Raw genomic sequence first — 111,744 nt, forward strand, 5'->3', positions numbered from 1 at the left:
GAGGTCGACGCCCGTGACACCAAGCTGGGTCCGGAGGAGATCACCCGGGACATCCCGAACGTCTCCGAGGAGGTCCTGGCCGACCTCGACGAGCGCGGCATCATCCGGATCGGCGCCGAGGTCGTGCCCGGCGACATCCTGGTCGGCAAGGTCACCCCGAAGGGCGAGACCGAGCTGACCCCGGAGGAGCGGCTGCTGCGCGCGATCTTCGGTGAGAAGGCGCGCGAGGTCCGTGACACCTCGCTGAAGGTGCCCCACGGTGAGCAGGGCAAGGTCATCGCCGTCCGCGTGTTCAGCCGCGAGGAGGGCGACGAGCTTCCCCCCGGCGTCAACGAGCTGGTCCGCGTCTACGTGGCCCAGAAGCGTAAGATCACCGACGGTGACAAGCTGGCCGGCCGGCACGGCAACAAGGGTGTCATCTCCAAGATCCTGCCGGTCGAGGACATGCCGTTCCTGGAGGACGGCACCCCGGTCGACATCATCCTCAACCCCCTCGGCGTGCCGGGTCGAATGAACGTCGGCCAGGTGCTGGAGACCCACCTGGGGTGGATCGCCGCCCGCGGGTGGGACATCTCGGGCATCCAGGAGGCCTGGGCCGAGCGGCTGCGCGAGAAGGGCTTCGAGCAGGTCGCCCCGCGCACCAACATGGCCACCCCGGTCTTCGACGGCGCCCACGAGGAGGAGATCGTCGGCCTGCTCGGCAACACCATCGCCAACCGTGACGGTGACCGGATGGTGCAGCCGACGGGCAAGGCCCGGCTGTTCGACGGCCGTTCCGGCGAGCCGTTCCCGTACCCGATCGCGGTCGGCTACATCTACATCCTCAAGCTGCTGCACCTGGTCGACGACAAGATCCACGCCCGGTCGACCGGTCCGTACTCCATGATCACCCAGCAGCCGCTCGGCGGTAAGGCCCAGTTCGGTGGCCAGCGCTTCGGTGAGATGGAGGTGTGGGCGCTGGAGGCGTACGGCGCCGCGTACGCGCTGCAGGAGCTGCTGACCATCAAGTCCGACGACGTTCTCGGCCGGGTGAAGGTCTACGAGGCCATCGTCAAGGGCGAGAACATCCCCGAGCCGGGCATCCCCGAGTCCTTCAAGGTGCTCATCAAGGAGATGCAGTCGCTGTGCCTCAACGTCGAGGTGCTCTCCAGCGACGGCATGTCCATCGAGATGCGCGACACCGACGAGGACGTCTTCCGCGCCGCGGAGGAGCTCGGTATCGACCTGTCCCGGCGTGAGCCGAGCAGCGTGGAAGAAGTCTGAGGGGGAGATCGCACAAAATGCTAGACGTCAACTTCTTCGACGAGCTCAGGATCGGTCTTGCGACGGCTGACGACATCCGTCAGTGGTCGCACGGCGAGGTCAAGAAGCCCGAGACGATCAACTACCGAACCCTCAAGCCGGAAAAGGACGGGCTCTTCTGCGAGAAGATCTTCGGTCCGACCCGCGACTGGGAGTGCTACTGCGGTAAGTACAAGCGCGTCCGGTTCAAGGGCATCATCTGTGAGCGCTGTGGCGTCGAGGTGACTCGCGCCAAGGTGCGTCGTGAGCGGATGGGCCACATCGAGCTGGCCGCGCCGGTCACGCACATCTGGTACTTCAAGGGCGTCCCGTCGCGCCTCGGCTACCTGCTCGACCTCGCCCCGAAGGACCTGGAGAAGGTCATCTACTTCGCGGCGTACATGATCACGCATGTCGACACCGAGATGCGTGAGCGTGACCTGCCCTCGCTGGAGGCGAAGATCTCCGTCGAGCGGCAGCACATCGAGCAGCGCCGCGACGCCGACGTCGAGGCCCGGCAGAAGAAGCTCGAGGCCGACCTGGCCGAGCTGGAGGCCGCCGGCGCCAAGGGCGACCAGCGCCGCAAGGTCCGCGAGGGCGCCGAGCGCGAGATGCGTCAGCTGCGCGACCGCGCCCAGCGCGAGCTGGACCGGCTCGACGAGGTCTGGAGCCGCTTCAAGAACCTCAAGGTCCAGGACCTCGAGGGCGACGAGCTGCTCTACCGCGAGATGCGCGACCGCTTCGGCCGCTACTTCAAGGGCGGCATGGGCGCGCAGGCGATCCAGGACCGCCTGATCAGCTTCGACCTCGACGCCGAGGCGGAGAACCTGCGCGAGACCATCCGCAGCGGCAAGGGCCAGAAGAAGGCCCGCGCCCTCAAGCGGCTCAAGGTCGTGTCGGCGTTCCTGAACACGACCAACTCGCCGCGCGGCATGGTGCTCGACTGCATCCCGGTCATCCCGCCGGACCTGCGCCCGATGGTGCAGCTCGACGGTGGCCGGTTCGCCACCTCCGACCTCAACGACCTGTACCGCCGGGTCATCAACCGCAACAACCGCCTCAAGCGTCTGCTCGACCTCGGCGCGCCCGAGATCATCGTGAACAACGAGAAGCGGATGCTGCAGGAGGCCGTGGACGCGCTGTTCGACAACGGCCGCCGCGGTCGCCCGGTCACCGGTCCCGGCAACCGGCCGCTGAAGTCCCTCAGCGACATGCTGAAGGGCAAGCAGGGTCGTTTCCGCCAGAACCTGCTGGGCAAGCGAGTCGACTACTCCGGCCGTTCGGTCATCGTCGTCGGCCCGCAGCTCAAGCTGCACCAGTGCGGTCTGCCCAAGCAGATGGCGCTGGAGCTGTTCAAGCCGTTCGTGATGAAGAGGCTCGTGGACCTCAACCACGCGCAGAACATCAAGTCGGCCAAGCGGATGGTCGAGCGCGCCCGCCCCGTGGTGTGGGACGTGCTCGAAGAGGTCATCACCGAGCACCCGGTGCTGCTCAACCGCGCTCCGACGCTCCACCGTCTGGGCATCCAGGCGTTCGAGCCGCAGCTGGTCGAGGGCAAGGCCATCCAGATCCACCCGCTCGTCTGCACCGCGTTCAACGCGGACTTCGACGGCGACCAGATGGCCGTGCACCTGCCGCTGTCGGCTGAGGCCCAGGCCGAGGCACGCATCCTGATGCTCTCGACCAACAACATCCTCAAGCCGGCCGACGGCAAGCCCGTCACCATGCCCACCCAGGACATGGTCATCGGCCTCTACTGGCTGACCACCCAGAAGGACGGCGCGCTGGGCGAGGGCCGCGTGTTCGGCTCTATCGCCGAGGCGCAGATGGCCTTCGACCGCCGCGAGCTGGAGATCCAGGCGAAGATCCAGATCCGGCTCAAGGACGTCCTGCCGCCGCGTGACTGGGTGGCCCCCGAGGGCTGGGAGCAGGGCGACCCGATCCGGCTGGAGACCACGTTCGGGCGGTGCCTGTTCAACCAGACGCTGCCGGACAGCTACCCCTTCGTCGACTTCCAGGTCGGCAAGAAGCAGCTGTCCACGATCGTGAACGAGCTGGCGGAGACCTACCCCAAGATCGAGGTCGCCAACTCGCTCGACGCGCTCAAGGACGCCGGCTTCCGCTGGGCGACCCGCTCCGGTGTCACGATCTCGATCGAGGACGTCGTCGCGCCGCCGAACAAGCAGGACATCATGGAGAACTACGAGCGCCGGGCCGACAAGGTTCAGCGCGAGTACGAGCGCGGTCTGATCACCGACGAGGAGCGCCGCCAGGAGCTCATCGAGATCTGGACGCACGCGACGGCCGACGTCGAGACCGACATGGTCAACGCCTTCCCGGCGACCAACCCGGTCTGGATGATGGTCAACTCCGGTGCCCGTGGTAACAAGATGCAGGTCCGGCAGATCGCCGGTATCCGCGGCCTGGTGTCCAACACCAAGGGTGAGACGATCCCGCGGCCGATCAAGGCCTCGTTCCGCGAGGGCCTGTCGGTGCTGGAGTACTTCATCTCCACCCACGGTCAGCGGAAGGGTCTGGCCGACACCGCTCTGCGTACCGCCGACTCGGGTTACCTGACCCGTCGTCTGGTGGACGTGGCGCAGGACGTCATCGTGCGTGAGATCGACTGCGGCACCGACCGCGCGGTCCCGCTGCACGTGGCCGACCGCGACCCGTCGGGCAACCTGGTCAAGGCGGAGAACGCCGAGTCCAACGTGCACGGCCGCATCCTGGCCGAGGACGTCGAGGTCGACGGCAAGATCATCGCCCCGGCGGGTGTCGACATCAACGACATCCACGTGACGAAGCTGGTCGAGGCCGGCGTCGAGACGGTCCGCACCCGCAGCGCGCTCGTCTGCGAGGCCAAGATCGGTGTCTGCGCGACCTGCTACGGCCGCTCGCTGGCCACCGGCAAGCTCGTGGACGTCGGCGAGGCGGTCGGCATCATCGCCGCCCAGTCGATCGGTGAGCCCGGCACGCAGCTGACGATGCGTACCTTCCACACCGGTGGTGTGGCCGGTGCCGACATCACCCACGGTCTGCCCCGTGTCACGGAGCTCTTCGAGGCGCGCATCCCCAAGGGTGTCGCCCCGATCTCCGAGGCCGAGGGCCGGGTCCGGATCGACGAGACCGACAAGACCAGGAAGATCGTCATCACCCCCGACGACGGCTCGGAGGAGATCGCCTACCCGGTCTCGATGCGCTCGCGCCTGCTCGTGCAGGAGGGGCAGCGCGTCACGGTCGGTCAGCAGCTCGTCGCCGGTGCCGTCAACCCGAACGAGGTGCTGCGCATCCTCGGCCCGCGGGCCGTGCAGCTGCACCTGGTGGCGGAGGTCCAGCAGGTCTACCGCTCGCAGGGTGTGTCGATCCACGACAAGCACATCGAGATCATCGTGCGGCAGATGCTCAAGCGCGTGAACGTGCTGGAGTCCGGTGACACCGACCTGCTGCCCGGCGAGCTCGTGGAGCGTCCGCGCTTCGAGCAGATGAACCGCGAGACCGTGGCCGAGGGCGGGTCGCCCGCCGCCGGCCGTCCGGTGCTCATGGGCATCACGAAGGCGTCGCTGGCCACCGAGTCGTGGCTGTCGGCGGCCTCCTTCCAGGAGACGACCCGGGTGCTGACGGACGCGGCGATCCACGCCAAGTCCGACTCGCTGCTGGGCCTGAAGGAGAACGTCATCATCGGTAAGCTCATCCCGGCCGGTACCGGCATGCCGCAGTACCGCAACATCCGGGTGGAGCCGACCGAGGAGGCCAAGGCCGCCATGTACACGGTGGGCGGTTACGACGGCTCCGCCGCGGACTACACCTTCGGCACGGGCAGCGGCGAGGCCGTCCCGCTGGAGGAGTACGACTTCGGTCAGTACAACAGGTGATTTCCTAGTCGCTTGCAGGTGAAGCGCCCGGGTCTCTCGTCAGAGAGGCCCGGGCGCGTCGCGTTACGGCCCTCGTCCTGTCACGGCATGCCGTGCTCACCCCACCAGAGCCCTCCAGGGAGAGGCCCGCTGAGCCCTTCAGCGGCGGGCCGCCGCTACGGCGCATCGTGGGCCGGTGGCGTTGTCAGAGCATCGCCGTGAGAAGGTCCCTGACCTTGGTGGCCGCCTCGGTGATCGCGGTCACGCCGCCGGCGGAGGCCGTCAGCATGCTGAGGAAGCCCGTGAGGCGGTTCGGGCGCTGTTCGCCCTCCACCTCCTCCCGCAGGAGTTCGACAGCGGTGCTCGCGCCCTGAGGGTCGGCCAGCTCGTTCTGGTGGCGGGCGACGACGTTCAGCAGGCCGTTGATCAGAGTGCGCAGCTCCTCCTGCTGCGCGGCGGTGCCGTGGTCGTTGACCACGCCGTGGAAGTGGGAGCCGGGGGCGTGGCCGAAGTTCGAGCCGGGGGCGTTGCCCAGGTTGATGCCTTGGGCGCCGCTGAAGTTCCCGCCGTCGCGCTGGGTCATGGGGTGTCGCCTTTCTGCGCTGGGCCCGTGCTGCCGCGGAAGTGGGAGCCGGGCGCGTGGCCGAAGTTGGAGCCCGGGGCGTTGCCGAAGTTGGAGCCGCGGGCGTCGATCTTGTTGTGGGTGACCTGGGTGATGCGCTGGGCCACCTCGCCGGTGTCGATGCCGTGGTCGGACAGGAAGCGGCTGATGGCCTTGAACACCGCCTCGTGGACGACCTGGTCGAACATCTCGACGTCGCGTTCGATGAAGAAGCGGCGCAGGTCGTCGCCCATCGCGATCTCCCGTACGCTCCTGAGCGCGCCGTAGTCGTACAGGCCGTGGTTCTGGATGACCGTGCGGTCGTCGCGTTCCTGGCGGCGCAGGGCCGCGCCTCTGGCCGAGCGCATGGCGAGCCGGTAGGGCGCGGTGAGCAGCAGCGGGATCGTCCTGGCCGCGCCCTCCCCGATGGCGACCGCCAGGCCCGTCAGCGGGTCGGAGGAGATCCGGTCCACCTCGGAGTACTCGGGCGCCAGCGGATAGAGCATGTACGTGCTGCCCTCCAGGAAGAGGGAGCCGCGCAGCCGGATGGCCCTGATGAAGATGGTGACGATCAGCTGGCCGCCCCAGCCGAGGACCTCCACGCAGAGGTAGACGCGGGCCGAGGACTCCGGCGTCCGCGAGACCGCGCGCAGCAGCTCGGCGTCCGTCGTGACCAGCGGCGGGGCGAGGGGGTCCGGTAACAGCTCGGGGGCGTGGTTGATGTCGACGCCGTTGATGAACAGCCGCTCGGTCAGCCGGAGGTTCGGCAGCCCCGTGGCGGCCACCTCCCGCGCGAGGTGGGCGTGCACGTCGTCGGAGTGGAAGGGGCGGGGCGGGCGGTCCTTGTGCGCGGGCTTGGTGATGTCGATCGCGAACGACCAGCCGTGGTACTCCTCGCCGCTGCCGACGAAGGGGCGGTAGCCGGAGAAGACCATGACGTTCCCGTGCTGGGCCTGGACGAGGCGGCGGACCTGGCGCCGGGCGCGCGGGCCGAACGGGGCGGGGGCGGAGCCGGCCGTGAAGCGGCGGCTGGACAGGCGCCCGCCGAGGACGATGACCCTGGTGTGGAAGAGGTGCGCGGCCACCACCAGCCAGGCCGGCGCCAGGGGGAGCAGGGCGAGCACGACGAGCCTGAGCGGGCTCAGGTCGCCCGGGTCGTCGAGGTCGTCCAGGACGTCGAAGGCGTCCAGGTCGGGCAGGGCACCGGCGGCGGCCGCCGCGACGGTGCCGAGCGCGGCGCAGGCGATGAGCAGGAGGAGCACGTCGCGGACGGTGCGGTGGCGCTCGGCGGCGAGCGCGTGCTTGGCCACCGCGGGCAGCTCCACCCCGTACGAAGGGGCGGTGGCCCGGTAGGGATGGCCGAGGGTCTCCCGGATGACCTCGTGGGCGAAGGAGGCTTCGAGATAGCCGGCCGCGCACAGGTAGCGGGTGGTGTTCGTGGGGCGCTGGAGGGGAGCGGAGGTGGTGTGGTGCTCGTCCGGCACGCCGCCGCCCTGGATCTGCAGCACGGCCTCCACGCCGCCCATGCGGACGCGCTGGCCCACGGCCAGGCGTACGGGCTGGTGGATGCGCGCGCCGTCGACCCAGGTGCCGTTGGTGGAGTCGCAGTCGGCGATCCATGCCGACCCGCCGGCGAGCCAGAGCCTGGCGTGCCTGCGGCTGATCTCCTGGGAGTCGATGCGCAGGGACGCCGTGCGGCCGATCTCGGTAGGCGCCTCCGAGACGGGCAGGCGCAGGCCCCGCAGCTCGCGGGGCTTGACGAGGACGAGTTCGAAGGGGGAGGTGTGGGAGCCGGGCCAGTGCCCGTCGGCCGCCTCAGACAACGCGGCCTCCGCCCAGGTGTCGGGGGAGCCCCTGGTGCGGCTGGTCAAGGAGCTGTGGCATGTCTGTCGTCCCTCTCGACGATTCGCCACGCGACGTTATCCGCGCGGTGAGGCGCCCGCTTCAGGGAGTGACCTAGGGATTACCCTAGGGACGGTCGCACGGACTTCACCGTTCCGATGCCTGAGCTTCGGCGAAGCGCTCGCGAGATGGTCGCGAAGGCCGATATCATGGTCGGCGGAGCTGTAGATGGGCTGGATGAAAGGGCCCCCGGCGATCCGGAGTGGCAAGGCTTGCCGCCTTGTCGCGCCGTTTTGACGTGTCGCCAGGGCCTGGGTAGTCTTGAGCATCGTGCCCGTCTTCTAGCGGGCTCTCGACCGTGCGCTAATTGCGGCGCGGGACGGCTTCCTGGCTCGTATCCTCGCGGACGTGTCTGTGTGAACAGCGCGACACGCCCGAGCGCGGGGGCGCCGAGACAAGAAAAACCAGCAGGTCATGACACCGGCAGTACCTGCGAAATGCAAGACCTGATGACGTAACACCGGCCAAGGCACGAAACGGAGTGGCAGTGCCCACTATTCAGCAGTTGGTCCGCAAGGGCCGGCAGGACAAGGTCTCCAAGACCAAGACTCCTGCCCTCAAGGGGAGTCCGCAGCGGCGCGGCGTGTGCCAGCGCGTTTACACCACGACCCCGAAGAAGCCCAACTCGGCACTGCGTAAGGTGGCCCGCGTTCGGCTCACGAACGGCATCGAGGTCACGGCCTACATCCCCGGTGTGGGTCACAACCTGCAGGAGCACTCCATCGTGCTCGTGCGTGGCGGTCGTGTGAAGGACCTGCCGGGTGTTCGCTACAAGATCATCCGTGGTTCGCTCGACACCCAGGGTGTCCGCAACCGCAAGCAGGCCCGTAGCCGCTACGGCGCGAAGAAGGAGAAGAGCTAACAATGCCTCGTAAGGGTTCTCCTGGCCGTCGTCAGCTCATGTCTGACCCGGTTTACAGCTCGCCGCTGGTGACTGCCCTGATCAACAAGGTGCTTCTGGACGGCAAGCGCTCCATCGCGCAGTCGATTGTCTACGGCGCCCTCGAGGGCTGCAGGGAGAAGACGGGCAACGACCCGGTCGTCACCCTGAAGCGCGCGCTTGACAACGTCAAGCCCACCCTCGAGGTCCGCAGCCGTCGTGTCGGTGGCGCGACCTACCAGGTGCCGGTCGAGGTGCGCGCCGCGCGCAGCACCACCCTGGCCCTGCGCTGGCTGGTGCAGTACTCCCGCGCCCGCCGCGAGAAGACCATGACCGAGCGCCTCATGAACGAGCTCCTCGACGCCAGCAACGGCCTCGGGGCGAGCGTCAAGAAGCGCGAGGACACCCACAAGATGGCCGAGTCCAACAAGGCCTTCGCTCACTACCGCTGGTAGTGGGATCGACGAGACGACGAGGACGCGAGAGAAGTGGCCACCCAGACCGCTCTTGACCTGGCCAAGGTCCGAAACATCGGGATCATGGCCCATATCGACGCGGGCAAGACCACCACGACCGAGCGCATCCTGTTCTACACCGGGATCAACTACAAGATCGGTGAAGTCCACGAGGGCGCTGCCACGATGGACTGGATGGAGCAGGAGCAGGAGCGCGGCATCACGATCACGTCTGCCGCGACCACCTGTGAGTGGATCGGTCACACGATCAACATCATCGACACTCCGGGTCACGTCGACTTCACCATCGAGGTCGAGCGCTCGCTGCGCGTCCTCGACGGTGCCGTCGCCGTGTTCGACGGTGTGGCCGGTGTCGAGCCGCAGTCGGAGACGGTGTGGCGTCAGGCTGACCGCTACGACGTCCCCCGGATCTGCTTCGTCAACAAGATGGACCGTGTCGGCGCGGAGTTCCACCGCTGCGTCGACATGATGATCAGCCGCCTGGGCGCGACCCCGGCTGTGATCCAGCTTCCGTGGGGCGTTGAGGCCGACTTCAAGGGCGTCATCGACCTCATCAAGATGAAGGGCCTCATCTGGAGCGCCGAGGCGGCCAAGGGCGAGATGTACGACACCGTCGACATCCCGGCCGACCACGCCGAGGCCGCCCGTGAGTGGCGTGACCGCCTCATCGAGACGGTCGCCGAGAACGACGACGAGCTGATGGAGCTCTTCCTCGAGGGCACCGAGCCCAGCGAGGAGCAGCTGGTCGCGGCCATCCGCCGCGCCACGCTGGCCAGCGCCATCAACCCGGTCCTGTGCGGCACCGCGTTCAAGAACAAGGGCGTGCAGCCCCTGCTCGACGCGATCGTCGCCTACCTCCCCGCCCCGACCGACATCCCGGCCTTCAAGGGCCACGCGGTCGGCAACGAGGAGAAGGTGATCGAGCGCCACGCGGACCCGACCGAGCCGTTCTCCGCCCTGGCCTTCAAGATCGCCAGCGACCCGCACCTGGGCAAGATCACCTACATCCGCATCTACTCGGGCACGCTCGAGGCCGGTTCACAGGTCATCAACTCTGTGAAGGGCAAGAAGGAGCGGATCGGCAAGATCTACCAGATGCACGCCAACAAGCGCGAGGAGCGCCCGCAGGCGATCGCTGGTCAGATCGTGGCCGTCATGGGTCTGAAGGACACCACGACCGGTGACACCCTCTCCGACCCGTCGAACCAGGTCGTGCTCGAGTCGATGACGTTCCCGGCTCCGGTCATCAACGTCGCCATCGAGCCCAAGACCAAGGGCGACCAGGAGAAGCTCTCGACCGCCATCCAGCGCCTGGCCGAGGAGGACCCGTCCTTCCAGGTCCGCCGCGACGAGGAGACCGGTCAGACGGTCATCTGGGGCATGGGCGAGCTTCACCTGGAGATCCTCGTCGACCGTATGCGTCGCGAGTTCAAGGTCGAGGCCAACGTCGGCCGCCCGCAGGTCGCCTACCGCGAGACCATCCGCCGCAAGGTGGAGAAGGTCGACTACACCCACAAGAAGCAGACCGGTGGTTCCGGTCAGTTCGCGCGGGTCATCATCGACCTGGAGCCGCTGGGCGAGGGCAACGACGGTTACGAGTTCGAGAACAAGGTCACCGGTGGCCGCGTCCCGAGGGAGTACATCCCGTCGGTCGACGCCGGCGCCCAGGAGGCCGCCGAGTTCGGCGTGCTGGCCGGCTACCCGATGGTGGGCGTGAAGGTTACGCTGACCGACGGTGCGGCCCACGACGTGGACTCCTCGGAAATGGCGTTCAAGATCGCCGGTTCGATGGCCTTCAAGGAGGCCGCGCGCAAGGCGGACGCCGTGCTCCTCGAGCCGATGATGGCCGTCGAGGTGACCACGCCCGAGGACTACATGGGTGATGTCATCGGTGACCTCAACGGTCGCCGCGGGCAGATCCAGGCGATGGACGACCGGGCCGGTGCCAAGGTCGTCCAGGCGCTCGTGCCGCTGTCTGAGATGTTCGGCTACGTGGGTGACCTGCGTAGCAAGACGCAGGGGCGCGCGAGCTACAGCATGCAGTTCGACTCCTACGCGGAGGTGCCTCCGGGCATCGCCAAGGAGATCGTCGCGAAGGCCCGGGGCGAGTAGTTTCCAGTCCGATCCCGCGAGGGATCGGACCGGGACTTCTGTCCTGGTCCCTGGTGGGGTGGTGCGAGCCACCCCGCCGCCAAGGGGTTCGGGAGTTCCCGGGCCCGAGTGTGTAGACGAAAGTCAGTCAGATTCTCAAGGAGAGAACCAGTGGCTAAGGCCAAGTTCGAGCGGACCAAGCCGCACATGAACATCGGCACCATTGGGCACATCGACCACGGCAAGACCACGCTGACCGCGGCGATCACCAAGGTGCTTCACGACCGTTACCCCGAGCTGAACAAGGCGACCCCGTTCGACAAGATCGACAAGGCGCCCGAGGAGAAGGCTCGTGGTATCACGATCTCCATCGCGCACGTCGAGTACCAGACGGAGAAGCGTCACTACGCGCACGTTGACTGCCCGGGTCACGCCGACTACGTCAAGAACATGATCACCGGTGCCGCCCAGATGGACGGCGCCATCCTGGTGGTCGCCGCCACCGACGGCCCGATGCCGCAGACGAAGGAGCACGTCCTCCTGGCCCGCCAGGTCGGCGTCCCCTACATCGTCGTGGCCCTCAACAAGTCCGACATGGTGGACGACGAGGAGATCCTGGAGCTCGTCGAGCTCGAGGTCCGCGAGCTCCTGTCCGCTCAGGAGTTCCCCGGCGACGACCTGCCCGTCGTCCGCGTCTCCGCGCTCAAGGCTCTTGAGGGCGACGAGAAGTGGGCCGACAGCATCATCGAGCTGATGAACGCCGTCGACGAGAACGTCCCCGAGCCCCCGCGTGAGACGGAGAAGCCGTTCCTCATGCCGGTCGAGGACGTCTTCTCGATCACCGGTCGCGGCACCGTCGTCACCGGTCGTATCGAGCGCGGCATCGTCAAGGTCAACGAGCAGGTCGACATCATCGGCATCAAGCCGGAGAAGACCACGACCACCGTCACCAGCATCGAGATGTTCAACAAGATGCTCGACGAGGGTCACGCCGGTGACAACGCCGCCCTGCTGCTCCGCGGCATCAAGCGCGACGACGTCGAGCGCGGCCAGTGCATCATCAAGCCGGGCACGACCACCCCGCACACCGAGTTCACCGGCCAGGTCTACATCCTGTCCAAGGACGAGGGCGGCCGCCACACGCCGTTCTTCAACAACTACCGTCCTCAGTTCTACTTCCGTACGACTGACGTGACCGGTGTTGTGAACCTCCCCGAGGGCACCGAGATGGTCATGCCGGGCGACAACACCGAGATGCGCGTTGAGCTGATCCAGCCCATCGCCATGGAGGAAGGCCTCAAGTTCGCGATCCGTGAGGGTGGCCGCACCGTCGGCGCCGGTCGGGTCACGAAGATCATCAAGTAGCTAGACCGTCGGGGCGGCGGTCGGCCCCGAACCTTCGGGCCGGCCGCCGCACCGTGTAGGGCCCCATGCAGAGGCGCCGTGATCCAGCAGTCACTTCGGCCCAGTGACCGAAGTCACTGCCGGATCACGGAAGAAAAGGCAGATCGACTACGTCTGCCTCGTGGGGTTAATGCGGGATTGCACCTGCATGAACACACAGCGGCACAGGCCGCACGATACTTTTTCAGACGACAGCGAAGGACACCGAGGCCACTATGGCGGGACAGAAGATCCGCATTCGGCTCAAGGCCTATGACCACGAGGTCATCGACAGCTCGGCCAAGAAGATCGTCGAGACGGTGACGCGGACTGGCGCGAAGGTCGCAGGCCCGGTGCCGCTGCCGACCGAGAAGAACGTGTACTGCGTCATCCGCTCGCCGCACAAGTACAAGGACAGCCGCGAGCACTTCGAGATGCGCACGCACAAGCGGCTGATTGACATCATCGACCCGACCCCCAAGACGGTTGACTCGCTCATGCGGCTCGACCTCCCCGCGGGTGTCGACATTTCGATCAAGCTCTGAGGGAACGCACTGACATGGCTAAGACGATCAAGGGCGTCCTGGGCAAGAAGCTCGGCATGACCCAGGTCTTCGACGCGGACAACCGGCTCGTCCCGGTCACCGTGGTCGAGGCCGGTCCGTGCGTGGTGACCCGCGTCCGCACCGCAGAGAAGGACGGCTACTCCGCCGTTCAGCTCGGCTTCGGGCAGGTCGACCCCCGGAAGGTCAACAAGCCGCTCGGCGACTACCTGCGTAAGCACGACATCACCCCGCGCCGTTACTTCGCGGAGATCCGCACCGACGACGCGAGCGACTACACCCTGGGCCAGGAGCTGCTGGCCGACACCTTCGAGGCGGGCCAGTTCGTCGACGTGACGGGCAAGAGCAAGGGCAAGGGCTTCGCCGGTGTCATGAAGCGGCACGGCTTCGGTGGTCTGGGCGCGTCGCACGGTACGCAGCGCAAGCACCGCTCGCCGGGTTCCATCGGTGGCTGCGCCACCCCGGGCCGCGTTTTCAAGGGTCTGCGCATGGCTGGCCGGATGGGTAACGTCCGCACCACTGTGCAGAGCCTCAAGGTTCACGCCGTGGACGCCGAGAAGGGCCTCATCCTGATCAAGGGTGCGATCCCCGGCGCCAACGGCAGCCTGGTCCTCGTCCGTACCGCTGCCAAGAAGGGGGCTGCCAAGTGAGCACCACTATTGACGTCCTCGACGCCAGCGGCGCGAAGGCCGGCACCGTCGACCTGCCCGAAGACATCTTCGGCGCCAAGGTCAACGTTCCGCTGATCCACCAGGTGGTCGTGGCCCAGCTCGCCGCTCGCCGGCAGGGCACCCACAAGGCCAAGACCCGCGGTGAGGTCTCCGGCGGTGGCAAGAAGCCGTACCGCCAGAAGGGCACCGGCCGCGCCCGCCAGGGCTCGACCCGCGCTCCGCAGTTCACCGGCGGTGGCACCGTCCACGGCCCCGTGCCGCGCGACTACTCGCAGCGCACGCCCAAGAAGATGAAGGCCGCCGCCCTGCGTGGCGCCCTGTCCGACCGGGCGAGCGGTAACCGCGTGCACGTGGTGAGCTCCCTGGTCTCGGGCGAGACGCCCAAGACCAAGGCCGCGCTGGAGGCCCTGCGCAAGATCACCCAGGCCGCCCGCGTCCTGGTCGTGGTCGACTCGGACGACGAGCTGACCTGGCTGAGCCTGCGCAACGCTCCCGAGGTCCACCTGCTGGACGCCGGGCAGCTCAACACCTACGACGTGCTCGTGCACGACGACGTGGTCTTCACCCAGGAGGCGTACGACCAGGTCGTGGCGCGGCTGAGTGGCGGGAAGGAAGACGCCTGATGGAGAAGATCGCCGACCCGCGCGACATCATCATCAAGCCGGTCGTCTCTGAGAAGAGCTACGGCCTGATCGATGAGAACAACAAGTACACGTTCCTGGTGAAGAAGACCGCGAACAAGACCCAGGTCAAGATCGCCGTCGAGCAGATCTTCGGGGTCAAGGTCACCAGCGTGAACACGATCAACCGGCAGGGCAAGCGCAAGCGCACCCGTACCGGTTACGGCAAGCGTCCCGACACCAAGCGCGCGATCGTGAGCCTGGTCGAGGGCGATCGGATCGACATCTTCGGTCAGATCGGCTAGCAGCCATAGAAGTGAGTGGGTCCCCCTAGGGCCCGCGGGGCTGAGACCGTCGCACCTCGGTGCGGCGGGCTCACCCATGTAACCGACGAAGGATGAACGAAAAAGATGGGCATCCGTAAATACAAGCCGACGACTCCGGGTCGCCGCGGATCCAGTGTCTCGGACTTCTCCGAGATCACCCGCAGCACCCCTGAGAAGTCGCTGCTTGCGCCCCTTCACAGCAAGGGCGGCCGCAACGTACACGGCCGGGTCACCGCTCGCCACCAGGGCGGCGGTCACAAGCGCGCCTACCGGATCATCGACTTCCGCAGGCACGACAAGGACGGCATCCCGGCCAAGGTCGCTCACATCGAGTACGACCCCAACCGCACCGCCAACATCGCCCTGCTCCACTACGCCGACGGCGAGAAGCGCTACATCATCGCGCCGACCGGCCTCAAGCAGGGCGACAGGATCGAGAACGGCCCCGCCGCCGACATCAAGCCGGGCAACTGCCTGCCGCTGCGTAACATCCCGACCGGTACCTTCATCCACGCGGTGGAGCTCCGTCCGGGCGGTGGCGCCAAGCTCGGCCGCTCCGCGGGCGCGCAGATCCAGCTCCTCGCCAAGGAGGGCCAGTACGCCACGCTGCGTATGCCGTCCGGTGAGATGCGCATGGTGGACGTGCGCTGCCGCGCCACGGTGGGTCAGGTCGGCAACGCCGAGCAGGCCAACATCAACTGGGGTAAGGCCGGTCGTATGCGGTGGAAGGGCAAGCGCCCGACCGTCCGCGGTGTCGCGATGAACCCCGTCGACCACCCGCACGGTGGTGGTGAGGGCAAGACCTCCGGTGGTCGTCACCCGGTGAACCCCAAGGGCAAGCCCGAGGGCCGTACCCGTCAGGCGAACAAGGCCAGCGACAGGCTGATCATCCGCCGTCGGTCCAAGAGGAAGAAGCGGTAGGAGCAGCCGAAATGCCACGTAGCCTTAAGAAGGGTCCCTTCGTGGACGACCACCTTCAGAAGAAGGTGGACGCCCAGAACGAGAAGGGCACCAAGAATGTCATCAAGACGTGGTCGCGTCGCTCCATGATCGTTCCCGACATGCTCGGGCACACGATCGCCGTGCACGACGGCCGCAAGCACGTCCCGGTGTTCGTCACCGAGTCGATGATCGGGCACAAGCTCGGAGAGTTCGCCCCCACGCGTACGTTCCGCAGCCACGTCAAGGAAGACCGCCGCAGCCGGCGGTAAGCGTCCCAGAAGTAGGAGAAAGCGATGGAAGCCAGGGCTCAGGCGCGGTTCGTCCGTGTCACGCCCCTCAAGGCCCGCCGCGTGGTGGACCTTATTCGCGGGCTGCCCGCTTCGGAGGCGCAGGCCGTGCTGCAGTTCGCTCCCCAGTCGGCGAGCGAGCCGATCTACAAGGTGCTCAGTTCCGCCATGGCGAACGCCGAGCACAACTTCGATCTCGATCCCAGCACGCTCGTCGTGAGCCGTGCGTGGGTCGACGAGGGCCCGACGCTGAAGCGGTTCCGCCCGCGTGCACAGGGTCGCGCCTATCGGATCAACAAGCGGACGAGCCACATCACCGTGATCGTGGAGTCCCGCGAGCCGAAGGGAAGGACCCGATAGTGGGCCAGAAGGTTAACCCGCACGGGTTCCGCCTCGGCATCACGACCGACTTCAAGAGCCGGTGGTACGCCGACAAGCTGTACAAGTCCTACGTCGCCGAGGACGTGGCGATCCGCCGCATGCTGCAGAAGGGCATGGAGCGGGCCGGCATTTCCAAGGTCGAGATCGAGCGCACGACGGACCGCGTCCAGGTGGACATCCACACCGCGCGTCCCGGCATCGTGATCGGCCGCCGCGGCGCCGAGGCCGACCGGATCCGTGGCGACCTGGAGAAGCTGACCAAGAAGCAGGTCCAGCTCAACATCCTCGAGGTCAAGAACCCGGAGATCGACGCGCAGCTCGTCGCGCAGGGCGTGGCCGAGCAGCTGTCGAGCCGTGTCTCGTTCCGCCGCGCCATGCGCAAGGCGATGCAGTCGGCCATGAAGTCCGGCGCCAAGGGCATCCGTGTCCAGTGCTCCGGCCGTCTGGGCGGCGCCGAGATGTCGCGGTCGGAGTTCTACCGCGAGGGCCGTGTGCCGCTGCACACGCTCCGCGCGGACATCGACTACGGCTTCTACGAGGCCCGTACGACCTTCGGCCGCATCGGCGTGAAGGTCTGGATCTACAAGGGCGAGGCTCCGACGAGCCGCGCCGAGCGTGAGGCGGCTGCCGCCGGCGCTCGTGCCGGCCAGCGTCGCGAGCGCGACGACCGTCGTGGTGGCGGCGGCGACCGTCCGCGTCGTGGTGGCGGCGACCGCCCCCGTCGTGGCGGCGGCCGTGGCGACCGCGCCCCCCGCAACGAGGCGGCCTCGCAGGCCGCCCCCGAGACCGGCCCGGCTGCGCAGCCGGGTGCTGAAGGGAGCTGACCATGCTGATCCCGCGCAGGGTCAAGCACCGCAAGCAGCACCGGCCTGACCGCAGCGGAGCCGCCAAGGGCGGCACCAGGGTCGTGTTCGGCGAGTTCGGCATTCAGGCTGTTGAGCACTCCTACGTGACCAACCGCCAGATCGAGTCGGCTCGTATCGCCATGACCCGGCACATCCGCCGTGGCGGCAAGGTGTGGATCAACATCTACCCCGACCGTCCACTCACGAAGAAGCCTGCCGAGACCCGCATGGGTTCCGGTAAGGGTTCGCCGGAGTGGTGGATCGCCAACGTCAAGCCCGGACGCGTGATGTTCGAGCTGTCCGGCGTGGCGGAGCCGATCGCTCGCGAGGCGCTTCAGCGTGCGATCCACAAGCTCCCGATGAAGTGCAAGATCGTTAAGCGTGAAGTGGGTGAGGCGTGATGGCTAAGGGCCTGACCGCCGGCGAGCTGCGGCTCGAGGACGAGGACACCCTCGTCCAGAAGCTGAAGGAGGCGAAGGAGGAGCTGTTCAACCTCCGCTTCCAGGCGGCGACCGGTCAGTTGGAGAGCCACGGGCGGCTGCGTGCCGTCCGCCGCGAGATCGCCCGTATCTACACCGTGATGCGCGAGCGCGAGCTGGGCATCGTCACGGTCGAGAAGGAGACGAGCGATGGCTGAGACCGAGACCACCGAGACCACCGAGACCACTGCGGCCGCCGAGAGCGGCGAGCAGCGGCACTTCCGCAAGGTCCGCGAGGGCCTCGTCGTCAGCGACAAGATGGACAAGACCGTCGTCGTCGCCGTCGAGGACCGCGTGAAGCACCGTCTGTACGGCAAGGTCATCCGCCGTACGACCAAGTACAAGGCGCACGACGAGGCCAACGCCTGCGGCGTCGGCGACCGCGTGCTGCTGATGGAGACCCGCCCCCTCTCCGCCACCAAGCGGTGGAGGGTCGTGGAGATCCTCGAGAAGGCCAAGTAGGCCCTCTCTGATACACCGCGCCTCGTGGGGGCTCTGAGAGCCCCCATGACGGCGTCCAAGGACGCGGGGCCTCACGGCCTCGCGTCGCCTGCGGTGCGGCGCCCTGCGGGGCGCTGTGGCCGTGGGAACAAGACAATGCCAGGTTCCGCCAGGCTCAGAAATGAGAACCGGCGCGACTAACAGGAGTAGACGTGATCCAGCAGGAGTCGCGGCTCAAGGTCGCCGACAACACGGGCGCGAAGGAGATCCTTTGCATCCGCGTTCTCGGTGGCTCGGGCCGACGCTACGCCGGTATCGGCGACATCATCGTCGCCACTGTCAAGGACGCGCTGCCGGGCAGCACGGGCGTCAAGAAGGGTGACGTGGTCAAGGCCGTCGTCGTCCGCACGGTCAAGGAGCGCCGCCGGCCCGACGGCTCCTACATCCGCTTCGACGAGAACGCCGCCGTCATCATCAAGGACAGCGGCGACCCTCGCGGCACTCGTATCTTCGGCCCGGTCGGCCGCGAGCTGCGCGACAAGAAGTTCATGCGCATCATCTCGCTCGCCCCGGAGGTGTTGTAAATGCCGAAGTCGCTGCACGTGCGCAAGGGTGACCTGGTCCAGGTCATCGCCGGCAAGGACAAGGGTGCCAAGGGTCGTGTAATCGCCACGCTGCCGCGCGAGGACCGCGTGGTGGTCGAGGGCGTCAACATGATCAAGAAGCACGCCAAGGAGACCCACCAGGGCCCGCGCGGCGCCAAGACCGGCGGCGTGCAGACCATGGAGGGCCCGATCCACGTCTCGAACGTGAAGAAGCTCAAGGACGACAAGCCCGCCGAGAAGAAGGCCGACGAGAAGGCCGACGAGACGGGTGAGGACAGCTGATGACTGCCACGACCACTGAGACCGAGCGCCCGACGCCGCGACTCAAGACGAAGTACCGCGAGGAGATCGCGGCGCAGCTTCGCGAGCAGTTCGGCATCGAGAACGTCATGCAGATCCCGGCCCTGACCAAGATCAAGGTCAACATGGGTGTGGGTGAGGCGGCTCGTGACTCCAAGCTCATCGAAGGTGCCGTCCGCGACCTCACCGCGATCACCGGCCAGAAGCCGGCCGTCGTCCGGGCGCGCAAGTCCATCGCGCAGTTCAAGCTGCGCGAGGGCATGCCGATCGGCGCGCACGTCACGCTGCGTGGCGACCGCATGTGGGAGTTCCTCGACCGGCTGCTGGCGCTGGCCCTGCCCCGTATCCGGGACTTCCGTGGCCTGTCGCCGAAGCAGTTCGACGGCAACGGCAACTACACGTTCGGTCTGACCGAGCAGGTCATGTTCCACGAGGTCGACCAGGACAAGGTCGACCGGCCGCGGGGCATGGACATCACGATCGTGACCACCGCGAAGAACGACGACCAGGGCCGGGCGCTGCTGAAGCTCCTCGGCTTCCCGTTCAAGGAGGCCTGATCCAATGGCGAAGAAGTCGCTGATCGCCAAGGCGGGGCGCAAGCAGAAGTTCGAGGTCCGGGCCTACACCCGTTGCTCGCGTTGTGGCCGGCCGCGCGCCGTCTACCGCAAGTTCGGGCTCTGCCGGGTGTGCTTCCGCGAGATGGCGCACCGGGGCGAGCTGCCCGGCATCACCAAGTCGAGCTGGTAGGTAACCTGGTGGGCGGCCCGAGTGCCGCCCATCGGGCACTCATATTTCAGTAGAAGAACAGGACGTCTCCCTCAGCGGGACGTTCGTGACCACGCCAAAGGTCCACCGGCAGAGCGCTGCTTCGCCGACTGGAAACCGTGGCGAGGAAGGCCACTGGCCATGACGATGACCGACCCGATCGCAGACATGCTCACGCGTCTGCGCAACGCGAATTCGGCGTACCACGACAGCGTGTCGATGCCGTACTCGAAGATCAAGGCGCACATCGCCGAGATCCTCCAGCAGGAGGGCTACATCCAGGCCTGGACCGTCGAAGACGCCAAGGTCGGAAAGAACCTCGTGGTGGAGCTCAAGTTCGGGCCTACCCGTGAGCGGTCGCTCGCGGGCCTGCGCCGGGTTTCCAAGCCCGGTCTGCGGGTTTATGCGAAGAAGGACAACCTGCCTCGAGTCCTGGGCGGACTGGGCGTCGCGATCATCTCGACGTCCCACGGCCTCATGACCGACAAGCAGGCCGGCAAGCGTGGTGTGGGCGGGGAAGTCCTCGCCTACGTCTGGTAGAGGGGAGGAACACAGCATGTCGAGAATCGGACGGCTGCCCATCCCTGTGCCGAGTGGCGTAGACATCGCGATCAACGGCCAGGATGTCCAGGTCAAGGGCCCGAAGGGCACGCTCACTCACACGGTCGCCGAGCCCATCAAGGTGGCTCGGGACGACGACGGCGCCATCGCCGTCACCCGGCCGAACGACGAGAACAAGGTCCGTGCGCTGCACGGCCTGTCCAGGACGCTGATCGCCAACATGGTGCAGGGCGTCACTCAGGGCTACTCCAAGAGCCTTGAGATCGTCGGCGTCGGTTACCGCGTTCAGGCCAAGGGCCCGACGCAGCTGGAGTTCTCGCTGGGCTTCAGCCACCCGGTCATCGTCGACGCCCCCGAGGGCGTCAGCTTCCGCGTCGAGAAGCCGACCCTGTTCCACGTGGACGGCATCGACAAGCAGAAGGTCGGCGAGGTCGCGGCCAACATCCGCAAGCTGCGCAAGCCTGACCCGTACAAGGGCAAGGGCGTGCGCTACCAGGGCGAACAGATCCGCCGCAAGGTCGGAAAGGCTGGTAAGTAGGCATGGCTCCGAAGGTTGCGTTCAGCAAGCACACGGCTGCCCGCACCGTTTCGCGGGCCCGCCGTCACCGCCGCGTCCGCAAGTTCGTCGTCGGTTCGGCCGAGCGTCCGCGCCTGGTCGTCAACCGCTCGACGCGTCACATGTTCGTCCAGATCGTGGACGACACCGTCGGCCACACGCTGGTGAGCGCGTCCACCATGGACCCCGCGCTGCGCTCGCTGGAGGCGGACAAGACGGAGAAGGCGAAGAAGGTCGGCGAGCTCCTCGCTCAGCGGGCCAAGGAAGCCGGGATCACCAAGGTCGTCTTCGACCGCGGTGGCAACCGCTACGCCGGCCGCATCGCGGCTCTGGCGGACAGTGCCCGCGAAGGCGGGCTCGAGTTCTGATGGCTACTGAGAAGAGGAACCACTGATGGCTGCAGCTCCGCGTCGCGGTGGCGGCACCGGTGGCGAGCGGCGGGACCGTCGTGACGATCGCCGCGGTGGCGCCGCCGACAAGGGCGTCTCGTACATCGAGCGCGTAGTGAAGATCAACCGAGTGGCCAAAGTCGTGAAGGGTGGTCGTCGCTTCAGCTTCACCGCCCTCGTCGTCGTCGGTGACGGCAACGGCCTGGTCGGCGTCGGCTATGGCAAGGCCAAGGAAGTCCCCGCGGCCATCGCCAAGGGTGTCGAAGAGGCGAAGAAGCACTTCTTCAAGGTGCCCAGGATCCAGGGCACGATCCCGCACACCGTGCAGGGCGAGGAGGCGGCCGGTGTCGTCTTCCTGCGTCCGGCCTCGGCCGGTACTGGCGTCATCGCCGGTGGCCCGGTGCGCGCGGTGCTGGAGTGCGCGGGCATCCACGACGTGCTGTCCAAGTCGCTCGGCTCCGACAACCCGATCAACATCGTGCACGCCACCGTGGCGGCTCTGAAGGGCCTCTCGCGCCCCGAGGAGATCGCCGCCCGCCGTGGCCTGCCGATCGAGGACGTGGCCCCGCCGGCCATGCTCAAGGCCCAGCGTGAGGGCCTGGCGGAGGCTGCGGCCGCGAAGGCGGTGAGCTAGTCATGGCACGCCTGAAGATCACTCAGGTTCGCTCGAAGATCGGTGGCAAGCAGAACCAGCGTGACTCGCTGCGTTCGCTTGGCCTGAAGCGAATCGGCGACGTCGTCGTCAAGGAGGACCGGCCCGAGATTCGCGGGATGGTCTCCGTGGTGACGCACCTCGTCGAGGTGGAAGAGGTCGACTAGTCATGACTGACAAGGCTCCGCTCAAGATTCACGACCTGCGTCCCGCCCCCGGCGCCAACAAGTCGAAGATCCGCAAGGGTCGCGGCGAGGCGTCGAAGGGCAAGACGGCCGGTCGCGGCACCAAGGGCTCGCACGCCCGTACGACGGTTCCCCTCGGCTTCGAGGGTGGCCAGGTGCCGCTGCAGAGGCGTCTGCCGAAGCTCAAGGGCTTCTCCAACGCCCTGTTCAAGACGACCTACCAGGTCGTCAACCTCGACAGGATCGGCGAGCTGTTCCCCGAGGGTGGCGAGGTCACCGTCGAGGGTCTGGTCGCCAAGGGTGCTGTTCGCAAGAACCAGCTCGTGAAGGTGCTCGGCACCGGCGAGATCTCGGTCGCGGTGAACGTGACGGCTCACGCCTTCTCGTCCTCCGCGAAGGAGAAGATCGCCGCCGCCGGTGGTTCCGTTACCGAGCTGTAGTAACGCTATGACGAGGCGTGGGGGCTTTGACAATGGGCCCCCACGCCCGTAGTGCGTTAGAGTTCGCGAGACGGCAGGCTTCTGTCCGGCTCGTTTGACATGAGACTTCAGATGGCAGATCCCCGCACCATCGCTTACTCACACCGCCGTAAAGGCGCGCAGGAGGGACCGTGCTGACCGCGTTTACCCGGGCGTTCCGGACACCGGACCTGCGCAAGAAGTTGCTCTTCACCCTGGGCATCATCGCGCTTTTCCGTCTCGGCTCGGTTCTTCCGACTCCGGGAGTCCACGTCCAGAACCTCGCCGCCTGTTTCGACCAGGCTCGGAGTGGCGACACCGGCAACATCTACGGGATGGTCCAGCTCTTCAGCGGCGGTGCGCTGCTGAAGCTTTCCGTGTTCGCGCTGGGCATCATGCCGTACATCACCGCGAGCATCATTCTCCAGCTGCTCGTCGTGGTCATTCCGCGACTCGAAGCGCTGAAGAAGGAAGGCCAATCCGGCCAGACCAAGATCACGCAGTATACGCGTTATCTGACCATCGGGCTCGCGGTCCTGCAGTCCACCGCCTTCATCGCGCTGGCCCGTACCGGCCAGCTTTTCCCGAACTGCCAGCAGGACGTCCTGCTCGACCCCGACAACATCTTCATGATCGTGACGATGGTGGTCATCATGACCGCCGGTACGTCGGTGATCATGTGGCTCGGTGAGCTCATCACCGACCGCGGTGTCGGCAACGGCATGTCCATCCTGATCTTCACGCAGGTCGTCGCGGTCTTCCCCTCCGAGCTGGCCAACATCTTCCAGGCGAACAAGTTCACCTTCGCGGTCGTCATGGTGGTCGGCATCTTTATGATCGCCGCGGTGGTCTTCGTCGAGCAGGCTCAGCGGCGCATCCCGGTGCAGTACGCCAAGCGCATGGTGGGCCGCAGGATGTACGGCGGCACGTCGACGTACATCCCGCTGAAGGTCAACCAGGCCGGCATCATCCCGGTGATCTTCGCCTCGTCCCTGCTCTACCTGCCGCAGCTCATCACGTCGCTCTTCCAGACCAGCGACAACGTGGTGATCACCTGGATCTCGCAGAACCTGGCCACGGGCGACACTCCCATCTACATGGCCACGTTCTTCCTGCTGATCATCTTCTTCACCTACTTCTACGTGTCGATTACGTTCAACCCCACTGAAGTCGCCGACAACATGAAGAAGTACGGTGGATTCATTCCGGGCATCCGCCCCGGCCGTCCGACGGCTGAATACCTGAACTTCGTGCTCACCCGTCTGACCGCGCCCGGCGCGCTCTATCTGGGTCTGATCTCCATGGTCCCGATCGTCGCGCTGGCGGTGGCCGGTGCGAGCCAGAACTTCCCGTTCGGAGGGACGAGCATTCTGATCATGGTAGGCGTCGGCCTGGACACGGTGAAGCAGATCGAGAGCCAGCTGCAGCAGCGTAATTACGAAGGTTTCCTGCGGTAGTGCGTCTCGTTCTGGTTGGGCCCCCTGGAGCGGGTAAGGGGACACAGGCCCAGTACATCGCATCGAACCTGTCCATCCCGAAGATCTCGACAGGTGACATCTTCCGTGCCAACGTCTCCGGCGGCACGGACCTCGGCAAGCTGGCCAAGACGTACATGGACCGTGGTGACCTGGTGCCCGACGAGGTCACCATCGCCATGGTCCGTGACCGTCTGTCTGAGGACGACGCGCAGGACGGGTTCCTGCTCGACGGCTTCCCGAGAAACGTCGCGCAGGCGGAGATCCTGCGCGACATGCTCAAGGACTGGGGCCAGGCGCTCGACCTCGTACTCGAGCTCGTGGTCGACGACGACGAGGTGGTCAGGCGGCTCGCCGGCCGGCGCACCTGCAGCCAGTGCGGTCGCATCTGGCACGTCGAGTTCGACGACAAGAAGGACGACAAGTGTGACGCGTGCGGGGGCGCGCTGTTCCAGCGGGACGACGACAAGGAGGAGACCGTCAGGCACCGCCTGGAGGTCTACCAGGAGCAGACGGCGCCGCTGGTCTCCTACTACGCCGACGAAGACATCCTGGTCGGCGTCGACGCGACAGGGCCGGTCGAGGAGGTCACTCAGCGGGCCATGGACGCGATCCGGCCGTTCCTGGGCTAGTCCAGTTACGACCGATTTGCGGAGGTGGCACGGGTTTCCGTGCCACCTCGCGGCTATTGTGGGGGGAATTGGGCCCCCACTGCGGCCCGTTGAGACCCAGGGGGGCAGAAGATGTTCAAACGCAACAGACACGGCATCCAGATCAAGTCGCCGGAGCAGCTCGAGAAGATGCGGGCCGCGGGCCTGGTGGTCGGGCGCACGCTCGACCTGCTCAAGCGCTCGGTCGAGCCCGGCATGACGCCGCTCGACCTCGACGTCATCGCCGAGAAGGCGATCAGGGACGAGGGCGCGATCCCGTCGTTCAAGGGTTACCAGGGCTTTCCCGCCACCATCTGCGCGTCGGTGAACGACGAGGTGGTGCACGGCATCCCGACGAACGCCCGCAAGCTGCGCGAAGGCGACATCATCTCGATCGACTGCGGCGCGATCCTGGAGGGCTGGCACGGCGACTCGGCCGTCACGGTCCCGGTCGGCGAGGTGGACCCGAAGCTGACCGAGCTGATGCGGGTCACGGAGGAGGCCATGTGGCGCGGTATCGCCGCGCTGAAGCCCGGCCGGCACCTGTCCGACATCGGGTACGAGGTCGAGCGCTACGTGAAGTCTCAGGGCCGCTACGGCATCCCCCCGGAGTACGGCGGCCACGGCATCGGCACCGAGATGCACATGGACCCGTGGATCGCCAACCACGGCAAGCCCGGCCGGGGACCGGCGCTGGAGGAGGGCATGTGCCTGGCCATCGAGCCCATGGTAAACCTGGGCACCGAGCGCACCCGCGTGCTGGCCGACGACTGGACCGTGGTGACGGTCGACGGGAAGCACTCCGCACACTTCGAACACAGCGTGGCCGTGACACATAATGGTCCTTGGGTGCTTACCGCCCTGGACGGGGGCGAATCGCGCCTGGCTCAACTTCAGCTCTAGCCGGGAGTGGTGGGATGGCGAAGAACAGCCCCGAGATGCGTGCCTCCGACGCCGACCGAGATCGGGTCGCCGCCATCCTCCGCGAGCACACGGCGCAGGGCCGCATCACGATGGACGAGTTCAACGAGCGGCTCGAGCACCTCTACCAGAGCAAGACCTACGGTGAGCTGGCCAAGCTGACGTCCGACCTGCCCGACGTGGACCTGCGCCACCTGCCGGTCAAGGCCGGCACGGCGGCCAAGCCGCAGCAGCAGGGCATGCACAGCGGCATGAAGGCGGCCTGGAGCGCCTGGGCGGCGGCCAGCGGCATCAACTGGGTGATCTGGCTGATCGTGAGCATCACGGCAGGCGACCTCATCTATCCCTGGCCGCTGTGGGTGATGGGCCCGTGGGGCGTGATCCTGCTGGTGAGCACCATCTTCGGCGACAACAAGCCGAAGCGTACCTAGGACTTTGTGCATTAGTGCACTGTGTGTATTCATGCGCAGTGCGGATATGTCCGGCTTCTTAACGTGAGCTGTGTCGGACCACGACTCACGGAGGAAACCACATGCGCAAGGTCCTTGCAGCCACCGCTCTCGCCGGCTCGATGGCGTTCGCCGGCCTCGTCGTCGCCCCCGCCGCGCAGGCCGCCACCTCGGCGCCCGTCAGCGCGACGCAGGCGTCCGGTTCCATGGGGAGCTGGGGCAAGTACTACTCCAGCAAGAAGAAGGCCTACACCTACGGCAAGACCTACAAGTCGGGCAAGAAGGTCTACACCCACTGGTACGGCAAGGAGTCATCGTCGAAGTACGGCTACGTCTGGTTCAAGTACTACTCCGGCGGCAAGTGGCACCAGTTCTACCGCCAGTGGAACGGCTCGCACCACGAGAAGTGGTCGGGCAAGGGGATCAAGAAGATCTACACCTGGACCTGCTGGGGCGGCAAGTACAAGTACTGCGGCTCGCAGCACCGCATCTACGGATAGACGTCAGCGGAAGGCCCGCCGGGAAAACTCCGGCGGGCCTTCCGCTGTGTGCGTCAGGCATGAGGGGCGGTGGGGTAGACTCACTCGTGGTTGTGTCAGGACACCTGGCACGCGTTTCGCGTTTTTGGCTCAGGTGTCGTACACTCCTTAGTCGGCTCACTATGACTATCACGCGTCGGCGATCGTTGCCGATCGCCGCTCTCTTCGAAGCGTGAAGGTCGCGGCTGCGTAGTGAACCGGAGCCTCAGACGACCGATCAGTGAAACGCGAGGAATTTTGGCCAAGAAAGACGGCGCCATCGAGATCGAGGGCACTGTGGTCGAATCGCTCCCGAACGCCATGTTCCGGGTGCAGCTCGACAACGGCCACAAAGTCCTGGCCCACATCAGCGGACGGATGCGGATGCACTACATCCGGATCCTCCCCGACGACCGGGTAGTCGTTGAACTGAGCCCCTACGACCTGAGTCGTGGGCGGATCGTCTACCGATACAAGTAAAAACGTCTGAGGACACGAAGGACAATGAAGGTAAAGCCGAGCGTCAAGAAGATCTGCGACAAGTGCAAGGTGATCCGCCGGCACGGTCGCGTCATGGTGATCTGCGACAACCTGCGCCACAAGCAGCGCCAGGGCTAGTCGCCGCAAGGCTTCTCCGAGTCCGCCCCGTCAGGGAGCGGGCTCGATCCATGAGGAGCCTGCAACAAGTAGTCACGTCTCACACCTGAAAAGGCGGCGGCATCCGCTGAACCGTTCAGGAGACCCCCGGTCGGAGGCCGGGGCCCTCACCCCGGGCATTGGGGAGGGGCAGTGCGGCGTAAGACCTCCGCCACAAAGAAGGAGAATGCCCGACCATGGCTCGCCTGGTTGGCGTCGACCTCCCCCGCGAAAAGCGGCTGGAGATCGCTCTCACCTACATCTACGGAATCGGCCGCACCCGCGCCCAGGAGATCCTCCAGGCCACCGGCGTGAGCGGCGACCTGCGCGTGCACCAGCTCTCCGACACCGAGCTCGTCCCGATGCGTGACTACATCGAGGCGAACTTCAAGATCGAGGGTGACCTGCGCCGCGAGGTCCAGGCCGACATTCGTCGCAAGATCGAGATCGGTTGCTACCAGGGCATCCGGCACCGCAAGGGCCTGCCGGTCCACGGTCAGCGCACGCAGACCAACGCGCGCACCCGTAAGGGCAAGAAGAAGACCGTCGCCGGCAAGAAGAAGCCCGGTAAGAAGTAGTCCCGCGCAGCCGCGGACCGAAGACCTCAGGAGTGAAGGCAAAGGATGCCTCCTAAGAGCCGCCAGGGTGCGCCGAAGAAGGTGCGCCGCAAGGAAAAGAAGAACGTCGCTCACGGGCACGCCCACATCAAGAGCACGTTCAACAACACGATCGTCTCGATCACCGACCCCAACGGGAACGTGATCTCCTGGGCCAGCGCCGGCCACGTGGGTTTCAAGGGCTCCCGCAAGTCCACCCCGTTCGCCGCCCAGATGGCCGCCGAGAACGCCGCCCGCCGCGCCATGGAGCACGGCATGCGCAAGGTCGACGTCTTCGTCAAGGGCCCCGGCTCCGGCCGTGAGACCGCGATCCGCTCGCTGCAGGCCACCGGCCTCGAAGTGGGCTCGATCCAGGACGTCACCCCGGTCCCGCACAACGGTTGCCGGCCGCCGAAGCGCCGCCGCGTCTGACTTAGCCCAGGAGATACAGAGAAATGGCTCGTTACACGGGCGCGGACTGCAAGCTCTGCCGTCGCGAGAAGACCAAGCTCTTCCTCAAGGGCAGCAAGTGCGAGTCCGCCAAGTGCCCCATCGAGATCCGTCCTTACCCGCCGGGTGAGCACGGCCGCGGACGCCCCAAGGAGTCCGAGTACCAGCTTCAGCTTCGCGAGAAGCAGAAGACCCGCCGCATCTACGGCGTCCTCGAGAAGCAGTTCGCGAACTACTACGAGGAAGCCACCCGCAAGACCGGCAAGACCGGTGAGGTGCTGCTCCAGATCCTGGAGAGCCGCCTCGACAACGTCGTCTACCGCGCCGGTTTCGCCCAGTCGCGCGACGCCGCTCGCCAGCAGGTCCGTCACGGGCACATCCTGGTGAACGGCAAGAAGGTCGACATCCCGTCGTACCGCGTGCGCGAGCACGACATCATCGAGGTCCGCGAGAACAAGCGCAACCTCCTGCCGTACGAGGTGGCCCGCGCCACCGCCGGCGAGCGCACCGTGCCCGCGTGGCTCGGTGTCGTGCCCGAGAAGCTCCGCGTCCTGGTTCACCAGCTGCCGGTCCGCCAGCAGATCGACACCCAGGTCCAGGAGCAGCTCATCGTCGAGCTCTACTCGAAGTAAGTAGTCACCGGTCAGGTCGGGGTGCGGCACGCCGCATCCCGACTAGGCTGTTTATCGGAGTGGCGTCATATAGCGGTCGCCACACGAAACAAGGGGAGACCCACACATGCTGATCGCTCAGCGTCCGACTCTTCTCGAAGAGTCGATCGACGAGACCCGGTCCCGGTTCGTCATCGAGCCGCTGGAGCCGGGCTTCGGCTACACCATCGGCAACTCTCTGCGCCGCACGCTGCTGTCGTCCATCCCGGGCGCGGCCGTGACGAGCATCCGCATCGAGGGCGTGCTGCACGAGTTCTCGACCGTTCCCGGGGTCAAGGAAGACGTCACCGACATCATCCTCAACCTCAAGGAGCTGGTCGTCTCCTCCGAGCACGACGAGCCGGTCGTGATGTACCTGCGCAAGCAGGGCCCGGGTGAGGTCACCGCCGCCGACATCGCGCCTCCGGCCGGTGTCGAGGTGCACAACCCCGAGCTGCGCATCGCCACGCTGAACGGCAAGGCGAAGCTGGAGATGGAGCTGACCGTCGAGCGCGGTCGCGGCTACGTCTCCGCGGCGCAGAACAAGCAGCCGGGTCAGGAGATCGGCCGGATCCCGATCGACTCGATCTACTCCCCGGTCCTCAAGGTCACCTACAAGGTCGAGGCGACCCGAGTCGAGCAGCGTACCGACTTCGACCGCCTCATCCTCGACGTCGAGACCAAGCCGGCGATGAAGCCCCGCGACGCGGTGGCCTCCGCCGGTAAGACCCTCGTCGAGCTCTTCGGCCTGGCCCGCGAGCTCAACGTCGAGGCCGAGGGCATCGACATCGGCCCGTCGCCGACCGACGCCGCCCTCGCCGCCGACCTGGCGCTGCCGATCGAGGAGCTGAACCTCACCGTCCGCTCCTACAACTGCCTCAAGCGCGAGGGCATCCACACCGTGGGTGAGCTCGTCGCCCGCAGCGAGCAGGACCTGCTCGACATCCGCAACTTCGGCGCCAAGTCGATCGAAGAGGTCAAGCAGAAGCTGCACGAGATGTCGCTGGCGCTCAAGGACTCCCCGCCCGGGTTCGACCCGAGCGCGGTGGCCGGCGGCGGCTACGACGACGACGACAGCGCGTACGTCGAGACCGAGCAGTACTGATTCCCAGCTAGCGCGGGCCCCCGACCCGGGGGCCTGGCGGCCCGACCCCGGTACCTGGTACGGCCGGGGCGGGTGAACTCCCAAGGAGAACTAACATGCCCAAGCCCACCAAGGGTGCACGTCTTGGCGGCAGCCCGGCGCACGAGCGGCTGATCCTGGCCAACCTGGCCACGGACCTGTTCCGCCACGGCAAGATCCGCACGACGGTCGCCAAGGCCAAGCGCCTGCGCCCGCTGGCGGAGCGCCTGATCACCAAGGCGAAGAAGGGCGACATCCACAACCGGCGTCAGGTCCTGACCGTCGTTCGGGACAAGGGCGTCGTGCACCACCTCTTCACCGAGCTCGCGGTGACGTTCGCCGAGCGTCCCGGTGGCTACACCCGCATCACCAAGATCGGTGCGCGTAAGGGCGACAACGCCCCGATGGCGGTCATCGAGCTGGTGACCGAGCCGCTGAACGGCGTCACGACCCGCCGCACCGAGGCCCCGGCCGCCGCTCCGGCTGCCGCCCCGGCCGAGGAGGAGACCAAGGCCGAGGCCCCCGAGGCCGCCGCCGACGAGGAGACCAAGGCGGAGGCCGCCGAGGGCGCCGAGGCTCCTGAGGCGAAGAAGGACGAGGCCTGATCTTTCAGGCTGGATGAGACGGGCCCGGATCCCCTTGCGGGGGTTCGGGCCCTTTTCCATAGGTGAGGGAGAACCATCGTGGTACGGCTCCGCCTCGATCTCGCGTACGACGGGACCGGCTTCTCCGGATGGGCCAGGCAGCCGGGGCTGCGCACGGTCCAGGGGGAGATCGAGCTGGCGCTCGGCCGGATCCTGCGGCTCGACGGGCCCGCCATGCTGACCGTGGCCGGGCGTACCGACGCCGGGGTGCACGCGCGGGGGCAGGTGGCCCACGTGGACGTGCCGGAGGCGGCGCTGGGGGAGCTCGACGGGAACCGCGGGCCCCTGGGCGTCGATGAGCGGCTCGCTGCGCTCGTGAGACGGCTCGGTGGGGTCCTGGAGCCAGATGTGCGCATTTATCGCGTCTCGGTGGCTCCTGAGGGCTTTGACGCACGGTTCTCCGCGATGTTCCGGCGGTACGCGTACCGGGTGAGCGATGCTCCTGGCGGCGTCGACCCGCTGCGGCGGCGCGAGGTGGTCTGGCACAACCGGCCCCTGGACCTCGGGGCGATGAACGCGGCCGCGTCGCGGCTGATCGGCGAGCACGACTTCGCGGCGTTCTGCAAGAAGCGCGAGGGGGCCACGACGATCAGAGAGCTGCAGCGGCTGGACTGGGCCCGCCTGCCTGACGGGGTGCTGGAGGCCACGGTGGTGGCCGACGCGTTCTGCCACTCGATGGTGCGGGCGCTGGTCGGGTCGCTGCTGGCGGCCGGTGACGGGCGGCGGCCCGTGGAGTGGCCCGGGCAGGTGCTGACGGCGGCCGTACGGGACTCCGGGGTGCACGTCGCGCCCGCGCACGGGCTGTGCCTGGAAGAGGTCGGGTACCCGCCGGAGCCGGAGCTCGCCGCGCGGGCGCTGGCCACGCGGCGAGTGCGGACGGCGGCCTCACCCCTTGGTGATGCGGCGCTCGAGCACGAGTGAGGTCAGGTCCCGGAACGCCCCGCTGACCTTGGGCAACGTCTTGTCCTTGGCCTCCGGCGTGTGGCCGTCGGCGTGGGTGGCGTAGCTGAAGACGATGTAGCGGCCCCAGACCAGGCCCGCCGCGTACCCGCCCGCGATGTGCACGCGCTCGCCGCCGGAGTCCTCCGGGCCGGGGAGCGGGCGGAACCAGATGTTACGGGAGAGGTTCTTCGCCTGGTCGGCGGTGGTGGCGGCGTTCCTGTCAGGCAGCACGGCGATGCCGGTGGTGACGGCGTAGCGGCGCTTGCTGTCGACGTACGTGGCCCTCAGGACCCGGCTGCACTTCTGCTCCTTCAGCGCGTCGGCGAACTCGCCCGTGGCGGCCTTCTCGCAGGTCGTCTCCATGTCGGCCTTGACCCTGGTGAACGTGGTGCCCGCCGCGCCGACCTTCTTCTTCGGGAACGCCTCCGACAGCGACAGCTTCTGCGGGTCGGTCTGCTCCGAATTGAGTATCGACGTGCCGGCGCCTTCCGCGGGCGGGGACTGCTCGGCGATGGTCGGTGGCGGGGTGGAGCGGGCCGCGGCCGTCGTGGGCGGGGCGCCGCTCACGGCCTGAATGGCGAAGAAGCCGCCCGTCGCCACGCCCGCCAGGGCCAGCGCGCCCAGCGTCACCAGCAAGGCCCGCTTGCTCTTCGCCGGTGGTGGGGGTGGGGGCGGGGTCTGGAACGGGGGCTGCTTGAACGCGCCCGGCGGGAAGGCCGGGCCGCCTGCCGGGGGCCTGGGCACGTCCAACGACGTGGACGGGCGCTGGCCCCAGGTGTCTCTGGAGAACGGGAGCTCGGGCAGTTTGTCACCGGAGGGGGGTGTGGGGGGCCAGACGGGTACGTCGCCAGGCTCAGGTGGGCGGATGGACGGATTCGCGGCGGTGGCGTCGTGGCCGGCCGCGTTCGGGTCGAAGTAGTGGGCCGGGCCCTGGTCGCCGGGGTGCTCTTCCGTCGTTGCCACGGGGGCCGCGAGGGGCGGGGGCTGGCCGCCCGGGACGGTCGGGAAGGGCAGGGCCAGCCGGGTGTCGTCCGGCTCGAGGTCGTTCTGCCGGGCGGGGGCGGGCTGGTCCTGGCCGGGGCGAGGGGGTTCCTGGCCGGGGGCCGGGTGGACGTTGCCAGGCGTGCCGTCCTGGTCGGGTCCGGGGTGGGCGGCGCCTGGTGTGGCGTCTTGGCCGGGCCTGGGGTGGGCGGCGTTCGGTGTGGCGTCTTGGCCGGGCCTCGGGTGGACGTCGCCCGGTGTGGCGTCTTGGCCGGGCCACGGGTGGACGTCGCCCGGCTCGCCGGATCGGTCCGGCTGCGGGTGCACGCCGTCAGGGGGCGTGGTGGCGTCATCCGGTCCCGAGCTGGTGGTGACGTGGCCGGGGCGGGGGCCGGCGGGGTTCGTGGCGTCCTGCTCGGTGGGCGCGGGCGTGCCCTGGGCCGAGTGGTGGGCGGTGTCCCGCTTCGCGGCCTCGGGGTCGAAGTAGTGGGCCGGGTGGGCGAAACCCTCGGGGTTGGTGGCGTTCGCGTCGAAGGGCGGGGGGAGGCTCGGCTCGTCGGGCTCGGCCTCCAGCTCGCCCGTGGCGGCCGGCCAGGGTGGCATGGCGTGCGGGTCGGAGACGGGGGCCGGCCAGGCCGGCATGCCCGCCGCGGCGGCCGTGAACGCGGGCGGCGGCTCCCAGGGCGGCGCGCCCGGCACCACCGGCTCCACCGGCCACCGGCTCGTGTTCCGGCCGGGCTCGTTCTCCGGCTGGTCCCAGGGGCGGATGTCCTGGATGCGGCCCGGGCGGGTCCGGTCGTCGTCCGCCTGCCACGGGTGGTCGGACTCGGGCGTGCCGAAGGGGGTGAAACCGGTCGGGGGCGCGGCGAACGGCTGCTGGTACGCGGGCGGGGTGAAGGGCGGGTGGGCAGGAGCCTCGTGGGCGGCCTGCGTGCCGAAGGGCTGGTCGGCGGGCGCATCCTGGGCCGCTCGCGGGTGGAAGGGCTGGTCCGGCTGGGCGGCCTGCGTGCTGTGGTGCTGGTCCGGCTGGGTGGCGGACGGGGGGTGGGGGGCGGATGGCGCTGGGCCGGGCTGTTGCGGGTCGAACGCGTGCTGGTCGGCGGGTGGCGCGCCGAGGGGCGCGTGGTCGCCTGGCGGCACGCCGAAGGGCGCGTGGTCGGCGGGTGGTTCCCAGCCCGGCTGTTGCTGCGCGAAGGCGTGATGGCCGGCGGGTGGCTCCCGGTCCGGCTGCCGGCCGAAGGCGTGCTGGTCGGCCTGCGGCGAGCCGGAGGGCCCGTGGTCGGGGTGGATGGGGTCGGAGAACCAGTCGTACGGGGCGGCGTCGTCGCCCGGCACCTCCCACGGCTGGGCGCCGGGCGACGTCTCCTCATCGGAGATCGGCCCTTGCAGGACGGGTGGGACGGGACGCGCCCCGGCGTCCGCCGCCTCGTCGGATGGGGTGAACGCCGCTGGAACGTCTTGCCCGTTGGTCTGGCCGAAGCTCGGCGGTGGCGTCGCGGGGACGGCCGAGCGGTCGGCGTCCCTGCGATCGTGCTCAGACCCGGGTTCCTGGCCACGCATAGCTGGAGCCTAGCGAGAGTAGCGAGATCGTTATGTCGGTATGGGCGTTCCCGAAGGCATCACGAGTCCCCTACAGGCGCATATGCCCCACAAAGACCGCTCAGCTCAGCGCGCTGCCGGTGAGTGCCCGATGGTCCAGGGCCTGGAACACGGTGGCCTTGGTGATGTCGTTGATGGCCTCGGAGATCCGCTTCGACCCCTTCGAGTCGGGCTTCGTGCCGTCCTTGTTCTGGAACCAGACCAAGATCGCATAGTGCCCGAACGTCGAGACCTTCGCGCCGCCGGCGCCCGAGCCGAGGAGCTTCGTGACGCTGTCCTTGCCCGCCAGCGGCTTGACGTAGTTCTCGTCGTTGCCGCTCTTGGCCACCTTGCTCGCGTTCTTGCTCGTGCTGAGGTTGGCCACCCCGATCGTGCCGATCACCTTGCCGGCCTTGTCACGGAAGCTCGCGCGCAGGAACTGGTTGCACTTGGCGGACTTGAGCGCCTTCTTGAGGCCATCGCCCAGGGCGCCGTCGTCGCACTTCTTGTCCTTGCTGGTGACCGTCATCTCGTAGCCGCGGCCCGAGACCGTGAACTTCTTCTTCGAACCGAAGAACTCCTTCACCGAGATCGCGTCGGGGTCGGTCTCGCGGTCGGCGGCGAACCCGTACCTGCCGGGCGGGGCCGACGGCAGCGGCGCCGAGGTCTGCCTGGGGGCGGCGGTCTCGGCGGAGGTGGGGGTCTCGGCGTTCCACATCAGGTAGAGGCCGCCGCCGAGCAGGCCGAGCACCACCACGCCGCCGATCGTGGCCAGCAGCGGGCCGCGCGAGCGGGTGCCCTCGTCGTACGGGCTCCAGCCGACTCGGCTCTGGGGGCTCCGGGAGGTGTCGTCCTTGTCGCTCTTGCCGGTGTCGTCGTCGGAGGCCTTGCGGTCCTTGCGGGAACGGCGGCCCTTGCCGGGCGCGAACGCGTCGTCGCCGGGGTCGTCGGTGGCGAAGGGGTCCTTGCCGCGGGTGCCGGGCCCGCTGTCCTCGGAGTCGGCCGCGCGCTTTCCGCGGCGACCTGGGCCCCGTCCGTCAGGGCGTCCGTCAGGGCGTCCGTCAGGGCCGGGAGCGCCGGGGCCGCCGCCAGGGCCTTGCCCGCCCGGGCCTGGGCCACCGGGGCCGCCGGGCGCGGGGCCGTTCGGCCCGCCGCCGCCGAAGGGGCCGCCGGAGAAGGGGTCGCCGCCGAACGGGTCGGCGCCGAAGAAGCCGCCGCCGGGCTGCGGGCCACTCGGAGGGCCGCCGGAGGGCCTGTCGCCGCCGGGACCTTGCGCGCCCGGGCCGGGGCCACCGGGGCCACCGGGGCCACCGCCGCCGGGCCCCCCGGGACCGCCGGTGCCACGGGGGCCGGGACCGCCGCCAGGGCCACCACCGCCGCCAGGGCCACTGCCGCCAGGGGTGCCGCTAGGCCCGCCGCCGCCGAAGGGGCCGCCGCCTCCATGGCCGCCACTGCCAGGGCCGCCACTGCCATGGCCCCCGCCGGGGCCGTTGTTGCCGGGGCCTCCACCGGGTCCGCCGGGGCCGCCCCCCGGGCCGCCGCTCATGAAGAGGCTGCCCTGCTCGCCGGTTCCCGGGCCGCCCGGGCGTGCGCCGCCCGCCGGCCCGCCGCCTGCGGGGCCGCCGCCTGCGGGACCTGCGGGGCCGCCCTCTGACGGGCCGCCCCTGGTGAAGAAGCTGCCGGAGGGTCCGCCGAAGCCGCCGGGCCCGCTGTCGAAGGGGTCACGCGGCCTGCTGCCGAAGGGGTCGGTGGATCCGCCCCCGGAAGGGCCGTCGTTCGCGGGGTTGCCGCTGGTGAAGAAGCCGCCGGAGGATCCGTTGCCGGAGGAGGCGTCGTTCGCCGGGCCGCCGTTGGTGAAGAAGCCGCCGGACGATCCGTTGCCCGAGGGGCCGTCGTTCGCCGGGCCGCGACTGGTGAAGAAGCCGCCGGACGATGCGTTGCCCGAGGGGCCGTCGTTCATGAAGGAACCGCCGGCAGGACCGCCGTCAGCGGGACCACCACCGAAGGGGGCACCGTCTGCGGGAGAGCCGCCCCTGGGAGCGCCGCCCGGACCCTTGGGGCCGCCTCCCATCCCGTAGGGGGCGCTGCCCGTGCCGTTCTCACGTTCCCCACTGCCGTTGGAAACCATGCGGCGACATTACCGTGATGTTCGTCATTGGGTTCCGAAGTCCTGAGTCCACCATGGTCCTCCCGGGCCCGAGGCGACGCCGACGCCGATGGCCTTCAGGCGGCAGTCCAGGATGTTCTTGCGGTGGTCGCGGCTGGCCATCCAGCCGTCCACCGCCTCCTCGGCGGTGTCGTATCCGGCGCCGATGTTCTCGGCGGCGCCCCAGCGGTATCCGGCGCGCTCCATCCGGTCCCAGGGCGAGGCGCCGTCGGGGGAGTTGTGCGACAGCCGCCCCGTACGGGCCATCTCGAGCGAGTGCGCACGCGCGGAGCGGGTGAGCGCGATGTCCACCCGCAGCGGCCCGCAGCCACGCCGGGCCCGGGCGGAGTTGGTCAGGGAGACGACCCGGGACGCCAGGCCCGCCACGACCCGCACCCCGTCGTCGTGGGGATCGACGACCACCGCGGGGTCGTCCTGCGTGTTGAAGCCGTCGATCTGGTCCTTGGGCGTCCTGGTGGGCCTGGGCGTGGCCGTGTCGCGGGGCGACTCCTTCGTGGTGATGCCCCGGGGGATGCGCTCGGCCTGCGGCTGCGCCTTCCTGGCCGTCGTGGGCGCGGGATTGGCGGTGGCGGCGGCGGGCGGGGCGGTCTCGTTCAGGTAGACGTGCGGGGTGGGCTCGGGGCCGTCGGTCAGCCGGCCGATGAGCACGCCCGTGAAGAGCACGGCCAAGAGGCAGGTCAGCACGCCCAAGCGGCTCCGGCGCCGAAGGCCGCGCTGGGTTTGCCGGGTGTGAGAGATCCGCCACATACCGCCGCTAACGATAGAGATGTCTGGTCCTGGGAAAGAAGGGGTCCCAGGGAAACGAAATCGAACCGTTCTGCGGTCGGGTAGACTCGCCTCGGGTTACCGGTCACTTTGACCTGCACGCCTTTGGGCGGGTAGCTTAGGTTCGTTGTGTGCATAGGTCCAGCGTGACCAATGCGCGGCGCGTCCGGCGTCATCTCCCGTGTTGAGGAGACGGAAGGTCCGGGCCGTCGTGTGCCCGCACCGACCGACCAATGTAGCTGTCGCATCCGACAGCGCCGAAGACGCGAGCATAAAGAAGGCTACGACCGTGCGCACGTACTCACCGAAGCCCGCCGACGTCCAGCGTCAGTGGTACGTCATCGACGCGACCGATGTCGTGCTGGGCCGGCTGGCCAGCCACGTCGCGACCCTGCTCCGCGGCAAGCACAAGCCGATCTTCGCGAACCACGTCGACACCGGTGACTTCGTCATCGTCATCAACGCCGACAAGATCGCGCTGAGCGGTAACAAGCGTGAGCAGAAGAAGGCGTACCGCCACTCGGGCTACCCGGGCGGTCTGCGTTCCGTCAGCTATGGCGAGCTCATGGACAAGCGCCCCGACAAGGCCGTCGAGAAGGCCGTGAAGGGCATGCTGCCGAAGAACTCCCTCGGTCGGAAGATGGCCAAGAAGCTGAAGGTCTACGCGGGTTCCGAGCACCCGCACCAGGCCCAGCAGCCGGTGCCGTTCGAGATCACCCAGATCGCCCAGTAGTAGTTCGAAAGAGTTAGAGGAGAACCGTGGCTGAGCCCACCGGTGTCGAGACGGTCGTAGAGACGGCCGAGCTGGAGGAATTCTCCGGCGAGGACTTCCCGTCCGAGTACACCACCGAGTCCGCCGCCAGCGCCGACGCTCCCGTGCGCAAGCCCGTCACCACGGGCAACTCGTACGGCACCGGCCGCCGCAAGGAGGCGATCGCCCGCGTGCGCATCGTCCCCGGCACCGGCAAGTGGACGATCAACGGTCGTTCGCTGGACGTCTACTTCCCGAACAAGGTCCACCAGCAGATCGTCAACGAGCCCTTCGTGGTGCTCGGCGCCGAGGAGGCGTTCGACGTCATCGCCCGCATCGACGGCGGCGGCGTCACCGGCCAGGCCGGCGCGCTGCGCATGGGCCTGTCCCGCGCGCTGGCGATCCTGGACGTCGAGGTCAACCGCCCGCCGCTGAAGAAGGCCGGCTTCCTCACCCGTGACGCCCGCGCCACGGAGCGGAAGAAGTACGGCCTCAAGAAGGCCCGTAAGGCTCCGCAGTACAGCAAGCGCTAAGTTGGCGCGCCTTTTCGGCACCGACGGGGTACGTGGGGTCGCTGGTCGCGACCTCACGGCGGAGCTCGCCATGGATCTGTCCGTGGCGGCGGCCCACGTCCTCGGCGATGCAGGCGCGTTCGCCGCTACCGGACGCCGTCCGGTAGCGGTCGTAGGCCGGGACCCGCGTGCCTCGGGAGAGTTTCTCGAGGCCGCCGTGGTCGCCGGCCTCGCGGCGTCTGGAGTGGATGTGCTGCGCCTCGGCGTGCTGCCCACCCCGGCCGTCGCCCACCTCACCGCCGCGCTCGGCGCCGACCTCGGCGTCATGCTGTCGGCCTCGCACAACCCGGCGCCCGACAACGGCATCAAGTTCCTGGCGCGCGGCGGCTTCAAGCTGTCCGACGCCGTCGAGGACGAGATCGAGCGGCGGCTCGGCGAGGAGTGGAGCTTCCCCGTGGGCTCCGGCGTCGGCCGCGTACGCGACGCCTACGGGGAGGCCGACCGGTACATCTCCCACGTGCTGACCACGATGAGCGCGTCCCTGGACGGGCTGAACATCGTGGTCGACTGCGCCCACGGGGCCGCCCACATGGTGGCGCCCGAGGCGCTGCTGCGCGCGGGAGCCAGGGTCGAGGCGATCGGCGCCAGGCCCGACGGCCTGAACATCAACGCCGGCCACGGCTCGACCCACCTGGACAAGCTCCAGCAGGTCGTCATCTCGCGCGGGGCAGACCTGGGCGTGGCCTACGACGGCGACGCCGACCGCTGCCTGGCGGTGGACCACACGGGCGCGATCATCGACGGTGACCACATCATGGCCATCCTCGCCGCCGCCATGCACGGCGAGGGCACGCTGGCCAAGGACACCGTGGTCGCGACCGTGATGTCCAACCTGGGCTTCAAGCTCGCGATGCGCGACGCGGGGATCACCGTGGTGGAGACCGCGGTGGGCGACCGCTACGTGCTGGAGCGGATGAAGTCCGACGGCTTCAACCTGGGCGGCGAGCAGTCGGGGCACGTCATCATGCTCGACCACGCCACCACGGGCGACGGCCTGCTCACCTCGCTGCACCTGCTGGGCGTGATGGCCAAGTCGGGCGTGCCGCTGAAGGAGCTGGCCGCGGTGATGACGCCGCTGCCGCAGATCCTGATCAACGTCAAGGACGTCGACAAGGGCAAGGCCTCGGTGCCCGAGCTCGTCGCCGCCGTCGCGGAGGCGGAGGCGGAGCTGGGGGAGACCGGCCGGGTGCTGATCCGGCCGAGCGGGACCGAACCCATGATCCGGGTCATGGTGGAGGCCGCTTCCGAGGAGCACGCCACGCAGGTGGCGGGGCGGCTGGCCGACGTCGTGCGTACGGCCTGCGTCTGAACGACCCTTCCTGTACGGCCCGCGGGGATGTCACCCGCGGGCCGTACGCGTGTCGGCTACTCGTCGCCGGTGAGCGAGAAGACGCGCAGGCGCCGGCCGGCCCAGAAGACCGCGCCGAGGGTGACCACGAGCAGGGCCGGGATGGCGAAGCCGAGCGTGACGTCGGCCTTGAAGAAGGGCGAGTCGCTGAGCTGGTCGGCGATCGACTGGCCCCAGTGCTGGATGGAGAACTTGCGGGCGCCCGGGATGAGGTTGCCCACCAGGCTCTCCCAGACCAGCGCGTAGATGATGCCGATCGTGACCGCGTGCCGGGTGACGACGCCGAGCAGCAGGAAGACGGCGGCGTAGGCGATGCCGGCGACCAGGGTGCCCACCGCGAAGCCGGCCGCGATGCCGTCCTCGCCGCCGATCAGCAGCCAGCCCGCCACGTAGGTGGGCACGGCCCCGAAAACGGCCAGCAGCGAGGCCGCGACCAGGAACTTCGTCTGGATGATGACCGGGCGCGAGATCGGCTTGGACATCAGGTGGATGATGGTGCCGTCGTCGATCTCCGGGGCGATGACGCCGGTGCCCGCGATCAGGCCCAGCAGCGGCAGCATGGTGCTGATGGCGAAGCTCTGCAGCAGCAGCACGGCCGAGCGCTGGTCCCCGCTGCCGACGAGGCGGAACAACACGGCCAGGGCGATCAGGGCGAGCGGGAGCAGCAGGAGCAGGATGATGCGCCGGCGGCCCAGCAGGGCGCGGTAGGTGATGCCCGCCACCACGGTGTTCATTCAGGTGCTCCTGTTGATCAGGTAGGAGAAGACGCTCTCCAGGTCCTCGTCCGCCGGGGAGACCTCGTGGAGGCGCACGCCCTCCTCCTGAGCCACTCGGGGCAGGAGGCGGGCGAACCGGCGGAACTCGGTGGCCTGGACCTCCAGGCCTTCTGGGCGCAGCGTGATGCCGCCGGTCGAGGCGTCGCGGACGAGGGCGGCGGCGAGCCTCCTGTCGTCGCTGGAACGGATCATGAACAGGTGCGGCCGGTCCGTCATCAACCGCCTGATCTCGCGGAAGTTGCCCGACGCCGCGTGCCGGCCCGAGACCAGCACCTCGATGTGCTGGGCGACCCGCTCGACCTCCTCCAGGATGTGGGAGCTGAACAGGATCGTCTTGCCCGCCGTGCCCATGCTCCTGATCAGGTCCATGAGGTGGAGACGCTGGCGCGGGTCCATGCCGTTGAACGGCTCGTCCAGCAGGAGGACGGGCGGGTCGTGGACGAGGGCGGCGGCGACCTTGACGCGCTGGCGCATGCCCTTCGAGTACGTCTCGACGCGCCGGTCCTTCGGCTCCTCCATCTCCACCGTGGCCAGGGCCTTGCGGGCGGCCTCGACCGGGTCGGGCAGGTTGTGGAGGCGGGCGGCGGAGAGGACGAACTGCCAGCCGGTCAGGAAGCCGTATACGCCCTCCTTTTCCGGCACTAAGCCGATATTTCGGTAAATGTGGTGGTTCTTCCACACGGCGGCGCCGTCCAGCGTGACTGTGCCGCCCGACGGGGACAGGAAGCCGGCCATCATGTGCAGGAGCGTCGACTTGCCCGCCCCGTTCGGCCCGAGCAGGCCCGTGACCCCGGGCCCGATCGTCATCGTGACGTCGTTGACCGCCACCACGTTGCCGTACCAGCGGGACACCTGCGAGAGCTCGATCTTCATCGCGCGGCCGCCTTCCTGTAGCGCAGTCCGAGAGCGGCCAGGCCGGCGGCGATCAGCAGCACCAGGACGGCGGCCGAGGCGGGGCCGCTCGGGTAGGCGGCGCTCTCGATGGAGTGCGGCGGGGTGCCGAACAGCCAGTGCTGCACGGAGTCGACGAGCCAGAACGGGTTCGCCAGCCACGCCCACGCGGCCGCGGACTCGTTGCCCGTCGAGTACAGCGAGCCGTAGACGATCGGGACCGAGGCGGACGACAGCAGGTAGACGGTGATCACGGAGGCCACGCCGAGCCCCCGACGCGGCGTGAACGACGCCAGCGCCAGCCCGAACGCCGACAGCAGCACCGACAGCAGCAGCGCCATGAGCACGGCGCCCAGGTACTCGCCCGTGGCCGGCGGCCCCGGCATGTCCACCACCAGCTCGCCCAGGTAGGTCAGCGTCAGCGGCACCGCGATCAGCGCGAACACCGCCACGGTCATCGCCGCCACCTTGGCGCCGACGTACTCGGCGATCGTGACGGGCCGCGAGAGGTAGAGCGGCAGCACGCGGTGGCGCAGGTCGGGCGCGACCACCGTGGGGGCCTGCGCGGCCAGGAAGATCGCGACCACGGCCTGCATGACGACCGCGAAGCCGCTGTAGGGGATGCCGCGCTGCTGGATCAGGGCCATCATGGCGATGCCCACGATGGAGGGCATGATCATGATGGCGGCCAGCGCGAACGGCACGATCTTGCTGCGGGCCGGGCGGCCGAGGCCGAAGACGCCGCGCAGGCTGTGGACGGCCAGCGCCCTGGTCGAGTAGCCGCGGCCGAGCCGGGGGCCGTCGTAGTGGCGATAGCCGATGTCGTAGATCTCAGACATGCGCCACCTCCTCCCTGAAGACGTCCTCGATGCGGTGGCGTCCCTGTTCGAGGCGGATGAGGGCCAGGTCCAGCTCGGCCGTGGCGTCGCGGATCGCGTCGAACGTCTCGGGCCCCAGCACCTTGACGACCAGCAGGCGTCCCTGCCGCGAGACGGTCTGCCCGCCGGCCGACAGCCGGGCGGCCAGCTCGTCGAGGCCCTCGTCCACCTCGACCGTCACCGTCTGCGTGGCCTGCGTGAACTCGCCGATCGCCGACGAGCGCAGCAGCCGCCCCGCGTCGATGACGACGACGTGGTCGCAGATGCGCTCCAGCTCGCCGAGCAGGTGGGAGGTGACCAGCACGCTGATGCCGAACTCGGTGCCGATGCGCCTGATCAGCGCGAGCATCTCGTCGCGGCCGCGCGGGTCGAGGCCGTTGGTCGGCTCGTCGAGGAAGATCAGCTTGGGGTCGTGGACGAGCGCCTGGGCCAGCTTGACGCGCTGCTTCATGCCGGTCGAGTAACCGCCCACGGGGCGGTAGCGCTCTTCGGCCAGGCCGACGTGGCGCAGCACGTCGGCCGCGCGCTCGCGGGCCGCGGTGCGCGGCAGGCCGGACATCCGGGCGAGGTGGACGACCAGTTCGGTGGCGGAGACGTCGGGGGGCAGGCATTCGTGCTCGGGCATGTAGCCGACGAGCCGGCGGATCTCGGCGCCCTGGGCGGTAACGTCCAGATCCAGCACGCGCGCGCTGCCGCCGGACGGCGGCAGCAGGCCGAGCAGGATCTTGATCAACGTCGACTTGCCCGCGCCGTTCGCTCCGACCAGCCCGGTCACGCCGGGTCCCACGGTGACCGTGAGCTGGTCGACCGCGGTGACGGTGGGGAAACGCTTGGTCAGCCCCTCGGTGGCGAGGATGTGCATGTGCCGGACCCTACTAGCCGGGCCGGCGGTGTGGCCTCGGTCATATGGATGAACGGCGTCCTACTTGAGGCCAGAATTTCCGCTGGACCACCAGGGTGACGGTGCCCGCGAGGATCATCCCCAGGATGTTGAGGCCGAGCTGGGAGACGGCGGGCGCGACCTCCGTCCAGTCCGACACGGCCATGGCCACGGCCACGTAGCCGGCGGCGGGCACCGTGGTGACCGAGATGAAGACGCCGATCAGCGCCGACGACTTGCCCGCCGTGATCGACAGCACCCCGGCCGCGCCCGCGAGCACCGCCACGATGAACGACCAGCGGTCGGGCTTGACGATGAACTGGAACTCCTCGTTCGTGGTGAGGTCGCCGATGTCGAACCAGCCCCAGTGATGGGAGACGAACGCGCACGCGTACGTGATCGCGATCGCCACCAGGAACCCGATGACCAGCGTCCGCATCGCCGCGACGATCAGGTGCCACCTGCGTCGCAGCAGGCCGAAGCAGATGGCCGCGACCGGGCCGAACTCCGGGCCGAGCACCATCGCCCCGATCATCAGGATGGGGGAGTCCAGCAGGATGGCGATGCCCGCGAGCTGGGTGGCGATGGCCAGGAAGGCCAGGTACGCCCAGGTCACGCGCGACTCGGTGTAGACCCGCTGCGACAGGTGCTCCCAGATCACCGCGTCGTCGGGATCGCCCGGTGCCTCCTCGATCGCCTCCTCCGCCACCTTGGACAGCGCCAGATCGACCTGCTCGGCGGCGATGGAGCCCTCGGTCTCCAGCCACTTGAGCCTGCCCAGGACCTCGTTGGCCGCCTCCCTGGCCGCGTCGCAGAGGATCACGTCGCCGCGCGGCTCGCGGGCCGCGCCGGGCAGCACCACGAGGTTGGTGACGCCCGGGCAGCCCTCCAGCACTTCGACCGCCTCGTCGGTGCGGGCGGACGGGACGATCAGTCGCAGATGAAGCACGCAGCCATTGTGTCGAACGAATCTTGACGAGGCGTTGATACCGGTACGCGAAGCTCCCTCACATGATCTGGATCTGGTGCCACGACCACGGCGAGGAGTGCTGGTTCGCCGACCTCGACGACCAGGAGTGCGCGGGCAGGTTCGCCCGCTACCTGTTCGAGGAGGCGTTCAGGTCTGGCGGAGCCGCACCCGCCGTACGGAGTGGTCGGCGCCCTTCTTGAGCACGAGGTCGGCGCGGCCCCTTGTGGGGGCGATGTTCTCGACGAGGTTGCGCTCGTTGATGTCGCGCCACACGTTGCGCGCGAAGGCCGTGGCCTCGTCGTAGGACAGCTCCGCGATGTGCCGGAAGTACGACTTCGGGTCCTCGAAGGCGGTGCGGCGGAGCTTGTGGAAGCGTTCGACGTACCAGGTGCGGATGTCCTCGACCTTGGCGTCCACGTAGATGGAGAAGTCGAAGTAGTCGTTGACGGCCAGGGACGTGGGCGGGGCCGGTTGGAGGACGTTGAGGCCCTCGATGATCAGGATGTCGGGATTTTTCACGGTCTGGTGGGCGCCGGGGACGATGTCGTATTCGAGGTGGCTGTAGATGGGCGCCTTGACCTCCGCCGCGCCCGCCTTCACCTCCGCCACGAACCTGACCAGCGCCCGCCGGTCGTAACTCTCGGGGAAACCCTTGCGATGCATGATCTTCTTGGCCTCCAGCACCGCGTTGGGGTAGAGGAAGCTGTCGGTGGTGATCAGCTCCACGTGCGGGTGCTCGGGCCAGCGGGCCAGGAGGGTGTGCAGCAGGCGGGCCGTGGTCGACTTGCCGACCGCGACGCTGCCCGCGATGCCCAGGATGTACGGCACGCGCTGATCGGATTTGCCGAGGAACGCGCTCAGCACGCTGCTGCGCTGCTTGGACCCGGTGAAGTGCAGGTTGAGCAGCCGGGTCAGGGGGAGGTAGATGTCGGTGACCTCGGTGAGGTCGATGGGATCATCGACGCCGCGTAGCTCTTCCAGCTCGTCTGCGGTGAGAGTCAAGGGCGTGTTCTTGCGGAGCTCGCTCCACTGCTCCCTGCTCAGTTCCACGTAGCCGTTATTCACCTAGGCAGCGTAGCGATGTGCCGCGAACCGGACCTCGGCCGGGGCGTCCCCCAGGGATCCACAGCCTGTGGACAAAGACGTGGGATTACCGAGAGCCAGTTCGGGGAAGGAAGATGGGTCTTGGCGAAACGGGCGTGCAACGGCTGACCGGCGGCTACTGTCCCCGACGGGAGGTATTCCGTGGACCGTCGTCGCTTCATCTCCAACGTCGTCGCCGGGATCGCCGGGCCCTTCGCGGGCGTCGCGTGCGCCGGCGCGAAGGGCGGGGCCGACCCCGTGCGCGGGTACGGCCCGCTGCGCCCCGTACGCGACCTGCGTGACGGGAAGGCGCGGCTGCACCTGCCCGACGGGTTCAGATACCGCTCGTTCAGCGTGGCGGGTGACAGGTACAGCGACGGGTCCACCGTGCCGGGCAAGCACGACGGCATGGCCGCCTTCTCCGGACCCAAGGGCAGCGCCGTCCTCATCCGCAACCACGAGGTCGACGGGCCGGTGGGCGCGTTCGGCGACAGGCGCAAGGCCTACGACCCGATGGCCGGGGGCGGCACCTCGACGCTCCAGGTCACCCGCTACGGCGAGGTGATCAGGAGCGCGCCGTCGCTGAACGGCACGATGATGAACTGCTCGGGCGGGCCCATGGCCTGGCGGGCCTGGGTGAGCTGCGAGGAGACGGTCAACGGCCCCGACGTGGTGAACGACCGCTCCGGCGACGACAACTCCAGGCTCACCCGCAAGCACGGCTACCTCTTCGAGGTGCCGGTCGCCCGCGCCGCCACGGCCAGGCCGATCCGCTCCGCCGGGCGCTTCCCGCACGAGTCGGCCGCCTTCGACCCCTCCTCGGGCGCCATCTACCTGACCGAGGACAACTACTCCTTCCCCTCCGGTTTCTACCGTTACCTGCCGCCCAAGCACCCGATCCTGGCCGGGCGGCTGCTCGACGGCGGCAGGCTGCAGATGCTCGCCGTGGACGGCACCGACCGCGCGGACCTGTCGAAGGGACAGGAGCCCGGCGCCGCGTACGGGACCACCTGGGTGGACATCGACGACCCCGACCCCGACTTCACCGGCAGGACCGCCTACGACGAGGCCGCCCAGGCCGTGGGCAGGCAGGGCAGGAAGAAGGGGGCGGCGATCTTCGCCCGGCTGGAGGGGGCGGTGCACCACCACGGCACCGTGTACTTCGTCTCCACCCAGGGCGGGGCCACCGCGCCGGGCGAGCGGGCGCCCGACGGGTTCGGCGACGGGCGAGGGCAGGTGTGGGCGTACGAGACGTGGAGCGGGCGGCTCAGGCTCGTCTACGAGTCGCCGCGCTCGTCGGTGCTCGACCTGCCCGACAACGTGACGGTCAGCAGGCGCGGCACGCTGGTGCTGTGCGAGGACGGCGGCGAGGACAACTACCTGCGCGGGCTCACGAAGAGCGGGGAGATCTTCGACTTCTGCCGGCTGCAGCCCATCGCGGGTGACGACGGGGCCGAGTTCGCCGGCACCACGTTCGGCCCCGGCGGTCACACGCTCTACGTCAACCTGCAGGCCAAGCAGGGCATGTCCATCGCGATCTGGGGGCAGTGGGAGCGCGGGCCGTTCTAATAGATTGGGACGATGATCCTGGGTATCGGCGTGGACGTCGTGGACATCGCCCGTTTCGAGGCGGCGCTGGAGCGTACGCCGCGGCTGAGGGAGCGGCTGTTCACCGAGGGCGAGCGGCCGCTGCCGGTGCAGTCGCTGGCCGCCAGGTTCGCCGCCAAGGAGGCCGTGGCCAAGGCGCTCGGCGCACCCAAGGGCCTCGGGCACCTGGAGGCCGAGGTGCACTGTGACGAGCTGGGCAAGCCCGAGCTGCGGGTCTCCGGCAAGGTGGCCGAGGTCGCGTACGGGCTCGGGGTCAAGCGCTGGCACATCTCGCTCAGCCACGACGCGGGCGTGGCCGTGGCCTACGTGATCGCGGAGGGATAGCTTCGGATCATGCGTACCGCCTACACCGCCGACCAGATCCGGGGCGCCGAGCACGCGCTCATGGCCCGGCTGCCCGAGGGCACGCTGATGCAGCGGGCCGCCGTCGGGCTCGCCGCCGTCTGCGCCGACCTGCTGGGCAGGGTCTACGGCAGACGCGTGGTGCTGCTCGTCGGCAGCGGCGACAACGGCGGCGACGCCCTGTACGCCGGCGAGCGGCTGGCCAGGCGCGGAGCCCGGGTGGACGCCGTGCTCGCCGGGTCCAGGACGCACGAGGCAGGGCTGCGCGCGCTGCTCGACGCCGGCGGGCGGGTCGCCGAGGCGTCCGCGATCGAGCGGGCCGACCTGATCGTCGACGGGCTCGTGGGCATCGGGGCCGCGGGCGCGCTCAGGGAGCCGTACGCGCGGCTCGCGCAGGAGGCCAACGCCGCCCGCGGCGCGGTCGTGGCCGTGGACGTGCCCAGCGGGGTGGACGCGAGCAGCGGGCAGGTGGCGGGGGCCGCCGTCCGGGCCGGGGTGACCGTCACCATGGGGGCGTACAAGACGGGGCTGCTGGTCGATCCCGGCGCCGCCTTCGCCGGGGACGTCCGGCTGATCGACATCGGGCTGGGGGAGTACCTGCCGGATCCCGACGTCGCGGCGCTCACCGCCCGCGACGTGGCGGGCCTGGTCCCGCGCCCGGGCGAGGAGTCGGACAAGTACCGCAGAGGGGTGCTGGGCGTCGCGGCGGGCAGCGACCTGTTCACCGGCGCGGCCGTGCTGGCCGTGGGCGGCGCGTTGCGGGGCGGCGCGGGCATGGTGCGGTACGCCGGCCGCGAGGCGCCGCTCGCCCAGGTGCGCGCGCACTGGCCGGAGGCCGTGGTCACGCTCCTCGACGAGCCCTCGATCGAGCACGTGGGCCGGGTGCAGGCGTGGGTGCTCGGCCCGGGGCTCGGCACCGACGACTGGGCGCACGAGCTGGCGGCCAGGGTGCTGGCCACCGACGTGCCCGTGCTCGTCGACGCCGACGGGCTGACCCTGGTGGCCAGGGACAGGGGGCTGCTGCGGCGGGCCGCGCCTGTCCTGATCACCCCGCACGCGGGCGAGCTGGCCAGGCTGATCCGCGCCGACCGCGCCGACATCGAGGCGGCCCGGCTGGAGCACGCCCGGCGGGCTGCCGCCGAGCTGGGCGTGACCGTGCTGCTCAAGGGCTCGACCACGGTGGTGGCCGAGGACGGGCAGCCGGCGCGGGTGAACGTCACCGGCACGCCCTGGCTGGCCACCGGCGGCACCGGCGACGTGCTGTCCGGGCTGGCGGGCGCGCTGCTGGCCCAGGGGCTGAGCTGCTACGACGCCGCCTCGTGCGGCGCCTACCTGCACGGGCTGGCCGGGCACCTGGCCGCCGACGGCGCCCCGCTGGCCGCCGCCGACGTGGCCACCGCCGTTCCCGCGGCCATCCGTACCGTGACCAGCGCCGGCTCGTGATTCCCGGTTGAAAACCGGACTCGGCCACGAGCCGGAGCTGCCACACTAGAAGGATGTACTCTCCAGTGGCCACGCCCGCTCAGGCGCGGGTCGATCTGGCCGCCATCAGGCACAATGTCGCCCTGCTCAAGGAGCGGGCGGGCGGCGCGGAGGTCATGGGCGCGGTCAAGGCCGACGCCTACGGGCACGGGCTGGTGCCCACGTCCGCGGCGGTGCTGGAGGGCGGGGCGAGCCGGCTCGGCACGGCGTTCGTCAGGGAGGCGCTGGAGCTGCGCGCGGGGGGCGTGACCGCGCCGATCCTGGCCTGGCTGATCACCCCCGGCGAGCCGCTCGACGAGGCGCTGGCCGCCGACGTCGAGCTGTCGGCCGCCGACGTGCGGCTGCTCGACGAGATCGCCGCCGCCGCCAGGCGCGCGGGCCGCGCCGCGAAGCTGCACCTGGAGGCCGACACCGGCATGAGCAGGGGCGGCGCGCCGCTCGCTGCCTGGCCCGACCTGCTGGCCAGGGCCGTGGAGCTGCGGGCCGAGGGCGTCATCGAGATCGTCGGGCTCTGGTCCCACTTCGCCTGCGCCGACATCCCCGGCCACCCGTCGATCGCGCAGCAGCAGGAGGCGTACGAGACGGCGCTGAAGCTGGCCGACCAGGCCGGCGCGGCCGACTCCGGCGTGATCAGGCACCTCGCCAACTCCGCCGCCACGGTGACGCTCCCCGGCACGCGCTACGACATGGTCAGACCCGGCATCGCGATGTACGGCCTGAGCCCCATCCCGGAGCTGGGCGACTTCGGCCTCAGGCAGGCCATGACGCTGACGGCCAGGATCGGTCTGGTCAAGCGCGTCACCGAGGGCGCGGGCGTCTCCTACGGGCACCTCTACGTCACGGGGCACGAGACCACGCTTGGTCTGGTGCCCCTCGGGTACGCGGACGGCATCCTGCGGCACGCGACGGGGCGGGCCGAGGTGCTGGCGGGAGGCCGTCGCAGGCTGATCGCGGGCCGGGTGTGCATGGACCAGTTCATGATCGACATGGGCGACGACCCGCTGTCGGCCGGCGACGAGGTCGTGCTGTTCGGGCCGGGTGACGGGGGCGAGCCGACCGCTCAGGAGTGGGCGGATACTCTCGGCACGATCACGCATGAGATCGTGACCAGGATCGGTTCGCGCGTGCCACGGGTTCACGAGAACGTGACGCAGGGCACTTCGCGTCGGGCATGAGCGGAGAAGGATCGGGGACATGACGACGACGCCAACACGGCGCAAGGTAGGGATCGCCGGCGCGCTCGTCGGCGCGGCTTCCGCCGGTGTCGCGGCGGCGGCGCTGGCCAAGCGTTACGCGGTGGGCCGGATCAGGCTGCGCCCCGACCACGAGGCGAGCGAGCCGTTCGGCGAGCTGCGGGGCAGGGAGCGCACGCTCGTCACCTCCGACGGCTACGCCCTGCACGTCGAGATCGACGGCCCCGAGGACGCGCCGCTGACCGTCGTGCTCTGCCACGGCTACTGCCTCAGCCTGGAGTCCTGGCACTACCAGCGCAAGGACCTGCGCGAGAACTACCGGCTCGTGCTCTGGGACCAGCGCTCCCACGGCCGCTCCCAGCGGGCCGCCGCCGACGACTGCTCGATCGACCGGCTGGGCGCGGACCTGGCCGAGGTGATCGAGCAGTTCGTGCCCGGCCCGTGCGTGCTGGTCGGCCACTCCATGGGCGGCATGACGATCATGGCGCTGGCCGACCGCCACCCCGAGCTGTTCGGCGACAAGATCCGCGCGGCGGCGCTCATCGCGACCTCGGCGGGCAAGCTGGCCGAGCTGACGCTGGGCCTGCCCGCGATGTTGTCCAAGGTCGTGCACAAGGTGGCTCCCGGCACGGTGTCGCTGCTGGGCAAGCGGGGCTCGTGGATCGACAGGACCCGCCACGCGGGCAGCGACATCGCCTTCCTGATCACCCGCCTCATCGGCTTCGGCGACTCGAAGAACGTCAGCCCCACCGTGGTCGACTTCGCCGAGTCGATGATCAGGGCGACCCCGACCGAGGTGGTCGCCAACTTCTACCCGGCCCTGATGAACCACGACAAGCTCGCCGCCCTCCACGTGCTCGACCCGGTGCCCACCGCGATCGTGGTCGGCGACCGCGACTGGCTGACGCCGCCCGACCACAGCAAGGCCATCGCCGCCGCGCTGCCCAAGGCGCAGCTCACCGAGGTGCCGGAGACCTCGCACCTGATCCAGATGGAGCGGCCGGGCATCGTCAACGACACGCTGCGCGACCTGCTGAAGAGGGTGGAGATCTAGTGCGGCTCGCGACTCCCGACGACATGCGGGCCTACGGCGCCCGCCTGGCCACCCGGCTGCGCCCCGGCGACCTGCTGGTGCTGTCCGGCCCGCTCGGCGCCGGCAAGACCACGCTCGTCCAGGGCATCGCCGAAGGGCTCAAGGTGCGCGGCCCGATCACCTCGCCGACGTTCGTGATCGCCAGGGTGCACCCGTCGCTGCGCGAGGGGCCGCCGCTCGTGCACGTGGACGCGTACCGGCTCGGTGGCGACCTCGAGGTGGACGACCTCGACCTCGACGCCTCGCTGGAGGAGTCGGTCACCGTCGTCGAGTGGGGCGAGGGGCTGGTCGAAGGGCTGGCCGACGACCGGCTGGAGATCCACATCGACCGCGAGACCGGCGACGAGGCCCGGCTCGTGACGCTGCGAGGCGTGGGCCCCAGGTGGGCCGACACGCCGTCTGATCCGCTACAAGACTGAAACGTCCGTCAACGCACGGTAAAGCTGGCACCCTTGACGTACCAGGCCAACGATATAAATCATGATCGTTGGTCAGGGATTCCCCCAGAATTTCTGGGTATCAGGACGAGCGAGTTCACCAAATGTGGTGGATGCTGGGGTGCAAGACGGCGGAGTGGGGTGCGGGCCGGTGCTCAGGGTCAGGCGTGTCGCGTACGCGGGAGCCATCGTCATGGTCGGTCTGACCGGCTGCTCCGCCTCGGCGGAGACCAATCCAACAGGCACACCCACCCCGACAGCGTCGACACCCGGCCCCGGCACCCCGACGGGCTCCCCGGCCGGCACCCCGACGGGCACCGTCACCACCACGACCACCGGCAGCCCACGGCCGACGACCACCACGACCAGGCAGACCATCTCGGTCCAGCTCAACCCCGACCGCGTCACCGCGGGAGAGACGTCCAGGGTCTGGATCCTGGCCAACTGCCCCGTCCCGACAGGCGGCCCGGCCCACACCGGCACCGCGACGTCCAGGGCGTTCATCAACGGCGTCACGCTCAACCCGGTCCCCGCGGCCTCGCTCAGCCCTTCCCCGACCGCCACCACCGGCTCGCCCTGGGTGCGCGGCGAGGCGCAGGTGTCCGGAACGATCCGGCGCGGCGAGTACCGCGTGGACGTCAAGTGCGACGGCACCAACGACATGGGCAGGGCCACGCTGCGGATCGTCGCGGCCGAGACCGAGGAGCCGGACAGCACCGTGCCCACCAGGGCGCCCAGGGCGGGCGGCGGAGGCACGTACGCGCAGGACGCCGCCGAGGAGTCGTCGATCCCGTTCGGCCCCGCCGGCGTGCTGATCGCCCTGGCACTGGCCGGAGGCATCGGCTTCGCGGTCAAGCGGCGCAACCGGGCCTAGCGCCGTGGCCCGCCCGGGACGGGTGGTGCTCGCCGGCGCCATCACCGGTCTGGTGCTGGTCGCGTTCGGCAGGGGAATGCAGACCGGCACCACCACCACGCCCGCCGCCGACGTCGTGCCCAAGAGCATCGACATCCCCTCGATCGACGTCGAGGCCCCGCTGATGGAGCTCGACCTGCTGAAGAACGGCGAGGTCGAGCTGCCGCCGTACGAGAAGCCGAAGGTGGCCGGCTGGTACACCGGCAGCGCGGTGCCCGGCGAGAAGGGCGCCTCGGTGATCATCGGCCACGTCGACACCAAGACCGCGCCCGCCGTCTTCTACAAGCTCAGGCAGTTACGCAAGGGCGAGACCGTCAAGGTGGAGCGCAGCGACGGCAAGGTCGTGGAGTACAAGGTGGACTCCATCGAGCAGGTGCACAAGGACCGGTTCCCGGCCCAGCGCGTCTACGTCGAGGACGGGCTCAAGCTGGTGACGTGCGGCGGCAAGTTCGACTACGCCAAGGGCGAGTACCTTGACAACGTCATCGTGTACGCGTCCGAGGTCTGAGAGCGGATGAGCAGCGCGGCCGCCGGCAGGCGTGCGGGCTGGGCGTAGGGCCTTGCGGCGTACCGGCCGGGTGAGACCCTCGCGGCGGGTAGGCTAAACAGTCGTGCTGGTCCTGGCCTTTGATACCGCGACGCCCGCCGTCACCGCCGCGCTCCACGACGGGGAGCGCGTGCTCGCCGAGTCGACCACGATCGACGCCCGGCGCCATGGTGAGCTGCTCGTGCCCACCATCGAGGCCGTGCTGCGCGAGGCGGGCGTGCCGCTGCGCGCGGTGACGGCCATCGTGGCGGGCAGCGGCCCCGGCCCCTACACGGGGTTGCGCGTCGGGCTGATGACCGCGCAGGGCCTGGCCACCACGCTGGGCGTGCCGGCGTACGGCATCTGCACGCTCGACGCCGTCGCCTACGGCAGCGGGCTGTCCGAGCCCTTCCTGGCGGCCACCGACGCGCGGCGCAAGGAAGTCTTCTGGGCGCGTTACTCCGACCACCGCACGCGTGCGGACGGGCCCTTCGTGGACCGGCCCGCCGACGTGCCCGCCGAGGGGCTGCCGGTCGTGGGCGCGGGCGCGCAGCTCTACCCCGACCTCCTGGGTGGCGGTCTCGACCTGCCGCTCTACCCGTACGCGGGCGCCCTGGGCGCGCTGGCCGCCGAGCGGCTCGGCGCGGGCGTGCCGCTCGACCCGCCACGCCCCATCTACCTGCGCAGACCCGATGCGGTGGTGCCGGGCGCACCCAAGAGGGTGACGGCGTGAAGCTGCGCACGATGACCGAGGCCGACCTGCCTGCGGTCATGGCGATCGAGCGGGCCACGTTCCCGCTCGACGCGTGGAGCGAGGGCATGATGCGCGGCGAGCTGGCCGAGATGCCCCGCACCCGCCACTACGTGGTGGCCCTGGTGGGCGACGAGATCGTCGCCTACGCCGGGCTCGCCGCCGCGGGCGACCAGGCCGACGTGCAGACCATCGCGGTGCTGGACAGGCACCAGGGCACGGGCATCGGCGGCGCGATGCTGACCGAGCTGCTGGCCGAGGCGGCCCGCAGGGGCGCGCGGGAGATCTTCCTGGAGGTGCGCGCCGACAATCCGCGCGCGCAGGCGGTCTACCGGCATTTCGGGTTCGAGGAGATCGGCACCCGCCGCCGCTACTACGACGACGGCACCGACGCGATCATGATGAGAAGGAAGCTTGGTGACTGACGCACCCCTGGTCCTCGGCATCGAGACGTCCTGCGACGAGACCGGCATCGGCATCGTCAGGGGTCACACGTTGCTGGCCAACACGATCGCCTCCAGCATGGACGAGCACGCCAGGTTCGGCGGCGTGGTTCCCGAGGTCGCCTCGCGCGCCCACCTGGAGGCCATGACGCCGACCGTGGAGGCCGCGCTGGCCCAGGCCGGGCTGAAGTTCTCCGACATCGACGCCATCGCCGTGACGGCCGGCCCCGGGCTGGCGGGGGCGCTGCTGGTGGGCGTGGCGGCGGCCAAGTCGTACGCGCTGGGTCTGGGCGTCCCCCTCTACGGCGTCAACCACCTGGCCGCGCACGTCGCCGTCGACCAGCTCGAGCACGGGCCGCTGCCCAAGCCGTGCATCGCGATGCTGGTCTCGGGCGGCCACTCTTCACTGCTGCTCGTGCCCGACGTGGCCGAGGACGTCATCTCGCTCGGATCCACCGTCGACGACGCGGCCGGCGAGGCGTTCGACAAGGTCGCGCGGGTGCTGGGCCTGCCGTTCCCCGGCGGCCCGCACATCGACAGGGCCGCCAGGGAGGGCTCCGGCACGGCGATCGCGTTCCCGCGCGGCAAGCTCGACGACGGCACGCTCGACTTCTCCTTCTCCGGGCTCAAGACGGCCGTCGCGCGCTGGGTCGAGGCCCGGGAGGCGTCAGGCGAGTCCATCCACGTGCCCGACGTGGCGGCCTCCTTCCAGGAGGCGGTGGTGGACGTGCTGACCCGCAAGGCCCTCCAGGCGTGCCGCAAGTACGACGTGCACGACCTGCTGATCGGCGGCGGCGTGGCGGCAAACTCGCGGCTGCGCGCGCTGGCCCAGGAACGTTGCGACGCGGCCGGCGTACGGCTGCGCGTGCCCAGGCCGGGGCTGTGCACCGACAACGGCGCCATGGTCGCCGCCCTCGGCTCCGACCTGGTCGCCGCCGGTGTCACGCCCTCGACGCTGGAGATTCCCGCCGACTCGTCGCTGCCGATCACGACCGTGCACGTGTGAGCTCGCGCCTGCGGGAGAGCACCCGCAGGCGCAGCGCCAGGGCCACCGCCGCCAGCACCGAGAACAGGCCGAGCTGCCACCAGTCGTCGTCGCTGCCGCCCAGGTGCCGGTCCAGCACGTGGTTGACGGCGTGGAAGGTGTTGGTGAACACGTATCCGGCCAGCACCACCGCGATCACGTCGCGCCACCACAGGGCGCACACCATCATCATGCCGATGCCGATCTGGAAGACGCCGGCGTCGTGGAGGAAGTGCTCGTGGTTGGGCCAGTTGGCCCACGCGGCGAAGCTCGCCGGGTCGATCCGCATCCACACGCCGGTGACCAGCATCGTGGCCGCCGCGACGACCACTGTGATCTTGATGAACATCCGTCGCTCTCCCTTCGGGTCCGAGCAACGGACGGTCATGACCGCGCGAACGTGACAGCCGCGCCTGTGAGCCTCCTCACAGGCGCGGGGTCAGTCCTTGGCCCTGGTCGGGCGCAGGAGGGCCTCGGCCAGGGCCAGCATGGTCTCCTCCAGCGCGTCCAGTCGCTTGCTCAGGTCTTCCGCGGCCGGCTGGACGATGCCGGTCACCGTGCCGGCCAGCTCGTCGCCGTCGGGCCGGGCCCTGACCAGCTCGGTGAGCGCCTCGGTGGCGGCGGTCAGGCGCTCGGCCTGCTCGCCCACGTGCGCCTGGAGCACCTCGCCGACCCGCTCCGGGATGGCCAGGTCGGCGGGCAGCCGGCTCACGCACCCGGTGACCGCCTCGATGCGCTCGTCCACCGACTCCAGGTGCTCGCTCGCCTGCTCGGCGCGCGCGGCCAGCCCGTTGAGGTGGGTGTCGAAACCGTGGAAGCGGGTGTCGAGGCCGCCGAGGTGGCCGTCGATGGCGTCGAAGCGGCTGCTCAGGTGCTCCTCGGCCTCGACCAGCCGCTCGTCGATGGCGTCCATCTGGTTGTCGAGCTTGTTGAAGCGGCCCTCGTTGCGGGTGGCGAGCTCGGTGGCGTGCTGGTCGGAGGTGGACATGCGCTCGTCGAGCGAGGAGAAGCGGGCGTCGATGCGCACGTCGAGCGCGTCGAACCGGTCGTCGTGGCGGCCCAGGTGGCCGTCGAGGGTGCCCAGCCGCTTGTCGACCGCGCCGAGCTGGCCGTCCATGGAGACGAGCCGCTTGTCCACGCCGCTCATGCGGCCGTCGAGGCCGTCGATCCTGGTGTCGATGTCGGCCAGGCACTCGTCGGCGGACTCCAGCCGGCTGTCGAACCCGGTGAGCCGGGAGTCGAGGCCGGTGAGCTTGCCCTCGGCCCTGTCGAGGCGGGCGTCCACGCCGCTGAGCCGGGCCGTCAGGCGCTGCTCGCTCTCGCCGAGCTGCACAGCGAGGTGCTGGTCGGCCTCGTCGAGCCGGGTGGTCAGGCGCTGCTCGACGCCGGCCAGGCGGCCGGTGAGCGCTTCGTCGGCCTCCTTGAGCCGGCTGACGAGGCGCTCGTCGGCCTCCAGGAGCGCCGTGGCGAGCCGCTGGTCGGTCTCGTCGAGCCGGGTGCCGAGCCGCCGGTCCGTGTCGTCCAGGCGGGCGCTCAGCCGCTCGTCCGTCTCGTCCAGGCGGGCGGTGAGCCGCTGGTCGGTGTCGCCGAGCCGGGCGGTCAGGCGCTGGTCGGTCTCGTCGAGGCGGGCGCTGGTGCGCTGCTCCGCGGCCTCCACCTTGGCCGCGAGCTGCTCGGCGGTGCCAGCCAGGCGCTCGGTGACGCTCTCGGACAGGTCGTTGACGACGTCCTCGACCCGGTCGGTGCGGGTGGCCAGCTCGGCCATCGACTTGTCGAGCCGGGTGAAGCGGCTGGCGGCGGCCTCCATGCTGGAGTTGAGGCCGGCCAGCAGGGCCGCGAAGTCGGACATGCCCTTGGTGATGCCGTCGGTGGTGTCGAGCACCGACTGCAGGCGCTTGAGCGCCTCGTCCACGCTCTCGCCCACCGTGCCCACGTCGGCCCACAGGCTCGGCAGCTCCGCCACCGGGGTGACCCGGGCGTCGACGTGACCGACCTTCTCGCCCACGGCGTCGACGTGGTCGCGCACGGCCTCCACGTGCTGCGCCAGGCCCTCCGCCCACATCGGGGGCTTGGCGGAGATCTCGTCGAGCCGCCCGCTGACCGTCTCCAGCGCGCCGCTGAGGCCGCCCAGCTCGCGCTCGCGCACCTCGCGCAGCAGCCACTCCATGCCTTCGAGCCGCTGGCGGATCTCGTCGAGCACGGCGCCCTGGGTGCGTTGCTCGTAGACATGGTCCTGGGCGGCACGCGCGAGCAGGTCTCGCATCCTCTTGGGGACGGCGTCGTAGCCGTTTGGGAGAAGGGCGGCGTGGTTGGAATGGTCCACCGAAAGCTCCTTCGCTCGCCGACGGTCTGCCGCGCAGCGGTGGGATAGGTCCGGTTTTGTCGATGAAGGGTGAGAGCGCGGTCAACCGCAATGGGGCGGAGAACTCCTCGCCCGCCCACCTTAGCCTCTCGATCAAGGTCCGTCAGGGGTGAATTGAAAGATCGCGATTAACGCACGGATGCCCAGGTTCGGCGATTCAGGCAGGTGGGGAGGGCTTGCACAGGATTACCGAGGGTTTGTCGGCAATTCTGGTAAGCATGATCACCAGGGATTTGTCGCCTTTGAGGCGCAAATCCGTGCGTAGGCGCTCGATGTCCACGGCGGAGCCGCGCTTTTTGATGGTGACATTGCCGATTTGTCGGTCACGGAGGGCGGCGCGGAGCTTTTTCAGGGAAAAAGGAAGAATGTCGTCGACTTCGTAGGCGGCGGCCCACGGGGTGTCCACCGGCTCGTCGGACGTGACGTAGGCGATCATCGGGTCGAGCAGCCTGCCGCCGACCAGCTCGGCCACCTCGCCGACCAGGTGCGCGCGGACGGCCGCGCCGTCGGGCTCGTAGACGAAGCGGCCCGGCGCGCCGACGGAAGCCCGCACGCCGGTGGCGGACAGCGTGTGGCCGCCTGGCAGCAGGGTCGCCCGCCTGCCCCCGCCGTCCTGGGCCCCGGTCCACAGGGTGGCCTCCTTGACCTCGCCCTTGTACGAGATCCACTCGGCCTCGGCGCCCTCGGGGATGAACTCGTACGGTATGCCGGGGGCGACCTTGAGGCAGGCCAGGCGTGCCCGGGAGATCAGGCCGAGCACCACGGGCCAGGGCGGCGAGTAGGCCATGGGGTCGAACGTCCGGCCCCGGCCCGTCCGCCTGGCCGGGTCGGCGAACAGCACGTCGTGGTCCTCGGGCCGGACGTCCGCCGCGTCCGCGACGGTCACCGTCGCCCGGCCGGCCAGCCCGAACGCCTCGGCGTTGGCCCTGGCCACCGCGACGGTCAGCGGGTCGGTGTCCACGGCGGCCACGGTGCAGCCGGCGCGGGCCAGCGCGAGCAGGTCGCCGCCGACGCCGCAGCAGGCGTCCACGACCCGGGGTGCCCGCGCGCCGTGCAGGGCGAGCAGGCGGCGGGCGCGGTGCTCGGCGACCTCCGCCCTCGTGGACTGCTCCAGGCCGTGCGGCGTGAAGAACATCCGCCCGGCGTCCGCGCCGAACTTGGCCCTGGCCCGCTCCCTGAGCCCGGCCTGGGTGAGCGCCGCGGAGGTGAGCGCCGCGTCGTACGTCCTGCGCAACGTGGTGGCGGCGACCACCGGGTCGGCGCCCGCCAGTTCCTCGGCCTCCGCCAGCGCGCGCCTGCCGCGCGGGGTCAGCAACTCGGTGAAGGCGTCGAGGTCCACGTCACCAGACGTTAGCGCCACGCCGGAGCGGACCACGCCTGCGGGCGGCGCGGGCACGGCGTGGTGGCGGCGCGGTGGCGGCCGGGACGTTCGCGCACGTGGGAGACTGGAGCGGCCCGGCATGCCCGCGAAGCGGGTCTGATCGCTCTCAGCAGACGCGTTCGTGTTGACTGTCAAGCCCCTCTTGCATATGTTTCCTGTTGGCACTCTCCCCTTGAGAGTGCCAACGTGCGACGAGGCAGGTCTGACACCCGCGACGGCAGGCCCCGCTGGTCGCCTCTTCTAGATCATTCAAATCTGAAGGGGAGGTCCGATCGTGACGACCGCCACCAAGGTTCCCGTTAAGCCGCTCGGCGACCGCATCGTGGTCCAGCCGCTTGAGGCCGAGCAGACCACCGCTTCCGGCCTGGTCATCCCTGACACCGCCAAGGAGAAGCCGCAGGAGGGCAAGGTCCTCGCGGTGGGCCCGGGCAACTGGGACGAGGACGGCGACAAGCGGATTCCGCTCGACGTCTCCGAGGGCGACATCGTCCTCTACAGCAAGTACGGCGGCACCGAGGTCAAGTACGGCGGCGAGGAGTACCTCGTGCTCTCCGCCCGCGACGTTCTCGCGATCATCGAGAAGTAGGCCGGTTGTGTCGAGCCCCGGGCGCTCTAGAGGGCGGCCGGGGCTTTCGACGCCAGGAGAGGACTTTCAGCAATGGCGAAGATCCTGGAGTTCGACGAGGACGCCCGCCGCGCGCTCGAGCGCGGCGTGAACGCCCTCGCGGACGCCGTGAAGGTTACCCTCGGCCCGCGTGGCCGCAATGTCGTCATCGACAAGAAGTTCGGTGCGCCGACGATCACGAACGACGGTGTGACCATCGCTCGTGAGATCGAGCTGGAAGAGCGCTACGAGAACCTCGGCGCCCAGCTCGCCAAGGAAGTTGCCACCAAGACCAACGACATCGCGGGCGACGGCACCACCACCGCGACCGTCCTGGCCCAGGCCATGGTCCGCGAGGGCCTGCGCAACGTGGCGGCCGGCGCCTCGCCGCTGTCGCTCAAGCGCGGCATCGACAAGGCCGCCAAGGCCGTCAGCGACAAGCTGCTGGCCAGCGCCCGCGAGGTCGGCGACAAGAAGGAGATCGCCAACGTCGCGACGATCTCCGCGCAGGACGCCCAGATCGGCGGCCTGATCGCCGAGGCGTTCGACAAGGTGGGCAAGGACGGTGTGCTCACCGTCGAAGAGTCCAACGCCATGGGCATGGAGCTCGAGTTCACCGAGGGCATGCAGTTCGACAAGGGTTACCTGTCGGCCTACATGGTGACCGACCCCGAGCGGATGGAGTCCGTCCTCGAGGACGCCTACATCCTGCTCACCCAGGGCAAGATCTCCTCCATCGCGGACTTCCTGCCGCTGCTGGAGAAGATCGCCCAGACGAAGAAGCCGCTGCTCGTGGTCGCCGAGGACGTCGAGGGCGAGGCCCTGGCCGTCCTGGTCACCAACAAGATCCGCGGCACCTTCACCTCCGTGGCCGTCAAGGCCCCGGGCTTCGGCGACCGCCGCAAGGCGATGCTGCAGGACATGGCCATCCTCACCGGCGGCCAGGTCGTCAGCGAGGAGGTCGGCCTCAAGCTGGAGCACGTCGGTCTCGAGGTGCTCGGCACGGCCCGCCGCGTCGTCGTCACCAAGGACGCCACGACCATCGTCGACGGCGCCGGTGACGCGCAGGCCATCGAGGACCGCGTCAAGGAGATCAAGATTGCCATCGAGCAGTCCGACTCCGACTGGGACCGCGAGAAGCTGCAGGAGCGGCTGGCCAAGCTCGCCGGCGGTGTGTGCGTGCTGCGTGTCGGCGCCGCCACCGAGGTGGAGCTGAAGGAGAAGAAGCACCGCCTCGAGGACGCGATCTCCGCGACGCGCGCCGCGATCGAGGAGGGCATCGTCTCCGGCGGTGGCTCCGCGCTCATCCACATCTCGAAGGACCTCGACGACCTCGGCCTCACGGGCGACGAGGCCACCGGCGTCGGCATCGTCCGCCGCGCGCTGGTCGAGCCGGCCCGCTGGATCGCCGAGAACGCCGGTCTCGAGGGCTACGTGGTGACGCACAAGGTGGCCGAGCTGGAGGCCGGTCACGGTCTCAACGCCGCCACCGGCGAATACGTGAACCTGCTCGACCAGGGCGTCATCGACCCGGTCAAGGTCACGCGCTCGGCCGTGCAGAACGCCGCTTCGATCGCGGGCATGCTGCTCACCACCGAGGTGCTCGTGGTGGACAAGCCCGAGGAGGAGGCCCCGGCCGCCGGCCAGGGTCACGGTCACGGCCACGGCCACTGACCGCGCCTTCCGTTCCGTTACGGCCCGTACCCCGCAGGGGGTGCGGGCCGTACGGCTTTCCGGGGCCCGGGTGCTGGAGTGCGCGGGGAAGGGCGGGCCCTACGCTGGGGAGCATGCGGTACGCGCGGGCGGTGGAGCGGCTGAGGATGCTGGCCGAGGCGTGCGAGCAGACCAGGCGGCTGCCGGCGGAGGAGCCGTTCCTGCGCGAGGCGCACGTGTTCGGCGCTCTGACGGAGGGGGCCGACCCGCTCGACGAGATCGAGGTCGCCTTCGTGCTGAACCTGCCGCCGGAGGATGTCGCCTGGGGCACGCACCCGCCGGGCACGGCCTGGCTGGTCGACTTCCTGCGGCTGGATCAGGGCGGCATCGCCTACTGGTGGCGGTCGTCCCGGGAGCCGGTCGCCAACCACCGCATTCACCGGCCGGTGCGGTTCTGGTCGCTGGACGGGATCGACGGGGGCGTGCTGGAGGCGCTGCGGGAGCGGCGGCTCGGGGCGCTGTACAGCGCTGAGGCTCCCCGGGGGCAGGAGCGGGTCGCCGGGGTGGCGGAGGAGCTGGAGGCGGCTCTGGAGCACCTGAGGGCGGTGCACGGGGCGTACTGGGACCGGCAGTGGCGGCGGGAGCACCGGGGGCTTCGGCGATATCCGGAACATCACCTGTGGGAGGCGGTGCGGGGGTACCTCGAACTGCTGGACGTCCGGGACGAATGATCCGAGTGCCGGAGGCGGCAGGTCCCGCGGCGGGCGGGATGGGGGGAAGTGGGGAGAAAAGGTGACTTATTGGAGTAAACCGGAAGTGTGCGATAAGCGTCTGCGGTCTGACAAATGTCGCGCATTCCGGGTTATCGCCTGAAACATTATGTCACTATAAAGGCTTAGTGTGGTCGGCTGATTACTTCCCGTTATCGTCGCTTCAATGTGACCAATCCGTAGCCGTTCGCTATGACGACAGGCAGGATCAGTGCGGGCATCATGCCTATCGTGAGCGAGGGAAGCGTCGCCGACGCCAAAATTGGGGTAAGGCTCGCGTCGAGACTTCCGGCACGGACGGATGACTCCGACCTTAGGGAACTGACGAGCCTCGCCGTGCAGGGAGATCGCAGTGCGATCGAATCCCTGCTCGGTGAGTTGCGTCCGATGGTGGTGCGGTATTGCCGCGCCAGGCTGGGCAGGGTTTCAGGGCAATATCACATTGCCGATGACGTCGCCCAGGAGGTGTGCATCGCGGTGTTGTCCGCGCTGCCGCGGTACCGGGACATGGGGCGGCCATTCGCGTCCTTCGTGTTCGGGATCGCCTCGCACAAGGTGGCCGACGCGCTGCGGAGCTCGGTGCGCTCCGCCGTGCCGACACAGGATCTGCCCGACGGGCCCGACGACGGTCCCGGGCCGGAAGAGACGGTGGTCCGCTACATCGAGGTGGAGTACGCCCGGCGGCTGCTGGCCAGGCTGCCCGACAATCAGCGGGAGTTGCTGCTGTTGCGGGTGGTGTCGGGGTTGTCGGCCGAGGAGACCGGTAATGTACTCGGTATGTCACCGGGTGCGGTCCGTGTCGCCCAGCATCGGGCGCTGGCGAGATTGAGGCAGATGGCCGAGCTGGAGTCGGCTTGACGCCTGAGGAAGAGACCGATGCGCTGCTCGACGCGCTCGGTCGTGGAGAGCTGCCCGATTCAGGCGATCCCGCGGCGCGCTTGCTCGCCGCGCTGCTCGATGACGTCGATCAGCGGCGCTCCTCCGTGTCGATGACACCGTCGACGTAGCCGCGGGCGTAGTCCCAGCTGACGTAGTCGGCGGGGTCGGGGTGGAAGGCCGGCTCGTGCACCTGCGGCTGGCCTTTCTCGATCATCTGTTTGAGGTTGCCGCGCAGCAGCTCCCAGTCGAAGAAGTGCTGCTCGCCGCATTCAGGGCAGTCGAGCACGAGCCCCAGCACCCCCTGCGGTTCGAGCAGGGAGCGGAAGACCTCGACGTCCGCGAGGTCGGTGATGGCCTCGTCGCGCTCGGCGGCGGTGAGTGGCTCGGCGTCGTCGAGCGCGCCCATCGCCGAGGACGGGTCGTTCGGGTCGTCCGCGAACGGATCGCGGGGGACGTCTTCCAGCACCTTCCCACCATATGACCGAAGCGGCCCGCGCGGTGGGGTTTACCTCAGCCATCCGCGTCTGGCCGCCTCGACGCCCGCGTGAAAGCGGGATTGAGCCCCCAGCTCGGTCATGGCGTCGGCGAAGCGCGCGCGTACGGTGCGGACCGACACGCCGAGCTGGCGGGCGATCGAGTCGTCGCACATGCCCTGCGCGGCCAGGCGCAGCACCTGGAGCGTGCCGTCACTCCCGCGTCCCCACGGCAGGGGCACGGCGCGGGCCCACAGCTCGCGGAAGAGCGAGCTGAGCACGCCCACCACGACGGAGGTGCGCACGAGGTAGAAGTTGTAGGCGTGGTCGGGCAGGTTGCCGCCCCAGTGGGCGGGCAGGCCGGCCGTCTCGGGCCCGACGGCCAGGAACCAGCTCGGCACCCGGTCCAGCGTGCGCACCTCGCCGCCGGCCTCGGTGAGGCGGGTGAGCTGGTCGCGGACGCCGGGGAGCACCAGGCTGGAAACCGGGATGATCGCTTGAACGGTAAGCAAATTCCGTTTTTGCGCATCAATCCATGGATCCGCAAATTTCCGGGCAAAATCCGTCATAGTACGGTCGTCCGGAACGGCGGTGAGTAAAGGCATTGGTGGGGTTTGACATTGCACGGCGATACCCACCACGCTCTCGTAGAGGATGTCCGCCCCGCTCGCCATCTCCACCGTGAAAGGGCCGCTGCGATAGTCGCGCCCGGCGTCGTAGTCGCGGATCAGCCCGCGAATCGAGCCCAGCGCCGAGTCGATCCTGCGGCTCTCCTCCGCCAGCCGGTCGAGCCGCTCGGCGATCAGCCGGCCGAGTGCCGCCGCAGGGTGTCTGGCCAGGTACTGCCCCGATTGCTCGTCGATCACGCCCAGCTTGACGAGGTCGTCGAGCTGGCGGCCGACCTTCTCGATCGGGCCGTCCATGGCCTGCGCCAGATCCGAGCGGGTTGCCCTGTGCAGGCGCAGCACCGCAGAGTAGAGCGCGGTCTGGGCCGGATCGAGGCCCAGTGTCTCGAGCGGATCGGACATGATTCGCGGCTCGTTGCGCATTATGGGCGGCTCCGTTGGGGGGACACGGGCGTGCCGCGAGGATAACCCCGCGTTCCCTTCCTGTCCGCGTGTTGCGCGGACTGATCTGGCGCGACGTGCAACTTCGTGCAATTGCACGTTTTCACATTGCGATGTGCCGTTGAGTAACGCAGGCTTTACCTAGCGTCGGCATCCAGCCAAGGGCGCGGTTGCGCCGGCCATCAGGACGCGGAGGGGGGTTCGGTGGCGTGTCGCGCCGCCGTTGCCCGGATGCCGGTGGCCGGGGGATGGGACGGATCACCGACCGTCCCATCCCCCGGCACTCTGTCGAGGCCGGGAGTACGAGGACCGCAGGCGCGGGAGACCGTTGCCTGCAGAGGGGTCGCCGAACGCGACCCATCGTGGGGGTCTTCGTCCTCCCGGCTTCCGTGCGTTTTGGAGGCAGGGCCTAGACTTGGTGCACATCAACGCTAGGCAGGAGGGGGCCGCGGCATGTCCAAGTTCACCGAGATGGGTCTGACCTTCGATGACGTGCTGCTGGTGCCCGGATATTCGGACCTGCAGCCAGGGGAGGCCGACACCCGATCTCGCCTGTCCAAGGGCATCACGCTGTCCATCCCGCTGATCTCCGCGGCCATGGACACCGTCACGGAGGCCCGCATGGCGGTCGCCATGGCCAGGCAGGGCGGCATCGGGATCCTGCACCGCAACCTGTCGGTGGAGGAGCAGGCCCAGCAGGTCGACCTGGTCAAGCGGTCCGAGGCCGGCATGGTCACCAACCCGGTGACGTGCAGCCCCGACGACACGCTGGCCGACGTCGAGCGGCTGTGCGCCACGTACCGGATCTCCGGGGTGCCCGTGACCGACGTGTCGGGCACGCTGGTCGGCATCGTGACCAACCGTGACATGCGCTTCGAGACCGACCAGACGCGGCCGGTCCGCGAGGTCATGACGAAGATGCCGCTCGTCACCGCACCGGTGGGGGTCTCGCGTGACGACGCGTTCGCCCTGCTCCGGCAGAACAAGATCGAAAAACTGCCGCTGGTGGACGCCGACGGCAGGCTGCGCGGCCTGATCACGGTCAAGGACTTCACCAAGAGCGAGCAGTACCCGCTGTCCACCAAGGACGCCGACGGGCGGCTGATCGTCGGGGCGGCCGTGGGGGTCGGCGGCGACGCCGAGCTGCGCGCCAAGGCCCTGATCGAGGCCGGCGTGGACGTCGTGGTCGTGGACGTCGCCCACGGTCACTCCAAGGGGCTGGCCGAGATGATCGCCAAGGTCAAGGCCAACAGCAAGGTCGAGGTCATCGGCGGCAACATCGCGACCAGGGCCGGCGCCCAGATGCTGGTCGACGCCGGCGCCGACGCCGTCAAGGTGGGCGTGGGCCCCGGCTCCATCTGCACCACCCGCGTCGTGGCCGGGGTCGGCGCGCCGCAGGTCACGGCCATCCACGAGGCGTCCAAGGCGTGCGCGCCCGCCGGGGTGCCGGTGATCGGCGACGGCGGCCTGCAGTACTCCGGCGACATCGTCAAGGCCATCGCCGCCGGGGCCGACACGGTCATGCTGGGCTCGCTGCTCGCCGGGTGCGAGGAGTCGCCCGGTGAGCTGATCTTCATCAACGGCAAGCAGTTCAAGTCGTACCGGGGCATGGGCTCGCTCGGCGCCGTGCGCAACCGCGAGCGCGGCGGCACCTCCTTCAGCAAGGACCGCTACGCGCAGGCCGACGTCGGCGGCGAGGACAAGTACATCCCCGAGGGCATCGAGGGTCAGGTCCCCTACCGCGGCCCGGTCGCGGCCGTCGCCCACCAGCTCGTCGGCGGGCTGCGCCAGGGCATGTGGTACGCGGGCTGCCGCACGATCGAGCAGATGCACACCGACTGCGAGCTCATGCCGATCACGGCGGCGGGCCTCAAGGAGAGCCATCCCCACGACATCCAGATGACCGTGGAAGCTCCGAACTATCACAGAAGGTAAGTTCATGACTCAGCAGGTGGAGATCGGCCGGGGTAAGACCGGGCGGCGGGCGTACTCGCTTGACGAGATCGGCCTGGTGCCCTCGCGGCGCACCCGTGACCCGGAGGAGGTCTCGATCGCCTGGCAGATCGACGCCTACCGGTTCGAGCTGCCCGTGGTCGTCGCTCCCATGGACAGCGTGGTCTCGCCGGCCACCGCCATCGAGATCGGGCGGCTCGGCGGCCTGGCGCCGCTCGACCTCGAAGGGTTGTGGACGCGTTACGAGGAGCCGCTGCCGCTGCTGGAGGAGTGCGCCGCCCTCGACCAGGAGGCGGCCACCAAGCGGCTGCAGGAGATCTACGCCGCGCCGATCAAGGAAGAGCTGATCGGCCGCAGGATCGAGGAGATCCGCGCCTCCGGGGTGACCACCGCCGTCCGGCTGTCGCCGCAGCGCACGGTCCAGTACCACAAGACCGTGATCGACGCGGGTGTCGACATCTTCGTCATCCGCGGCACCACGGTCTCGGCCGAGCACGTGTCGGGGCGGGCCGAGCCGCTCAACCTCAAGCAGTTCATCTACGAGCTGGACGTGCCGGTCATCGTGGGCGGCTGCGCCACCTACACCGCCGCGCTGCACCTGATGCGCACCGGCGCGGCCGGCGTGCTGGTGGGCTTCGGCGGCGGCGCCTCGCACACCACCCGCAACGTGCTGGGCGTGGCCGTGCCGATGGCCACCGCGATCTCCGACGTGGCGGCGGCGCGGCGCGACTACCTCGACGAGTCCGGCGGCCGCTACGTGCACGTGATCGCCGACGGCGGCATGGGCACCTCCGGCGACATCGCCAAGGCCATCGCCTGCGGCGCCGACGCCGTGATGGTGGGCTCGCCGCTGGCGCGCGCGGTGGAGGCTCCCGGGCACGGGTTCCACTGGGGCTCCGAGGCGCACCACCCCGACCTGCCGCGCGGGCGGCGGGTCGCGTTCGGCACGGTGGGGACGCTGGAGCAGATCCTGCACGGGCCGTCGAGCGTGGCCGACGGGTCGATGAACCTGATGGGCGCGCTGAAGCGGACCATGGCCTCGACCGGCTACTCCGACATCAAGGAGTTCCAGCGGGTCGAGGTCGTGGTGGCGCCGATCCAGCGCTGACCTCCGGGTGGCCGCCGCCCGTTCTGCGCGGGTGGCGGCCGCGACGTAGGGTTCCTGCCATGGAATCGGTTGAGGACAGGATCGCCCGGCTCGAACAGCAGGTGGCGGCGCTCCAGCGCCATCTCTCCAGTGTGCAGCGCAGGGCGGGCTCCGGGTTCTAGGGGTGTCCGAGGTCGAGCGGGTCTTCCGCGAGGAGTACGGCAGGGCGGTCTCGGTGCTCGTGCGCGTCTTCGGCGACATCGACCTGGCCGAGGAGGCGGTGCAGGAGGCCTTCACCGTGGCGCTGCGCCACTGGCCGCAGGCCGGCCCGCCGCCGAGCCCCGCCGGATGGATCATCACCACCGCGCGCAACCGGGCCATCGACCGCCTGCGCAGGGAGTCGGCGCGGCACGACAAGCACGCCCAGGCCGCGCTGCTGCACGCCCCCGCCGAGCACGTGGACGAGGGGCCCGTGCGCGACGACCGGCTCCGGCTGATCTTCACCTGCTGCCATCCGGCGCTGGCCACGCACGCCCAGGTGGCGCTCACCCTGCGGCTGCTGGGCGGGCTCACGACGGCGGAGACAGCCCGGGCGTTCCTCGTGCCCGAGGCCACCATGGCCCAGCGGCTGGTCCGGGCCAAGGGCAAGATCCGGGACGCGCGTATCCCGTACCGGATCCCGGAGGAGGCCGACCTGCCCGCCCGGCTGCGGGCGGTGCTGGCGGTGGTGTATCTGATCTTCAACGAGGGGTACACGGCCAGCTCGGGCGACCGGCTCGTCCGCGAGGAGCTGTGTGCCGAGGCCATCAGGCTCGGGCGGCTGCTGGCCACGCTGATGCCGGACGAGCCCGAGGTCATGGGGCTGCTCGCGCTCATGCTGCTCATCGAGTCGCGGCGGGCGGCCCGCACCGGGGCGGGCGGCGAACTGGTGCCGCTGGCCGAGCAGGACAGGAAGCTCTGGGACCGGGAGCTCCTCGAGGAGGGGCAGGAGCTCGTCCGGCGGTGCCTGCGGCGTGGCGAGCCGGGGCCGTACCAGGTGCAGGCGGCCGTCAACGCGGTGCACGGTGACGCGGCGAGCGCGGCGGAGACCGACTGGGAGCAGATCCTCAAGCTGTACGACCTGCTGCTGACCCTCACCCCGACCCCCGTGGTGGCGCTGAACCGGGCCGTGGCCGTGGCCGAGGCGGAGGGGCCCGAGCAGGCGTTGCGGGTGGTCGAGGGGATCGGGGCGGGCGAGTACTACCTGTTCCACGCCGTGCGGGCCGATCTGCTGCGGCGGCTGGGGCGGGAGACGGAGGCCGTGGAGGCGTACGAGGCGGCGATCGCGCGGTCGGGCAACGAGGTGGAGCGGGAGTTCCTGCGGGGCCGGTTGTGACGGGCCGGATCCGCCAGGCGGGGGTGTGGCGGCGGCGGTGGGCGTTGCCACGGGTATCGTGACCAGCGCCGTTGAGCGGTTGTTGCCCTAGCATGCGGGAATGGCTGATCTTCAGCACACGCACGAGCTGACGTACGAGGGCGACCGCGTCGTCAAGCGCTACCAGGACAGCAAGCCGGGCGCGGCCGAGCGCGAGTGGCGGGCGCTGACCCTGCTGGCCGAGCACGCGCCGGGGCTCGCGCCCGAGCCGATCGCGTTCGAGGGCGGCGCGGTGACGATGTCGAGGATCCCCGGCGTGCCGCTGCGCGGGCTGTTCGCGCGGGCCAGGCACGTGTCGGCCATGGCCGGGGCGCTGGCGGAGCTGCACGCCGCCGTGCCGGGCGACGTGCTGCGCGGCCTGCCCGTACGCCCCTGGCAGCGCGAGGCGCTCGTCGACTGGGTCAGGATGCGCTGCGCCGCCTGGCAGCCCAGGGAGCCGCTGGCCGACCGGGCCGTCAAGGAGGGGCTGCGCTGGCTGGAGAGCTGGTCGCCCGGCGAGGCCGGGGTCCGGGAGGTGTTCGGCGCGGGGGACGGGAACCTGGCCAACTTCCTGTGGGACGGCTCGCGCGTGCGCATCGTCGACTTCGAGGACTCCGGGCGCAGCGACGTCGCGTTCGAGGTGGCCGAGCTGGCCGAGCACGTGTCGATGTGGGTGGACGGGGAGGTGGAGATCGCGCGCAGGTTCGAGCTGAGCCCGCAGGAGGAGCGGCGGACCAAGGAGTGCCGCAAGGTGCACGCGCTCGTCTGGTTCTTCCTGCTGTCGCACGAGCACCCGCGCAACCCGCCCGGGACCTTCCAGCGGCAGGTCGAGCGGGTGCTGACTACATTGGGCGCATGAGACTTGCGCAGGAGGGCGACAGGGCCGCCGTGGAACAGCTCGTCCACGACGCCTACACGCCGTGGATCGAGGTCATCGGCATGCCGCCGCTGCCGCTGGAGTCCGACTACGCGGCGCTCATCGCCGACGGGCGGGTGCACGTCACCGACGGGCTGGAAGGGCTCATCGTGCTGGTGCCGGAAGAGGGCGTGCTGCTGGTGGACAACGTGGCCGTACGTCCCGAGCTGCACGGCAGGGGCATCGGGCGGGCGCTGATGGCCCACGCCGAGCGGGAGGCGCGCAGGCTGGGGCTGCCCGCGCTGCGCCTCTACACCAACGTCAGGATGACCGCCAACATCGCCCTGTACGAGTCGCTCGGCTATCGCGAGACCGGCCGCCAGGGCATCGAGGGCCGCTCGGCCGTCCTCATGCGCAAGCAGCTCAGCCCGTGAGGACGCCCAGGAGGTGGCTGACCTCGCGGGCCACCGCGTCGCGGCCGGCCTTGAGGTACTTGCGCGAGTCGACGACCCGCTCGTCGTGGACCAGGTAGTCGCGTACGGCGCCGGTGAACGCCTTGTTCAGGTGGGTCGCGATGTTGATCTTCTTCATGCCCTGCCGTACGGCCTCGCGCAGCACGTCGTCGGGCACCCCTGAGGAGCCGTGCAGCACCAGCGGCACCGGCACTGCCGCGCGCAGCTCGGCGATGAGCTCCAGGTCCAGCACGGCGTCCTTGGTGGTCATGGCGTGCGAGGTGCCCACGGCCACGGCCAGCGCGTCCACGCCGGTCCTGGTCACGTAGTCGACCGCCTCGTGCGGCTTGGTGCGGGCGCCGGGCGCGTGCACGCCGTCCTTGCCCCCGACCTCGCCCAGCTCGGCCTCCACCCACACGCCGCGCTCGTGGCACCAGGCGGCCACCTCGGCCGTGGCGGCGACGTTCTCCTCGTCGGGCAGGGCCGAGGCGTCGTACATCACCGAGCCGAGGCCCAGCGTCACCGCCTCCTCGACGAGCGCCCGGTCGGTGGCGTGGTCGAGGTGGACCGCGACCGGCACCTCCGCCTTCCTGGCGACCGCCAGCGAGGCCAGCGCGATCGGCTCCAGCGCGCCGTGGTAGCGCACGCAGTTCTCGCTGATCTGCAGCACGACCGGCAGGCCCAGGGCCTCGGCGCCCGCCACGATGGCGGTGGCGTGCTCCAGCTGGATCACGTTGAACGCGCCCACCCCTGCGGGTGACTGGCTGACGATGTCGCCGATGGGGGCGAGGGGCATGGCGAGGCTCCTTACGTGATGATGATCTGGGGGTGGATGTCGGCGTACACGTCGGGGTCGAACTCGCCGGCCACGGGCCTGGCCACGGCCGCCGCGCCGAGCGCGGCCGCCCGCCTGAGCCGGTCGGGCCACGGATCAGGCTCGACCAGGCCCAGCGCCAGCCCGGCGACCAGCGAGTCGCCGGCGCCGGTCGGGTTGCCCCGCACGGTGTACGGCATCCGCGCCGCGAACGTGCCCTCCCCGGTGACGGCCATCAGCCCGTCGGCGCCCATGGACACCACCACGGCCCCGGCGCCCTGGGCGCGCAGCGCCTGCGCGCCCTCGGCCGGGGTGCCGCCGGGCACGGCCCTGGCCAGCTCGTCCGCGTTGGGCTTGAGGATCGAGGGGCGGCCCTTGGGCGCGTGGCGCAGGGGGTCGCCGTCGGCGTCCACGATGGACGGCACGCCCCGGTCGGCCGCGATGGCCGCCAGCGTGGCGTAGGTGTCGGCGGGGACGCCGCGCGGCAGGCTGCCGGACAGCACGACCGCGTCGGCGGTCGCCAGGAGGCTGCTGTAGTGCCGGACGAAGCCGGCCAGCTCGTCGGGGGTGACCTCGGGGCCCGGCTCGTTGAACAGGGCCGTGTGGTCGGGGTCGGTGACGGCGAGGGTGGCGCGCGAGTCGCCGTCGATGCCGTACAGGGCGCTGGGCAGGCGGGCCGCGCGCAGGTCGGCCTCGATCGCGCGGCCGGTCGGCCCGCCGGCCAGGCCCGTGACGAGCACGTCCCGGCCGAGCGCGGCCAGCACCCTGGCCACGTTGACGCCCTTGCCGCCCGCGCGCCTGTGCACCGCGCTGACCCGGTTGACCCCGTCCCAGTCGACGCCGGGCACCTGGTAGGTCACGTCGAGGGCGAGGTTGAGCGTCACCGTGATGATCATTAAGGCTCCGTGATCCAGACGCCGTCCTTCAGCACGCCGTCCACTTCCAGCGAATCGGAGAGCACCAGCAGGTCGGCCGCCTTGCCGACGGCGATCGAGCCGATGCTGCCGGCCAGGCCGAGCAGCCGCGCGGGTGTCAGCGAGGTCACCTGGACGGCGTCGGGCAGCGACATGCCCAGCTCCTGGACGCCGCGCCGGAACGCCACGTCCATCGTCAGCGTGGAGCCCGCGATCGAGCCGCCCTCGACCAGCCGGGCCACGCCGTCGTCCACCCGCACCGCCATGGAGCCCAGCACGTAGTCGCCGTCGCCCAGGCCGGTGGCCGACATCGCGTCGGTGATCAGCGCCGTCCTGCCGGGCCCGGCCACCTCGTACGCCAGGCGCAGCATGGCCGGGTGCACGTGCACCCCGTCGTTGACCAGCTCGACCGTCACCCGCTCGTCGTCCAGCAGCGCCGCCACGGGCCCCGGCGCGCGGTGGCCGAGCGGCGGCATCGCGTTGAACAGGTGGGTCGCCACGGTGGCGCCCGCCTCGATGCCCTCGATCGCCTGCTCGTAGCCGGCCTCGCTGTGGCCGATGGCGGCGAGCACGCCTTCCGCGACGGCCATCCTGATCGTGTCGAGCGCGCCCGGCAGCTCGGGCGCGATGGTCAGCATGCGCACGTGCCCGCGCCCCGCCTTCACCAGCCCCGCGAACTCCTGCGGCGAGGGCTCGCGCAGCCGCGTCGGGTCGTGGGCGCCGCAGCGGGACCTGGCGATGTACGGGCCCTCGAAGTGGATGCCGGCCAGCAGCCCCTCGTCGCACAGTTCGGCCAGTGCCGACGCCGCCCTGGTCAGGCCCTCGACCGTGTCGGTGACCAGGCTGGCCATCGTGGTCGTGGTGCCGTGGCGGCGGTGCAGCGCCACGGCCTCGCGCGCCTGGTCGAGGTCGCCGGTGGGGAAGGAGCCGCCCGCGCCGCCGTGGTTGTGCACGTCCACGAACCCCGGCACGACGTGCCGGCCGCCCACGCTGAGGCCGGGACCCGGGGCGGATCCGTGGCCGACGTGCGTGATGCGGCCGTCTTCGATGGTCAGCCACCCCTCGTGCACGCCCTCGGGCGTCACGATCCTGGCGTCGGCAAGAGTAAGGCTCATGAAGAAAGGATCACAGATCGCGTGAGGTGCATGGGCTCGTCGGGGTTCAGCCCCTGGGCGAAGGCCCGCGCCACCGCGACCCGCTGGGCGCGGATCAGCTCGGCCATGGGGTCGAGCGAGGTCTCGAAGAACGTGCCGCCGGTCTCCTCGACCTGCGCGCGCAGCCCTTCGGGGGCGGTGCCGAGCATCCACGTCACGCGGCCGGGGGCGGCGATGCTGATCGGGCCGTGCCGGTACTCCATCGCCGGGTAGGCCTCCGTCCACGAGCGGGACGCCTCGCGCATCTTCAGCGCCGCCTCCTGCGCCAGGCCGACCGACCAGCCGGTGCCCAGGAAGCTGAACTGCTCGGCCTGGACCAGCGTGTCGGGCAGCGGCGCGGCCACGGCCTCCTCGGCGTCGGCGATCGCCTGGGTGAGGTCCTCGCCGAGGGAGGCGCGGAGCATGGCGAGCTGCGTGGTGGCGAACCTGGTCTGCACGACCGACTTCTCGTCGGCGTAGTCGAGCACGATGACCTCGCCGGCGGCCGACATGATCGGCGTGTCGGGGTCGGCGGTGATGGCGACGCTCTTGCCGGTCGTCCTGGCCAGCAGGTCGAGGACCTCGGTCGTGGTGCCCGAGCGCGACAGCGCCAGCACGCGGTCGTAGCGGCGACCCTGCGGGAACTCGGAGGCGGCGAACGCGTCGGTCTCGCCGTGCCCGGCCCGCTCGCGCAGCACCGCGTACGCCATCGCGATGAACCACGACGTACCGCAGCCGACGACGGCGACCCGCTCGCCCCGGCGCGGCAGCGCGTCGGCGGGGACGTTCGCGACGGCGCGGCGCCAGCAGGACGGCTGGGACGCGATCTCGGCCTCGGTGTGGGTGGTCACCACTTGCCTCCCCATGGTTGATTGTTTCTGCGCTTTTTATATCAGGACAGAGCACAAATGAACACCGGTAGCCCTGGCGTTCCAGGTTGTGCCACGCTTGCTCCTGTTCCCCATGCCCCAGGAGGCCTCCGTGTCCCGCTACGACCGCTGGAACGCCATCCTCGAGCTGCTGGCGCAGGAGGGCAGGCTGTCGGTGGAGGAGGCGGCCCAGGCGCTCGACGTCTCCACCGCGACGATCCGGCGGGACTTCGACCAGCTCGCCCAGCAGCAGATGCTCATGCGCACGCGGGGCGGAGCGGTGGCGCAGAGCGTCAGTTACGACCTGCCGCTGCGGTACAAGACGGCCAGGAACGCCGACGAGAAGCACCGCATCGCGCTGGCGGCGGCCGAGCTGGTGACGCCCGGCGCCGTGATCGGCCTCAACGGCGGGACCACGACCTCCGAGCTGGCCCGCACCCTTGCGACGCTGCCGTCGCTGGAGGCCGGGTTCACGATCGTCACCAACGCGCTGAACATCGCGGCCGAGCTGACCGTCCGGCAGCACGTCAAGATCGTGGTCACCGGCGGGGTGGCCAGGCAGCAGTCGTACGAGCTGATCGGGCCGCTGGCCGGCGGCGTGCTGGAGCAGGTGACCCTGGACGTGGCGTTCCTGGGCGTGGACGGGCTGGAGGTCGAGCTGGGCGCCTCGGCCCATCACGAGGGCGAGGCCAGCGTGAACCACCTGCTGATCAGCAGGGCGGCGCAGGTCGTGGTGGTGGCCGACTCCTCCAAGATCGGCAAGCGGGCGTTCTCCCGGATCTGCCCGATCGGCCGGATCGACACGCTGGTCACCGACGCCCAGCTCTCGGATCGGCTGGCGGGGCAGCTCACGGACGCGGGTGTGAAGGTCGTACGTGCCTGAGGGCGTTACAGGGCGATACGTCCGAGGGTAGGTATGGAACGCAGACCACAGGCGTTCCAGGGGGAATTATGACGTCGGGAAGGAGCGCGGCCCGGCTCGGGCCCGCGGAGCGGGCGGAGGCGCTGGAGAGCATGGCGTCCCAGGAGCTCGACGTGGTCGTGGTCGGCGGCGGCGTCGTCGGGGCGGGCATCGCGCTCGACGCGGTGACCCGCGGGCTCGACGTGGCCCTCGTCGAGGCACGCGACTTCGCCTCGGGCACGTCCTCGCGCTCGTCCAAGCTGATCCACGGCGGCCTGCGCTACCTGGAGCAGCTCAACTTCGAGCTGGTGCGCGAGGCGCTGCAGGAGCGGGCGCTGCTGCTGCAGCGCCTCGCGCCGCATCTGGTGCGGCCGGTGCCGTTCCTGTTCCCGATGACCCACTACGGGTGGGAGCGCCCCTACGTGGGCGCGGGCGTGGCGCTCTACGACACGCTGGGCTTCGCCACCGGGCTGACCCGCGGCGTGCCGGGGCACCGGCACCTATCCAGGTCACGGGCGCTGCGGCTGGCGCCCGCGCTGAAGAAGACCGCCTTCACCGGCGCCGTCCAGTACTGGGACGCCCAGGTCGACGACGCCCGCTACGTGATGACCATGCTGCGCACCGCGGCCACGTACGGCGCGCACATCGCGCCCAGGGCGCAGGTGGTGGGGTTCCTGCGGGAGGGGGAGCGGGTCACCGGCGTGCGGGTGCGCGACCTGGAGTGCGGCGAGGACTTCGAGGTACGCGCCCGGCAGGTGGTCAACGCCACCGGCGTCTGGACCGACGACATCCAGGAGCTGGTGGGCGGGCGCGGCCAGATCCACGTGCGCGCCTCCAAGGGCATCCACCTCGTCGTCCCGCGCGACCGCATCCACTCGCTGACCGGCATCATCCTGCGTACGGAGAAGTCGGTGCTGTTCGTGATCCCCTGGGGCCGCCACTGGATCATCGGCACCACCGACACGGAATGGACGCTCGACAAGAGCCACCCCGCCGCTTCCCGCACCGACATCGACTACCTGCTCGACCACGTCAACGCGGTCCTGTCGGTGCCGCTGACCCGCGACGACGTCGAGGGCGTGTACGCGGGGCTGCGGCCGCTGCTGTCGGGCGAGTCGGACGAGACGTCCAAGCTGTCCAGGGAGCACGTGGTCGCGCACCCGGTGCCGGGGCTGGTGATGATCGCCGGCGGGAAGTACACGACGTACCGGGTCATGGCCAGGGACGCGGTGGACGCCGTGGCGCACGGCCTGGACCAGCGGGTGCCCCGCTCGTGCACCGACCGCATCCCGCTCGCGGGCGCGGAGGGATACCAGGCGCTGTGGAACTCCCGGTACCGCATCGCCCAGGAGTCCGGGCTGCACGTGGCCAGGATCGAGCACCTGCTGCAGCGCTACGGCTCGCTGATCGACGAGGTGCTGGAGCTGATCGAGCAGGACGCGTCGCTGGCCCGGCCGCTGTCGGGGGCCGACGACTACCTGCGCGCCGAGATCGTCTACGCCGCCACCCACGAGGGTGCCCGGCACCTGAACGACGTGCTGACCCGGCGGACGCGCATCTCCATCGAGACCTTCCACCGCGGGGTGGCGGTGGCGCAGGAGTCCGCCGAGCTGCTGGCCGGGCCGCTCGACTGGGACGGCGAGCAGGTCAAGAGGGAGGTCGAGTACTACACGAAGCGCGTGGAGGCCGAGCGCCGCTCGCAGGAGCAGGACTCCGACCACGAGGCCGACGCGATCAGGCTCGGCGCGCCGGAGATCGTCCCCGTCGTCGTCCCGGAGCACACCCCATGAGCGAGCCGGCCGGTTAGGAGGGGCGGCCCGCGGCGCTGCGGGGTCCGCGGACCGCCCGTTCCAGGGTGGTATCAGCTCACGCGGGCGGGTAGCGCGTGGCGTCGTGGACGTCGAGCAGCGGCTCCTTGACGCCGTCGCCCGAGTCGTCGGTCCAGTTGGCGTTGCCGGTCGAGATCAGCGTGCCGCGCACGGCCAGGGAGCCCGCCCTGGTCGTCGGCTTGTGGCTGCCGGAGGTGAGCAGGGCGGCCGCGCCCGCCACGTGCGGGCTGGCCATCGAGGTGCCGCTGATCGTGGCGTAGCCGCCGGCGCGGTAGGTCGAGTAGATGCACGTGCCCGGCGCCGTGATCTCCACCGTGGAGCCGTAGTTGGAGTAGAACGCCGAGGTGTCGTCCTGATCGGTCTCGCTGCGGCACGAGAGCGTGCTGCCCCCGGAACCGCCGGGCAAACCGTCGTTGTCGGTCAGGGCGGAGACGGTGACCACGTCGGGGTGGTTGGCGGGGAAGAACGAGGAGGTGTTCGTGTGGCTGTTGCCCGCGGCCACCACGACCACGATGCCGGCGTTGACCGCGTTCGTGATCGCCGTGCTGATCGCGCTGCTGGAGCAGCCGTTGCAGCCGAGGCTGAGGTTGATGACCTCGATGGTGGAGGCGCGCGCCACCACCCAGTTGATGCCGGCGGCGATGCCGGACAGGGTGCCGGAGCCGGCCGCGTTGAGCACCTTCACGCCGTGGATGCGGGCGCCGGGCGCCACGCCCACCGGGCCGATGGTGTTGTCGAGGGCGCCGACGGTGCCCGCGACGTGCGAGCCGTGGCCGTTGTCGTCGGTGCCGGAGTTGTTGACGCAGACGCCGGTCACGCAGTTGGCCCGGGCGACCACGTTCAGGTCGGGGTGGGTGTTGTCCACGCCGCTGTCCACGACGGCGACGTCCGCGTCGATGCGGACGTCGTCGGTGCCGTCGATGTCCAGGTTCGGGTTGGCCGGGCCGAAGACGCGCCTGACGCCCGTGGGCACGGTCTGGACGAAGGCGTGCACTTCGGCGTCGGGCTCCACGCTGATGACGTTCGGGTTGCGCTTGAGCTGTTCGGCGGCGGTCGCGCTCAGGCGGGCGGTGTAGCCCTTGAACGCGTGCTCGTACACGCCGACGAGCTCGCCGCCGAGGTCGGCCACCTGGTTCTGGGCGGCGCCGTGCAGTGCGCGGGTGGCGGGGTTGAGCTGGACGATGTACGTGCCGTCCGGGGCGGCTGCTGTCGCTGAGACGGGCAGGGGTGCGGCGAGTAACGCCAGCGCGCTGACGAGCAATGCGAGCAGGGGGGTGCGTGGTCGCATGGCAGCGTGGGCCCTTTCTGGTTCCGGGACCGGCCCGCCCGCTATGACACGAACCAGCCGGTCCGACACTAGGGTGTAAGCAAAGTTTTCACCATTTGTCGGGATAAGTCCACAAAAAAGGTGCCGGTTCGCTACGAACCGGCACCCTTTGGTTGCTTAACGGAGTGGGATCCAGGCTTGTGAGGACAGCGTGGCGAGGTCGTTGACCTGGACACCCTCGTACGAGACCGTCCACAACGAGTCGCCGATGACCATCGAGCGCTGGATGCCCGGCTCGTAGCTGTAACCGCCCTCCTGGCGCTGCTTCGGGTGCTTGATCATGCCCAGCTCCTTGACCTCCGCGTCACCGATCCGGAGCACGAGCGCGCCCGACTCGTCCATCTTGTTCAGCGGGATCACCGACAGGCCGGTCTTCGGCCAGTACAGGAACGCGTGCGGGTCCCACTCGGCGCCGGAGCCCGAGTCCTTCTGGAAGAACTGCGACAGCCGGCGCGGTGCGGCCGGGTCGCTGACGTCGAACAGCGAGACCTGCGTGCCCAGCGTCCTGCCCTGCTCGCTGGCCTCCTGGCCGATGCCGATGAGCCGGCCCTCGCTGCCGGGGTGCAGGTACGCCGAGTAGCCCGTGATCTTCAGCTCGCCCGTCACCCTCGGCGCCGCCGGGTCGCGCAGGTCCAGCGTGTAGAGCGGGTCCACCTGCCGGAACGTGACGCAGTAGCCGATCGGCCCGATGAACCTGACCGAGTAGATGCGCTCGCCCTTGCCGAGGCCGCCGACCTCGCCGACCTCGGCCAGGGTGTCGGCCCTGAGCACGTGGACGGAGCTGGAGCTGGTCTTCTCGTCGCCGGAGTCCACGGTGGTGGCGATGCGCAGGTGACCGTCGTGCTCCGACAGCGAGTACTGGTTCAGCAGCCGGCCGGGCACCTTGCCCGAGGCCACGTACGCGGGCGCGCCGGGCCTGGTGATGTCGAACCGGTGCACCTGCGTCTCCTCCGGCGGCATCGTGGGCGTCGGCCGATGGGTCGGCGGGGACACCGCCGGGTCGTCAGGGGTGGGCTCCACCGCGGGGGCGACCGCGTCCGAGGAGGAGGCCGGGGGCTCCTCGACGGGGAGCGGGCGGGCCACCGGGAACCACCAGCGCGGGTTGCTGGCCACGTACAGGCTCTGGCCGGTGCCGTACACCACGTCGCCGTCGGCGGCCAGGCTGATCGGGTCGGTGCCCGCGGCCGTGACGCCCTGCGTCAGGTCGATGGTGTGCACCGTCAGCATCGAGGTGCCGGTGTAGTCGGCGGGGTGGCTGACCCGCTCGCACGCGACCGTGTCCTTCCTGACGGCGCCCGACGCGTCCGTGATCTCGATCTTCGGCAGCCAGGCGTCCACCGGCGCGCGCCGGACGGCGTCCTGGTTCGCCTTGACCAGATCGGCCTCCGTGGCGTTCTGCTTCGGCTCGGGGAAGGCGATGTCGGGCTGGCTGCGGGTGACGAGCCGGACCGTGGAGCCGATCATCCTGGCGTCCACGTACGAGCCCTGCGGCCGGATCGTGCTCAGCACCTTGGGCTCGCCCGCCAGGTCCACCACGACGTAGCGGGTGTCGCCGGGCGGCCCGATCGACCGCGCCTTGTACATGATGTCGCCGCCGCGCATGAGCACCAGCGCGCGGTCGCCCGAGACCAGCAGGTCGGCGGGGAGGCCGGGGCCGCCCTCGCCCTCGGTCAGCTTGACCGATCCGGTGATCTTCCTGGTGGCCGTGTCGATGATCCGCAGGGTGCCGTCCGCGACCGTGATGAGCCGGTTGCCGTCGGTCTTGACCAGGTCGGGCTCGTCCACGCCGGCCTCGTGCACGTTCGTGGTGGAGTGCTCCGGTGTCGCCGCCACCCTGGCCTTGCTCTCGGCCGCCGCGTCCTGCGCGACCGCGAACGGCATGACGCCGCCGAAGCCGTAGGCGGTGACGTTGGCGGCGGCCTGCTCGCGCAGGCCGGCCAGCGCGTCGTCGCAACTGCTGTAGGCCACCAGGCGGACGGCGCCGAGCGACGTCACCTTCGGGGGCGGGGCGGAGCCTCCTGTCGAAGAGGTGCAGGCGGCCGTGACCGTCGCGAGCGCGGCGGCGGTCACGGCCGTGCGGATCAACGTCTTCATGCCCTCATCACGGCTGCGCGGGCGGGATGGTTCAGGAGCCCTTGGACGGGTTGGCGGTGAAGGCCGGGCTGAAGTCGAGGTCGTTGGGCACTTCGAGCATCTTGCGCAGCAGCTTGCCGGTGAAGTCGAGTACCTGGATCTCGTCGTTGGCGCCGTTGTCCTGCTCCCAGCAGTAGAGGTGGCTCTCGTCGTAGAAGCCGAGCACCTTGTCGCAGTCGGAGGAGAACTTCTTCACGCGCTCGCCCGTCGCGGTGTCCCAGATGCAGTGGTCGCCGTCGCCGCCGTTGGGGCAGTTGGTGACGAACGTCTCGCCCGACGGCGAGAAGATGTCCTGCGTGCCGGCGGAGAGCGTGCCGATGCCCGTCAGCGAGCGGGTGGCCTTGCCCTCGGTGTCGAAGAAGCGCAGGTTGCGGTTGGTCTCGCTGCCGTAGACGTTGACCACGCCCTCGTCGTCGCCGTCGAAGCCGAAGGCGGTGCCGCGGATGGAGGTGTCGCTCACGTTGGTCACGTCGGCCGTCTTCGCGGTCACGTCCACGATGACGAAGCCGAGGTAGAGCCACTTGCTGCCGCTCTTCTTCTCGACGTTCAGCAGGATCTTGGAGCCGTCCTTCGACCAGGCCCTGATGCTGCTGATCAGCGGCTCCTTGACGGTTTTGATCGTCGTACGCTCGCCGGAGTCGCGGTCGGTGATGACGATGAAGTCGTAGTCGTCGGAGCTGTAGCTCCTGCCCCTGGTGGCCAGGAGCTTCCCGTCGGGGGAGACCATCGACTCCCAGTTCTCCTGGAACTTCGTGAACGTGCCGCGCAGCGAGCCCCTGGCGTAGTCGATCCAGTCGTCGTCCTGCTTGTCGTAGACCTCGTAGGAGGTCAGCACGATGGCGTCGGCGGGGTGCTCGTACAGGGAGATCCTGCCGCCGGGGAGCGTTCTCCTGGTGCCGGTCTCCGGCACGGCCGGCACCGTCGGTGACGGCTCGGCGCTCTTCGACGAACGCCTGGACTCCGGCGTGCCGGTCCCGACCGCCACGGTCGTCGTCGAGGCCTTGTCGATCTGGATGATCACGATGACGCCGGCGAGCAGGAGCAGCGCCACCGCCACCGTGATGCCGGCGATCAGCGGGCCCTTGCCGCTCTTGCGCGGCGGCGCCTGCGTGTACATGCCCTGCTGCCCGTAGGGCGGGGTCGTGGGCTGCTGCCACGGCGGCTGCTGGTGCTGGTGCTGGGGGAACTGGGCGCCGGTCGTGTACGGGACGTTGCCGGACCTCGGCCCCGGCGGGGAGCCGGCCGGTGACGCGAACGGCGAACCCGAGGGCGAACCCGAGGGCGGTCCCGTGGGTGGGCCCAGGGGTGGGCCTGTGGGGGAGCCGAACGGCGGGCCGGAGGGCGGGCCCCCGTACGGGCCCGAGGGCGGGCCGGCCGGAGGCGCGTACGGCCCGGCGGGGGCGGCCTCGGCGGCGCCCTGCGCCAGCATGCCGGGGTTCGGCGCCGGCTGCTGCAGCAGCCGCATGATCACCTGCTCGGCCGTGGGCCGCTGCGCCGGGTCCTTGGCCAGGCACGCCACCACCACGTCACGCAGCGGGCCCTCGCCGAGCGCGCTCAGGTCGGGCTGCTGGTTGAGCACGCGGTTGATCACCGCGGGCATCGTGTCGCTGCCGAACGGCGCCCGCCCGGAGGCGGCGAACACCATGGCGCTGGCCCACGAGAACATGTCGGCGGCCGGCCCGACGGTGTGACCCATGACCTGCTCGGGCGGCATGTACGACGGCGTGCCCACGACCATGCTGCTGATCGTGGAGGTGGCGTTGAGCGCCCGCGCGATGCCGAAGTCGATCACGCGCGGCCCGTCGGCGCCTATGATCACGTTCGCCGGCTTGAAGTCGCGGTGCACGATGCCGGCCTGGTGGATGGCGGCCAGCGCCGTGGCGGTGCCGATGGCCAGCCGGTGCAGGACGGAGCCCGTGCGCGGCCCCTCCTCCTGCACGACCCGCTGTAAGGAGGGGCCCTCGATGAACTCGCTGACGATGAACGGCCTGTCCTGCTCGACCCCTGTTCCCAGGACGGCGGCGGTGCAGAAGGGCGCGACCTGCTGGGCCACCTGGACCTCGCGCAGGAACCGCTCGACGCTCACCTGGTCGCCCGACAGGTCGGGCCGCAGCCACTTGACGGCCACGTTGTGGCCCGCGTGGTCCTTGGCCAGGTAAACGACGCCTTGACCGCCCTCGCCGAGCCGGCCGAGGAGCTCGAAGCCCCCCAGCCGCTGTGGATCTCCGGGTCGGAGCGGAGCGAAGGATGCCATGAGGGGATTCTGGCCCTATGCCGCGGATCCGCAAAAACTACCCGCCGGTAGCAACGCGGAATATGCTTCTGAGATGCAGGTCACGTCCAGTGGTAGGACACAGTGCGTCATCGCTCCGTTCACCGGAGAAACCCTCGCTGAGCTGCCCGTTTCCGACGCCGGCGACGTTCGGGCGGCGTACGGGAAGGCCAGGGCGGCCCAGGCCGAATGGGCGGGCAGGTCGCCCGCGGAGAGAGCCAGGCCCTTCCTCCTCCTGCACGACGCCATCCTCGACCGCAGGGACGAGATCCTCGACATCGTCCAGAACGAGACGGGCAAGGCCCGCAAGCACGCCTTCGAGGAGGTGCTCGACGTCGCGGGCTGCAGCCTCTACTACGCCCGCCGCGCGCCCCGCCTGCTCGCCCCGCGGGCCCGCAAGGGCATCCTCCCCGGCGCCACCCGCGTGACGGAGCTGCGCCCGCCCAAGGGGGTGGTCGCGCTGATCAGCCCGTGGAACTACCCGCTCGCGCTGGGCGTCACCGACGCGGTGCCCGCGTTGCTGGCCGGCAACGCGATCGTGCACAAGCCCGACACCCAGACCGCCCTGTCCACGCTGTGGACCATCGACCTGCTGGCCGAGCTGGGCATGCCGCGCGAGATCTGGCAGGTCGTGCTCGGCGAGCCGGCCGGCATCGGTGACGCGCTGCTCGACCACGCCGACTACGTCGTCTTCACCGGCTCCACCCGCGGCGGCAGGAAGATCGCCGAGGAGGCGGCCAAGCGGCTCATCGGCTGCTCGCTGGAGCTCGGCGGCAAGAACCCGATGATCGTGCTCGACGACGCCGACCTCGACGTGGCCGTGCAGGGCGCCATCCGGGCCTGCTTCACCAACGCCGGCCAGCTCTGCCTGTCGATCGAGCGCCTGTACGTGCACGCGTCCCTCTTCGACGCCTTCGCCGAGCGCTTCGTGCGGGAGGTCAGGGCGCTCAAGCTGGGTGCCGGGCACGACTGGTCGGTGCAGATGGGCTCGCTCACCTCCCGCCGCCAGCTCGACACGGTCACCGCGCACGTGGACGACGCCGTCGCCAAGGGCGCCACGCTGCTGACCGGCGGCCGGGCCAGGCCCGACCTCGGCCCGCTGTTCTACGAGCCGACCGTGCTCACCGGGGTCGGTGAGGACATGGAGCTGTGCCGCGACGAGACGTTCGGGCCCGTGGTGGCGCTCTACCCCTTCGCCACGGAGGACGAGGCGGTCGAGCTGGCCAACGACACCGCCTACGGCCTCAACGCCTCCATCTGGACCTCCAGCCCGCCCCGCGCCCGCCGCCTGGCCGCCAGGGTGCGTGCCGGGACGGTCAACATCAACGAGGGGTACGCCTCGGCGTACGCGTCCTACGACGTGCCCATGGGCGGCATGAAGGCGTCCGGGCTGGGCCGCCGGCACGGGGTCGAGGGGCTGCTGCGCTACACCGAGGCCAAGGCGGTGGCCTCGCAGGCGGGGTGGCTGGGGTTCGAGCCGCCGGCAGGGGTGCCGTACGAGAGGTGGGCGGGGCTGCTGGCGACGGCGCTGAAGGTGATGCGGCGGGCGCGGCTGAAGTAGGGGCTCGGCTCCTGGCGAACGGGTCCTGTTCGTTCCCTGCCCGGCTGGCAGGGTGAAGGGGTGAGCTGGTCGGACGTGCTGGCGGCGGGGGAGCCCACGCCGCTGATCGAGTTCCCCGTGCGGGCGCCCGGGGTCAGGCTGCTGCTGAAGGACGAGTCGGCGCATCCGACCGGCAGCCTGCGGCATCGGCACGCCAGGGCGCTGTTCCGCCGGGCGATCCTCGACGGGCTGGTCACCGAGGGCACGACCGTGGTCGAGGCGACGGGCGGGAACGCCGCCGTCGCCCAGGCGTGGTTCGCGCGGCGGCTGGGGTTGCCGTACATCGTGGTGATGCCCGGCAGGCACAGCCGGGCACGGGCCAGGCCGGTGGAGGAGCTGGGCGGGGAGTGCAGGTTCGTGACGCCGCCGGTGGCCATCTACGAGGCGGCGCGGCGGATCGAGGGGCACTTCCTCGACCAGTTCGGGCGGGCGGCCGAGCACGATCTGGCCGAGGAGCTGTTCGGGCAGGTGCGGCCGGACTGGGTGGTGACGGGGGCCGGCACCGGCGCCACGTCGGCCACGCTCGGCTCGTGGATCAGGGCGCACGGGGAGAGCTGCCGGGTCGCGGTGGCGGATCCGGAGAATTCCGCCTATTTCCCTGGATGGACGCTCGACGTGCCCGACTACGCCACCGGCATGCCGTCGCGCATCGAGGGCATCGGGCGTCCCCGTGTCGAGCCCGGGTTCCGTCCCGACCTGGTCGATCTCGTCGTCCCCGTCGCCGACTCGGCGAGCGTGGCGGCGGCCAGGCACCTCAGGGCCGTGACCGGACTGCCGGTGGGGCCCTCCTCGGGCACCGCGCTCTGGGCGGCGCTGGAGCTGGCCGAGCGCATGCGGGCCAGGGGAGAGAGCGGCACCGTGGTATCGCTGATCGGCGATGCGGGCGAGCGGCACCTGGCGGGCTGCCACGACGACGCCTGGGCCGGGGAGAAGGGGCTGGACGTCGCCCGGCACGCGGAAAGGCTGCGGAGCCTCGCCGGTTAGACGGAGCCTCGCCGGTTAGACGGAGCCTCGCCGGTCAGACGGGGTGCCTGACCCAGACGTTCGGCTCCACGTAGACGGCGTGGTCGTGGCGCACGTCGCAGTGCACCGGGCTGAGCGCGCCCGGCACCTCCACCGGCCCCGAGCGGTCGAAGGGCAGGCCGGTCCAGCCGCGCCACTCCGCCAGCGTGCCCGCCACCACCATCGACCGCGGCGCCACCTTGACGATCTCGCCGCCCGCCCGTACGTGCACCCGGAGCCAGGCGTCGTGGGGCAGGCCGTCGGCGCGCGTCCTGAACGCGTACTCCTCCATCGGGGTGTGCGGTTCGAGGTGCTTGAGGTTGGGGCGTACCGGGGCGACCAGCTCGCGGTGGCCGAGCCGGGCGGCCTGGGCCCGCATCGCCGCCAGCATCACCCCGGACAGGCCCTTGCCCAGCAGGTCGCGGCGGACGGTGATCTCCAGGGCGGAGACGGCGTCGGTCGGCCTGCCGCCCTCGCGGGCCAGCCAGCCGGACCGGATCACCCCGTCCCATCCGCTGTCGGGCAGCTCGCCGCCGTCCGACACGAACGGGGTCATGTAGCCCCGCGCCACCAGCCGCCCCGGCTCGGCGTCGTCGTCGGCCACCAGCACGTGGTCCGGGTACGCGGTCTTGACCAGCGCGTAGTACAGATCCGCGACCGGGTCCTCCAGCATGAACCGCTGCCAGGTGTGCTCCATGTCCCAGAGCGTCGGGGCGAACTCCGGGCGCTCGGCGAGCGTGGTGATGCGGATGGCCATGCCGACAATCTTGCCCGCGGACCCGGCAGCTCCGCGTCTCATTTATGGGTACTTAAGATCCCAAGGAGAGGTGCGCTAGCGTCGGCCTATGACAGAACTTGACGCCAGGCTACGAGCCGTCACCGATCTGATGGTGGCCGAGGCGCGCGAGGGCGGCGGCAGGCACGAGTACGACGGTCAGATCCAGGACCTGTCGCCCGACGGCGTACGGGCCGGCCTGGCACGACTCGGCCAGGGGCCGGAGCCCGAGGACACGCACGACGCCAGGCACCTACAGGTGTTCGAGGAGAGTCTGCGCAACCAGCTCGGCGAGCTCGAACTGCACCGGAAGAACCCGCTGTTCCACCTGTCCAACCTCGACCTGGCCTGCTACGACCGCGACTACGGCCCCGAGGAGGAGCGCGCCGCGGCCAGGGCCGCCCATCTCGCGCGCTGGCCCGAGGCCGTGGACCAGGCCGTGGCCGCGCTCGACCAGGTGGCCGCGCCCGTCGCGAAGTCCCTGTTCGGAGCCGCGAAGGGGCTGGCCGCCGGCATCACGGACGAGGCCGCGCTCAAGGCGCACGCCAGGCTCGTCGCCCACCTGGAGCGGGCCGCGGCCGAGGGCGACCCGGACGCCTCCCTCGGCGGCGAGGCCCTGGCGCGGCTGATGGGCACCGCCGAGGGCCTGCCCGTCGATCTCGGGAAGCTGGCCGAGCGGGCCGACGCCGAGCGCGACCGGCTGATGGCGCTGCTCGCCGAGTCCTGCGCCAAGCTGGGGGAGCAGGACCGGGCGCCGCTCGACGTCGTACGCGAGCTGGTCAAGGACCACCCCGACCCCGAGGGCGTGATCGAGGCCGCGCGGATCGGCACGGAGAAGGCCATCGCGTTCACCCGCGAGAAGGACCTCGTGCCCTACCACGACGGCGAATGCCTGGTGGGCCTGGCGCCCGAGTCGCGCCGCTGGGCGATGGCCATGATGGCGTGGAACTCGCCGGGCGAGCCGGAGGGCCCGTCGTGGTACCACATCACGCCGCCTGACACCTCCTGGCCGCGGCAGGACCAGGAGGAGTGGCTGGAGGTCTTCAGCGCCACGACGCTGCCCGCGATCAACGTGCACGAGGTCGCGCCCGGGCACTTCTCGCACGCCAGGGCGCTGCGGCGGGCGCCGTCCGAGGTGCGCAGGGTGCTGCAGTCGGTGGCGTTCATCGAGGGCTGGGCGCACTACGCCGAGGAGCTGTGCGTCGAGGAGGGCTTCGAGCAGGGCGACCCGCGCTTCGAGATCGGAGTATGGGTGGAGGCGCTGATCCGCGTCACCCGGCTGGCCTGCGCGATCGGCGTGCACACCGGCCAGATGACGGTGGAGGAGGGCGCCAGGCGGTTCGAATCGGACACGCATCTGGCGGGCCCCGCGGCGCTGTCGGAGGCGCGGCGGGCCTCGTTCGACCCGACGTACGGCCGCTACACCTGGGGCAAGCTGCTCATCATGGACCTGCGCGAGCGGGCCCGTGCCGAGTGGGGCGCCGGCTTCACCGTGCAGCGCTTCCACAAGGAGCTGCTCGACCTCGGCGCGCCGCCCCTGGGCCTGATCGGCGCCGTCGTCTGACGTCCGAGCGGCGTTCTTTGACGTCCGAGCGCCGTCCGAGCGGCGTCCTTGACGTCCGAGCGGCGTTCTTTGACGTCCGAGCGGCGTCCGAGCGAGTCCGGGAGCGTCTCCAGGGTTGATCGGGGAACGTCTGTAGCGTCGATTCGCCAGGGAGGTTGGTCCGTGCGCGAGCTCTCCGGCAAGGTCGCGGTGGTGACGGGCGCGGCAAGCGGCATCGGGCGGGCGCTGGCCCTCCGGTTCGCGGCCGAGGGGATGACGTTGATGCTCGCCGACGTCGACCACGACGGGCTCGCGCGGACGGCCGCGATGGCCGGCGACGTCAAGGTGCTCACGCAGATCACCGACGTGTCCGACGCCTCGTCCGTGCGTCACCTGGCCAACCGCTGTTTCGGGGAGCTCGGGGCCGTCCACGTGCTCTGCAACAACGCGGGCGTCTTCCAGGGCGGCCACATGTGGACCCGCGACGAGGCGGACTTCTCCTGGCTGCTCGGCGTGAACCTGTGGGGCGTGCTGCACGGCGTCCACGCGTTCGTGCCGCGCATGATCGAGCAGGACACCGAGGGCCACATCGTCAACACCGTCTCCGTCGCGGGCCTGTTCGCCCCGCCGGGGTCGGGCGGCTACTCGGTGACCAAGTACGCCGCGCTGGCCGCCTCCCTGGCGCTGGCCCAGGACCTGACCGCCACCGGCTCCAAGCTGCGCGTGAGCGCGCTGTGCCCGGGGGCGGTCAGGACCCGCATCGGCGACTCCGACCGGACCCGCCCGCCCGGCCCGGCCACCGCCCCGACCGCGGACGAGGTGGAGTCGCGGGAGTCGGTCAGCAGGGCGGCCGAGCGGGGCATGGAGCCGTCCGAGGTGGCCGACCTGGTCGTGACGGGCATCCACGAGGAGAGGTTCCTGCTGCTGACCGACCCCAAGTACGCCGACCGGCTGCGCGAGCAGACCGAGACCCTGCTCGCCGGGAGCCTGCCCGCCTACCAGTGACGGTCGTGGGCCAGCACCCGTACGACCGTGCCGCTGCGCGGCCTGACCAGCACCCGTACGCAGTCGCCCGGCAGCACGTCGTGGTAGAGCCCCTGCTGGACCTCGAACGCGGTGGCCTTGGGCGAGCTGCCGTCGTGCAGGGCGATGTAGTAGCGGCCGGTGTCGGCCCACCGCTTGACGATGTGCCCTGTGACCTCCTGGCGCTGCGGGAGCGGCCTGGCGGGCTCGATCTCGCCGCTGTGCCAGCCGCTGCCCGTGAAGATCCACTCCTGCTCGGGGCCGGCCGGGCCCGCCTCGGCGGCCTCGCGGCCGCGCGCCGTCGGCACGAACCCGCGCCCGCCCATGAGCAGCCCGATCCCCGCCACGAACGACACCGCCGTGGCGATGATCCCGGGCCAGGACACGCCTGCCGCCGCGACCGTGACGTACCAGGGGACGACGAGCGAGGCCGCCAGCACCACCGGCACGAGCAGGCTCGGCCAGCGCCGCCGCGCCAGCCCCAGCTCGATGGCGTGCCGGCGGACGAGGGGGACGAACGCGCGGTCGAGCTCGGCCGCGGTCGGCATGAGGTCGATCACCGCGGCCTCGGAGGCGTTCCCCATGCGGGCGCGCACCCGCTCCAGGACCCACCGCTCGTACGCCGGCAGCGGCTCCTCCATCGGGGACCCGAGGGACAGGTGATCACCCTCGACCGCCACCCACCCGCGCCCGGCCAGCTCGAACAGCGCCGTGTGGAACACCTCCTGGGCACGCATGCCGCGTAAGAGGTCGGCCACGGGGGCGGGCGGGGCGGCATCGGCGCCCTGCCCGGGGTCGTGCCGGCTGGACACCTTGAAGGCGGCGGCGAGCATCGCGACCCAGAGGGCCCACGCCGCCACCGGCCAGACAAGATCCATTGTTCTGTGTTAGCACGTCGGCCGGTGCCTGGCCAGGTGTAACTGCCAAGGCGGATAGACTGAGGTCACCGCATTCGCCTATGGGGGGTTCTCACGGTGTCTGAATTCGACACAGTGCTGGTGGTCGACTTCGGCGCACAGTACGCGCAGCTCATCGCCAGGCGGGTGCGCGAGTGCCACGTCTACTCCGAGATCGTGCCCTCGACCATGCCGGTCGAGGAGATGATGGCGAGGAACCCGAAGGCGATCATCCTGTCCGGTGGTCCCTCCTCGGTCTACGCCGAGGGCGCCCCGCCGGTGCCGCACGGCCTGTTCTCCACGGGCGTGCCGACGTTCGGCATCTGTTACGGCTTCCAGGCCATGGCCCAGGCGCTGGGCGGCGAGGTGGCCCGCACGGGCGTCGCCGAGTACGGCGGCACCGCGCTGGAGGTGCTCGACGAGGGCGTCATCTTCGCCGGCCTGCCCGCCAGCCAGACCGTGTGGATGTCCCACGGTGACAGCGTGGCGGCGGCGCCCGAGGGCTTCGCGGTGACCGCCTCGACCCGCGAGACGCCGGTCGCCGCGTTCGAGAACGTCGAGCGCGGGCTCTACGGCGTGCAGTTCCACCCCGAGGTGCTGCACTCCGAGCACGGCCAGGCCGTGCTCAAGCACTTCCTGGAGGCGGCCGGCTGCCGCCCGTCGTGGACCATGCTCAACATCGTCGAGGATTCCGTCGAGGCCGTGCGCCGCCAGGTGGGCGACGGCCGGGCCATCTGCGCGCTGTCGGGCGGCGTCGACTCCGCGGTGGCCGCCGCGATCGTCCAGCGTGCCATCGGCGAGCGCCTGACCTGCGTGTTCGTCGATCACGGCCTGCTGCGCAAGGGCGAGGCCGAGCAGGTCGAGCGCGACTTCGTGGCCGTCACGGGCGTCAAGCTGCGCGTGGTCGACGCCTCCGACCGGTTCCTGAAGGCCCTGGAGGGCGTCACGGACCCGGAGGAGAAGCGCAAGATCATCGGCCGCGAGTTCATCCGCGTCTTCGAGGACGAGCAGCGTGCCATCATGGCCGACGGGCCGGTGGAGTTCCTGGTCCAGGGCACGCTCTACCCCGACGTGGTCGAGTCGGGCGGCGGCACCGGCACCGCCAACATCAAGTCGCACCACAACGTCGGCGGCCTGCCGGAAGATCTCCAGTTCAAGCTGGTGGAGCCGCTGCGGGCGCTGTTCAAGGACGAGGTGCGCCGGGCCGGCGAGGAGCTCGGCCTGCCGGCCGCCATGGTCTGGCGCCAGCCGTTCCCCGGCCCCGGCCTCGGCATCCGCATCGTCGGCGAGGTGACCCGCGACCGGCTGGCCATCCTGCGCGAGGCCGACGCCATCGCCCGCGAGGAGCTGTCCCGGGCCGGCCTCGACCGGCAGATCTGGCAGTGCCCGGTGGTGCTGCTGGCCGACGTCCGGTCGGTGGGCGTGCAGGGCGACGGGCGTACGTACGGGCATCCGGTGGTGCTGCGGCCGGTGACGTCCGAGGATGCGATGACGGCCGACTGGTCGCGGGTGCCGTACGACGTGCTGTCGCGCATCTCGACGCGGATCACCAACGAGGTGCGCGAGATCAACCGGGTGGTGCTCGACGTGACGAGCAAGCCCCCGGGCACCATCGAGTGGGAGTGACCCGCCCTCACAACGTTCGGGTCAGCAGGTGGGCCTCGCGCATCCGGCCGTCGTCGGTGAACCGGCCGAAGAAGTGCACGTCGATCGCGAGGTCCTTGCCGCGCTGCCGCACGTGCAGCGTGTAGCGGGCGGCGAGGCGGTCCCCGTCCATGACCGCCTCGTGCACCTCCATGCGGCTCTCGGGGCGGTTCTTGCGCACCGGGCGGGTGTGGGCGATGAGCTTGTCCCGGTCGATCCGGTTCCCGTCGGCGAATTGCACGATGTCCGGCGTGTGGTACCGGTCGATGATCACGGCCGGGTCCTCGTCGGTGTTCACCAGGTCGTCGGTCAGCGACGTCATGAAGTCGGCGATGAACGTCTTCGGGTCTGTCTTCATGATGCTCCCCATCACGGCCATAACTCTTACGCGCTGTAAGATATACACAGCCCATTAACTTGGACAAGGTGTAAGAGATGAGCTCACCCCCGACCCCGTCCCGGAACCGCCGCGCCGACGCCCGCCGCAGCAGGGCCGCCATCCTGGCGGCTGCCGTCGAGCTGCTCGACACCGACCCCGACGCCAGCGTCGACGCCATCGCCACCGCCGCCGGGGTGAGCCGGCAGACCGTCTACGCCCACTTCCCCTCGCGTGACCGGCTGCTGGCGGCCGTCCTCGACCACCTCACCGAGGAGACGGTCGCCGCGATGGACGCCACCGACCCCGGCAGCGGCCCGGCCGCCGAGGCGCTGCTGCGGCTGCTCGACGCCGGCGACCGCGCGGCCGGCCGGCACCCCGCCCTCCTGCCGAAGCTCGGCGCGCTGCCCGTGACCCCGCAGGACGACCAGGCCCGCCACGCGCCGGTCGCCGAGCTGCTGGAACGCGTCATCCGGCGCGGCCAGGAGGCCGGCGAGTTCGACGCTGGAATGCCGGCGAAGTGGCTGGTCACGGTCACGATCAGGCTCGCGCACGCGGCGAGCGAGGAGACCGCCGCCGGCCGGCTGTCCAAGGAGGAGTCGAGGCAGGCGCTCCACACCACCCTGCTGCGCGCTCTCGGCATCACCGCGTCGTGATCTGTATCAAACCCGGATCCACCGCCTCCTGAGTCACGGGGGCCGGTCGCTTCGATCCGGAGGAGAGCGCACAACGTGGGCGCGACACGAGAGATACACCGAATCCCGCGCGGCAACATCGCCTTCGCCATCCTGGCGGGCGAGCGCGCGCTGTCCGTGGACGGCGACCTGCGGGCCGCGCGTTACTGGTTCGACGCCGCCTACCAGGACGCCGAGCTGAGCGGCGACCCCGAGCAGCTGGCCCGCGCCGCCCTCGGGCTGAGCGGCGTGTGGGTGCACGAGCACCGGACCTGCGCGGACTGGGAGCGGGTACGCACCCGCCAGCGCCACGCCCTGCGGCGGCTGGACCCCCGCTCGGCGCTGGCCCTGCGGCTGCGCGCCAGGCAGGCCGCCGAGGAGGACTACCGCGCCGGCACGCACGAGACGATCCTCCGGCTCCTGTCCCTGGCGCGCGGCGCCGGTGACCCGGTGGCGCTGGCGGAGACGCTGGGCCTGGCGCACAACTGCCTGCTCGGGCCCGAGCACGGAGAGCGGCGCCTCCGGCTGGCCCAGGAGCTCATCGGACAGGCCGCGCGCACGGGGCGCCGGGGCGACGCGCTGATGGGGCTGCTGCTGCGTACCGTCGATCTGTTCCTGGAGGCCTCGCCCAAGGCCGAGCGCAGCCTCCAGGAGCTGCAGGGCATGCTGGCCGCCAAGGAGCACCGGGCCATCGGGTTCGTGGTCAGCGCGATCAAGGTGATGCTGACCATCCGCGCCGGCCGGTTCGAGGAGGCGGAGACGCTGGCGGCGGTCTGCGCGGAGCTCGGCGACGCGACCGGCGACGTCGACGCCACCGGCTGGTACGGCTGGCAGCTCGTCGCCATCCGCTGGCTCCAGGGACGCGGCGCCGAGCTCGTGCCGGCGCTGTCGGAGATGGTGCACTCGCCCACCCTCAGCGCCCTGGACAACTCCTACCTGGCCAGCCTCGCCGCGGCCGCCGCCGACGCGGGCGACCGCCGTACGGCCGAGGGACTGCTGGCCCGGCTGCGCGGGCCCGACCTGCCGCGTTCCAGCACGTGGATGACGTCGATGTACTTCATGGTGGAGGCCGCGCACCTGCTGCGGGACGCCGACACCGCCGCCCACGCGTACGCCGCGCTCGCCCCGTTCGCCGACCTGCCGGTCATCGCCGGTCACGGCGTGGCCTGCCTCGGCTCCGCGCACCACCCCCTGGGCGTGGCCGCGCTCACTCTCGGCGAGGTGGACCGGGCGGTCGGGCACCTGCGTGCCGCCGTGCGGCAGAACCTGGCGCTGGGACACTGGCCGGCCACCGTGCTGTCCCGGCACCGGCTGGCCCAGGCGCTCGCGCTGCTCGGGGGCGACCCCGGCGACGAGGGGCCCGGCGCGGCGCGGGAGGCGGCGGAGCTCGGCATGGTGCTGCCGAAGGCGGCCACGCGGCCGGACGAGGCCGGCGGCTGCCGCTGCCGGCGGCGCGGCCTGCACTGGCTGCTGGAGCTGGACGGGCGCAGCGCGCTGGTCGGTCACAGCGTGGGCATGGGCTACCTGGCGACGCTGATGGCCAACCCCGGCCAGGAGATCCCGGCGATCGACCTGGCCGCCGGCACGGACGCCGTCAGGAGCGCGGCGAACTCGGCGCAGCCGGTGCTCGACGAGGTGGCCAGGCGCACCTACAAGGAGCGGCTGGCGCGGCTGGAGGGCGAGCTCGGCGAGCTGGAGTCGAAGGACGACCCCGAACGCGCCGCCACGCTGCGCGCGGAGCGGGAGTGGCTGCTGGCCGAGCTGGCCGCGGCCACCGGCATCGGCGGGCGGGCGCGGCCGTTCACGGGCAGCGAGGAGCGGGCCAGGGTCGCCGTGGGCAAGGCCATCTGGCGGGCCGTGGACCGGGTCTCGGCGGTCGATCCGTCGATCGGCGAGGAACTGCGCGCCACCGTGCGTACGGGGGCTCGCTGCTGTTACCGGCCTCGTTGAGCGGGCAGGGCGGCCGGAGCGGCCGGAGCGGGCCCGTCCCTGGCGACCAGAGCGGGCCCCGTCCCTGGCGGCCGGAGCGGCCCCGTCCCTGGTGAGAGGTCCGGGCCCTGGCGGCAGGCCCGTGCCGCCACTCCGTCATGCGCGCGCATACCCGCGATAATTATGGGAAGAGAGGCTTCTCCTGGGCCAACGCGGACCGCGGTTGGCAAGGGGATGCCCGTGACCCGCGGTTCGGAAGGAGTGGCGAAGCCCGCATGTCCCATGCGAGCGAGTACGGCAGGCAGCCGTTGGTGTTGCTCGTCGAGGACGATCCGCAGGACGCGTTGATCGTCGAGGAGCTGCTGGAGGACAGCGGTATTGCCGTGCGCCTGGAGTGGGCGCGTTCCGTGGACGAGGCCCGGCGGGCCCTGGTCCGGTTGCGGCCCCAGTGCGTGCTGCTGGACCTCGGCCTGCCCGACGCGTACGAGTTCTCGGCCCTGTCCGCCGTGATCGAGGAGGCGGGTGACGCGGCCGTCGTGGTGCTCACCGGCCTGGCCGAGGAGCAGGCGGGGCTGGCGGCGGTGACGGCGGGCGCGCAGGACTACCTGGTCAAGGGCCGGGTCGAGGCCGAGTGGCTGGGCCGGACGCTGCGGTACGCGATGCAGCGCAAGCAGGCCGAGCAGGCCGCCGTGGCGCTGCACGCCGAGCGCATGCGTGCCAAGGAGAACGAGCGGCTGGAGCGCGGCCTGCTGCCCACGCCGCTGCTGCAGAGCATGCCGATCGAGGTGGCCTCGCGCTACCGCCCCAGCAGGGGTTCGGCCACGCTCGGCGGCGACTTCTTCGACGTCGTCGAGTCCGACGACAAGGCCGTGCACGCGGTCATCGGCGACGTCTGCGGGCACGGCCCCGACGAGGCCGCGCTCGGCGTCTGCCTGCGCATCGCCTGGCGGGCGCTGGTGCTCAGCGGCGTGACGGGGGCGGCCCTGCTGCGCAGGCTCGAACGCATCCTGGAGGCCGAGCGGCCGGGCACGGACATCTTCGTCACCATGTCCACGCTCGTCCTGGAGCCCGACCAGCGCACGGTACGGATCTGGCGCGCCGGCCACCCCGGCATGCTGCTGCACGACGGCGACACGGTGAGCCTGGCCGACCCCACGCACAGCCTCGCGCTCGGCCTGCCCGTGGAGGCCGACTGGCACCAGGACGTGCTGGAGCTGCCCAAGGGCGGCGGCCTCACGCTCTACACCGACGGCCTGTTCGAACGCCGCCTGCCCGGCGCGCCGCCGCGCTGGCTGGGCGAGGAGGGGCTGCTGGAGCTGGCCCGGCGGCACGCGCACCGCGACGGCGAAGGCTTCCTCGACGCGCTGATCGCCGACGTCGAGGAGGTCACCGCGCCCGACGCGCCCGCCGACGACCTCGCCGTGGTGCACCTGCGGTGGAGAGAGCGAGCATGATCGACGCGTCCCGCCTGCGCCGCCTGACCGTGCACGGCTGGTTCCTGGTGATGATCGCGGCCTTCACCGTCCTGGTGGCGGTCTGCGCGGTGATGGGCGCCGTCATGATCGAGCGTACGAGCAGCCTGTCCGACGAGCTGACCACGCGCATCTCCCCGGCCGCGATCGAGGCGTCCCAGATGCAGAAGGCCCTGATCGACCAGGAGACCGGCGTCAGGGGCTTCCTGCTGACCGGCAGGCAGGAGTTCCTGCAGCCGTACGCCGAGGGCGTGGCCGCCGAGCAGCTCAGCAGCGCGCAGGTGGCCGCGCACGTCGGCGACCGGCCCGACCTGCTCGCCGAGCTGAACGCCATCAGCGACAAGGCCGCCGCCTGGCGCAGGGACTACGCCGAGCCCATGACCGCGGAACGGCGCGACGACGGCAGCGTGCCCGGCGTGACGGTGGAGGCGGGCAAGCAGGCGTTCGACGAGATCAGGACGATGCTCGAACGGCAGAACGGCCGCCTCGCGCAGCTCCGCGAGAGCTCCCGGGTGGAGCTGTTCCGGGCCGAGCAGCTGCGCAACTGGGCCTTCCTGGCCATGCTCGTGCTGTTCCCGCTGGCCATGGTGGGCATGGCCGTGCTGCTGCGCCGCGCGGTCGTCCGGCCGCTCGACCAGCTCCGCATGGCCTCCCGCGAGATCGCGGCCGGCGACTTCGAGCACGCCATCCCCGCCAGGGGCCCGGCCGACATCCGCGAGGTCGCCGAGGACGTGGACCTGATGCGCGTACGGATCGTGCAGGCCCTCGGCGACTCCCACCGGCAGCAGGTGCTGCTGCGCGAGCAGGCCGCCGACCTCGACGCGCAGGCCGTGGAGCTGCGGCGCTCGAACGCCGAGCTGGAGCAGTTCGCGTACGTGGCCTCGCACGACCTGCAGGAGCCGCTGCGCAAGGTCGCCACCTTCTGCCAGCTCCTGGAGAAACGGTACGGGGAGGTGCTGGACGAGCGCGGCAAGCAGTACATCCGCTTCGCGGTGGACGGGGCCACCCGGATGCAGGTCCTCATCAACGACCTGCTGAGGTTCTCCCGGGTGGGCAGGGTGTACGACGACCGCGAGCCCGTCGAGCTGGAGGAGACGCTGGACAAGGTGATCGACGACCTGTCGGCTCCGATCGAGGAGTCCGGCGCCCGCTTCGAGCGCCCCGGCAAGCTGCCCACCGTCGTCGGCGACCCCACGATGCTGCGCCTGCTCTGGCAGAACCTCATCAGCAACGCCATCAAGTTCCGCGACCCGGCCCGCGAGCCGCTGATCCGCATCGGGTGCGAGCCCGGGGTGGACGGCTGGGATTTCTCCGTGGCTGACAACGGCATCGGCGTGGAGCCCGAGTTCGCCGATAAGATCTTCGTCATCTTCCAGCGCCTGCACAGCCGCGAGCAGTACAGCGGCACCGGCATCGGCCTGGCGATGTGCAAGAAGATCGTCGAGAACCACGGCGGCAGGATCTGGCTGGACACCGGCTACACCGGCGGCGCCCGGCTGTGCTTCACCCTGCCCGCCACCACCCTGCCCGCCACCACCCTGCCCGCCACGACCCAGTCCGCCACGACCCAGTCCGCCACTACTCAGCCCGCCACCACCCAGCCCGTCTCCACCCTGCCGGCCGACCCTGGCATCGACCACGAAGGAAACAGCTCATGACCGGGCAACCCATCGAAGTCCTCCTCGTCGAGGACGATCCCGGCGACGAGCTCATCACGCGCGAGGCGTTCGAGGACAACAAGATCCGCAACAACCTCCACGTCGTCAGGGACGGCCTGGAGGCGCTCGACTTCGTCTACCGGCGCGGCGAGCACGCCGCCGCGCCGCGCCCCGACCTGATCCTGCTCGATCTCAACCTGCCCAAGTACGACGGCCGCCAGGTGCTGGAACGCATCAAGGGCGATCCCGAGCTGCGCTCCATCCCCGTCGTGGTGCTCACCACCTCCTCGGCCGAGGAGGACATCCTGCGCAGCTACGAGCTGTTCGCGAACGCCTACGTGAGCAAACCCGTCGACCTCGACCGCTTCATGGCCGTGATCCGGCAGATCGACGAGTTCTTCGTCACGGTGGTACGGCTGCCCGGCCGGGCCCGGGTTTACGGCGGGGACGAAGGCATCTAGGCGCGCCCGCCGGGGTCCCGCCGCATGTCGATCGGCTCGGTCGGCGCGTCGTCCTCGGAGCCCGTCTCGGGGCCGATGGGCTCAGCCTTCGACGCCACAAGCGGTTCGAGCTCCTCCACGGGCTCCTCCGCGGGCTGTCCCGCGGGCTGTCCCGCGGGCGCCGGGGCGGCCGGCCGGCGGTGCAGCCGCCGCCTGAGCCCCTCCCCGGCCTCCGCCGACAGCCGCACCAGGCTCCCCAGGAACAGCGGCACCAGCAGCGCCCCCACGAAGATCGGCGTAGCCATGTAGCGGAAGTCCTGCGCCGAGATGTTGGCCAGCACGGCGAGCTGCTGCCCGGCCACCACCGCTGCCACCCCCAGCACGTACCGGTTGCGCAGCGCCCACGCCGCCAGCCCCACCGCCAGGTACGACAGGTACGCCCACGACGCCCCCCGCCACAGCACCCAGTCCCACTCGGGCATCAGCGCCCCGGTCAGCCACGGGTCGGCCACCTGGTTGAGCTCCATGGACAGCGGCCGCAGCGAGTACACCCACCGCCCGGGAAAGTCCGCCACCTTGTACGGCCCCACGTACGTGTCGGCGTTCGGCCGCCGCGACAACCGGTACGTCATCCCCCCGGTCACCTGCCCGTCCTGCACCGGCCGCCACGCGATCGCGCCCCGGCACAGCCGCGCGTCCACGACCAGTCGCGGCTCGGTGACCAGCAGCCGCCGCCACAGCTCCAGCAGCTCACCGGCGTGCAGGTCGGCCTGCTGCCAGCTGAAGTCCGTGCGCCAGATCAGCGGGTTTATCGTGTAGCAGGTGCCCCCCGCCCACCACCGCTCGATCGGCGCCACCGCCGACATGAGGCTGATGTCCTGCGGGGTGAACAGGTCGGGCCGCTGCCGGTAGGCGACCGCGATGTCCCCGTACGCGGTGTGGTAGACGTACGTCTTCGACGGCGCCACGATGCCGAACTGCGGGAACACCACGTTCGAGAGCATGAGCGGCAGCGCGGCGGCGAGCGTGCCGGTGAGCAGCAGCCGCAGCCGCACGGCCGGGACGAGCACCAACAGCGCCAGCACGGCCACGCCCGCGATGAGGAAGCCGTTGGCGCGGAAGAGCCCGAGCGCCACGAACAGCAGCGCGAGCCCGACGAGCGCGGGCACGCCGACGGCGCGCCGGGCGGCGATCCGCGCGCACAGGCCGGCGATGGCCACGGCGCAGATCGTGAACGGCACGTCCTTCCACAGCGTCACCGTGAACGCGCCCACCGGCGGCGCCAGCGGCATCAGCACGACCACCACGGTCGTCAGCAGCCGCGGCGCGCCCATCGCCTTCAGCGACTGCGCCAGGTAGGTCAGCGCCCCGGCCATGGCCGTGGTCTGCGCGAACGTGACGGCGCCCAGGTCACCGGTCTTGGTGAAGCTCAGCCACAGCAGCGCGTCGTAGACCACCGAGTGATCGCTCACCCAGGGCCCGACCATCGTGTGGCTGAGGTAGAGCACCGAGTCGCGGCTGAACAGGCCCGGGTAGAAGGCCGCCCACCAGCAGCCGAGTACGGCCTGGACGATCAGGAAGGTCGTCAGCGCGACCCAGGGCCTGCGCCTGATGTCTCTCCCCATGCTTTCATTCCCGAACTGAGGGGGGAACCGGTCAGAAGTAGCTCTCCCCTGGCGTCGGTCCCTTGCCGCGCAGCAGTGTGGGCACCGTGACGAGGTGGTAGCCGCGCTTCTTGAGCTCCTTGAGGATCTCCGGCATGACCCGCACCGTCTGCGGGACCACGTCGTGCATGAGGATCACGCCGTCGCGCTTGGCCGACTTCAGCACGGCCGCCTTGATCTTCTTGGTGTCCCGCAGGCTCCAGTCGAGCGTGGTGCCCGTCCACAGGATCTGCGCCAGCTCGGTCTGGCCCGCCAGCCCCAGAACCCGCTCGTCCGTTTGCCCGTACGGCGGCCGGAACATCGTCGGACGCCGGCCCGTGACCTCCTCGATCACGTCCTGCGTGACCTTGAGCTCGTCGAGGATCTCGTTGTCGGAGTGCGCGGGCAGCGAGGCGTGCGAGTAGGTGTGGTTGCCGATGGCGTGCCCGCGAGCGACGATCTGCCTGGCCACCTCGGGCCGCTCCTCCACCCGCTTGCCCACGAGGAAGAACGTGGCCTTGGCCTTCGCCTTGGACAGCGCCTTGAGCAGGGCGGGGGTGTCCTTGCCCGGCCCGTCGTCGAAGGTGAGCGCCAGGCACTTGACCCGGGCGCAGTCGACGGCGGCGGCCTGAGTGGCAGAGGCGGGCAGGGAGGTAAGAGCTAGGGAAGCCGCGAGTAGGGCATGCATCACCACACAGCAAAGCCTAGAGCCATCCTCGCCCGCCCATGCGTGCCCTGATGTCTCGTTCTGGGCACCTTCACCTGTTGAGCCGGGCCCGCAGGAAGAGGGTCACCCCCTTGAGCGACTTGACCGGCAGGTAACGCTCGGCGCAGACGACCGCCGACAGCCCCGCGTTCACCAGGAAGGGGGACTTGCGCAGGTCGCTGCCGCCGCTGGAGCGCCGCCGGTGGCGGGCCACGAGGGGGCGCAGGAGCACGTTCCAGCTCCAGATGCGGTCGATGGTCAGCCCGGCCTTCTCGACGACGACCGTGAGCGAGTCGCGGCCGTAGCGGCGTACGTGGCCGACGGCGTCGTCGTGCGGGGACCACAGCGACATGTCGCACGGCACCGCGATCAACGCGTGCCCGCCGGGCGCCAGCACCCGGGCGATCTCCTCGGTGACCAGGTGGTCCTCGCGGATGTGCTCCAGGACGTCGAACGCGGTCACCAGGCTCACGCTCGACGTCTCGAACGGCAGCGCCCGCGCGTCCGCCCGGACCGCCTTGAGCCCCCGCTTCCTGGCCGTCTCCACCGCGCTCTCGCAGTGGTCGGTCGCGGTCGCGTCCCAGCCCGCCTCGACCAGCACCTTGGTGTTCCCGCCGCCCGCCGCGCCGACGTCCAGCGCCCGGCCTGGACGGCCCAGCCCGCGCAGCTCCCTGCGCAGGATGGCGCGGCGCTCGCGGTACCACCAGTGGGTCTCCTCTAGCGCGATCAGGCGGCGGATCTCAGTGGTTTCCATCGATCATTTCCTTGTCCGGGAGAAGACCCAGCGGAGCAGGGCGAGCAGGCAGTACGCGGCCGCGACGGCGCCCGACTCGGGCGCGGCCCCCTCGGCGGGCACGCAGAGCACGGCCGCGGTGGTGAGGGCGTAGAGAACCGCGCATCGGGTCGCGGCGCGCAAGGCCGACCGGCGGCGGGCCGTGCCCCTGACGATCCCCGCCAGGAGGAGCGCGCCGAGATTCGCCACCGCCGGTGACCACATTTCTCGTAACGGGAGATACGCCAGCGCATGCAGAATTCCGGGGAATATCGCGATAAAAGCAGAAATGTCGAGCATTGGCCGGGTCAGTACCGCGTCCGGATGCGCCGGCGCCGGCTCCGGCCTGCGTACCTGCACCCGTGCCCGGCCCGTGGACATCGACCAGGCCACCCTGGCCAGCCCCTTCAGGTCGTCGACGGCCGTCCTGACCACCTTGACGCGGGAGTCGGCGTCCTCGATCCAGTCGACCGGCACCTCGTGCACCCGCAGCCCGTTGTGCTCGGCCAGCAGCAGCAGCTCGGTGTCGAAGAACCAGGAGTCGTCCTCGACCTTGCGCATCAGCGGCCTGACCACGTCCGTCCTGGCGGCCTTGAACCCGCACTGCGCGTCGCTGAACCGGACCCCGAACCCGTGCCTGAGCAGGGCGTTGTAGCCCCTGGACACCACCTCGCGGCGCAGCGAGCGGCGCGTGCGCGCGCCGGGCGCCAGGCGGGTGCCGACGGCGAGCTCGGAGTGGCCGCCGGCCACCGCCGCCACCAGCGGGAACAGGGCGTCGAGGTCGGTGGACAGATCGACGTCCATGTACGTCACGACGTCGGCAGGGCTCTCCTGCCAGGCCGCCCGCAGCGCCGCGCCCCGGCCCCTGATGTCCAGCCGCCGGGCGTGCACCTGCTCCAGCTCCCCGGCCAGCGCGGTGGCGACCCGCCAGGTGCCGTCGGTGCTGCCGTTGTCGACGATCGTGATCCGCCACGGCAGCGGGAACCCGGCGTCGAGGTAGGCGGCCAGCGTGCGGACGCAGCCGGGCAGCGCGCGCTCCTCGTTGAGCACGGGGATGACGATGTCCACGCTCGCCGGCCTGGCCGCGGGATCGAGGACGCGGGGGCTCGGCTCCATGGCGGCACGCGTGTCCATAGGCTCCCCTGATCTGCTCGTGGCCGTGGGTCCACGGAAATGGTGCTGGGGGAGTCCAGCGGGGCGCGTGCGGCTTTTTCCTTACCATTCCGAGAAGCGGAAGGATCTTTACCTTTCGGGGAGCCGGTAGACCGAAGAGGTCGCATTCCGGAACCGCAACTCGGCGAATTCATCCAACACCGGATTTATGCCAGTAAAAAGCCATTTGACGCCATATTTCTGGGCGAGTGTCCGGACGTTCTCCGCCGTCGGCGCCACGAACACTCCGTCGTTCGCCGCCAGCCGGTCCCGGTCCCCGAACGGCTCCGCGAGGTACGACCGCACGAACGGCCTGGCCCGCGACAGCGTGCTCTCGGCGTACGCCCAGCCCTCCACCAGCACCCGTCGCTCGCTGAACCCCGACACCCAGAAGTGCCGGCTGTCGCACACCTGCCACCAGTCGTAACGGCAGTGCAGGTCCGTGGCCACCACGTCGCCGGGCGAGGAGTGCGCCCGCAGCCACCGCCCCGCCTCCAGCGCCCCCTTCGGGATCAGCCGCTCCCGCCGCTCCGGCCGGGGATCGACGTGCCCGGCCACGTCCCGCACGGAGCCCGGCAGGGCGTACCCCGCCAGCACCGCCACCACCGCCAGCACGGCCCCGCGCCGCCACAACAGCAGCGCCCCCACCCCGAGCACCAGGTACGGCGTCACGACCCGCAGCAGCGCCCCGCCGCCGAACTCCACCTCCGACACCACCAGCGCGCCTCCTGCCCCCACCCCCGCCAGCCACCCGGCCCGCCCCCACGGCCCCCGCCCCGCCACCGTCCCCCGCTCCGCCACCCGCCTCCGCCCGGCCGCCGGCTCCCACCCCGCCACCCCGCGCTCCGCCGCCGACCTCCGCCCGGCCGCCTGCTCCCATCCCGCCTGCTCCCATCCCGCCGCCCCCCGCTTCGCCGCCATCACCCCGCACACGGCGGCGACCGACAGGTAGGGCCGGGCCGCCTCCAGGAAATAGAGCTGCGACTCGGCCGGATGCCCGAACACCACGGTCGCCCCGATCCCCGCCGCCCCGATCCCGAGCAACAGCAGCACGGCAGGCTCCAGCACTCGCCGTCCCAGCGCCGCCACCCCGCCCCACACGCAGGCCAGGCAGAACAGATGCACCACCGTCAGCACCACCAGCGGCCCCGCCGGCACCGAGGCCAGCTCCGGCATCCCCACGCCCGCCACCGCCCCCCACACGGCCCGCATGGTCGCGAACGGCGAGACGGCCATCCCCTGAGCCCCCTGCCCGAACAGCACGAACTGCGCGAACAGCAGACACCCCAGCGTCACGGCCGCCACCCCCAGCCAGGCCCCCGGCACCCGCCGCTCCACCACCCCGCGCACGGCGACCACCACCAGCAGCCCGGCCAGCAGCAGCGGCAGATACGTGGCCTTCGCCCCGCTGAGCGCCACCAGCAACACGCCCAGCACCCCCCACCGCGCCCACCCCCGGCCGCCCGGCGCGTCCCACCCGTACGCCTCCCCACCGCCCGGTGCCGCCCACCGCGTCCTGCCCCCACCGCCCGGTGCCGCCCACCGGGTCCCGCCCTCGCCGCCCGGTGCCGCCGACCGCGCACGGCCTCCGCCGCCCGGCTCCGCCCACCGCGTCCCGCCCCCGCCGACCAGCAGCAGCACGACGGGCACGAACAGCAGCGCCCCGAACGTCTGCGTCGGGCTCGTCGAGACCGTGAACATCGAGCGCGAGCTGAACACCACCCCCTCCACCAGCGCGGGGCTGAACAGGAAGTACGTCACCCCGGCCGCCGCCGCCCCGGCCCCCCAGCTACCGCCCAGCCGCCGCCCGAGCGCCGCCACCAGCACCACCATGGCCGCCGCCATCGGCAGCGTGGACAGCCGGTAGACCAGGGTCACCGGCTCGATCCCGGTCACCCAGCTCGTGGCGGCCATGTCGGCGTAGACGAACCAGTGGTAGGCCAGCGGCTCGCCCAGCACCGACGGCATGGTCGGCGGGAAGTGATGCTTGACCTCGCCGACCATGGCCAGGTGGTACGGCATGTCCACGTACCCGGCCTCGATCGGCACCCGGTACTGGAACAGCGTGCTCCACACGATCAGGTACGCCACGATCCCGGCCAGCGTCCAGGCACACCACGGCGGCACCCGTTCCCCGCCCCCGCCCGCGCGCCCCCGCCAGTGCCGCCGCAGCCTCGGCACGCCCGCGAACACGCCCACGATCACGGCAGGCGGCACCAGCACCAGCAACGGCACCCCCACGGCCCGCGCCGGGATGTACGCCAGCACCTCCACGGCATACCCGAGCGCCAGCCCAGCCGCGACCTCCTCGCCCACCGGCTGCCCCCGCCCGGCCAGCGCGCGCCACAGCAGCGTTCCCGGCAGCGCCACCCCGCCCCCGAGGTACGCGGCGAAGGCGCACAGATCGCGGGCGGAGACCCCGCACCACAGGAAGGCGGCCACAGCCCCGGCGCACACGAGCGCCGCCGGCACCCAGGTTCCCCGCCCAGGAGACACCCGCGGGCGGACGAGCGTGCTCTCCGGAGCCGCCGCCGTCATCGAATGACGGTCACCAGGCGCGTGAACTCGGCCGGCAGATCCACCCCGTCCCACACCCGGTGGAAGCTCAACGCGCTGCCGACCGGCACCATGCGATCGACGCCCCGCCCCGCCAGCCCCCTGGCCAGCTCCTCCAGCTCGGCCTGGCCGAACCCGAAGTGCGTCATCGTCTGATCCCGCCGCTCCACCAGCGGCACCAGCTCGGCCAGCGCCCCCAGCCTGGCGTGCGCGAACGTCCCGGCGCCCAGCCACCGGCGAGGCGCCGCCGCCGCGGCCGACAGGCGCACGACGGCCAGCGCGTTCCCGCGGAACTCCACGCTCTCCGCCAGCCCGTCGGCGGCCAGCCCGTAGGTGGAGACCCGCTTCTCCACGGCCATCGCCGCGTCCACCCCCCAGCCGCGCACGGTCACCACCCGCGCCACGTGGTCGGTGAAGTCGGCCCGCGCCGCGTCGCAGTCGCCCTCGGACCCCACCCAGAACACGGTCCTGGGGGAGGAGCAGGCGGCCTGGTCGAACCAGTAGGTGTCGTTGACGAACCCCTCGGCGACCGTCACCCGCGCCGCCCGCGGCGCGCACAGCCACGCCGCCGCCCGCACCACCGCGAACGACGAACGGTCGGGAAAGGTCAGGTCGCGGGCGTGCGGAGCCAGCGGGTGCCGCCGGATCTCCCGTACGGCGCCGTCGCCGCCCCACACCACCCGCAGGTCGCAGGCCGCCGACAGCGCGGCGGTGACGGTGTCGGAGCGGCCGTAGGAGATGACGCGCTGCGTGGCGGCGATCGCGGGATCGGCGTCGGCCAGCGCCTCGTGCAGCGTCTCCAGGATGGTCTCGGCGACCGTGCCGGAGCGGTGCGACAGGCGTACGACGTTGCGGTTTCCCATCAGGGCCGACAGGGCCCAGGAGTAGACGAAGACGGTGTCGACGTTCGCGGGCGGGACGTGGAAGACCAGGCCGCGCGGGACGCGTACGTGCTCGCCGCCGAGCCCCTCCACCGTGCGGGCCAGCTCGCTGGGCCGCAGGAAGAAGCCGAGCGAGCCCAGCTCGGGATGCCGGCGCGCCAGCGCGGGCCGCAGCAGCCGCCGCCCGAAGGCCGCGAGGAACTCCCTGACCCGCTCGTCACCCACCTGGAGCTCACCACGGCCCCTGCCCGGGAGCTCGCCGCCGAGCTGGTCGAGCACCACCTCGACCGGTACGGTCCCCCCGGCCGGGAACCTGACGTCCACGGCGGCCACGCCACGCGCCTCGGCGGCCGCGCCACGCGCCTCGGCGGCCGCGTCGCGCGGGACGCTGGAAGGTGCTGGTGTGCCTGTGGATGTGTCGCGTGCGACGCCGGAAGGTTCGCGGGTGCCTGCGGCCCTGTCGCGTGCGATGGCGGTGCGGTCGTCAGGCATCAGCCCTGCCCCATGGTGTCGCTGCAGCCGCGCGCCTCGGCCCGCGGCAGCCTGCCGAGGACCTCGAACCGCTTGCCCGGCCAGCTCCCGTCGTCCACGCCGCGCACCACGCCCAGATCCTCGGTCAGCAGCACGTGACCCGGATAGGACGTGGGCAGCGTGCTGACCACCTCGATGATCCCCGGCGCCCCGGTCGGCGCCTCCTGCCAGGTCTCGGGGTCGCGGATCACCACGTCGGCGAAGTCGGGGCAGTAGAGCCCGTCACCGTCGGGCCCCTCCAGGAACACGGTGCCGATCTGCTCGACCATGCCGTAGAAGTTGTGCACCCTGCTCAGCCCGCACTCGGCCGCCAGCCGCCGCCGGAACTCGGCGTTGTCGACCGCCTGCTCGGCCAGCCGCTTCCATCCGCCGGAGTGGATCAGCACGGCCTGCGACAGGTCCGCGCCCAGGCCGCGCAGGTGCAGCCAGACCATGAACGTGAACCCGAAGACCAGGAACCGCTCGCCCCCGTGGCGGGCCAGGAACCCCTTGACCGCCTCCGCGTCCACCCGCCCCTGCTCGTCGAGTACGAACGTGTGGTCCCTGCCGAAGTTCATCATGCCCAGCACGCCGGCGCCGCGGGCGCTCAGCGTCGGGTCGCGTACGACCGAGCGGGTGTCCACCACGAGCATCGGCAGCCGCCGCTCGCCCAGCACGGCCCGGATCGTGGCGGCCAGCATGCGGGTCTGCGCCGCCGCGGCCTCCCGGTCGAGGTAGATGCGGCTCGGCCGCTGCCCGGTGGTGCCGCTGGACGTCAGCACCCGGAACACCAGCTCCTGCGGCACGCTGCGCAGCTCGTGCGTCTTGAACAGCCGCACGGGCAGCCACGGCAGTTCGGCCAGCCGCTCGTAGGGCGGCGCCGCGCCGATGGCGTCGAGGATCCTGCGGTACGGCGGGCACGCCTCGCGGTGCCGCTCGGTCAGCGCCGCCAGCTCCGGCACCAGCACGGCCTCCCGCTCCGGCGCGCTCAGCGTGAACACGCGCGCTCACCACCAGCGGGAACGCTCATGTGAGCGACTCCAGCGTGCGGTAGTCGATCTTGCCCGTCGCCAGGAGCGGCAGGTGATCGATGTGCCGCATGTCGAACCCGCTCCAGTGCAGCCGCAGCTCGGCCCCCAGCCGCCGGGCCATGCGGACCTGGGCGGTGGGATCGAGCGCTTCCGTCCAGACCGTCACCCGGTCGTCGCCGCTGGTCACCGCCACGGGGCCGAGGCCGCGCAGCATGCGCTCGACGTCGTCCATGTTGACCCGGGTGCCGAAGACCTTCGCGATGCGCTTGAGCCGCCCGGTGACCTGCAGGAACCCTTCGGGGTCGAGCGCCCCGAGGTCGCCCGTGCGCAGCACCCCGCCCAGGTCGTCGCCTCTGGCCAGGTCCTCGGCGTTCTCGGCGTAGCCCATCATGACGTTGGGCCCGCGGTAGACGATCTCGCCGTCGGCGATCTCCAGCGACCCGCCGGGCAGGGCGACCCCGACCGTGCCGAGCTTGTCGGCGAGCCGGTCGGGAGGCAGCACGGTCATGCGGGCCGTGGCCTCCGTCTGCCCGTACATCACGTAGAACCGCTCCACCTGGGCGGCGAACTCCTCGGTCAGGTCCGGCGCGAGCCGCCCGCCCGCCTGCGTGAGCGTGGTGAGCCTGGGGTACTTGGAGCGGTCGAAGCGGATGCGCCGCATCATCGAGTACTGGTACGGGACGGCGGCCAGCGACGTGCAGTCGTAGGCGTGCAGATCCGCCCAGAACGACCGCTCCAGCAGCCCGGCCTCCGTCAGCACCACGGCGCCGCCCGCGATGAGGTGGCTGTTGAGCACCGACAGGCCGTAGCTGTAGTGCAGCGGCAGGCTCGTGGGCGCGATCTCGCCCGGGCCGATCGACAGGGCCGTGGCGATGGCCTGGGCGTTGGACAGCACGGCCTGGCGCGACAGGCGCACGAGCTTGGGGTTGCCCGTCGAGCCCGAGGTGGCCAGGAGCAGGCCGAGGTCGGGATGCGGGTCCGGCACGTCGGTGCGGGGCGGCGGCGGGTCCTCCAGCGGGTTGGTGAACCCGAGCAGCGCGGCCGGCCTGAACCGCTCCGACAGCTCGGCCAGCGTGGCGGCCGGCAGGTCGGGGTCGAGCAGCGCGATCGGCCGCCCGGCGTGCCAGGCGCCGAGGTAGCACAACACGGAGGCCAGGGTGTTGCGCATGGCGCAGAACAGCGGCCCGGGCCGCAGCCCGTCGAGATTCTCCGCCGCGCGCTTGATGTAGTGGGCCAGCTTGTCGCCGCCGATGCCCTCCTCGGCGCCCGAGGGGATGAGCTGGGCCTGCGGGTGCGGGAACATCACAACACCAGCCCGCCGTCGACGCCGAGCACCTGGCCGGTCACGAACCCGGCCTGCGGCGACAGCAGGAACGCCACGGCCGCCGCCACGTCGCCCGGCTCGCCGAGCCGGCCGAGCGGGGTCGCCGCGACCACGCCGGCGCGGGCGTCGTCGCCGAGCGTGGCGAGCAGGTCGGTACGGATGTAGCCGGGCGCCACGGCGTTGACCCTGACCCCGGACGGCCCGAGCTCCTTGGCCGCGGCCATGGTGAGGCCGAGCACCGCCGCCTTCGTCGCCGAGTACACCGCCTGCCCGGGCCCGCCCGCGCGCCCCATGATCGAGGCCATCAGCACCACGGCCGGTGACGTGCCCCGGCGCAGCAGCCGCAGCGCGGCCTGCAGGGTGTGGGTGGCGCCGACGGCGTTGACCTGGAAGAGGCGGTCGATGGCGGCCTGCCCCGTCATGCCGAGCAGGCCCGCCTCGTGCACGCCCGCGTTGACGACGAGCCCGTCGAGCCGGCCGTGCCGCTCGTAGATGCGCCGCATCGTGGCGGACACCTGCGCCAGATCACCCACGTCGCCGGCGACCGAGTCGACCACGCCGCCGGTCTCGGCTGCGACCTCGGCCGCCGCCTTCGCGGCCCGCTCCTCGTCGCGCCCGTGCACCACGACCGTGTGACCGGAGGCCGCCAGCGTGGCGGCCACGGCCCGGCCGATGCCCCTCGTCGAGCCCGTGACCAGCGCGACCCTGGGCCAGGGGGCAGCGGTGCGGGTGTCGTCAGAGGGCGGCCGCGCCGATGCCATGCTTCTCCAGCAGCTCGGCCGCCTTGGCGAACGAGCTCATGTCGATCATTTCGTCGGTGTCGATCATGACGGAGAACTCGTCCTCCATCGCCGCGATCAGCGCCATGTGCGCGAGAGAGTCCCACTGCGGGATGGCGCGGTATTCGAGACCGTCGACGTCGGCGTCGGGCGGAAGGTTGAGCGCCATGCGGAAGACGGCCCGCAGGCGATCGAGATGACTCATGATCACTCACTCTCTGTCCTCAAGCCATGACGAAGTGTAGCGGCAATCGCCCGCCAGAAGAAACCAAGCCCCCGTCCTGAGTAATGGAACCGTATAACCAGGCGTGACCCCCGAGGAGGGCTGGGAATGTCGGATGGGACCACGGCAACCGTACGGGGGGAATGATGGACGAATCCAATCACTGGTACGGGCACTCCCGCATACTCGGCGCGTACTGTGGCCTGCCCGACGAGGCGCCGAAACGAATCCAGGGTTTCCTTCAGCACGGATGGAACTATCTCCACGGATTTCCCCCGAACGACCACTGGTGCAGCCCCGGATACCCCCGTTTCGTCTGGTCGGACGTGCTGCGGCGCAGGGGCTGGTCGATGGGCCGCAGGGGCCACTACCTGATCGGCGCCCCCTGGATCTACCTCCTTCATCTGGAGCCCGACCTGGGTGTGCTCCCCGATCGCGAGGGCACGATCTGGTATCCCTTTCATGGCTGGGAAAAGCATTCCGTCAGCGGCGACCACGCCCGACTTGCCGACGAAATCCGAGATGTCGAGATTGGTCCGGTCACTGTCTGCCTTTATTGGCTTGAATACGCAAATCCGGACATTCGGCGTTCGTATGAATCGAGGGGATTCCGGGTCATCTGCCATGGCGAGCGTGGATCCCGCTGGGAGGGAAATGGCCGCGACTTCCTGCGCAAGCAGCTCGTCGAGTTGCGGCGCCACCGCAGGGTGGCCTCCAACCGGCTCGGCAGCGCGCTGTTCTACGGCGCCTCGGTGGGCTGCGAGGTGGCCGTGTACGGCGATCCGATGCAGTTCGACGACGAACGTCCCGAGTACGGCGGCACGGCCCGCCGCAAACGGCTCTGGCCCGAGCTGCACGGCACGCACGTCGATCCCGGGCTGGCGGCGGAGGTGGCGCGGCGCGAGCTGGGTTTCGAGTATCAGGCGACACCGGAGGAGCTACTGCAGATGTTCGGATGGAAGCGGGTGCGCACGGCATGAAGGCCCCCACGAGCGACGAGACGCCCGGGAACGTCCGGCTGATCGGCGGGGAGATGCTGCTGTGGTCGGACATGGCCGCGATGGGCGGCGTCACCGAGTGGCGGGGCGCGGCGCTGGAGCTGATCAGGCGGACGATCCCGGAGAGCGGGCGGGTGCTGATGGTCGGCCCGCATCCGCGGACGCTGGTGGACGACGTGGTCGCGCGCGCCCCGTCGGCCGCCGCGCTGCTGCGCTCCTACCCTGACGCCTGCGCGCTCGGGGCGCGGCACCCTGGGCTGGAGGTGTACTGCGGCCGGCTGGAGCTGCTGGACGCCGAGGAGCCGTACGACCTGGTGCTGGCGATGGACGGGCTGCTGCGCACCCACTCGGCCGAGGCGCCGGCCGCGGCCTGGAGCGAGTCGCTGGGCGCGCTGGCCGACCTGGTCGCGCCCGGCGGCAGGCTGGTCCTCGGCGTGCGCAACGACCTGGGCGTGGACCGCTTCATCGAGGCCAGGCCGGCCGACCGGGAGTGCGCCGACGACCAGTGGGCGCCGCACGGTTTCGACCCGAGCTACCCCAGCGGCCCCGAGGCGCTCGACCTGGGGCTCGAGTCGGCGGGGCTGAGCCTGCAGCGCTGCTACGCGGCCTATCCGGACCGGCGGGCGCCGCGGTCGCTGCTGTCCAGGGAGGCGCTGGCGTTCGAGCTGCCCGAGGCGCTCACGTTCCCGCTGAGCGCCAGGGACGGCGACCGGATGCTGGTGGCCGACCCCCTGCGGCTGACCCGGCTGGTGTTCAGACATCGCCTGGGCGAGGAGCTGGCCCCGCTGTGGCTGGCCGTGGCCACCAGGATGCCCCGCCCCGCCGACCAGCCGCGGGCGGTGGAGCTGCCGCTGGGCCTCATCGAGGAGGGCCCGGCCCTGTACGAGCTCACCGCCGCCGGCACCAGACGCCTGCCCGGCGGCCAGGAGCGGCCCATCCCGGCGGGCCGGGTGGTCGAGGAGATCCTCGTCGAGGCGTGCGCCCGCGAGGACGTCAGGACCGTGCGGGAGGTGCTCGCCGGGCTGGCCGACTGGCTGGAGTCGGGCGGCGACGTGTCGGCGGCGACCGACAGCCTGGTCTTCGACGGCGAGCGGTTCGCCGCGGTCAACCCGCCCGTGGGGCCGGCCGTGCCGCCGGGGCCGCGGGTCGTGCTGTGCCGGATCCTGTGGCGGTTCGCGGTCAGGCTGCTGGCGGCGGGGCACCACCATCCGTGGCCGTGGCCGCTGGAGGCCGACCAGCTCACGCTGACCCTGTGCGGCATGGCCGGGCGGCCGTGCGACGCGGGCGACCTCGACCGGGCCCGCAAGCTGGACGCCGAGCTGGGCCAGCCCGCCGAGCTGGCCGAGCACGCCCCGACGTACCGCGACCTGCTGGCCGCCCGCGACCGCCTGGCCGACCAGCTCACCGCCGCCCTGGCCAGGGTCTCCCGTCTGGAGACCAAGCTCTCCTACCGCGAGCGCGAGCTGGTGCGGGCCAAGGCCAAGCTGCGCAGGACCCAGCGCAAGGCCACCGCCTACCGCAGGACGCTCGGCTACCGCCTCTCCCGCCGCCTGGCCCGCCCCCGCAAGGTCGCCCGCCGTGTCATCCGCCTGCTGTCCGGCTGAGGCAACGAGCTGAGGAAACGATGAGGAGTGCATGTGCCGGTTCTTTCGGTGATCGTCCCGTTCCACAACGTCGAGAAGTACATCGGACCCTGCCTTGACTCCATAGCGGCCCAGACGCTGGAGGAGCTGGAGGTGATCTGCGTGGACGACGGCAGCGCCGACCAGGGCGCGGCCGTCGTCGAGTCCAGACTCGAGGACGACCCGCGGATCACCCTCATCAGGCAGGACAACCACGGGGTGGGTCACGCCCGCAACGTCGGGGTGCGCCACGCGAGCGGCGACTACCTCGCCTTCGTGGACGGCGACGACACCGTCCCGCGCGACGCGTTCAAACGCCTGGTGGCCTCGCTGGAGGACACCGGCTCCGACCTGGCCTGCGGCAACGTCCTGCGCCTCTACCGCAACCTGCTC

General features: G+C 70.5%; 115 protein-coding genes and 1 pseudogene (1 of these 116 only partly in view). 80 read left to right on the forward strand and 36 right to left on the reverse strand.

The window, feature by feature from the left end; all coding sequences use genetic code 11:
• Together AB0I79_RS43380 and AB0I79_RS43385 are read left to right on the forward strand one after the other, a co-directional pair.
• Positions 1-1,263 (forward strand): annotated as a pseudogene (locus AB0I79_RS43380) (DNA-directed RNA polymerase subunit beta); the annotation flags it as partial.
• A gap of 17 nt (positions 1,264-1,280) precedes the next feature.
• Positions 1,281-5,156, forward strand: a complete 3,876-nt coding sequence (locus tag AB0I79_RS43385; protein WP_357886221.1) for a DNA-directed RNA polymerase subunit beta' — start codon at positions 1,281-1,283, stop codon at positions 5,154-5,156.
• A gap of 184 nt (positions 5,157-5,340) precedes the next feature.
• Here AB0I79_RS43385 and AB0I79_RS43390 read toward each other — a convergent pair whose 3' ends face one another.
• Complete coding sequence (locus AB0I79_RS43390) at positions 5,341-5,718, reverse strand: DUF5955 family protein (protein WP_357886223.1); 378 nt, start codon at positions 5,716-5,718, stop codon at positions 5,341-5,343.
• Positions 5,715-7,607, reverse strand: a complete 1,893-nt coding sequence (locus AB0I79_RS43395) for an FHA domain-containing protein (protein WP_357886225.1) — start codon at positions 7,605-7,607, stop codon at positions 5,715-5,717. Before AB0I79_RS43395 ends, AB0I79_RS43390 begins: the two co-directional genes overlap by 4 nt.
• A 518-nt stretch (positions 7,608-8,125) precedes the next feature.
• Here AB0I79_RS43395 and rpsL point away from each other — a divergent pair.
• From rpsL to truA, 38 genes are all read left to right on the forward strand, one after another.
• The gene (gene rpsL / locus AB0I79_RS43400; RefSeq protein WP_020542315.1) at positions 8,126-8,500 is read left to right on the forward strand and encodes a 30S ribosomal protein S12; all 375 of its coding nucleotides are present in this window, start codon (positions 8,126-8,128) and stop codon (positions 8,498-8,500) included.
• Between the two features lie 2 nt (positions 8,501-8,502).
• Positions 8,503-8,973, forward strand: a complete 471-nt coding sequence (rpsG, locus tag AB0I79_RS43405; RefSeq protein ID WP_043623423.1) for a 30S ribosomal protein S7 — start codon at positions 8,503-8,505, stop codon at positions 8,971-8,973.
• A 33-nt stretch (positions 8,974-9,006) separates the two neighbouring features.
• On the forward strand, positions 9,007-11,106 hold the full coding sequence (gene fusA, locus AB0I79_RS43410) for an elongation factor G (protein ID WP_357886226.1): 2,100 nt from the start codon (positions 9,007-9,009) through the stop codon (positions 11,104-11,106).
• Positions 11,107-11,256: 150 nt separating this feature from the next.
• Positions 11,257-12,450: an elongation factor Tu gene (gene tuf, locus AB0I79_RS43415; RefSeq protein ID WP_043623429.1), complete on the forward strand. Its 1,194-nt coding sequence runs from the start codon at positions 11,257-11,259 to the stop codon at positions 12,448-12,450.
• A gap of 254 nt (positions 12,451-12,704) precedes the next feature.
• Positions 12,705-13,013: a 30S ribosomal protein S10 gene (rpsJ, locus tag AB0I79_RS43420; protein ID WP_012887830.1), complete on the forward strand. Its 309-nt coding sequence runs from the start codon at positions 12,705-12,707 to the stop codon at positions 13,011-13,013.
• Between the two features lie 14 nt (positions 13,014-13,027).
• Positions 13,028-13,681 carry a 50S ribosomal protein L3 gene (rplC, locus tag AB0I79_RS43425; RefSeq protein WP_148439698.1) on the forward strand — a complete coding sequence of 218 codons (654 nt, stop codon included), beginning with the start codon at positions 13,028-13,030 and terminating at the stop codon, positions 13,679-13,681.
• Positions 13,678-14,325, forward strand: a complete 648-nt coding sequence (rplD, locus tag AB0I79_RS43430; protein WP_357886227.1) for a 50S ribosomal protein L4 — start codon at positions 13,678-13,680, stop codon at positions 14,323-14,325. Before rplC ends, rplD begins: the two co-directional genes overlap by 4 nt.
• Entirely contained in the window at positions 14,325-14,627 is a 303-nt protein-coding gene (rplW, locus tag AB0I79_RS43435; protein ID WP_080043238.1) for a 50S ribosomal protein L23, read from the forward strand. Before rplD ends, rplW begins: the two co-directional genes overlap by 1 nt.
• Before the next feature lie 105 nt (positions 14,628-14,732).
• A complete protein-coding gene (rplB, locus tag AB0I79_RS43440) occupies positions 14,733-15,569 on the forward strand; it encodes a 50S ribosomal protein L2 (RefSeq protein ID WP_080043237.1) in 837 nt (278 codons plus the stop codon).
• An 11-nt stretch (positions 15,570-15,580) separates the two neighbouring features.
• Positions 15,581-15,859, forward strand: a complete 279-nt coding sequence (gene rpsS, locus AB0I79_RS43445; protein WP_030451498.1) for a 30S ribosomal protein S19 — start codon at positions 15,581-15,583, stop codon at positions 15,857-15,859.
• Positions 15,860-15,883: 24 nt separating this feature from the next.
• The gene (gene rplV / locus AB0I79_RS43450) at positions 15,884-16,237 is read left to right on the forward strand and encodes a 50S ribosomal protein L22 (protein ID WP_103960883.1); all 354 of its coding nucleotides are present in this window, start codon (positions 15,884-15,886) and stop codon (positions 16,235-16,237) included.
• On the forward strand, positions 16,237-17,082 hold the full coding sequence (gene rpsC, locus AB0I79_RS43455; RefSeq protein WP_080043234.1) for a 30S ribosomal protein S3: 846 nt from the start codon (positions 16,237-16,239) through the stop codon (positions 17,080-17,082). The genes rplV and rpsC overlap by 1 nt, the downstream gene beginning before the upstream one ends.
• Before the next feature lie 2 nt (positions 17,083-17,084).
• On the forward strand, positions 17,085-17,504 hold the full coding sequence (gene rplP / locus AB0I79_RS43460) for a 50S ribosomal protein L16 (RefSeq protein ID WP_080043233.1): 420 nt from the start codon (positions 17,085-17,087) through the stop codon (positions 17,502-17,504).
• Positions 17,504-17,740, forward strand: a complete 237-nt coding sequence (gene rpmC, locus AB0I79_RS43465; protein WP_106253417.1) for a 50S ribosomal protein L29 — start codon at positions 17,504-17,506, stop codon at positions 17,738-17,740. Before rplP ends, rpmC begins: the two co-directional genes overlap by 1 nt.
• Entirely contained in the window at positions 17,733-18,044 is a 312-nt protein-coding gene (rpsQ, locus tag AB0I79_RS43470; RefSeq protein ID WP_357886229.1) for a 30S ribosomal protein S17, read from the forward strand. Before rpmC ends, rpsQ begins: the two co-directional genes overlap by 8 nt.
• A 191-nt stretch (positions 18,045-18,235) precedes the next feature.
• Positions 18,236-18,607 (forward strand): 50S ribosomal protein L14, encoded by a 372-nt coding sequence (gene rplN, locus AB0I79_RS43475; RefSeq protein ID WP_090769698.1) that lies wholly within the window; start codon positions 18,236-18,238, stop codon positions 18,605-18,607.
• 12 nt (positions 18,608-18,619) lie between these two features.
• Entirely contained in the window at positions 18,620-18,910 is a 291-nt protein-coding gene (gene rplX / locus AB0I79_RS43480; RefSeq protein ID WP_357886457.1) for a 50S ribosomal protein L24, read from the forward strand.
• Positions 18,910-19,485, forward strand: a complete 576-nt coding sequence (gene rplE / locus AB0I79_RS43485; RefSeq protein ID WP_043623458.1) for a 50S ribosomal protein L5 — start codon at positions 18,910-18,912, stop codon at positions 19,483-19,485. The genes rplX and rplE overlap by 1 nt, the downstream gene beginning before the upstream one ends.
• Before the next feature lie 4 nt (positions 19,486-19,489).
• Positions 19,490-19,675 carry a type Z 30S ribosomal protein S14 gene (locus AB0I79_RS43490; protein ID WP_020542298.1) on the forward strand — a complete coding sequence of 62 codons (186 nt, stop codon included), beginning with the start codon at positions 19,490-19,492 and terminating at the stop codon, positions 19,673-19,675.
• A 159-nt stretch (positions 19,676-19,834) separates the two neighbouring features.
• A complete protein-coding gene (gene rpsH / locus AB0I79_RS43495; protein WP_020542297.1) occupies positions 19,835-20,233 on the forward strand; it encodes a 30S ribosomal protein S8 in 399 nt (132 codons plus the stop codon).
• Positions 20,234-20,249: 16 nt separating this feature from the next.
• The gene (gene rplF, locus AB0I79_RS43500) at positions 20,250-20,792 is read left to right on the forward strand and encodes a 50S ribosomal protein L6 (RefSeq protein WP_357886231.1); all 543 of its coding nucleotides are present in this window, start codon (positions 20,250-20,252) and stop codon (positions 20,790-20,792) included.
• Positions 20,793-20,794: 2 nt separating this feature from the next.
• Positions 20,795-21,178, forward strand: a complete 384-nt coding sequence (gene rplR, locus AB0I79_RS43505) for a 50S ribosomal protein L18 (protein ID WP_357886233.1) — start codon at positions 20,795-20,797, stop codon at positions 21,176-21,178.
• Positions 21,179-21,203: 25 nt separating this feature from the next.
• A complete protein-coding gene (rpsE, locus tag AB0I79_RS43510; RefSeq protein ID WP_043623468.1) occupies positions 21,204-21,833 on the forward strand; it encodes a 30S ribosomal protein S5 in 630 nt (209 codons plus the stop codon).
• Between the two features lie 2 nt (positions 21,834-21,835).
• Positions 21,836-22,018 carry a 50S ribosomal protein L30 gene (rpmD, locus tag AB0I79_RS43515; RefSeq protein WP_080043226.1) on the forward strand — a complete coding sequence of 61 codons (183 nt, stop codon included), beginning with the start codon at positions 21,836-21,838 and terminating at the stop codon, positions 22,016-22,018.
• A 2-nt stretch (positions 22,019-22,020) separates the two neighbouring features.
• Entirely contained in the window at positions 22,021-22,476 is a 456-nt protein-coding gene (gene rplO / locus AB0I79_RS43520; RefSeq protein ID WP_185110302.1) for a 50S ribosomal protein L15, read from the forward strand.
• Between the two features lie 170 nt (positions 22,477-22,646).
• Positions 22,647-23,951: a preprotein translocase subunit SecY gene (secY, locus tag AB0I79_RS43525; RefSeq protein ID WP_357886235.1), complete on the forward strand. Its 1,305-nt coding sequence runs from the start codon at positions 22,647-22,649 to the stop codon at positions 23,949-23,951.
• Positions 23,951-24,601, forward strand: coding sequence for an adenylate kinase (locus AB0I79_RS43530; RefSeq protein WP_185110300.1), 651 nt, complete (start codon positions 23,951-23,953; stop codon positions 24,599-24,601). The genes secY and AB0I79_RS43530 overlap by 1 nt, the downstream gene beginning before the upstream one ends.
• 111 nt (positions 24,602-24,712) lie before the next feature.
• Positions 24,713-25,522, forward strand: a complete 810-nt coding sequence (gene map / locus AB0I79_RS43535) for a type I methionyl aminopeptidase (RefSeq protein ID WP_357886237.1) — start codon at positions 24,713-24,715, stop codon at positions 25,520-25,522.
• A 14-nt stretch (positions 25,523-25,536) separates the two neighbouring features.
• Positions 25,537-25,971, forward strand: coding sequence for a DUF1707 domain-containing protein (locus AB0I79_RS43540; RefSeq protein ID WP_357886239.1), 435 nt, complete (start codon positions 25,537-25,539; stop codon positions 25,969-25,971).
• 101 nt (positions 25,972-26,072) lie between these two features.
• Positions 26,073-26,489: a hypothetical protein gene (locus AB0I79_RS43545; protein ID WP_357886241.1), complete on the forward strand. Its 417-nt coding sequence runs from the start codon at positions 26,073-26,075 to the stop codon at positions 26,487-26,489.
• 276 nt (positions 26,490-26,765) lie between these two features.
• A complete protein-coding gene (gene infA / locus AB0I79_RS43550; protein ID WP_012887858.1) occupies positions 26,766-26,987 on the forward strand; it encodes a translation initiation factor IF-1 in 222 nt (73 codons plus the stop codon).
• A 24-nt stretch (positions 26,988-27,011) separates the two neighbouring features.
• Positions 27,012-27,125 (forward strand): 50S ribosomal protein L36, encoded by a 114-nt coding sequence (rpmJ, locus tag AB0I79_RS43555; protein WP_003956441.1) that lies wholly within the window; start codon positions 27,012-27,014, stop codon positions 27,123-27,125.
• Between the two features lie 215 nt (positions 27,126-27,340).
• Complete coding sequence (gene rpsM / locus AB0I79_RS43560) at positions 27,341-27,721, forward strand: 30S ribosomal protein S13 (RefSeq protein WP_125644650.1); 381 nt, start codon at positions 27,341-27,343, stop codon at positions 27,719-27,721.
• Between the two features lie 45 nt (positions 27,722-27,766).
• Entirely contained in the window at positions 27,767-28,171 is a 405-nt protein-coding gene (rpsK, locus tag AB0I79_RS43565; protein ID WP_020542285.1) for a 30S ribosomal protein S11, read from the forward strand.
• Positions 28,172-28,194: 23 nt separating this feature from the next.
• Positions 28,195-28,821, forward strand: coding sequence for a 30S ribosomal protein S4 (gene rpsD, locus AB0I79_RS43570; RefSeq protein WP_357886243.1), 627 nt, complete (start codon positions 28,195-28,197; stop codon positions 28,819-28,821).
• A gap of 106 nt (positions 28,822-28,927) precedes the next feature.
• Positions 28,928-29,944: a DNA-directed RNA polymerase subunit alpha gene (locus AB0I79_RS43575; protein ID WP_043623495.1), complete on the forward strand. Its 1,017-nt coding sequence runs from the start codon at positions 28,928-28,930 to the stop codon at positions 29,942-29,944.
• Positions 29,945-30,039: 95 nt separating this feature from the next.
• Positions 30,040-30,567 (forward strand): 50S ribosomal protein L17, encoded by a 528-nt coding sequence (rplQ, locus tag AB0I79_RS43580; protein WP_357886245.1) that lies wholly within the window; start codon positions 30,040-30,042, stop codon positions 30,565-30,567.
• A gap of 78 nt (positions 30,568-30,645) precedes the next feature.
• Positions 30,646-31,527 (forward strand): tRNA pseudouridine(38-40) synthase TruA, encoded by an 882-nt coding sequence (truA, locus tag AB0I79_RS43585; RefSeq protein WP_357886247.1) that lies wholly within the window; start codon positions 30,646-30,648, stop codon positions 31,525-31,527.
• Here truA and AB0I79_RS43590 read toward each other — a convergent pair.
• The 3 genes from AB0I79_RS43590 to AB0I79_RS43600 form a co-directional block, all read right to left on the reverse strand.
• Positions 31,492-34,089 (reverse strand): hypothetical protein, encoded by a 2,598-nt coding sequence (locus AB0I79_RS43590; protein ID WP_357886249.1) that lies wholly within the window; start codon positions 34,087-34,089, stop codon positions 31,492-31,494. The genes truA and AB0I79_RS43590 overlap by 36 nt on opposite strands.
• A gap of 100 nt (positions 34,090-34,189) precedes the next feature.
• Positions 34,190-36,067 carry a hypothetical protein gene (locus AB0I79_RS43595; protein ID WP_357886251.1) on the reverse strand — a complete coding sequence of 626 codons (1,878 nt, stop codon included), beginning with the start codon at positions 36,065-36,067 and terminating at the stop codon, positions 34,190-34,192.
• A gap of 192 nt (positions 36,068-36,259) precedes the next feature.
• Complete coding sequence (locus AB0I79_RS43600; protein ID WP_357886253.1) at positions 36,260-36,958, reverse strand: CAP domain-containing protein; 699 nt, start codon at positions 36,956-36,958, stop codon at positions 36,260-36,262.
• 370 nt (positions 36,959-37,328) lie between these two features.
• Between AB0I79_RS43600 and rplM the strand changes: the two genes are divergently transcribed.
• From rplM to glmM, 3 genes are read left to right on the forward strand one after another with little or no spacing between them, the layout of a single operon-like run.
• Positions 37,329-37,772 (forward strand): 50S ribosomal protein L13, encoded by a 444-nt coding sequence (gene rplM / locus AB0I79_RS43605; RefSeq protein ID WP_106236123.1) that lies wholly within the window; start codon positions 37,329-37,331, stop codon positions 37,770-37,772.
• Between the two features lie 26 nt (positions 37,773-37,798).
• Complete coding sequence (gene rpsI / locus AB0I79_RS43610; protein ID WP_253752783.1) at positions 37,799-38,323, forward strand: 30S ribosomal protein S9; 525 nt, start codon at positions 37,799-37,801, stop codon at positions 38,321-38,323.
• A 1-nt stretch (position 38,324) separates the two neighbouring features.
• A complete protein-coding gene (gene glmM / locus AB0I79_RS43615) occupies positions 38,325-39,671 on the forward strand; it encodes a phosphoglucosamine mutase (protein WP_357886255.1) in 1,347 nt (448 codons plus the stop codon).
• A gap of 56 nt (positions 39,672-39,727) precedes the next feature.
• Here the strand turns inward: glmM and AB0I79_RS43620 are convergent, their stop codons facing one another.
• Genes AB0I79_RS43620 through AB0I79_RS43640 form a run of 5 tightly spaced genes read right to left on the reverse strand, consistent with a single transcriptional unit; the run spans position 39,728 to position 44,084 of the window.
• Positions 39,728-40,444: an ABC transporter permease subunit gene (locus AB0I79_RS43620; protein WP_357886257.1), complete on the reverse strand. Its 717-nt coding sequence runs from the start codon at positions 40,442-40,444 to the stop codon at positions 39,728-39,730.
• On the reverse strand, positions 40,445-41,359 hold the full coding sequence (locus AB0I79_RS43625; RefSeq protein ID WP_357886259.1) for an ABC transporter ATP-binding protein: 915 nt from the start codon (positions 41,357-41,359) through the stop codon (positions 40,445-40,447). It lies immediately after the preceding gene.
• Entirely contained in the window at positions 41,356-42,216 is an 861-nt protein-coding gene (locus AB0I79_RS43630) for an ABC transporter permease (protein ID WP_357886261.1), read from the reverse strand. The genes AB0I79_RS43625 and AB0I79_RS43630 overlap by 4 nt, the downstream gene beginning before the upstream one ends.
• Positions 42,209-43,117: an ABC transporter ATP-binding protein gene (locus AB0I79_RS43635; protein ID WP_357886263.1), complete on the reverse strand. Its 909-nt coding sequence runs from the start codon at positions 43,115-43,117 to the stop codon at positions 42,209-42,211. The genes AB0I79_RS43630 and AB0I79_RS43635 overlap by 8 nt, the downstream gene beginning before the upstream one ends.
• Before the next feature lie 40 nt (positions 43,118-43,157).
• Positions 43,158-44,084, reverse strand: coding sequence for a DUF389 domain-containing protein (locus tag AB0I79_RS43640; protein ID WP_357886265.1), 927 nt, complete (start codon positions 44,082-44,084; stop codon positions 43,158-43,160).
• Positions 44,085-44,146: 62 nt separating this feature from the next.
• On the opposite strand from AB0I79_RS43640, the gene AB0I79_RS43645 reads away from it, so the two are divergent.
• Entirely contained in the window at positions 44,147-44,305 is a 159-nt protein-coding gene (locus AB0I79_RS43645) for a hypothetical protein (RefSeq protein WP_357886267.1), read from the forward strand.
• Here the strand turns inward: AB0I79_RS43645 and coaA are convergent.
• Entirely contained in the window at positions 44,253-45,155 is a 903-nt protein-coding gene (coaA, locus tag AB0I79_RS43650; RefSeq protein ID WP_357886459.1) for a type I pantothenate kinase, read from the reverse strand. The genes AB0I79_RS43645 and coaA overlap by 53 nt on opposite strands.
• Before the next feature lie 195 nt (positions 45,156-45,350).
• Between coaA and AB0I79_RS43655 the strand changes: the two genes are divergently transcribed.
• From AB0I79_RS43655 to tsaD, 11 genes are all read left to right on the forward strand, one after another.
• A complete protein-coding gene (locus AB0I79_RS43655; protein ID WP_357886269.1) occupies positions 45,351-46,757 on the forward strand; it encodes an alkaline phosphatase PhoX in 1,407 nt (468 codons plus the stop codon).
• 12 nt (positions 46,758-46,769) lie between these two features.
• Positions 46,770-47,120 carry a holo-ACP synthase gene (locus AB0I79_RS43660; RefSeq protein ID WP_357886271.1) on the forward strand — a complete coding sequence of 117 codons (351 nt, stop codon included), beginning with the start codon at positions 46,770-46,772 and terminating at the stop codon, positions 47,118-47,120.
• A 9-nt stretch (positions 47,121-47,129) separates the two neighbouring features.
• Positions 47,130-48,581 carry an NAD(P)H-hydrate dehydratase gene (locus AB0I79_RS43665; protein WP_357886272.1) on the forward strand — a complete coding sequence of 484 codons (1,452 nt, stop codon included), beginning with the start codon at positions 47,130-47,132 and terminating at the stop codon, positions 48,579-48,581.
• Between the two features lie 53 nt (positions 48,582-48,634).
• Positions 48,635-49,795 (forward strand): alanine racemase, encoded by a 1,161-nt coding sequence (alr, locus tag AB0I79_RS43670; RefSeq protein WP_357886274.1) that lies wholly within the window; start codon positions 48,635-48,637, stop codon positions 49,793-49,795.
• Positions 49,796-49,814: 19 nt separating this feature from the next.
• Positions 49,815-50,867, forward strand: a complete 1,053-nt coding sequence (locus AB0I79_RS43675; protein ID WP_357886276.1) for an alpha/beta hydrolase — start codon at positions 49,815-49,817, stop codon at positions 50,865-50,867.
• 23 nt (positions 50,868-50,890) lie between these two features.
• Positions 50,891-51,325 (forward strand): tRNA (adenosine(37)-N6)-threonylcarbamoyltransferase complex ATPase subunit type 1 TsaE, encoded by a 435-nt coding sequence (tsaE, locus tag AB0I79_RS43680; RefSeq protein WP_357886461.1) that lies wholly within the window; start codon positions 50,891-50,893, stop codon positions 51,323-51,325.
• Between the two features lie 169 nt (positions 51,326-51,494).
• Positions 51,495-52,217 carry a hypothetical protein gene (locus AB0I79_RS43685; RefSeq protein ID WP_357886278.1) on the forward strand — a complete coding sequence of 241 codons (723 nt, stop codon included), beginning with the start codon at positions 51,495-51,497 and terminating at the stop codon, positions 52,215-52,217.
• A 4-nt stretch (positions 52,218-52,221) separates the two neighbouring features.
• A complete protein-coding gene (locus tag AB0I79_RS43690; RefSeq protein WP_357886280.1) occupies positions 52,222-52,764 on the forward strand; it encodes a class F sortase in 543 nt (180 codons plus the stop codon).
• 103 nt (positions 52,765-52,867) lie between these two features.
• Positions 52,868-53,515 (forward strand): tRNA (adenosine(37)-N6)-threonylcarbamoyltransferase complex dimerization subunit type 1 TsaB, encoded by a 648-nt coding sequence (gene tsaB / locus AB0I79_RS43695; protein WP_357886282.1) that lies wholly within the window; start codon positions 52,868-52,870, stop codon positions 53,513-53,515.
• 11 nt (positions 53,516-53,526) lie between these two features.
• Positions 53,527-53,958 carry a ribosomal protein S18-alanine N-acetyltransferase gene (rimI, locus tag AB0I79_RS43700; protein ID WP_357886463.1) on the forward strand — a complete coding sequence of 144 codons (432 nt, stop codon included), beginning with the start codon at positions 53,527-53,529 and terminating at the stop codon, positions 53,956-53,958.
• Positions 53,951-54,982 (forward strand): tRNA (adenosine(37)-N6)-threonylcarbamoyltransferase complex transferase subunit TsaD, encoded by a 1,032-nt coding sequence (tsaD, locus tag AB0I79_RS43705; protein WP_357886284.1) that lies wholly within the window; start codon positions 53,951-53,953, stop codon positions 54,980-54,982. Before rimI ends, tsaD begins: the two co-directional genes overlap by 8 nt.
• On the opposite strand, the gene AB0I79_RS43710 is transcribed toward tsaD, so the two are convergent.
• The 3 genes from AB0I79_RS43710 to AB0I79_RS43720 form a co-directional block, all read right to left on the reverse strand.
• On the reverse strand, positions 54,963-55,349 hold the full coding sequence (locus tag AB0I79_RS43710) for a hypothetical protein (RefSeq protein WP_357886286.1): 387 nt from the start codon (positions 55,347-55,349) through the stop codon (positions 54,963-54,965). The genes tsaD and AB0I79_RS43710 overlap by 20 nt on opposite strands.
• 90 nt (positions 55,350-55,439) lie before the next feature.
• Positions 55,440-57,323 carry a hypothetical protein gene (locus AB0I79_RS43715; protein WP_357886288.1) on the reverse strand — a complete coding sequence of 628 codons (1,884 nt, stop codon included), beginning with the start codon at positions 57,321-57,323 and terminating at the stop codon, positions 55,440-55,442.
• Positions 57,324-57,519: 196 nt separating this feature from the next.
• On the reverse strand, positions 57,520-58,701 hold the full coding sequence (locus AB0I79_RS43720; protein WP_357886290.1) for a methyltransferase domain-containing protein: 1,182 nt from the start codon (positions 58,699-58,701) through the stop codon (positions 57,520-57,522).
• A 313-nt stretch (positions 58,702-59,014) separates the two neighbouring features.
• Here AB0I79_RS43720 and groES point away from each other — a divergent pair, with 313 nt between their 5' ends.
• The 5 genes from groES (at position 59,015) to AB0I79_RS43745 (ending at position 62,777) form a co-directional block, all read left to right on the forward strand.
• A complete protein-coding gene (groES, locus tag AB0I79_RS43725; RefSeq protein WP_197093639.1) occupies positions 59,015-59,329 on the forward strand; it encodes a co-chaperone GroES in 315 nt (104 codons plus the stop codon).
• A gap of 72 nt (positions 59,330-59,401) precedes the next feature.
• Positions 59,402-61,021 (forward strand): chaperonin GroEL, encoded by a 1,620-nt coding sequence (gene groL / locus AB0I79_RS43730; RefSeq protein WP_357886292.1) that lies wholly within the window; start codon positions 59,402-59,404, stop codon positions 61,019-61,021.
• Between the two features lie 113 nt (positions 61,022-61,134).
• Positions 61,135-61,731, forward strand: coding sequence for a hypothetical protein (locus AB0I79_RS43735; RefSeq protein ID WP_357886294.1), 597 nt, complete (start codon positions 61,135-61,137; stop codon positions 61,729-61,731).
• A gap of 261 nt (positions 61,732-61,992) precedes the next feature.
• On the forward strand, positions 61,993-62,628 hold the full coding sequence (locus AB0I79_RS43740; RefSeq protein WP_225293976.1) for a sigma-70 family RNA polymerase sigma factor: 636 nt from the start codon (positions 61,993-61,995) through the stop codon (positions 62,626-62,628).
• Positions 62,625-62,777, forward strand: coding sequence for a hypothetical protein (locus tag AB0I79_RS43745; RefSeq protein WP_253752728.1), 153 nt, complete (start codon positions 62,625-62,627; stop codon positions 62,775-62,777). Before AB0I79_RS43740 ends, AB0I79_RS43745 begins: the two co-directional genes overlap by 4 nt.
• Here the strand turns inward: AB0I79_RS43745 and AB0I79_RS43750 are convergent.
• Positions 62,738-63,115 carry a DUF5319 domain-containing protein gene (locus AB0I79_RS43750; protein WP_080043188.1) on the reverse strand — a complete coding sequence of 126 codons (378 nt, stop codon included), beginning with the start codon at positions 63,113-63,115 and terminating at the stop codon, positions 62,738-62,740. The genes AB0I79_RS43745 and AB0I79_RS43750 overlap by 40 nt on opposite strands.
• A gap of 39 nt (positions 63,116-63,154) precedes the next feature.
• Positions 63,155-64,171, reverse strand: a complete 1,017-nt coding sequence (locus AB0I79_RS43755) for a LuxR C-terminal-related transcriptional regulator (protein WP_357886296.1) — start codon at positions 64,169-64,171, stop codon at positions 63,155-63,157.
• A 471-nt stretch (positions 64,172-64,642) separates the two neighbouring features.
• Between AB0I79_RS43755 and guaB the strand changes: the two genes are divergently transcribed.
• From guaB to AB0I79_RS43780, 5 genes are all read left to right on the forward strand, one after another.
• Entirely contained in the window at positions 64,643-66,124 is a 1,482-nt protein-coding gene (guaB, locus tag AB0I79_RS43760) for an IMP dehydrogenase (protein WP_357886298.1), read from the forward strand.
• 4 nt (positions 66,125-66,128) lie between these two features.
• A complete protein-coding gene (locus AB0I79_RS43765) occupies positions 66,129-67,250 on the forward strand; it encodes a GuaB3 family IMP dehydrogenase-related protein (RefSeq protein ID WP_357886300.1) in 1,122 nt (373 codons plus the stop codon).
• 163 nt (positions 67,251-67,413) lie between these two features.
• Positions 67,414-68,604: an RNA polymerase sigma factor gene (locus AB0I79_RS43770; protein ID WP_357886302.1), complete on the forward strand. Its 1,191-nt coding sequence runs from the start codon at positions 67,414-67,416 to the stop codon at positions 68,602-68,604.
• Between the two features lie 100 nt (positions 68,605-68,704).
• Positions 68,705-69,481, forward strand: a complete 777-nt coding sequence (locus AB0I79_RS43775; protein ID WP_357886304.1) for an aminoglycoside phosphotransferase family protein — start codon at positions 68,705-68,707, stop codon at positions 69,479-69,481.
• Positions 69,478-69,912, forward strand: a complete 435-nt coding sequence (locus AB0I79_RS43780; protein WP_357886306.1) for a GNAT family N-acetyltransferase — start codon at positions 69,478-69,480, stop codon at positions 69,910-69,912. The genes AB0I79_RS43775 and AB0I79_RS43780 overlap by 4 nt, the downstream gene beginning before the upstream one ends.
• On the opposite strand, the gene AB0I79_RS43785 is transcribed toward AB0I79_RS43780, so the two are convergent.
• The 4 genes from AB0I79_RS43785 to AB0I79_RS43800 are packed head-to-tail and all read right to left on the reverse strand — an operon-like array spanning position 69,902 to position 73,642.
• Positions 69,902-70,726: a class II fructose-bisphosphate aldolase gene (locus AB0I79_RS43785; protein ID WP_357886308.1), complete on the reverse strand. Its 825-nt coding sequence runs from the start codon at positions 70,724-70,726 to the stop codon at positions 69,902-69,904. The two genes, AB0I79_RS43780 and AB0I79_RS43785, sit on opposite strands and share 11 nt — an antisense overlap.
• A gap of 11 nt (positions 70,727-70,737) precedes the next feature.
• The gene (locus AB0I79_RS43790) at positions 70,738-71,640 is read right to left on the reverse strand and encodes a 1-phosphofructokinase family hexose kinase (RefSeq protein ID WP_357886310.1); all 903 of its coding nucleotides are present in this window, start codon (positions 71,638-71,640) and stop codon (positions 70,738-70,740) included.
• Positions 71,640-72,773 carry an N-acetylglucosamine-6-phosphate deacetylase gene (gene nagA, locus AB0I79_RS43795; protein ID WP_357886312.1) on the reverse strand — a complete coding sequence of 378 codons (1,134 nt, stop codon included), beginning with the start codon at positions 72,771-72,773 and terminating at the stop codon, positions 71,640-71,642. The genes AB0I79_RS43790 and nagA overlap by 1 nt, the downstream gene beginning before the upstream one ends.
• Positions 72,770-73,642: an SIS domain-containing protein gene (locus AB0I79_RS43800; protein ID WP_357886314.1), complete on the reverse strand. Its 873-nt coding sequence runs from the start codon at positions 73,640-73,642 to the stop codon at positions 72,770-72,772. The genes nagA and AB0I79_RS43800 overlap by 4 nt, the downstream gene beginning before the upstream one ends.
• 130 nt (positions 73,643-73,772) lie before the next feature.
• Here AB0I79_RS43800 and AB0I79_RS43805 point away from each other — a divergent pair, with 130 nt between their 5' ends.
• Positions 73,773-74,543, forward strand: coding sequence for a DeoR/GlpR family DNA-binding transcription regulator (locus AB0I79_RS43805; protein WP_357886316.1), 771 nt, complete (start codon positions 73,773-73,775; stop codon positions 74,541-74,543).
• 68 nt (positions 74,544-74,611) lie between these two features.
• Positions 74,612-76,351, forward strand: a complete 1,740-nt coding sequence (locus AB0I79_RS43810) for a glycerol-3-phosphate dehydrogenase/oxidase (protein ID WP_357886318.1) — start codon at positions 74,612-74,614, stop codon at positions 76,349-76,351.
• A gap of 76 nt (positions 76,352-76,427) precedes the next feature.
• On the opposite strand, the gene AB0I79_RS43815 is transcribed toward AB0I79_RS43810, so the two are convergent.
• The 3 genes from AB0I79_RS43815 to AB0I79_RS43825 all read right to left on the reverse strand — a co-directional run bounded on the left by AB0I79_RS43815 (position 76,428) and on the right by AB0I79_RS43825 (position 82,104).
• Positions 76,428-77,678, reverse strand: a complete 1,251-nt coding sequence (locus AB0I79_RS43815) for a S8 family peptidase (protein ID WP_357886320.1) — start codon at positions 77,676-77,678, stop codon at positions 76,428-76,430.
• Positions 77,679-77,834: 156 nt separating this feature from the next.
• Positions 77,835-79,811: a beta-propeller domain-containing protein gene (locus AB0I79_RS43820; protein WP_357886322.1), complete on the reverse strand. Its 1,977-nt coding sequence runs from the start codon at positions 79,809-79,811 to the stop codon at positions 77,835-77,837.
• A gap of 31 nt (positions 79,812-79,842) precedes the next feature.
• On the reverse strand, positions 79,843-82,104 hold the full coding sequence (locus AB0I79_RS43825) for a WD40 repeat domain-containing serine/threonine protein kinase (protein ID WP_357886323.1): 2,262 nt from the start codon (positions 82,102-82,104) through the stop codon (positions 79,843-79,845).
• 73 nt (positions 82,105-82,177) lie between these two features.
• Here AB0I79_RS43825 and AB0I79_RS43830 point away from each other — a divergent pair, with 73 nt between their 5' ends.
• Together AB0I79_RS43830 and AB0I79_RS43835 are read left to right on the forward strand one after the other, a co-directional pair.
• Complete coding sequence (locus AB0I79_RS43830; protein ID WP_357886325.1) at positions 82,178-83,683, forward strand: succinic semialdehyde dehydrogenase; 1,506 nt, start codon at positions 82,178-82,180, stop codon at positions 83,681-83,683.
• Between the two features lie 60 nt (positions 83,684-83,743).
• A complete protein-coding gene (locus AB0I79_RS43835) occupies positions 83,744-84,706 on the forward strand; it encodes a pyridoxal-phosphate dependent enzyme (RefSeq protein ID WP_357886326.1) in 963 nt (320 codons plus the stop codon).
• A 34-nt stretch (positions 84,707-84,740) separates the two neighbouring features.
• Here the strand turns inward: AB0I79_RS43835 and AB0I79_RS43840 are convergent, their stop codons facing one another.
• Entirely contained in the window at positions 84,741-85,481 is a 741-nt protein-coding gene (locus AB0I79_RS43840; protein WP_357886328.1) for an N-acetyltransferase, read from the reverse strand.
• 88 nt (positions 85,482-85,569) lie between these two features.
• Here AB0I79_RS43840 and AB0I79_RS43845 point away from each other — a divergent pair, with 88 nt between their 5' ends.
• Together AB0I79_RS43845 and AB0I79_RS43850 are read left to right on the forward strand one after the other, a co-directional pair.
• On the forward strand, positions 85,570-87,063 hold the full coding sequence (locus tag AB0I79_RS43845; RefSeq protein WP_357886330.1) for a DUF885 family protein: 1,494 nt from the start codon (positions 85,570-85,572) through the stop codon (positions 87,061-87,063).
• A 162-nt stretch (positions 87,064-87,225) separates the two neighbouring features.
• Positions 87,226-88,047 (forward strand): SDR family NAD(P)-dependent oxidoreductase, encoded by an 822-nt coding sequence (locus AB0I79_RS43850; protein ID WP_357886332.1) that lies wholly within the window; start codon positions 87,226-87,228, stop codon positions 88,045-88,047.
• On the opposite strand, the gene AB0I79_RS43855 is transcribed toward AB0I79_RS43850, so the two are convergent.
• The gene (locus AB0I79_RS43855) at positions 88,038-88,943 is read right to left on the reverse strand and encodes a hypothetical protein (RefSeq protein ID WP_357886334.1); all 906 of its coding nucleotides are present in this window, start codon (positions 88,941-88,943) and stop codon (positions 88,038-88,040) included. The genes AB0I79_RS43850 and AB0I79_RS43855 overlap by 10 nt on opposite strands.
• A 96-nt stretch (positions 88,944-89,039) precedes the next feature.
• On the opposite strand from AB0I79_RS43855, the gene guaA reads away from it, so the two are divergent.
• Positions 89,040-90,587 (forward strand): glutamine-hydrolyzing GMP synthase, encoded by a 1,548-nt coding sequence (guaA, locus tag AB0I79_RS43860; RefSeq protein WP_357886336.1) that lies wholly within the window; start codon positions 89,040-89,042, stop codon positions 90,585-90,587.
• Positions 90,588-90,594: 7 nt separating this feature from the next.
• On the opposite strand, the gene AB0I79_RS43865 is transcribed toward guaA, so the two are convergent.
• Positions 90,595-90,963, reverse strand: a complete 369-nt coding sequence (locus tag AB0I79_RS43865) for a nuclear transport factor 2 family protein (RefSeq protein WP_357886338.1) — start codon at positions 90,961-90,963, stop codon at positions 90,595-90,597.
• A gap of 77 nt (positions 90,964-91,040) precedes the next feature.
• Between AB0I79_RS43865 and AB0I79_RS43870 the strand changes: the two genes are divergently transcribed.
• The 5 genes from AB0I79_RS43870 to AB0I79_RS43890 all read left to right on the forward strand — a co-directional run bounded on the left by AB0I79_RS43870 (position 91,041) and on the right by AB0I79_RS43890 (position 97,175).
• Positions 91,041-91,637, forward strand: coding sequence for a TetR/AcrR family transcriptional regulator (locus tag AB0I79_RS43870; RefSeq protein WP_357886340.1), 597 nt, complete (start codon positions 91,041-91,043; stop codon positions 91,635-91,637).
• Positions 91,638-91,712: 75 nt separating this feature from the next.
• Positions 91,713-93,605 carry a hypothetical protein gene (locus tag AB0I79_RS43875; RefSeq protein WP_357886342.1) on the forward strand — a complete coding sequence of 631 codons (1,893 nt, stop codon included), beginning with the start codon at positions 91,713-91,715 and terminating at the stop codon, positions 93,603-93,605.
• A gap of 254 nt (positions 93,606-93,859) precedes the next feature.
• A complete protein-coding gene (locus AB0I79_RS43880) occupies positions 93,860-95,038 on the forward strand; it encodes a fused response regulator/phosphatase (RefSeq protein WP_357886344.1) in 1,179 nt (392 codons plus the stop codon).
• Positions 95,035-96,714, forward strand: coding sequence for a CHASE3 domain-containing protein (locus AB0I79_RS43885; protein ID WP_357886345.1), 1,680 nt, complete (start codon positions 95,035-95,037; stop codon positions 96,712-96,714). Before AB0I79_RS43880 ends, AB0I79_RS43885 begins: the two co-directional genes overlap by 4 nt.
• Positions 96,711-97,175: a response regulator gene (locus AB0I79_RS43890; protein ID WP_357886347.1), complete on the forward strand. Its 465-nt coding sequence runs from the start codon at positions 96,711-96,713 to the stop codon at positions 97,173-97,175. The genes AB0I79_RS43885 and AB0I79_RS43890 overlap by 4 nt, the downstream gene beginning before the upstream one ends.
• On the opposite strand, the gene AB0I79_RS43895 is transcribed toward AB0I79_RS43890, so the two are convergent.
• The 10 genes from AB0I79_RS43895 to AB0I79_RS43940 all read right to left on the reverse strand — a co-directional run bounded on the left by AB0I79_RS43895 (position 97,172) and on the right by AB0I79_RS43940 (position 108,713).
• Positions 97,172-98,779: a hypothetical protein gene (locus AB0I79_RS43895; RefSeq protein ID WP_357886349.1), complete on the reverse strand. Its 1,608-nt coding sequence runs from the start codon at positions 98,777-98,779 to the stop codon at positions 97,172-97,174. The two genes, AB0I79_RS43890 and AB0I79_RS43895, sit on opposite strands and share 4 nt — an antisense overlap.
• A gap of 31 nt (positions 98,780-98,810) precedes the next feature.
• Positions 98,811-99,485, reverse strand: coding sequence for a polysaccharide deacetylase family protein (locus AB0I79_RS43900; protein WP_357886465.1), 675 nt, complete (start codon positions 99,483-99,485; stop codon positions 98,811-98,813).
• A gap of 70 nt (positions 99,486-99,555) precedes the next feature.
• Entirely contained in the window at positions 99,556-100,257 is a 702-nt protein-coding gene (locus AB0I79_RS43905; RefSeq protein WP_357886351.1) for a class I SAM-dependent methyltransferase, read from the reverse strand.
• A gap of 3 nt (positions 100,258-100,260) precedes the next feature.
• The gene (locus AB0I79_RS43910; protein ID WP_357886353.1) at positions 100,261-101,409 is read right to left on the reverse strand and encodes a glycosyltransferase; all 1,149 of its coding nucleotides are present in this window, start codon (positions 101,407-101,409) and stop codon (positions 100,261-100,263) included.
• Between the two features lie 108 nt (positions 101,410-101,517).
• Positions 101,518-103,965 (reverse strand): hypothetical protein, encoded by a 2,448-nt coding sequence (locus AB0I79_RS43915; RefSeq protein WP_357886355.1) that lies wholly within the window; start codon positions 103,963-103,965, stop codon positions 101,518-101,520.
• Positions 103,962-105,356, reverse strand: coding sequence for an acyl-CoA reductase (locus tag AB0I79_RS43920; protein WP_357886357.1), 1,395 nt, complete (start codon positions 105,354-105,356; stop codon positions 103,962-103,964). The genes AB0I79_RS43915 and AB0I79_RS43920 overlap by 4 nt, the downstream gene beginning before the upstream one ends.
• Positions 105,356-106,375: an acyl-protein synthetase gene (locus AB0I79_RS43925; RefSeq protein ID WP_357886359.1), complete on the reverse strand. Its 1,020-nt coding sequence runs from the start codon at positions 106,373-106,375 to the stop codon at positions 105,356-105,358. The genes AB0I79_RS43920 and AB0I79_RS43925 overlap by 1 nt, the downstream gene beginning before the upstream one ends.
• Positions 106,376-106,400: 25 nt before the next feature.
• Positions 106,401-107,708, reverse strand: a complete 1,308-nt coding sequence (locus tag AB0I79_RS43930) for an AMP-binding protein (protein WP_357886361.1) — start codon at positions 107,706-107,708, stop codon at positions 106,401-106,403.
• A complete protein-coding gene (locus tag AB0I79_RS43935) occupies positions 107,708-108,490 on the reverse strand; it encodes an SDR family oxidoreductase (RefSeq protein ID WP_357886363.1) in 783 nt (260 codons plus the stop codon). The genes AB0I79_RS43930 and AB0I79_RS43935 overlap by 1 nt, the downstream gene beginning before the upstream one ends.
• Positions 108,465-108,713, reverse strand: coding sequence for an acyl carrier protein (locus AB0I79_RS43940; RefSeq protein WP_357886365.1), 249 nt, complete (start codon positions 108,711-108,713; stop codon positions 108,465-108,467). Before AB0I79_RS43940 ends, AB0I79_RS43935 begins: the two co-directional genes overlap by 26 nt.
• Before the next feature lie 161 nt (positions 108,714-108,874).
• Between AB0I79_RS43940 and AB0I79_RS43945 the strand changes: the two genes are divergently transcribed.
• The 3 genes in view from AB0I79_RS43945 to AB0I79_RS43955 are tightly spaced (at most 33 nt apart) and all read left to right on the forward strand, a layout consistent with a single transcriptional unit that may run on beyond the window.
• Positions 108,875-109,711 carry a hypothetical protein gene (locus AB0I79_RS43945; protein WP_357886367.1) on the forward strand — a complete coding sequence of 279 codons (837 nt, stop codon included), beginning with the start codon at positions 108,875-108,877 and terminating at the stop codon, positions 109,709-109,711.
• Positions 109,708-111,333, forward strand: a complete 1,626-nt coding sequence (locus AB0I79_RS43950; protein ID WP_357886369.1) for a hypothetical protein — start codon at positions 109,708-109,710, stop codon at positions 111,331-111,333. The genes AB0I79_RS43945 and AB0I79_RS43950 overlap by 4 nt, the downstream gene beginning before the upstream one ends.
• A gap of 33 nt (positions 111,334-111,366) precedes the next feature.
• Positions 111,367-111,744: the start of a glycosyltransferase family 2 protein gene (locus tag AB0I79_RS43955; RefSeq protein WP_357886371.1), read on the forward strand. It continues 1,509 nt past the right edge of the window; only the first 378 of its 1,887 coding nucleotides appear in the window; the start codon lies at positions 111,367-111,369; its stop codon lies off the right edge, out of view.

Origin of the sequence: Nonomuraea sp. NPDC050202 (assembly GCF_040656115.1) — a bacterium.
Classification (GTDB): Bacteria; Actinomycetota; Actinomycetes; order Streptosporangiales; family Streptosporangiaceae; genus Nonomuraea.

Excerpts from the sequence above, each read along its gene's own strand:
- AB0I79_RS43385 (WP_357886221.1), top strand. The coding sequence starts at position 1,281 with ATGCTAGACGTCAACTTCTTCGACGAGCTCAGGATCGGTCTTGCGACG.
- AB0I79_RS43390 (WP_357886223.1), bottom strand. The coding sequence starts at position 5,718 with ATGACCCAGCGCGACGGCGGGAACTTCAGCGGCGCCCAAGGCATCAAC.
- rpsG (WP_043623423.1), top strand. The coding sequence starts at position 8,503 with ATGCCTCGTAAGGGTTCTCCTGGCCGTCGTCAGCTCATGTCTGACCCG.
- rpsJ (WP_012887830.1), top strand. The coding sequence starts at position 12,705 with ATGGCGGGACAGAAGATCCGCATTCGGCTCAAGGCCTATGACCACGAG.
- rplC (WP_148439698.1), top strand. The coding sequence starts at position 13,028 with ATGGCTAAGACGATCAAGGGCGTCCTGGGCAAGAAGCTCGGCATGACC.
- rplW (WP_080043238.1), top strand. The coding sequence starts at position 14,325 with ATGGAGAAGATCGCCGACCCGCGCGACATCATCATCAAGCCGGTCGTC.
- rplB (WP_080043237.1), top strand. The coding sequence starts at position 14,733 with ATGGGCATCCGTAAATACAAGCCGACGACTCCGGGTCGCCGCGGATCC.
- rpsS (WP_030451498.1), top strand. The coding sequence starts at position 15,581 with ATGCCACGTAGCCTTAAGAAGGGTCCCTTCGTGGACGACCACCTTCAG.
- rplV (WP_103960883.1), top strand. The coding sequence starts at position 15,884 with ATGGAAGCCAGGGCTCAGGCGCGGTTCGTCCGTGTCACGCCCCTCAAG.
- rplP (WP_080043233.1), top strand. The coding sequence starts at position 17,085 with ATGCTGATCCCGCGCAGGGTCAAGCACCGCAAGCAGCACCGGCCTGAC.
- rpmC (WP_106253417.1), top strand. The coding sequence starts at position 17,504 with ATGGCTAAGGGCCTGACCGCCGGCGAGCTGCGGCTCGAGGACGAGGAC.
- rpsQ (WP_357886229.1), top strand. The coding sequence starts at position 17,733 with ATGGCTGAGACCGAGACCACCGAGACCACCGAGACCACTGCGGCCGCC.
- rplE (WP_043623458.1), top strand. The coding sequence starts at position 18,910 with ATGACTGCCACGACCACTGAGACCGAGCGCCCGACGCCGCGACTCAAG.
- AB0I79_RS43490 (WP_020542298.1), top strand. The coding sequence starts at position 19,490 with ATGGCGAAGAAGTCGCTGATCGCCAAGGCGGGGCGCAAGCAGAAGTTC.
- rpsH (WP_020542297.1), top strand. The coding sequence starts at position 19,835 with ATGACGATGACCGACCCGATCGCAGACATGCTCACGCGTCTGCGCAAC.
- rplF (WP_357886231.1), top strand. The coding sequence starts at position 20,250 with ATGTCGAGAATCGGACGGCTGCCCATCCCTGTGCCGAGTGGCGTAGAC.
- rplR (WP_357886233.1), top strand. The coding sequence starts at position 20,795 with ATGGCTCCGAAGGTTGCGTTCAGCAAGCACACGGCTGCCCGCACCGTT.
- rpsE (WP_043623468.1), top strand. The coding sequence starts at position 21,204 with ATGGCTGCAGCTCCGCGTCGCGGTGGCGGCACCGGTGGCGAGCGGCGG.
- rpmD (WP_080043226.1), top strand. The coding sequence starts at position 21,836 with ATGGCACGCCTGAAGATCACTCAGGTTCGCTCGAAGATCGGTGGCAAG.
- rplO (WP_185110302.1), top strand. The coding sequence starts at position 22,021 with ATGACTGACAAGGCTCCGCTCAAGATTCACGACCTGCGTCCCGCCCCC.
- map (WP_357886237.1), top strand. The coding sequence starts at position 24,713 with ATGTTCAAACGCAACAGACACGGCATCCAGATCAAGTCGCCGGAGCAG.
- AB0I79_RS43540 (WP_357886239.1), top strand. The coding sequence starts at position 25,537 with ATGGCGAAGAACAGCCCCGAGATGCGTGCCTCCGACGCCGACCGAGAT.
- AB0I79_RS43545 (WP_357886241.1), top strand. The coding sequence starts at position 26,073 with ATGCGCAAGGTCCTTGCAGCCACCGCTCTCGCCGGCTCGATGGCGTTC.
- rpmJ (WP_003956441.1), top strand. The coding sequence starts at position 27,012 with ATGAAGGTAAAGCCGAGCGTCAAGAAGATCTGCGACAAGTGCAAGGTG.
- rpsM (WP_125644650.1), top strand. The coding sequence starts at position 27,341 with ATGGCTCGCCTGGTTGGCGTCGACCTCCCCCGCGAAAAGCGGCTGGAG.
- rpsK (WP_020542285.1), top strand. The coding sequence starts at position 27,767 with ATGCCTCCTAAGAGCCGCCAGGGTGCGCCGAAGAAGGTGCGCCGCAAG.
- rpsD (WP_357886243.1), top strand. The coding sequence starts at position 28,195 with ATGGCTCGTTACACGGGCGCGGACTGCAAGCTCTGCCGTCGCGAGAAG.
- AB0I79_RS43575 (WP_043623495.1), top strand. The coding sequence starts at position 28,928 with ATGCTGATCGCTCAGCGTCCGACTCTTCTCGAAGAGTCGATCGACGAG.
- rplQ (WP_357886245.1), top strand. The coding sequence starts at position 30,040 with ATGCCCAAGCCCACCAAGGGTGCACGTCTTGGCGGCAGCCCGGCGCAC.
- AB0I79_RS43590 (WP_357886249.1), bottom strand. The coding sequence starts at position 34,089 with ATGCGTGGCCAGGAACCCGGGTCTGAGCACGATCGCAGGGACGCCGAC.
- AB0I79_RS43595 (WP_357886251.1), bottom strand. The coding sequence starts at position 36,067 with ATGAACGACGGCCCCTCGGGCAACGCATCGTCCGGCGGCTTCTTCACC.
- AB0I79_RS43620 (WP_357886257.1), bottom strand. The coding sequence starts at position 40,444 with ATGAACACCGTGGTGGCGGGCATCACCTACCGCGCCCTGCTGGGCCGC.
- AB0I79_RS43625 (WP_357886259.1), bottom strand. The coding sequence starts at position 41,359 with ATGAAGATCGAGCTCTCGCAGGTGTCCCGCTGGTACGGCAACGTGGTG.
- AB0I79_RS43630 (WP_357886261.1), bottom strand. The coding sequence starts at position 42,216 with ATGTCTGAGATCTACGACATCGGCTATCGCCACTACGACGGCCCCCGG.
- AB0I79_RS43635 (WP_357886263.1), bottom strand. The coding sequence starts at position 43,117 with ATGCACATCCTCGCCACCGAGGGGCTGACCAAGCGTTTCCCCACCGTC.
- AB0I79_RS43645 (WP_357886267.1), top strand. The coding sequence starts at position 44,147 with ATGATCTGGATCTGGTGCCACGACCACGGCGAGGAGTGCTGGTTCGCC.
- AB0I79_RS43660 (WP_357886271.1), top strand. The coding sequence starts at position 46,770 with ATGATCCTGGGTATCGGCGTGGACGTCGTGGACATCGCCCGTTTCGAG.
- AB0I79_RS43665 (WP_357886272.1), top strand. The coding sequence starts at position 47,130 with ATGCGTACCGCCTACACCGCCGACCAGATCCGGGGCGCCGAGCACGCG.
- alr (WP_357886274.1), top strand. The coding sequence starts at position 48,635 with ATGTACTCTCCAGTGGCCACGCCCGCTCAGGCGCGGGTCGATCTGGCC.
- AB0I79_RS43675 (WP_357886276.1), top strand. The coding sequence starts at position 49,815 with ATGACGACGACGCCAACACGGCGCAAGGTAGGGATCGCCGGCGCGCTC.
- tsaE (WP_357886461.1), top strand. The coding sequence starts at position 50,891 with ATGCGGGCCTACGGCGCCCGCCTGGCCACCCGGCTGCGCCCCGGCGAC.
- rimI (WP_357886463.1), top strand. The coding sequence starts at position 53,527 with ATGACCGAGGCCGACCTGCCTGCGGTCATGGCGATCGAGCGGGCCACG.
- AB0I79_RS43710 (WP_357886286.1), bottom strand. The coding sequence starts at position 55,349 with ATGTTCATCAAGATCACAGTGGTCGTCGCGGCGGCCACGATGCTGGTC.
- groL (WP_357886292.1), top strand. The coding sequence starts at position 59,402 with ATGGCGAAGATCCTGGAGTTCGACGAGGACGCCCGCCGCGCGCTCGAG.
- AB0I79_RS43735 (WP_357886294.1), top strand. The coding sequence starts at position 61,135 with ATGCGGTACGCGCGGGCGGTGGAGCGGCTGAGGATGCTGGCCGAGGCG.
- AB0I79_RS43740 (WP_225293976.1), top strand. The coding sequence starts at position 61,993 with ATGCCTATCGTGAGCGAGGGAAGCGTCGCCGACGCCAAAATTGGGGTA.
- AB0I79_RS43755 (WP_357886296.1), bottom strand. The coding sequence starts at position 64,171 with ATGCGCAACGAGCCGCGAATCATGTCCGATCCGCTCGAGACACTGGGC.
- guaB (WP_357886298.1), top strand. The coding sequence starts at position 64,643 with ATGTCCAAGTTCACCGAGATGGGTCTGACCTTCGATGACGTGCTGCTG.
- AB0I79_RS43765 (WP_357886300.1), top strand. The coding sequence starts at position 66,129 with ATGACTCAGCAGGTGGAGATCGGCCGGGGTAAGACCGGGCGGCGGGCG.
- AB0I79_RS43775 (WP_357886304.1), top strand. The coding sequence starts at position 68,705 with ATGGCTGATCTTCAGCACACGCACGAGCTGACGTACGAGGGCGACCGC.
- AB0I79_RS43780 (WP_357886306.1), top strand. The coding sequence starts at position 69,478 with ATGAGACTTGCGCAGGAGGGCGACAGGGCCGCCGTGGAACAGCTCGTC.
- AB0I79_RS43785 (WP_357886308.1), bottom strand. The coding sequence starts at position 70,726 with ATGCCCCTCGCCCCCATCGGCGACATCGTCAGCCAGTCACCCGCAGGG.
- AB0I79_RS43790 (WP_357886310.1), bottom strand. The coding sequence starts at position 71,640 with ATGATCATCACGGTGACGCTCAACCTCGCCCTCGACGTGACCTACCAG.
- nagA (WP_357886312.1), bottom strand. The coding sequence starts at position 72,773 with ATGAGCCTTACTCTTGCCGACGCCAGGATCGTGACGCCCGAGGGCGTG.
- AB0I79_RS43810 (WP_357886318.1), top strand. The coding sequence starts at position 74,612 with ATGACGTCGGGAAGGAGCGCGGCCCGGCTCGGGCCCGCGGAGCGGGCG.
- AB0I79_RS43815 (WP_357886320.1), bottom strand. The coding sequence starts at position 77,678 with ATGCGACCACGCACCCCCCTGCTCGCATTGCTCGTCAGCGCGCTGGCG.
- AB0I79_RS43820 (WP_357886322.1), bottom strand. The coding sequence starts at position 79,811 with ATGAAGACGTTGATCCGCACGGCCGTGACCGCCGCCGCGCTCGCGACG.
- AB0I79_RS43825 (WP_357886323.1), bottom strand. The coding sequence starts at position 82,104 with ATGGCATCCTTCGCTCCGCTCCGACCCGGAGATCCACAGCGGCTGGGG.
- AB0I79_RS43830 (WP_357886325.1), top strand. The coding sequence starts at position 82,178 with ATGCAGGTCACGTCCAGTGGTAGGACACAGTGCGTCATCGCTCCGTTC.
- AB0I79_RS43840 (WP_357886328.1), bottom strand. The coding sequence starts at position 85,481 with ATGGCCATCCGCATCACCACGCTCGCCGAGCGCCCGGAGTTCGCCCCG.
- AB0I79_RS43845 (WP_357886330.1), top strand. The coding sequence starts at position 85,570 with ATGACAGAACTTGACGCCAGGCTACGAGCCGTCACCGATCTGATGGTG.
- AB0I79_RS43855 (WP_357886334.1), bottom strand. The coding sequence starts at position 88,943 with ATGGATCTTGTCTGGCCGGTGGCGGCGTGGGCCCTCTGGGTCGCGATG.
- AB0I79_RS43865 (WP_357886338.1), bottom strand. The coding sequence starts at position 90,963 with ATGAAGACAGACCCGAAGACGTTCATCGCCGACTTCATGACGTCGCTG.
- AB0I79_RS43870 (WP_357886340.1), top strand. The coding sequence starts at position 91,041 with ATGAGCTCACCCCCGACCCCGTCCCGGAACCGCCGCGCCGACGCCCGC.
- AB0I79_RS43880 (WP_357886344.1), top strand. The coding sequence starts at position 93,860 with ATGTCCCATGCGAGCGAGTACGGCAGGCAGCCGTTGGTGTTGCTCGTC.
- AB0I79_RS43885 (WP_357886345.1), top strand. The coding sequence starts at position 95,035 with ATGATCGACGCGTCCCGCCTGCGCCGCCTGACCGTGCACGGCTGGTTC.
- AB0I79_RS43890 (WP_357886347.1), top strand. The coding sequence starts at position 96,711 with ATGACCGGGCAACCCATCGAAGTCCTCCTCGTCGAGGACGATCCCGGC.
- AB0I79_RS43895 (WP_357886349.1), bottom strand. The coding sequence starts at position 98,779 with ATGGGGAGAGACATCAGGCGCAGGCCCTGGGTCGCGCTGACGACCTTC.
- AB0I79_RS43900 (WP_357886465.1), bottom strand. The coding sequence starts at position 99,485 with ATGCATGCCCTACTCGCGGCTTCCCTAGCTCTTACCTCCCTGCCCGCC.
- AB0I79_RS43905 (WP_357886351.1), bottom strand. The coding sequence starts at position 100,257 with ATGGAAACCACTGAGATCCGCCGCCTGATCGCGCTAGAGGAGACCCAC.
- AB0I79_RS43910 (WP_357886353.1), bottom strand. The coding sequence starts at position 101,409 with ATGGACACGCGTGCCGCCATGGAGCCGAGCCCCCGCGTCCTCGATCCC.
- AB0I79_RS43915 (WP_357886355.1), bottom strand. The coding sequence starts at position 103,965 with ATGACGGCGGCGGCTCCGGAGAGCACGCTCGTCCGCCCGCGGGTGTCT.
- AB0I79_RS43920 (WP_357886357.1), bottom strand. The coding sequence starts at position 105,356 with ATGCCTGACGACCGCACCGCCATCGCACGCGACAGGGCCGCAGGCACC.
- AB0I79_RS43930 (WP_357886361.1), bottom strand. The coding sequence starts at position 107,708 with ATGTTCCCGCACCCGCAGGCCCAGCTCATCCCCTCGGGCGCCGAGGAG.
- AB0I79_RS43935 (WP_357886363.1), bottom strand. The coding sequence starts at position 108,490 with ATGGCATCGGCGCGGCCGCCCTCTGACGACACCCGCACCGCTGCCCCC.
- AB0I79_RS43940 (WP_357886365.1), bottom strand. The coding sequence starts at position 108,713 with ATGAGTCATCTCGATCGCCTGCGGGCCGTCTTCCGCATGGCGCTCAAC.
- AB0I79_RS43945 (WP_357886367.1), top strand. The coding sequence starts at position 108,875 with ATGATGGACGAATCCAATCACTGGTACGGGCACTCCCGCATACTCGGC.
- AB0I79_RS43950 (WP_357886369.1), top strand. The coding sequence starts at position 109,708 with ATGAAGGCCCCCACGAGCGACGAGACGCCCGGGAACGTCCGGCTGATC.